This window comes from Pseudomonas syringae KCTC 12500 (assembly GCF_000507185.2).
Classification (GTDB): Bacteria; Pseudomonadota; Gammaproteobacteria; order Pseudomonadales; family Pseudomonadaceae; genus Aquipseudomonas; species Aquipseudomonas syringae.
This window is the reverse complement of sequence record NZ_AYTM02000002.1, coordinates 5464137-5579479: the sequence shown is the minus strand read 5'-3', so window position 1 is coordinate 5579479 and position 115343 is coordinate 5464137. Positions and strand designations below refer to the sequence as shown.

Below are 115343 nucleotides of genomic sequence, written 5' to 3'. Positions count from 1 at the left end.
ACGGTGCCGAATACTACGTCCTGTCTGCCTGAAACCTTGCTCAGGACCTGCGCCCAGGCCAGGTGTGCCAGGCTGGCAACGCTTACTCCAAGCTGCCGGGCCTGGGCCCGCAGGCGCAGGTCCAGTTGAGGCTCGAGGACCAGGGTGTTCTCTTCAATATCGCGACCGTCACCCTGCACATTCATCAGACCGAACGGCAAGGTCGGTTCTTCGATGTCGCCGAGCATGTCGCGGAAGAATGCTTCGTGATCCGCTTCGCTCACCCCCAGACGCGCCTGAGCCACGTAGTTGCGGTACGGCACCGGGCTGCCCAGTTGTGCCGCCTGCCCCATCAAACCGGTCTGGATTTCGTGTTTCACCACCTCCAGCGCCACATGATCCAGGGCCATGTGGTGGAACAACAGCATCGCGCAGATCCGCTGATTGAGCGGGTCTTCGGCGTAAGCCACGCGCATCAAGGGTGCCTGGCCGATGTCCAGACGGTAGTGGCGCGGGTCGAAACGGCTGTGCAGTTGCTCTGCGATATCACCGTTTGCCGGATCCAGTTCAAGCGCTTCAAGGTGCAACTGCGCCTGACGCCAGACCACCTGCACCGGCGAGTCGAGACCTTGCCACACCACGCTGGTGCGCAGGATGTCGTGACGATCGATGACCAGCTGCAACGCTTCGGCAAATGCATCCAGGCGCTGGCGGTTATCAAATGCGAACCGGGTCTGCAAGACATAGGGGTCGCCCTGCTCCGCAGCGATATGGTGATAGAGAATGCCTTCCTGCAGCGGCGCCAACGGGTAGATATCCTGCACATTGGCCACGCCGCCCGGCACGCCTGCGACCACCTGATCGATCTGCGCCTGGGTCAGGTCGGCCAGCGGCAGCAGGTCCGGAGTGATGTATTCACAGTGTTCATCAATCAGGTTGGCGGGCACCACCACTTCCGTGCCAGCACCGACTGCCGCTGCCAGTGCAGCCAGCGTCGGCTGACCGAACAGCACGCGCACGTCCGAGCTCAAGCCCGACTGACGCATACGTCCGATCAGGCTGACGGCCAGCAGCGAATGACCGCCCAACTCGAAGAAGTTGTCGTGTCGACCGACCTGGGCAACGCCCAGCAGGTCTTGCCAGATAGCCGCGATCTGCGTTTCGGTTTCGCCTTGTGGGGCTTCATAACCACGGCTGATCAGCGCACCGGCTTCCGGTGCTGGCAGGGCCTTGCGGTCCAGCTTGCCATTCGGGGTCAGTGGCAGTGCATCGAGCAGCACATAGGCCACCGGAATCATGTAGGCCGGCAATTGTTCCTGCAGCCAGCCGCGCAGGCTGTCGATGTCTGGCTCATTGTGGGCGGCCTGGACGGTGTAATAAGCCACCAGGCGTTTGTCGCCCGGGATGTCCTCACGGGCGGTGACTACTCCTTCATGGACCGCCGGGTGTTTGGCCAGCAGTGCATCGATCTCGCCCAGTTCGATACGGAAACCACGGATCTTCACCTGATCATCGTTACGGCCCAGGTATTCGATATTGCCGTCTGGCAAGTAGCGCCCCAGGTCGCCCGTGCGGTACATGCGTGCTGCTGGTTGCTGGCTGAACGGGTCCTTGAGGAAGCGTTCGGCAGTGAGGTCGTCACGGTTCAGGTAGCCACGAGCCACACCGGCACCGCCGATATAGATTTCACCCGCTACACCCAGTGGCACGGGCTGTTGCTGTTGGTCCAGCAGGTAAAACTGCGTATTGCCAACCGGTTTGCCGATGTGTGGAGCGAAGCCGTCTTCGCGATCCATGGCCACCCAGCTTGAATAGGTGGTGGTTTCAGAAGGGCCATAGAGGTTGCACAGGCGCTGCACGCCAGTCTTCTCGAACAGCGACTCAACCAGGCTGCGCTTCAGCGCTTCACCGGCCACGTTTACGGTGTGGACCGATTCCGGCAGGCCATCGACGTCCAGCAGCGCTTTAAGCGCCGACGGTACGGTGTTGATCAGGCCGATATCGTGCTCGCTGTGTTGCAGTTCCAGCACGTTTTTGACAACTTCGATACTGCCTCCCGACGTCAGCGGCGCGAAGCACTCGTAGACGGCGAGGTCGAAGTTCAGCGAGGTGGAGAACAGTGTTTTTTCCAGTGCAGCGCCGTCGAAAGCCGTGTGAGCCCAGCTCAGGAAGTTCACGGTGTTGCGGTGTTCGATCATTACGCCTTTCGGCAAACCGGTCGAACCCGAGGTGTAGATCAGGTAGGCCAAGTGCGCCGAAGTCAGCCCCGGCACCTGCGGATTCTGGACGGATTCGTCCTGCCAATCGCTCAGATCAAGATTGATGACAGGCACCGAAACGTCGGCCAGCAGGCCCTGAGTAGCTGTTTGAACCAAAACTGCCGCCGGAGCGCTGTCCTGCAACATGTACGCAATACGTTCTGCCGGGTAAGCCGGATCGAGCGGCACATAGCCGCCGCCCGCTTTGAGAATCGCCAGCAAACCGACGACCATTTCTGCGCTGCGTTCTACACAGATCCCAACCCGCGAATCAGGCTGAACGCCCAGCTTGCGCAAGGCATGGGCCAGGCGATTGGCCTGCTCGTTAAGCTCGCGATAGGTCAAGCGTTCTTCGCCATGAACCACTGCCAGCGCTTCCGGTGTGCGCTCGGCTTGCGCTTCAAACATCCCGTGAATGGTCTGTTCGTTCTCGTAATCCAGCACGGTGTCGTTGAACGCCACCAGCAACTGCTCACGCTCGACAGTTGGCAGGATCGACAAACCTTGCAACGACGTTTCTGGCGTCTGCTCCAGCGCAGTCAACAGGTTTTCCAGCGCCGTGTGCATGTAGCCGCACACACGTTGCGCGCCGATTGACGAAACCACCAGCGCCGTCAGGCTGAACCCTTCGCCCAGATCATCGACGTTCAAGGTCAGTGGGTAGTTGGTGCGTTCTTCGCCGCTGAGGACCGCAATGCCCTGCCAGGCCTGCATGGCTTGGTCGGACACACTGCCGACCCCGCTATGGCGGTAGTTGAGCAATGCGCTGAACAAGGGCGCCGGCGCGGCAACCCCGCTGCAACGCTGGGCCAACGCCAGTGAGGCATGTTCGTGACCGAGCAAGGCAGTCAGGCGTTTATGAGTGGCCTTGACCCCATCACGCACGCCCTGCTCGCCCACCGAAACCCGCAGCGGCAAGGTGTTAATGAACATCCCCAGGGCCCGCTCGGTACCTTCGCCACCTTGCATCCGGCCCATCAGGACGGTGCCGAACACCACATCCTGCCTGTTTGACACCTTGCCCAACACCTGAGCCCAGGCCAGGTGCACCAGGCTTGCGGCACTCACCCCCTGTTGCCGGGCCTGAGCCCGCAGACGCATGTTCAGCTGAGGGTCCAGCGCCAGGCTGGCCTCCTCGATGTCACGACCTTCACCCTTTACATCCAGCAGGCCGAACGGCAGGGTCGGCTCGTCGATATCGCCGAGCATGTCGCGGAAAAATGCTTCGTGATCGGCCTGGCTGACACCCAGGCGTGCCTGGGCCACATAGTTGCGATACGGCACGGGCACCGATGCCAACAGACTATCCGCATCGCCCGCCAGCCAAGCCTGCATTTCGTGCTTCACCACTTCCAGCGCCACGTGGTCCAGGGCCATGTGATGGAACAGCAGCATCGCACAGATGCGCTGGTTGAGCGGGTCTTCGGCGTAGGCCACGCGCATCAAAGGTGCCTGGCCGATGTCCAGCCGGTAGTGACGCGGATCAAAGCGGCTGTGCAGTTGCGCACCGATATCGCCGTCTGCCGGATCAAGCTCAAGTGCGTCAAGGTGCAACTGTGCCTGACGCCAGACCACTTGCACCGGTGAATCGAGACCGTCCCATACCACGCTGGTGCGCAGAATGTCGTGGCGATCAATGACCATCTGCAAGGCCTGAACGAAGGCGTTCAGACGCTCGCTGTCAGCGAACGCGAACTGGGTCTGGAGCACATAGGGGTCGCCGATTTCGGCGGCCAGGTGGTGATAAAGAATGCCTGATTGCAAAGGCGCCAGCGGGTAGATGTCCTGCACATTGGCCACGCCGCCCGGCACGGTGGCTACGACTTGATCGATCTGCGCCTGAGTCAGATCGGCCAGTGGCAGCAGCTCCGGCGTAATGCGTTGGCAGTCCTTGGTGATCAGGTTGGCTGGCACTACGATCTCGGTGCCACCGCCCACGGCTGCGGCCAGTGCAGCCAGGGTGGGCTGGCTGAACAGCACGCGCACGTCGGCGCTCAGGCCCAACTGGCGCATACGCCCGGTCAGGCTCACCGCCAGCAGCGAATGGCCGCCGAGTTCGAAGAAGTGGTCGTGACGACCGACCTGCTCGACGCCCAGCAGGTCTTGCCAGATTACCGCGATCTGCTCCTCGATTTCGCCTTGCGGTGCTTCGTAGCCACGGCTGATCAGCGCATCACCGTCCGGTGCTGGCAGCGCTTTGCGATCGAGCTTGCCGTTGGACGTCAGTGGCATGGACTCAAGCAGTACATAAATGGCCGGAACCATGTATTCCGGCAACTGTTGCTGCAGGTGACCGCGCAGGGTGTCGATATCGACAGCAGTGTGCTCGGCAGACTGCGTGTAGTAAGCCACCAGACGTTTGTCACCGGGTATGTCTTCGCGAGCGGTGACCACCGCTTCGTGGACCGCCGGGTGTTTGGCCAAAGCGGCCTCGACTTCACCGATTTCGATGCGCAAGCCGCGGATCTTCACCTGAAAGTCATTACGGCCCAGGTATTCCAGCGCGCCATTGGCCAGCCAGCGACCGACGTCGCCGGTTTTGTACAGGCGTGCCTGCGGGTCGTCGGAAAACGGGTCGGCGATGAAACGCTCGGCACTCAGCTCCGGCAGGTTCAGGTAACCCCGCGCCACGCCGATACCGCCAATGTGCAGTTCACCGGCCACGCCCATTGGTTGCAGCTGGCCTTGGGCATCCAGCACGTGCATCTGAATGTTCGCAATCGGGCGACCGATGGGCACGCTGTCGCCCGGATCCGTCGGGCGGCATTCCCAGGCGGTAACGTCGATGGCCGCTTCAGTCGGGCCATAGAGGTTGTGCAGTTCAACGCCCTTCAGGTGTTGCTCGAAGCGGCGCTGCAACGCACGCGGCAAGGCCTCGCCGCTGCACAGCACGCGGCGCAGTTGCGGGAAGTCGCGGGTCGAGCGGTGTTCCAGAAACACATCGAGCATCGAGGGCACAAAGTGCAGCAGGGTAATGCCCGCGTCAGTCATTACCTGCGCCAGGTAGTCTGGCTCCTGATGGCCACCGGGACGTGCCATGACCAGTTCGGCACCGGCGAGCAGCGGCAGGAAAAACTCCCAGACCGACACGTCGAAACCGAACGGGGTCTTTTGCAGCACACGATCATTGCTGTCTACGTGATAGGCATCACGGGCCCATAGCAGGCGGTTGACCACGCCCAGGTGTTCGTTCATCACGCCTTTGGGCTGACCAGTGGAACCCGAGGTGTACAGCACGTAGGCCAGGTGATTCGGCTGCAGGCCCAGCGCCTTGGCATCCGGGTTATTGATCGGCTGTGAGGCAAGCTGGGCGCTGTCATCGCGGCCATCAAGCACCAGCGCTGGAACGCTAAGGGCTGGCAGACTTGCGAGCAGATCCTGGCTGGTCAGCAGCGCACGGGGGGCGCTGTCGCTGAGCATATAGGCCTGGCGAGCGCTGGGCAGATCCGGGTCGATCGGCACATAGGCGCCACCGGCCTTGAGGATACCCAATAGCGCCACGACCATTTCCGGTCCGCGACGCAGGCTGACCGCAACCCGCGCATCCGGCTCCACACCCAGCTCAATCAGACGATGGGCGAGCTGATTGGCCTGTTGGTTGAGCTTGGCGTAAGTGAGCAACGGCCCACTGTCGCCGCTTACGGCGCAGGCATCCGGACGCTGAGCAGCCTGTTGTTCGATCAGTTGGTGGATCAATACATCGCGCGGATAAGGGTGAGCGGTGTCATTAAAGCCCGACAGTAACAGCTCGCGCTCGTCGTCCGGCAGTATCGACAGGCTGTTCAGCGCTGCTTGCGGCGTATGTTCCAGCGCTTGTACCAGGCTGCGCAGTGCAACCTGCATGTATTCGCCGATGCGCGTGGCACTGATTTGCTTGACGGCCTGAATGGTGAGCATGAAGTCATCGCCCAGGTCATCGACGTTCAGGCACAACGGATAGTTGGTGCGTTCCTCCATGCTCAGGGTCTGAATACCCTGCCAGGCTGACAATGTTTCGCTCGAGGCCGCACCACCGTTGCTGTGGCGGTAGTTGAGCAAGGTGCTGAACAGCGGCAGCGAACTCGGCACGCCGCTGCAGCGCTGGGCCAGCGACAGCGAGGCATGCTCATGCCCCAGCAGGGTCGACAGGCGCTGGTGGGTGAGCTTGACCGCCGCCAGAGCGCTCTGGCTGCCGACGCTGATGCGAAGCGGCAAGGTGTTGATGAACATTCCCAGCGCCCTGTCGGCGCCGTTGCCGCCCTGCATGCGGCCCATCAGTACGGTACCGAACACCACTTCTTCACGGCCCGACACCCGACCGGCCACCTGAGCCCATGCCAGGTGCGCCAGACTGGCAGCGCTAACCCCTAATTGCCGCGCAATGCTGCGTATACGGCTGCTCAGCTGGCTGTCGAGTACCTGATGCACTTCCTCGATACCACTGCCATCGCCCTGCACGTCCTGTATGCCGTAAGCCAGAGTCGGTTCGTCGATGTCGCCGAGCATGTCGCGGAAAAACGCTTCGTGCTCGGCCTGGCTGATACCCAGACGCGCCTGTGCCACATGGTTGCGATAAGGCACCGGGGCGGGCAATTGCTCGATCTGCCCCTGCAGGCTGGCCTGCATTTCCTCCACCACCACTTCCAGTGAGGTGTGATCCAGCGCCAGATGGTGGAACAGCAACATGCCGACCAGGCGCTGGAGGGTGTTGTCCTCGGCATAGGCAATGCGCATCAGCGGCGCCTGGCCAATGTCCAGGCGATAGTGACGTGGGTCAAAACGCTCGCGCAGTCGTGTCAGCACGTCACCGTCGAGCGGATCGATGGCCACCTCTTCCAGGCTCAGTTTAGCGTTGCGCCAGACCACCTGTACCGGCTGCTCAAGCCCTTCCCAGACCACGGCGGTGCGCAGGATGTCGTGGCGTTCGACCACGTTCTGCAGGGCCGCGGCGAAACTGGCCAGGCACTCGCGATCATCGAACGCGAAGAGCATCTGCAAGACATAGGGATCACCTTCATCCGCAGCCAGATGGTGATAGAGAATGCCTTCCTGGAGGGGGGCCAGGGCGTAGATGTCCTGAATGTTGGCCAGGCCGCCCGGGACGCTGGCGACGACCCGATCGATCGCTGCCTGATCCAGATCAGCCAGCGGCAGCATGTCCGGGGTAATACGCTCGCAGCCCGGCACGATCAGGTTATCCGGCACCTGTACGTCGGTGTGCCCGCCCACCGCAGCAGCAAGTGCGGCAAGGGTCGGCTGGCTGAACAGCACCCGCACATCAGCCGACAGGTCGATCTGGCGCATGCGCTCGATCAGTTTGACGGCCAGCAGCGAATGCCCGCCCAGCTCGAAGAAATGATCGTGGCGGCCAACCTGTGGCACTTGCAGCAGAGACTGCCAGATCTGCGCGATGGCGATCTCGACATCGCCCTCGGGCGGCGCGTATTCACGCATTGCCAGTGCCTGCGCATCCGGAGCGGGCAATGCCTTTTGGTCGAGCTTGCCGTTGGTGGTCAGCGGGAAACGGTCCAGCGCCACAAAAGCACTGGGCACCATGTAATCGGCCAGGGACAGCAGCAAGCGCTCACGCAAGTCAGTCGCCACGATCTCGTGGCCGGGCGCAGCGATCACATAGGCCACCAGGCGCTTGTCACCCGGTTGATCTTCGCGGACCAGCACCAGCGCTTCGCGGACCGTGTCACAGGCGGCCAGCGCAGTCTGGATTTCTCCCAGTTCGATACGGAAACCACGGATCTTGACCTGGTCGTCGTTGCGGCCCAGGTAATCGAGACTGCCATCATCCATCCAGCGACCCAGGTCGCCGGTTCGGTACAGACGCGCCTGAGGATCTTTACTGAACGGGTTCGCCAGGAATCGCTCGGCCGTCAGCGCTTCACGATTCAGGTAGCCCCGCGCGACACCGGCGCCGCCGACATACAGCTCGCCGACCACACCCACCGGCACCGGCTCGCGGCGCGCGTCCAGTACATACAACTGCAAATCGGGAATGCGTACACCGATAGGGCTCACGCCCGCACGTTGCGCATCTGCCGCCACCAGGGGGTGATAGGTCACATGCACCGTGGTTTCGGTGATGCCATACATGTTCACCAACTGCGTACCGGCGTTGATCACCCTGGCGTACCACGGCTTGAGCATCCCGGTATCCAGCGCTTCGCCACCAAAAATCACCAGGCGCAAGGAGTGTCGCTGATCGCTCTCGCCCTGGGCGTTGAGCAACTGGCGGAACGCGCTCGGGGTCTGGTTGAGCACCGTCACTTCGGCGCTGCACAACAGCGCGTAGCAGTCTTGCGGGGAGCGGCTGATCAGTTGCGGCACGATCAGCAAACGCCCGCCGTGCAACAGCGCACCCCAGATTTCCCAGACCGAGAAGTCGAACGCGAATGAATGGAACAACGCCCAGACATCCTGCTCGTTGAAACCAAACCAGCTCTGGGTGGCCGAGAACAGCCGGGCCACGTTGCGGTGCTCGACCATTACGCCCTTGGGCAGGCCGGTCGAACCGGAGGTGTAGATGACGTAAGCCAGGTGGCGCGGGCTGAGCCCGGTCAGCTGTGGATTGTGACCCGGTTGGGCCTGCAACGCCGGACTGTGCAAATCCACGCGTGGGCCGTCGAACGCACCCAGCAGCGCCAGCCCGGCAGCATCGGCCAGCACCGCCATTGGGGCGCTGTCCTGCAACTGGTAAGCAATACGCTCCGCCGGATAGGCCGGGTCAATCGGCACGTAACCCGCACCGGCCTTGAGCACCCCGAGCAAACCGACAATCATTTCCAGGCTGCGCTCGACACAGATCGCCACCCGGTCATCCGGCTGCACGCCGAGGCCCAGCAGGTAATGGGCTACCTGATTGGCGCGGGTGTTCAGCTCGGCATAGGTCAGGGTACGGTCTTCATAGTGCAGGGCCACGGCATTCGGCTGTGCCACCACCCAGGCTTCGAAGGTACGGTGAATCAGGGCGTCATCGGCCTGCAGCGCATGCGGGGTGTTCCAGCTTTCCAGCAGTTGCTGGCGCTCGATCCCGGGCAGGATACGCAGCGCTCCCAGCGCAGCGTCCGGGGTCTGCTCCAGTGCTTGCACCAGGTTTTCCAGCACACAGAGCATGTACGCACATACACGCTTGGCACCGATCTGTCCTTCGGCCATGACGGTCAGAGCGAAACCTTCGCCCATGTCATCCACGCACAAGGTCAGCGGATAGTTGGTGCGTTCTTCACCATGCAACGCCTGAATGCCTTCCCAGGCGACCTGCGCATTGTCGCTCGCGGCGACATCACCGGTATGACGGAAATTGAGCAGCGAGCTGAACAATGGCGTCGAAGCGGGTACACCACTGCAACGTTGGGCCAGTACCAGCGAGGCGTGTTCATGGGCCAGCAGCCCGCTGAGTCGCGCATGGGTCGCTTTCAGACCGCTGCGCACGCCCTGTTCGCCCAGCGTGACACGCAGCGGCAAGGTGTTGATGAACATTCCCAACGCCCGGTCGGACCCTGCGCCGCCTTGCAGGCGACCGAGCAACACGGTGCCGAACACCACATCCTCTTTGCCTGACACAGCGCCCAGTAAACGAGCCCAGGCCAGGTGATACAGGCTGGCAGAACTCACCCCGAGTTGACGAGCCTGTACGCGCAGGCGTCGGCTCAGGTCGACGTCGACCAGCAGGCGCGCCTCCTCGATACCGCTGCCGTCGCCTTGCACGTCCTGCAGACCGAATGGCAGCGTCGGCTCATCGATGTCGCCCAGCATATCGCGGAAAAATACCTCGTGCTCTTCACGGCTGACACCGAGCATGGCCTGAGCTACGTAATTGCGATAAGGCACGGACGGCGGCAGCGAGGCTTGCTGACCGAGCATGTGTGCCTCGATTTCGCTTCTGAGGATGCGCAGCGATGTAGCGTCGTCCACCAGGTGATGGAACAGCAACATGCCCAGCCAGCGGTTGTTCACCTCATCGTGTGCATAACCGATGCGCAGCATCGGTGCCTGACGGATGTCCAGACGCGTGTGACGAGGGTCGAGACGCTTGAGCAACTGCTCGGCGATGTCGCCATCGGCCGGGTCAAGCGCCTGCTCATACAGGCCCAGGGTCGCTTCACGCCAGACCACCTGCACCGGGGCGTCGAGACGTTCCCAAAGCACGGCGGTGCGCAGGATATCGTGCCGTGCGATCACGCCTTGCAGCGCGTGGGCGAAACTGTGCAGACGCTTAAGACTGTCAAAGGAAAACAGCGCGTATTGCAAATACGGGTCACCCTCGGTAGCGGCAAGGTGGTGATACAAGATCCCCTCCTGCAGCGGCGCTAGGGCATAGATATCCTGCACGTTGGACAGACCGCCGGGCACGCTGGAGACCACACGATCGATATCGTCCTGGGTGAGCGACACCAGCGGCAGCATATCCGGGGTGATGCGCGAGCAGTCGGCGGGAATAAGGTTGGCGGGTGCCTCGACTTGCTCCTTGCCGCCCACCGCTGCCGCCAGGGCAGACAGGGTCGGCTGGCTGAACAGCACGCGCACATCGGCAACCAGATCGATCTGGCGCATGCGCTCGATCAGTTTCACCGCCAACAGCGAGTGGCCGCCCAGCTCGAAGAAGTGGTCATGCCGGCCGACCTGCTCGAGTTGCAACAGGTCTTGCCAGATCCGCGCAATGGCCATCTCGGTATCGCCTTCAGGCGCTTCGTAGCCTCGACTGGCCACCGCCGAACGGTCGGGCGCGGGCAGCGCCTTGCGGTCAAGCTTGCCGTTGGCCGTCAGCGGGAAGCTTTCCAGGCTGACGAAGGCACTCGGCAGCATGTACTCGGCCAGCGACAGGCGCAGTTGCTCGCGCAATCGGCTAGCGTCCGGTTCCAGTCCCGCGGTGCCGATAACATAGGCCACCAGACGCTTGTCACCAGGCTCGTCCTCACGCACCAGCACCAGCGCATCCTGTATACCGTCACACGCGGCGAGTTGCGCTTCGATCTCGCCCAGCTCTATACGGAAGCCGCGAATCTTCACCTGTTCGTCGTTACGTCCCAGGTATTCCAGGCTGCCATCGGCCAGCCAGCGACCCAGGTCGCCGGTGCGGTACAGGCGCGCACCTGGCGCAGTATTGAACGGGTCATCGAGAAAACGCTCGGCCGTCAATGCTTCACGGTTCAGGTAACCCCGGGCAACACCGGCACCGCCCACGTACAGCTCGCCGATCACGCCTACCGGCACCGGTTCGCCATGGGGATCGAGGACATACAGTTGCAAATCGGGAATGCGCCTGCCGATCGGGCTGGCACCGATACGCTGTGCATCTTCGGCCTGCAACGGGTAATAGGTAACGTGCACGGTGGTTTCGGTAATGCCGTACATGTTGACCAGTTGCGTACCGGCATTCACCTTGCGGGCGTACCACGGCTTGAGCATGGCCGTTTCCAGTGCTTCGCCGCCGAAGATCACCTGGCGCAACGAATGCGCCTGCCCGTGCTCGCCCTGTGCCGCAATCAGTTGGCGGAACGCACTTGGCGTCTGGTTGAGCACCGTTACCCCGGCGCTGCACAGCAGGTTGTAGCAGTCTTCTGGTGAACGGCTGATCAGTTGCGGCACGATCAGCAGACGTCCGCCGTGCAGCAAGGCGCCCCAGATTTCCCAGACCGAGAAGTCAAAGGCGAACGAGTGGAACAGCGCCCAGATATCCTGTTCGCCAAACGCGAACCAGTCTGCGGTGGCCGAAAACAGCCGTGCAACATTACGATGCTCGACCATCACGCCTTTGGGCAGACCGGTTGAGCCGGAGGTGTAGATGACATAGGCCAGGCTCGCAGCCGTCAGCCCCGCTACCTCTGGATTGCAGACGGATTCGTCCTGCAAGTCGGGATCATCGAGACTGATGATAGGCACTTCCGTCACCGGCAAGGCTTGCTGCACTGACTGCTGGCTCAATAATGCCACCGGCGTGCTGTCACCGAGGGTATAGGCTAGGCGCTCAAGCGGGTAAGCCGGATCCAGTGGTACATAACCGGCCCCGGATTTGAGGATACCCAGCAAGCCGATAATCATCGCCGGGCCACGCTCGACACAGATCGCCACGCGATCATCGGGGCGTACACCCAAGGCCAGCAAGCGATGCGCAACCTGGTTGGCACGCGCGTTGAGTTCGCCGTAGCTCAGGATCTGTTCTTCGAACACCAGAGCGACGGCGTCTGGCTGTTCTGCGGCGCGGGCTTCGAATTGCTGATGGATCGGTGTTTCGTGTGTATCGGTCTTGTTGGGCAGGTTCCACTGTTCGAGCAACTGCGCACGCTCGCTGAGCGGCAGTATCGAAATACGGTGTAACGGCGTTTGCGGCGCCTGTTCCAGCGCATCGACCAGCCCTTCTGTAGCCAACTGCAAATAGTCACAAACACGCTGCGCGCCGATGCTCGCCGTTACCAGTGCTGTGAACAGAAATCCTTCACCCATATCGTCGACGTTGATGGTCAACGGGTAGTTGGTGCGTTCTTCATCGGCCAGCCGCAGCGATTGCATGCCATCCCAAGCCGCCATTGCTTCATCGGTCACGGCCACTCTGCTGTGACGATAGTTGAGCAAGGCGCTGAACAGTGGCGCCGGTGCAACCACGCCACTGCAGCGCTGGGCCAGTGCCAGCGAGGCATGTTCATGGCCGAGTAACCCGGTCAGGCGTCGGTGCGTGGCCTTGACTCCGTCACGTACGCCCAGATCGCCGAGGTCTACCCGCAGCGGCAAGGTATTGATGAACATGCCAAGGGCCCGTTCGGCACCCTCGCCGCTTTGCATGCGGCCCATCAGAATGGTGCCGAACACCACCTGTTCACGTCCGCTCAGGCGACCGAGCATTTGCGCGAACGCCAAGTGGATAAGGCTTGCCGCGCTGACCCCAAGCTGCCGTGCCTGTACTCTCAGGCGTTGACTCAAAGCGCCGTCCAGCGCCAGGCTGGCCTGAGCGATAGCGCTGCCGTCGCCTTGCACATCGTGCAGGCCGAAGGGCAGCGTCGGCTCGTCGATGTCGCCGAGCATGTCCTGGAAGAACAGTTCGTGGTCCTGCTCTTTCAAGCCCAGTCGTGCCTGAGCGACATAGTTGCGGTAAGGAATGGAGTCGGCAAGTTGCTCGGCCTGACCGCGCAGGCAGACCTGCATTTCATAGCGCACCTGATCCAGCGCAGTGTGGTCAAGGATCATGTGGTGAAACATCAGGGTCGCCACCCAGCGCTCGTTGCCGCTGTCCAGGGCACACACCAGGCGCATCAAGGGTGCCTGGCGGATGTCCAGGCGTATCTGGCGCGGGTCCAGGTGCTCTTGCAACTGACGGGCTATATCACCAAGGCAAGGGTTGAACTCAATCTCTTCTACGCTGAGTTCGACATGGCGCCAGACCACCTGCAAAGGCTCATCAAGGCTTTCCCAGTGCATGGAAGTGCGCAGGATGTCATGGCGGTTGATAACCGTTTGCAGGGCCTGAGCAAAGGAGTCCAGGTGAGCGCGGCTGTCAAAGGCGAACTGTGCCTGCAATACATAGGGGTCGCCCTGTTCGGCGCTGATGTGGTGATAGAGAATGCCTTCCTGCAAGGGGGCCAGCGGGTAGATGTCCTGCACGTTCGCCGCGCCGCCGGCCACGCAGGCCACCACCTGGTCGATCAGCTCTTGAGTCAGGTCGACCAACGGCAGCATGTCTGGGGTAATTCTCTGGCAATCCACTGGAATACCGTTGGCCGGGATCACCAGATCGTCGACCGCGCCTGACGCTGCGGCCAGTGCCGCCAAGGTCGGCTGGCTGAACAGCGTACGCACATTGGCACTCAGGCCGGCCTGGCGCATACGTTCGATCAGGCTCACTGCCAGCAGCGAATGCCCGCCCAGTTCAAAGAAATGATCGTGGCGACCGACACGTTCGATGTTGAGCAAGTCGCTCCAGATCTTCGCCAGAATGATTTCGGCTGCGCCTTGCGGCTCCTCGTAGCCGCCACGGATCAGTGCATCACCGTCCGGTGCTGGCAGGGCCTTGCGGTCCAGTTTGCCGTTCGGGGTCAGCGGCAGCGCATCAAGACGCACATAGGCCACAGGGATCATATAGGCCGGCAGTTGCTCCTGCAGCCAGTCGCGCAGGCTATCGATGTCTGGCTCATTGTGGGCGGCCTGGACGGTGTAATAAGCCACCAGGCGTTTGTCGCCCGGGATGTCCTCGCGGGCGGTGACTACTGCTTCATGGACCGCCGGGTGTTTGGCCAGCAGTGCATCGATCTCGCCCAGTTCGATACGGAAACCACGGATCTTCACCTGATCATCGTTACGGCCCAGGTATTCGATATTGCCGTCTGGCAGATAACGGCCAAGGTCACCGGTACGGTACATGCGTGCCGCTGGGTTTTGGCTGAACGGGTCGTTGAGGAAGCGCTCGGCAGTGAGGTCGTCACGGTTCAGATAACCCCGCGCCACACCGGCACCGCCGATGTAGATCTCGCCCACAACGCCCAGTGGCACAGGCTGTTGCTGTCCGTCCAGCAGGTAAAACTGCGTATTACCAACCGGTTTGCCAATGTGTGGAGCGAAGCCGTCTTCCCGGTCCATGGCCACCCAACTGGAGTAGGTGGTGGTTTCCGATGGGCCGTAGAGGTTGCACAGGCGCTGCACGCCTGTTTTTTCGAACAGGTTTTCTACCAGACTGCGCTTGAGCGCTTCACCGGCCACGTTCACCGTGTGAACCGTTGCCGGCAGCCCGTCAACGTCCAGCAGTGCTTTAAGCGCCGACGGTACGGTGTTGATCAGGCCGATATCGTGCTCGCCGTGTTGCAGTTCCAGAACGTTTTTGACGACTTCGATACTGCCGCCCGAGGTCAGTGGCGCGAAGCACTCGTAGACGGCGAGGTCGAAGTTCAGCGAAGTGGAGAACAGCGTTTTTTCCAGTGCCGAAGCGTCGAATGCACTATGTGCCCAGCTCAGGAAGTTAACGGTGTTGCGGTGTTCGATCATCACGCCTTTTGGCAGACCGGTGGAGCCCGAGGTGTAGATCAGGTACGCCAGATGCGCCGAAGTCAGCCTCGGCACCTGCGGATTCTGGACGGATTCGTCCTGCCAATCGCTCAGATCAAGATTGATCACAGGCACCGAAACATCGGCTAGCAAGCCCTGAGTAGCGGTCTGAGCAAGCACCGCTGCCGGAGCGCTGTCCTGCAACATGTAAGCAATACGTTCTACCGGATACGCCGGATCGAGCGGCACATACCCGCCGCCCGCCTTGAGGATCGCCAGCAATCCAACGACCATCTCGGCACTGCGTTCAACGCAGATACCAACGCGGGAATCCGGCTGCACGCCCTGCTTGCGCAAGGCATGGGCCAGGCGGTTAGCCTGCTCGTTAAGCTCACGATACGTCAGGCGCTGTTCGCCGTGGACGACGGCCAGCGCTTCCGGTGTGCGCTCGGCTTGCGCTTCAAACAGGCCATGGATGGTCTGCTGCTGCGGATAATCCAGCGCAGTGTCGTTGAAACCCACCAGTAACCGCTCGCGCTCGTCGGCAGGCAGGATCGACAGGCTATCGAGGGGCGCGGTTGATGCTTGCTCCAGTGCCTGAATCAACTGATCGAGCGCAGTGTGCATGTATCCGCATATGCGCTGCGCGCCGACAACAGTCGTCGTCAGCGCAGTCAGTTTGAAGCCTTCACCCAGGTCATCAACGTTCAACGTCAATGGGTAGTTGGTGCGTTCCTCGCTGCTCAGGGCATGAATACCCTGCCAGGCCTGCATGGCCTGTTCGGACGCGCTGCCGCCTCCACTATGACGATAGTTGAGCAGCGCGCTGAACAGCGGCGTCGGTGCGACAACACCACTGCAACGCTGGGCCAATGCCAGCGAGGCATGTTCGTGACCGAGCAAGGCCGTCAGGCGCTTATGAGTGGCCTTGACCCCGTCACGTACGCCCTGCTCGCCCACCGATACCCGCAGCGGCAAGGTGTTGATGAACATCCCCAGGGCCCGCTCGGTTCCTTCGCCACCTTGCATCCGGCCCATCAGGACGGTGCCGAACACCACATCCTGCCTGTTTGACACCTTGCCCAACACCTGAGCCCAGGCCAGGTGCACCAGGCTCGCGGCACTCACCCCCTGTTGCCGGGCCTGAGCCCGCAGACGCATGTTCATCTGAGGGGCCAGCGCCAGGCTGGCTTCCTCGATGTCACGACCTTCACCCTGCACATCCTGCAAACCGAACGGCAGCGTCGGCTCGTCGATATCGCCGAGCATGTCGCGGAAAAATGCTTCGTGATCGGCTTGGCTGACACCCAGGCGTGCCTGGGCCACATAGTTGCGATACGGCACGGGTACCGACGCTGCCAACGTGTCGGCCTCGCCCGCCAGCCATGCCTGCATTTCTTGCTTCACCACTTCCAGCGCTACGTGGTCCAGGGCCATGTGATGGAACAGCAGCATCGCGCAGATGCGCTGGTTGAGCGGGTCTTCGGCGTAGGCCACGCGCATCAAAGGTGCCTGGCCGATGTCCAGCCGGTAGTGACGCGGATCAAAGCGGCGGTGCAGTTGTGCACCGATATCGCCGTCTTCCGGATCGAGCTCAAGTGCGTCAAGGTGCAACTGTGCCTGACGCCAGACCACTTGCACCGGCGAGTCCAGACCGTCCCATACCACGCTGGTGCGCAGAATGTCGTGGCGATCGATGACCATCTGCAAGGCCTGAACGAAGGCGTTCAGACGCTCGCTGTCAGCGAACGCGAACTGGGTCTGGAGCACATAGGGGTCGCCGATTTCGGCGGCCAGGTGGTGATAAAGAATGCCTGACTGCAGAGGCGCCAGGGGGTAGATGTCCTGCACATTGGCAACACCGCCCGGCACAGTGGCTACGACTTGATCGATCTGCGCCTGAGTCAGGTCGGCCAGTGGCAGCAGCTCAGGCGTAATGCGTTGGCAGTCCACGCTGATCAGGTTGGCGGGTACCACGATCTCGGTGCCACCGCCGACCGCCGCGGCCAGTGCAACCAGGGTGGGCTGGCTGAACAGCACGCGCACGTCGGCGCGCAGGCCCAACTGGCGCATACGCCCGGTCAGGCTCACTGCCAGCAGCGAATGGCCGCCGAGTTCGAAGAAGTGGTCGTGACGCCCAACCTGGGCGACACCCAGCAGGTCTTGCCAGATTACCGCGATCTGCTCCTCGATTTCGCCTTGCGGTGCTTCGTAGCCACGGCTGATCAGCGCCTCACTGTGCGGTGCTGGCAGTGCTTTGCGATCCAGCTTGCCGTTGGGGGTCAGCGGCAGCTTCTCCAGCATCACGTAAATGGCTGGAACCATGTACTCAGGCAGCTTTTCCTGCAAATGGCTGCGCAGGCTGTCGATGTCTACCGAAGCATGCCCTGTGCTCAGGGTGTAATAAGCTACCAGGCGCTTGTCGCCCGGTACGTCTTCGCGAGCAGTCACCACCGCTTCGTGGATAGCCGGGTATTTGGCCAGACGTGCGTCGATCTCGCCCAGTTCGATACGGAAACCGCGGATCTTCACCTGATCGTCGTTACGGCCCAGGTATTCGATATTGCCGTGTGGCAAGTAACGGCCAAGGTCACCGGTACGATACATGCGTGCCGCGGGCTGCGGGCTGAACGGGTCTTTAAGGAAGCGCTCCGCAGTGAGGTCGTCACGGTTCAAGTAGCCTCGCGCCACACCGGCTCCGCCGATGTAGATTTCACCCGCAACACCCAGTGGAACAGGCTGCAGTTGCTCATCCAGCAGGTAAAACTGCGTATTGCCGACCGGTTTGCCGATGTGCGCAGCGAAGCCGTCTTCGCGGTCCATGGCCACCCAACTGGAGTAGGTGGTGGTTTCCGATGGGCCATAGAGGTTGCACAGACGCTGCACGCTGGTTTTCTCGAACAGCGATTCAACCAGACTGTGTTTGAGGGCTTCACCGGCCACGTTCACGGTGTGAACCGATTCCGGCAGACCGTCAACGTCCAGCAGCGCCTTGAGCGCTGAGGGTACGGTGTTGATCAGGCCGATATCGTGTTCGCCGTGTTGCAGTTCAAGGACGTTTTTGACGACTTCGATACTGCCGCCCGAGGTCAGTGGCGCAAAGCACTCGTAGACGGCGAGGTCGAAGTTCAGCGAAGTGGAGAACAGCGTTTTTTCCAGTGCCGAGTGGTTTGTGCCAGCATCGAAAGCCGCGTGCGCCCACGTCAGAAAGTTCACGGTGTTCCGGTGTTCGATCATTACGCCTTTCGGCAGACCGGTCGAACCCGAGGTGTAGATCAGGTACGCCAGATGCGCCGAGGTCAGCTCCGCCAGCTGCGGGTTCTGGACGGATTCGTCCTGCCAGTTGCTTAGATCAAGATTGATCACAGGTACCGAAACGTCGGCCAGTAACGCTTCAGTGGCCGACTGGGTCAGTACCGCGGCAGGCGCACTGTCCTGCAGCATGTAGGCAATACGTTCTGCTGGATAAGCTGGGTCCAGCGGCACATAACCGCCGCCCGCTTTAAGGATTGCCAGCAAGCCGACGACCATGTCGGCGCCGCGCTCAACGCAGATACCAACCCGCGAATCAGGCTGAACGCCTTGCTTGCGCAACGCATGGGCCAGACGGTTGGCCTGCTCGTTAAGCTCGCGATACGTCAGGCGCTGTTCGCCGTGAACCACTGCCAGGGTTTGCGGCGTGCGCTCCACCTGTGCTTCGAACATCCCATGAATGGTCTGCTGCTGCGGGTAATCCTGTGCGGTGTCGTTGAACGTCACCAGCAACTGCTCGCGCTCGACAGCTGGCAAAATCGACAAACTTTGTAGCGACGCTTGTGGCATCAACTCAAGTGCGTCCACCAGATGTTCCAGCGCCGTGTGCATATAGCCACACACGCGCTGCGCACCGACAGTGATCGTCGCCAGCGCAGTCAGTTTGAAGTCCTCACCAAAGTCATCGACGTTCAACGTCAATGGATAGTTGGTGCGTTCTTCACTGTTCAGGGCACGAATACCCTGCCAGGCCTGGGCGGTCCGTTCTGAAGCGCTGCCAACCGCACTGTGGCGGTAGTTGAGCAGTGCGCTGAACAGCGGCGTCAGCGCGGACACTCCGCTGCAACGCTGAGCCAATGCGAGGGATGCATGTTCGTGAGCGAGCAACGCGGTGAGTTGCGCGTGTGTCGCCTTGACCCCGGCGCGTACCCCTTGCCCGCCCACGGCAACCCGCAGCGGCAAGGTGTTGATGAACATTCCCAGCGCCCGATCAGCGCCCTCGCCGGCCTGCATACGGCCCAGCAGTACGGTGCCGAACACCACGTCGCGACGATCGGAAACCTTGCCCAGCACCTGAGCCCAGGCCAGATGCACCAGACTGGCGGCACTCACACCCTGTTGTCGGGCCTGAGCACGCAGTCGCAGGCTTAACTGGCTGTCCACCACCAGGACAGCTTCTTCGATATCATGGCCATCGCCCTGCACATCCTGCAGGCCGAAAGGCAGCGTCGGTTCGTCGATGTCGCCCAGCATGTCGCGGAAAAACACTTCATGATCAGCCTGGCTGACACCCAGACGCGCCTGAGCCACGTAGTTGCGGTATGGCACGGGCGCCGACAAGGTTTCACTCTCGCCGAGCAGCCAGGCCTGCATTTCATGCTGCACAACGTCCATCGCCGTGTGATCCAGGGCCATATGATGGAACAGCAGCATCGCGGTGATTCGCTGATTGAGCGGGTCCTCGGCATAGACCAGACGCATCAGTGGCGCTTGAGTCATATCGAGGCAGTAGTGCCGCGGATCGAAGCGGCTATGCAGTTGCGCGCCGATCTCGCCGTCCGCAGGGTCAAGTTCAAGCCCTTCAAGGTGCAACTGCGCCTGGCGCCAGACCACTTGCACCGGTGAGTCCAGACCATCCCATACCACCCCGGTACGCAGAATGTCGTGACGATCGATGACCATCTGCAAAGCCTGAACGAAGGCGTCCAGGCGCTCGCGATTGTCAAAGGCGAACTGGGCCTGCAGCACATAGGGGTCGCCGGCCTCGGCTGCCATGTGGTGATAGAGAATGCCTTCCTGCAACGGCGCCAGCGCGTAGATATCCTGAACATTTGCCACGCCGCCAGGCACAGTGGCGACCACCTGGTCGATCTGCACCTGGGTCAGATTCGCCAATGGCAACAGCTCCGGGGTGATGCGTTCGCAGCCTTTGTCTATCAGATTGGCCGGTACCTTGATGTCATGGCTTGCGCCGACGGCTGCGGCCAGTGCGGCCAGCGTGGGCTGGCTGAACAGCACGCGAACATCTGCGCTCAGGCCCGCCTGGCGCATGCGTTCGATCAGACTGACCGCCAGTAGCGAGTGCCCGCCGAGCTCAAAGAAGTGATCCTGACGGCCGACGCGTTCAACGTTGAGCAATTCGGACCATAAGCGCGCCAGGGTAATTTCCACTTCACCCTCGGGTGCCTGGAATTCACGGCTGGCATAGGCGTCTGCGTCCGGTACCGGCAAGGCTCGGCGATCAAGCTTGCCGTTGGCGGTCAGCGGGAACGAATCCAGCACCATAAAGGCGCTTGGGACCATGTATTCGGCCAGAGACGCCGCCAGTTCGCGGCGCAGTTCGACCGCTGACAAGGCGCTGTTTTCTTCACCGATGACGTACGCCACCAGGCGTTTGTGTCCAGGCTCGTCCTGGCGGGCCAGCACCACCGCCTCTCTGACGCCAGGGCAGTCGACCAGACGCGCTTCGATTTCACCCAGTTCGATACGGAAACCTCGGATTTTCACCTGGTCGTCGTTACGGCCCAGATACTCGATCACCCCGTCTGCGTTCCAGCGACCAAGGTCGCCGGTGCGGTACAACAGGGCTCCAGCGTCCTCACTGAAAGGATTGGCGATAAACTGCGTAGCGTTCAGCTCCGGGCGGTTCAAGTAACCCTTGGCCACGCCCTGCCCGCCGATATACAGCTCTCCGACCACACCGATCGCCACCGCTTGGCGTAGGGCGTCGAGCACATAGACCTGGCTGTTGCCAATCGGGCGGCCGATAGGAATACCGCCGTTGCCGACCGAGGTGATCTCATGGATTGTAGAGAAGGTCGTCGCTTCGGTCGGGCCGTAGCCATTGAGCAAGTATCTCGGTGCGCCGTCTTTCAATACCCTGGCGATCACTGCCGGGTCCAGCACATCACCACCAACGATCAGGTAGCGCAATCTGGCGAAAGCCTCCATCAGGCCGTCGGCATATTGATGGAACAGGCCCGCGGTCATCCACAGCACGCTGACTGACTGGGACAGCAACAGCGCACGGAACTCGTCGAGAGACAGCAATACCGACTGCTCCACCACGACCACACAGCCGCCATTGAGCAGTGGCGCCCATACATCCAGGGTGCTGGCGTCGAAAGCCGGGTTGGAGGCGAACGCTACACGATCCCTGGCATTGAAATCGGCATAATTGTTGTTGAGCACCAGACGGCTGACAGCACGATGCGGCACCAATACGCCTTTGGGCATACCGGTGGAACCGGAGGTGTACATGATGTAGGCCACCGACTCGGCGGACGTTGACGGTAGCGGGTCAGGCACATCGTTTTGCAGTTCCAGCAGGTCAAGGTCAATCCGCTGGATGCCTTCAGGCAGATGATGGCGAGCCAGCGTCAATACGTAACGCGCTGTGCAGTCTTGCAGCATGAATGCCTGACGCTCGGCGGGGGCATTTATATCTAGCGGTACATAGGCCGCCCCGCATTTGACGATCGCCAACTGCCCGGCCAGCAGATCAAGGGAACGCTCCAGCAGCAACGCCACCCGCTCGCCCGGTTGCACGCCAAGGTCGGTCAGGTGACGGGCCAACGCGTTGGCGCGACTGTTGAGTTCATGGTAGGTCAGTTGCTGGTCATCTTGTACAGCGGCCAGCGCATCGGGCTGCGTTGCCACTCGTTGTTCGAACAGTTCCTGCAGGCTGCTGTTACGTGAGTAGTCGCGTGCCGTGTCATTGAAGGCGTGCAGCACTTGCTGGCGTTCGGTTGACGAGAGGATTTGCAAACGCTGCAACGGGGTTTGCGGCTGCTGCTCCAGCGCCTCGACCAGCGCGCCGAGTGCCGTCAGCATATAGTTGCCGATGCGCTCTGCACCGACCTGTGCCATGGCTTGAACCGTCAGGCTGAAGCCTTGGCCCAGGTCGTTCACCGACAGCGTGATCGGGTAAGTACTGCGCTCCTCGCTGCCCAGGCTCTGCAAGCCTTTCCAGGCTTGGAGCGCCTCTGATGAAACGACTGGTTCGCTGGCACTATGGCGATAATTGAGCAGCGAATTGAACAACGGTGCCGGTGCGGCCACACCACTGCAACGCTGGGCCTGGGCCAGGGATGCGTGTTCGTGACCGAGCAATGCGGTTAGCCGTGCGTGGGTGGTTCTGACCCCTTCGCGCACCGCATGCCCTTCAAGCTTGACTCGCAACGGCAAGGTGTTGATGAACATACCCAATGCCCGGTCGGCGCCATTACCGCCCTGCATCCGGCCCATCAGTACCGTGCCGAAAACCACGTCCGACTTGCCTGACAGCGCACCCACCACCCGCGCCCATGCGAGGTGATGCAGGCTCGCGGCACTGACCCCTAGCTGCTTTGCCAGGGTTCGCAGGCGCGCGCTCAATGCGTCATCGACGGGTAGGCGCACATCTTCGATCAGCGAGTCGCTGCCCGGCGTTTCGAGCACGCCGAACGGCAGCGTTGGCTCATCGATATCGGCCAGCATTTCGCGAAAGAAACCTTCATGAGCATCTGCCCCGACACCCAGCCGCACCTGTGCCACGTAGTTGCGATACGGCACGGCTTCGGGCAAGGCGTGGCCTTCGCCGAGCAGAAAGGCCTGCATCTCGTGTTTCACCAGTTCCAGCGCGGCGTGGTCAATGGCAATGTGGTGGTACAGCAGGATAGCGACCCAGCGGGCATTGGCCGGATCTTCAACGCACACCATGCGCATCAGCGGCGCATCGCGCAGGTCCAGGCGGTGATGCCGGGTATCAAACCGCTCGCGCAACTGGGTCTCGATGGGGCCGTCAGCCGCGTCCAGTGTCAGCTCATCCACTGTCAGCGTCGCCTCGCGCAACACCACTTGCACCGGTTCGTCGAGACCTTCCCAGACCATTGCCGTGCGCAGGATGTCATGGCGATCGATCACCGCCTGCAGTGCCTGGGCGAAGTCATCGAGACGTTCGCGACTCTCGGCCCCGAACAGATCCTGCAATACATAGGGATCGCCCTGCCCGGCCGTCAGGTGATGATAGAGAATCCCTTCCTGCAGGGGCGCCAGCGGGTAGATGTCCTGCACATTGCCAGCGCCGCCCGGGACGGCGTCGACGATTCTGTCGATCGCTTCCTGGCTTAGATTGGCCAGCGGCAGCATGTCCGCGGTAATGCGAAAGGCCGGGCTGAGCCAGTCACCGCCCATTCGAGCCACCAGCGTCAGCAGTTCTGCCTTGTGCACGCTCAGGCTTTCAAGGGTGGCACTGTCCAGCCCCTCGTCGTCTCCGAGAATCACGAGATCGTCTTCTTCCTGTTGAAGACGGATCGCATGCGTGGAAAGAACTGCCATCAATTCGCTGAAGTGCATCGAATAACCTGCTGTTTATCATTTCAGAGGGGGTCGACGATCCCTGAGATCGGTGTCGCAACCAGTGTTTCGCACGATAAAAACGGAGGGGCTTCTAAACTCGAAGACAGAACGGGATCCGGGTGCAGGTATGATGGGCGCCGCAGCAATAAAGGGCTGCGGTCCTCTGACACACACGAAACTTCCCATTCGCCGTGCTTCCCACACGCCGCAAAAATTAGAGCATCCATGGGCGACTGTCTGTCGTGGGAAGCTGGGACAAGACTTGAGGGTGACGGTCGGCGCAGCGATGTGCGAGCGGCTGTCTGAACAGACAGAGTGGAATGTTGCGAGGGGGGGCGAAGTTGTTACGCAGGACTTCAGGGTGAAAGGCAACCGCCCGACCGGTTGCCGATCGGGCGGGCAGTTACCGTCGCTTCAGATACGACGTTTGCGGTTGAGTGTGGGAATTTTCGTCTGCGGCACCTCCAGCCGCTTGACCTTACCCACTGAGGCAGCCACCTGAATAAGCGTCGGATGACCGAACAGCACCTGGACGTCAGCTTCCAGGTCCGCCTGACGCATGCGCTCGATCAGGCTGACCGCCAACAATGAATGCCCGCCCAGTTCGAAGAAATGGTCATGACGCCCGACTTTTTCGACATTGAGCAGCTCCGCCCAGAGCGCTGCCAGCCTGATCTCCACGTCACCCACCGGGGCTTCGTAGGCACGCGAGGTAAATGCACTGCTGTCCGGTGCCGGCAGGGCCTTGCGGTCGAGCTTGCCATTCGGCGTCAGCGGCCACGCATCAAGCGGCATGTAGGCGGCCGGCAGCATGTAGTCCGGCAGCAGCCCTTGCAGGTGCGTGCGCAGATCGCTGCTTTCCGGTAACGCTGTCGGGGCAGACGGTGTGAAATACGCGACCAGACGGGTTTCGCCGGGTACGTCCTCACGGGCGACAACCACCGCTTCCTGCACCTGCGGATGTTTGTTCAGGGACGTCTCGATCTCGCCCAGTTCGATACGGAAACCACGGATCTTCACCTGATCATCGTTACGGCCCAGGTATTCGATATTGCCATCCGGCAAGTAGCGACCCAGGTCGCCGGTGCGGTACATACGCGCGCCGGGTGAGAGGCTGAACGGATCCTTGAGGAAGCGTTCAGCGGTCAGATCATCACGGTTCAGATAGCCGCGGGCCACGCCGGCACCGCCGATGTAGATTTCACCCGGCATACCCCGCGGAACGAGCTGTTGCTGCTCGTCCAGCAGGTAGAACCGGGTGTTGCCCACCGGCCTGCCGATGTGCGGAGCGAAGCCGTCTTCGCGGTCCATGGCCACCCAGCTTGAGTAGGTGGTGGTTTCGGACGGCCCATACAGGTTGCACAGGCGCTGCACGCCGGTTTTCTCGAACAGTGATTCCACCAGATTGCGTTTGAGTGCTTCGCCGGCGACATTGACGGTGTGGACCGACCCTGGCAAACCGTTGATTTCCAGCAGCGCTTTCAGCGCCGAGGGAACGGTGTTGATCAGGCCGATATCGTGATTGCCGTGTTGCAGTTCCAGGACGTTTTTGACCACGTTGATGCTGCCACCCGATGTCAGCGGCGCGAAGCACTCGTAGACCGCGAGGTCGAAGTTCAGCGAGGTGGAGAACAGCGTTTTTTCCAGCGCAGAGCCTTCGAACGCCACGTGTGCCCAAGTCAGGAAGTTCACGGTGTTGCGATGCTCGATCATCACGCCTTTTGGCATACCGGTGGAACCGGACGTGTAGATCAGGTACGCCAGATGTGCCGAGGTCAGCCCCGGCACCCGCGGATTCTGGACGGATTCGCCCTGCCAATCGCTCAGATCAAGATTGATCACAGGTACCGAAACGTCGGCCAGCAAGCCCTGAGTAGCAGTTTGAGCCAGAACGGCGGCAGGCGTGCTGTCCTCCAGCATGTAAGCAATCCGCTCTACCGGGTAAGCTGGATCCAGCGGAACGTAGCCGCCGCCCGCCTTGAGAATCGCCAGCAAACCGACGACCATTTCCACGCTGCGTTCTATGCAGATCCCTACGCGGGAATCGGGCTGCACACCCTGTTTGCGCAAGGCATGGGCCAGGCGGTTGGCCTGTTCGTTGAGCTCGCGATAGGTCAGGCGCTGTTGGCCATGCACCACGGCCACAGCCTGCGGCGTGCGCTCGACCTGTGCTTCGAACAGGCCATGGATGGTCTGCTCGTGCGGATAATCCAGCGCGGTAGCGTTGAGGCCGAAGACCAGTTGCTCACGCTCTGCTGCTGGCACAACCGACAAACCAGCCAAAGGCATCTCGCTGGACTGCTCCAGTGCGCTGACCACACCCTCCAGCGCTGTCTGCATATACGCGCAGACCTGTTGCGCATCGATACTGGAAATGGCTTGAACGGTGAGGCTGAAGCCCGCACCTTCATCGTTCACTGAAAGGGTCAGCGGATAGTTGGTGCGTTCTTCTCCGTGCAAATGTTCGATGCCCTGCCAGGCCTCGAAAGCCTGCTGATTGACCTCCACGTCGATATGCCGGTAGTTGAGCAAGGCGTTGAACAGTGGCGTTGACGCCGGTACACCACTGCAACGCTGAGCCAGCACCAGCGACGCGTGTTCATGGGCCAGCAGTCCGCTGAGTCGTGCGTGGGCAGCTTTCAGACCGCTGCGCACGCCCTGCTCGCCCAGCGTGACGCGCAGCGGCAAGGTGTTGATGAACATCCCCAGCGCCCGGTCAGAACCAACGCCGCCCTGCAGACGACCAAGCAACACGGTGCCGAACACCACATCCTCTTTGCCTGAGACAGCGCCCAGTACAAGGGCCCAGGCCAGGTGATACAGGCTGGCGGAACTGACCCCGAGTTGACGAGCCTGCGCCCGCAAGCGCTGGCTCAGGTCAATGTCGACCCGCTGGAATGCTTCCTCGATACCTTGCCCGTCGCCCTGCACGTCCTGCAGTCCGAACGGTAGCGTCGGCTCATCAATGTCGCCGAGCATGTCGCGGAAAAACACCTCGTGTTCCTCGCAGCTGACGCCGAGCCTGGCCTGAGCCACGTAATTGCGATAAGGCACGGAGGGCGTCAGCGACGCTTGCTGACCGAGCATGTGCGCTTCGATTTCGCTTCTGAGAATACGCAGCGACGTGGCGTCGTCCACCAGGTGATGGAACAGCAGCATGCCCATCCAGCGGTTATTTACCGCGTCTTGGGCATAGCCGATGCGTAACATCGGCGCCTGACGGATGTCCAGACGCGTGTGACGCGGGTCCAGGCGCTTGATCAGTTGCTCGGAAATATCACCGCAGGCCGGGTCCAGTAGCAGCTCATCAAGCCCCAGCGGCGCCTCACGCCAGACCACCTGCACCGGTGCCTCGAGACGCTCCCAAAGCACGGCGGTACGCAGGATATCGTGCCGCGCGATCACGCCTTGCAGGGCCTGGGCGAAGCTGTGCAGGCGCTCGATACTGTCAAAGGAGAACAGTGCGTACTGCAAGTAGGGATCGCCTTCGACCGCAGCAATGTGGTGATACAGAATCCCCTCCTGCAGCGGCGCCAGGGCATAAATATCCTGCACGTTGGCCGCACCACCCGGTACGCAGGACACCACATGGTCGATATCCTCCTGGCGCAGTGACACCAGTGGTAGCATGTCCGGGGTGATGTGCGCGCAGTCGGCGGGAATAAGGTTGGCGGGTACTTCTACTGCACCCTTGCCGCCCACGGCTGCCGCCAGTGCCGACAGGGTCGGCTGGCTGAACAGCACGCGCACGTCGGCAACCAGATCGATCTGGCGCATGCGTTCGATCAGTTTCACGGCCAGCAGCGAGTGGCCGCCTAGCTCGAAGAAGTGGTCATGCCGGCCGACCTGCTCGAGTTGCAACAGGTCTTGCCAGATCCGCGCAATGGCCATCTCGGCGTCGCTTTCTGGCGCTTCGTAGCCCCGATTGGCCACTGAAGACCGGTCAGGCGCAGGCAAGGCCTTGCGGTCAAGTTTACCGTTGGCGGTCAGCGGCAGTGCATCGAGCTGCACGTAGGCAGCCGGCACCATGTACTGCGGCAATGTGCCTTGCAGATGCTCGCGCAGGTTTTCGATGTCCAGCAGCCTTTGCGCCTGCAGCGCCGTGACATAGGCCACCAGACGCTTGTCACCGGGCACATCCTCACGGCACAGCACCACGGCATCGCAGACTTCAGGATGCTCAGCCAGACGTGCTTCGATTTCACCCAGTTCGATACGGAAGCCGCGAATCTTCACCTGTTCGTCGTTGCGGCCCAGGTATTCCAGGCTGCCATCGGCCAGCCAGCGTCCCAGGTCGCCGGTGCGGTACAGGCGAGCACCCGGAGCGTTACTGAACGGGTTATCGAGAAAACGCTCGGCCGTCAGTGCTTCACGGTTCAGGTAGCCACGGGCAACACCGGCACCGCCCACGTACAGCTCGCCGATCACGCCTGCCGGCACTGGTTCGCCATGGGCGTCAAGCAGGTACAGTTGCAGGTCTGGAATACGCTTGCCGATCGGGCTGGCACCGACACGCTGGGCGTCTTCGGCCTTCAACGGGTAGTAGGTGACGTGCACGGTGGTTTCGGTAATCCCGTACATGTTCACCAGTTGCGTGTCGGTATTCACGTTGCGGGCGTACCACGGTTTGAGCATCGCCGTTTCCAGTGCTTCGCCGCCGAAAATCACTTGGCGCAGCGAATGTGCTTGCTCCTTCTCACCCTGGGCCGCAATCAGTTGGCGGAACGCACTCGGTGTCTGGCTGAGTACTGTTACACCGGCACTGCACAGCAGTTCGTGGAAGTCTTCAGGCGAGCGGCTGACCAGTTGTGGCACGATCAACAGACGTCCGCCATGCAGCAGCGCGCCCCAGATTTCCCAGACCGAGAAGTCGAAAGCGAATGAGTGGAACAGCGCCCAGACATCCTGTTCATTGAAACCGAACCAGTCCTGGGTGGCCGAGAACAGTCGTGCAACGTTGCGATGCTCGACCATCACACCCTTGGGCAGGCCGGTAGAACCGGAGGTGTAGATGACGTAGGCAAGGTCGCTGGGCTGCACCGATACCATTGGATTGCTGACGGACTCATCCAGCAGGTCTGCGTCGTCAAGATAGATCAGTGGCACATCGGAGTCCGACCAGGCTTGCTGCACCGATCGCTGACTCAACAGCGCCACCGGGGTACTGTCGCCGAGTACGTAGGACAGGCGCTCAAGCGGGTAAGCTGGATCCAGTGGCACGTAACCGGCGCCGGATTTGAGGATCCCCAGCAAGCCGATAATCATCGCCGGGCCACGTTCGACGCAGATCGCCACGCGATCGTCATTGCGCACACCCAAGGCCAGCAAACGGTGCGCGACCTGGTTGGCACGCGCATTGAGCTCGCCGTAGCTCAGGGTCTGTTCTTCGAACATCAGCGCGACGGCGTCTGGTCGTTCTGCGGCGCGTGCTTCGAATTGCCGGTGGATCGGTGTCTCGTGTGCATAGCTCTTCTGAGGCCGGTTGCACTGCTCGAGCAACTGCGCACGTTCGGCGAACGGCAGTATCGAAATAGCATGCAGCGGGGTTTGCGGCGCCTGTTCCAGCGCATCGACCAGACTGTTCAGGGTTTGTTGCATGTAGGCGCAGATCCGTGTCGCCTCAATCAGTGGCACGGTCTGAACAGTCAGCTGGAAGCCTTCGCCCTGGTCATCGACGTTCAGCGTCAGCGGATAGTTGGTACGTTCTTCATCGCCCAGCGACTGCATGCCATCCCAGGCCGTCAGTGCCTCATCGGTCACGGCAATGCTGCTGTGACGATAATTGAGCAAGGCGCTGAACAGCGGTGCCGGTGCGGCCACGCCACTGCAGCGCTGGGCCAGTGCCAGCGAGGCATGTTCATGACCGAGTAGCCCGGTCAGGCGTCGATGCGTGGCCTTGACCCCGTCACGTACGTCCAGATTGCCCAGCTCTACCCGCAGCGGCAAGGTGTTGATAAACATTCCCAGCGCTCGGTCTGCGCCTTCGCCGCCCTGCATGCGGCCCATCAGTACGGTGCCGAACACTACGTCGTCACGCCCCGAGACCTGACTCAGCAGTCGCGCCCAGGCCAGGTGGACAAGGCTCGCGGCACTCACGCCCAGTTGCAGGGCCTGGCTCCGCACGCGACGGCTGAGGTCTGCGTCTACGGTCAGTCGGGCTTCTTCGATGTCGCGCCCGTCACCGTGTACCTGTTGCAAACCGAACGGCAGCGTCGGTTCGTCGACATTGCCCAGCATGTCGCGGAAGAACACCTCATGCTCTTCCTGGCTCACGCCCAGTCGGGCCTGAGCGACATAGTTGCGATACGGAACCGCCGCGCCCAGCTGCGCCTCCTGGCCCAGCAGGCTGGCCTGCATCTCGTAGCGCACCACGTCCATCGCGGTATGGTCCATGACCAGATGATGGAACTGCAGCAACGCCAGCCAGCGCTGGTTCGGTCCATCCCAGGCACACACCAGACGCATCATCGGCGCTTGACGAATGTCCAGACGATGGTGCCTGGCGTCGAAACGCTGGTGTAACTGTGCCGCCATGTCGCCCGCGTGTGGGTCGGCATCAAAGCTTTCGCGCATCAGCGGCGCCTGACGCCAGACCACTTGCATCGGTTCGTCCAGCCCCTCCCAGACCAATGCGGTGCGCAGCACGTCATGACGCTGGATCACGAACTGCAAGGCGCGGGCGAAATCGTCGACATGCTCCTGGCTGTCAAAGCTGAACAGCGATTGCAGCAAGTAGGGATCACCGCGTTCAGCGCTGAGGTGGTGATAGAGGATACCTTCCTGCAGCGGCGCCAGCGGGTAGATATCCTGCACGTTGGCAACGCCGCCGGGCACCGTGGCAACGATCCGGTCGATGGCGACCTGATCAAGACTTGCCAGCGGCAACATGTCCGGTGTAATCCGCTGACAGTCCGCGGCAATGCCATTGGCCGGGACGTGAATTTCACGGCCGCTGCCCACCGCCGCTGCCAGCGCGGCCAGGGTCGGCTGGCTGAACAGCACGCGCACGTCGGCACTCAGACCGACCTGGCGCATGCGTTCGATCAGCATCACCGCCAGCAACGAATGACCGCCCAGTTCGAAAAAGTGATCATGACGACCGACCTGTTCGACCGTCAGTACGTCTGCCCAGATCGACGCCAGCAGGGTCTCGACCTCGCCTTGAGGGGCTTCATAACCGCGGCTGATCAGCGATTGCGCATCCGGCGCTGGTAGCGCCTTGCGGTCGAGCTTGCCGTTGGCGGTCAGCGGCAGTGCGTCCAGCTGCACGTAGGCCGCAGGCACCATGTAGTCCGGCAATGTGCCTTGCAGATGACTGCGCAGGTGTTCAATGTCGAGCACGGTTTCAAGCCGTTGCGCTATGACATAAGCCACCAGGCGCTTGTCGCCCGGCACATCCTGACGACACAGCACCACAGCCTCACGAACCTCGGGATGTTCGGCCAGGCGCGCTTCGATTTCGCCCAGTTCAACGCGGAAACCACGGATTTTTATCTGGTCGTCATTACGACCCAGGTATTCCAGGTTGCCGTCGGCACGCCAGCGAACCAGGTCGCCGGTACGGTACATCAGTGCGTTTTCCGACGCACTGAACGGATCGACGACAAATTGCGTGGCGCTCAACTCATCTCGATTCAAATAGCCTTTGGCAACACCCTGCCCGCCGATATACAGCTCGCCGGGCACACCTACTGCCACGGGTTCGCGCAGCGCATCGAGCACGTAAGCCTGACTGTTGCCGACAGGTCGACCGATGGGGATACCACCACTGCCCACTGAAGTGATCTCGTAGGTCGCGGAAAAGGTCGTCGCCTCGGTCGGGCCATAGCCGTTGAGCAGATGTTGTGGAGGATTGTTCGCCAACACCCGGCCGATAACGGCAGGGTCCAGCACATCGCCGCCGACGATCAGGTAGCGCAGACGTGAAAACGCTTCGCCCAGACCCGAAGCGTATTGATGGAACAACCCGGCGGTCATCCACAGCACGGTTACCGATTGCTCCAGCAGCAGACGCTGGAAATTCAGTGGAGACAGCAAGTCGTTCTGCTCGATCACCACCACACAGCCGCCGTTGAGCAACGGTGCCCAGACATCCAGCGTACTGGCATCAAACGCAGGGTTAGAGGCAAACGCCACGCGATCCTGAGCATTGAAGTCGGCGTAACCGTTGTTGATCACCAGGCGGCTGATGGCGCGATGCGGCACCAGCACACCTTTAGGAACACCCGTCGAGCCAGAGGTGTACATGATGTAGGCGACGCTTTCGCTGGACTGCGGCAATGCCAGATCAGTGTCTTTCAGGTCGTCCAGGGTCAAACCGTCGAGATCGATACGCTGTGCACCACTCGTCAGCGATACGTGGCTATGAGTCAGCAGGACACGTGCACGACTGTCTTCAATCATGAATGCCTGACGTTCGACCGGTGCATGGGTGTCCAGAGGCACGTACACCGCTGCGCATTTGAGCACCGCCAGCTGACTGGCGAGCAGGTCGAGGCTGCGCTCCAGCAAAATCGCCACACTGTCACCCGGCTGTACGCCGAGACCCAGTAGATACCGCGCCAGACGATTGGCACGGGTGTTGAGTTCGGCGTAGCTCACGGAGACGCCGTCGTGAATCGCCGCGCAAGTTTCGGGGAGTGCCCGTACCTGGTCTTCGAACAGGCCGTGCACGGTCTGCTGTTGCGGGTAATCCCGCGCGGTCTTGTTGAATTCGACCAGTAACTGCTGGCGTTCGACAGCCGGCAGGATCGCAATACTGCTCAGCGGTGCCTCGGGGTCCTGCTCCAGCGCCATAAGGATATGCTCCAGCGCCGTCTGCATATACGAGCAGACCCGTTGTGCATCGATACTGGCAATGGCTTGCACGGTAAGGCTGAAGCCCTCCCCTTCATCATTCACTGAAAGGGCCAGCGGATAGTTGGTACGCTCTTCACTGTGCAGGCTTTCGATGCCCTGCCAGGTGTCGAAAGACTCTTGGTTGACCTGCGCGTCGATATGCCGGTAGTTGAGCAAGGCGCTGAACAGTGGCGTTGACGCGGGCACACCACTGCAACGTTGAGCCAGTACCAGCGACGCGTGTTCATGGGCCAGCAGCATGCTGAGTCGCGCATGAGTGGCTTTCAGACCGCTGCGCACGCCCTGCTCGCCCAGCGTGACGCGCAGCGGCAAGGTATTGATGAACATCCCCAGCGCCCGGTCAGAGCCGGCACCGCCTTGCAGGCGACCGAGCAACACGGTGCCGAACACCACATCGCCTTTGCCCGAAACCGCAGCCAGTACACGGGCCCAGGCCAGGTGATACAGGCTGGCAGAACTGACCCCGAGTTGGCGGGCCTGCACGCGCAAACGCTGGCTCAGGCCGATGTCGACCCGCTGGCATGCTTCCTCGATACCGCGCCCGTCGCCCTGCACGTCCTGCACGCCGAAGGGTAGCGTCGGCTCGTCGATATCACCGAGCATGTCGCGGAAAAATACCTCGTGCTCTTCACGGCTGACACCGAACATGGCCTGAGCTACGTAATTGCGATAGGGCACGGACGGCGGCAGCGAGGCTTGCTGACCGAGCATGTGCGCTTCGATTTCGCTTCTGAGAATACGCAGCGACGTGGCGTCGTCCACCAGGTGATGGAACAGCAACATGCCCAGCCAGCGATTGTTCACCTCATCGTGTGCATAACCGATGCGCAGCATCGGTGCCTGACGGATGTCCAGACGCGTGTGGCGCGGGTCGAGACGCTTGAGCAGTTGTTCGGCGATGTCGCCATCGGCCGGCTCCAGTATGTGCTCATCCAGGCCCAGAGTCGCTTCACGCCAGACCACCTGCACCGGGGCGTCGAGACGTTCCCAAAACACCGCAGTGCGCAGGATATCGTGCCGCGCGATCACGCCTTGCAGTGCCTGGGCGAAGTTGTGCAGAAGTTCTCGGCTGTCGAAGGCAAACAGTGCGTGTTGCAGGTACGGGTCGCCTTCGGCCGCAGCAAGGTGGTGATACAAAATCCCCTCCTGCAACGGCGCCAAGGCATAGATATCCTGCACGTTGGACAGACCGCCGGGCACGCTGGACACCACGCGATCAATATCCTCCTGGCTCAGCGACACCAGCGGCAGCATATCCGGGGTGATGCGCGAGCAGTCGGCGGGAATAAGGTTGGCGGGTGCCTCGACTTGCCCTTTGCCGCCCACCGCTGCCGCCAGGGCAGACAGGGTCGGCTGGCTGAACAGCACGCGCACATCGGCAACCAGATCGATCTGGCGCATGCGCTCAATCAGTTTCACCGCCAGCAGCGAGTGGCCGCCCAGTTCGAAGAAGTGGTCATGCCGGCCGACCTGCTCCAGCTGGAGCAGGTCTTGCCAGATCCGCGCAATGGCCATTTCGGTGTCGCCTTCTGGCGCTTCATAGCCCCGACTGGCCAACGCCGAACGGTCGGGTGCTGGCAGCGCCTTGCGGTCGAGCTTGCCGTTGGCAGTCAACGGCAGCGTATCGAGTTGCACGTAGGCCGCCGGCACCATGTACTTTGGCAACGTGCCTTGCAGATGCTCGCGCAGGCTTTCGATGTCCAGCAGGTCGCCCGACTGCTGCGTCGTGAGATAGGCCACCAGACGCTTGTCGCCCGGTTCGTCTTCACGCACCACAACCACAGCGTCGCGTACGCCTTGGCAAGCGCTCAATCGAGCTTCGATCTCGCCCAGCTCGATACGGAAACCGCGAATTTTCACCTGTTCATCGTTACGGCCCAGATACTCGAGGCTGCCATTGCCCAGCCAGCGCCCCAGGTCGCCGGTACGGTACAGGCGCGCACCCGGAGCACTACTGAACGGGTTATCGAGAAAACGCTCGGCCGTCAGTGCTTCGCGATTCAGGTAGCCACGCGCAACGCCGGCGCCGCCCACATACAGCTCGCCGATCACCCCTACTGGCACCGGTTCGCGATGAGCATCGAGGACATACAGCTGCAAATCGGGAATGTGCTCGCCGATCGGGCTGGCGCCCATGCGCTGTGCATCTTCGGCCTGCAACGGATAGTAGGTCACATGCACGGTGGTTTCGGTGATGCCGTACATATTCACCAGTTGCGTGCCGGTATTCACGTTGCGGGCGTACCACGGCTTGAGCATGGCCGTTTCCAGTGCTTCGCCGCCGAAAATCACCTGGCGCAATGAGTGTGCGCGCTCGCTCTTGCCCTGGGCCGCAATCAGCTGGCGGAAAGCACTCGGTGTCTGGTTGAGTACCGTGACTCCGGCACTGCACAGCAGGTCATAGCAGTCTTCAGGTGAACGGCTGATCAGTTGCGGCACGACCAGCAGGCGCCCACCGTGCAGCAGCGCGCCCCAGATTTCCCAGACCGAGAAGTCGAAGGCGAATGAGTGGAACAGTGCTCCAACATCCTGTTCATTGAAACCGAACCAGTCCTGGGTGGCCGAGAACAGCCGTGCGACGTTGCGATGCTCGACCATCACTCCCTTTGGCAGGCCAGTGGAACCGGAGGTGTAGATGACGTAGGCAAGGTCGGCGGGATTGACCGGTACTTGCAGATTGCAGACGGATTCGTCCTGCAGGTCGGCGTCGTCAAGGTAGATCAGCGGCACTTCGCAGACCGGCAAGGCCTGTTGCACTGATCGCTGGCTCAACAATGCCACTGGGGTACTGTCGCCGAGTACGTAGGCCAGGCGCTCAAGCGGGTAAGCCGGATCCAGTGGCACGTAACCGGCGCCGGATTTGAGGATGCCCAACACGCCGATAATCATCGCCGGGCCACGTTCGACGCAGATCGCCACGCGATCGTCAGGCCGTACACCCAGGGCCAGCAAACGGTGCGCGACCTGGTTGGCACGCGCATTGAGCTCGCCGTAGCTCAGGGCCTGTGCTTCGAACATCAGCGCGACGGCATCTGGTCGTTCTGCGGCGCGGGCTTCGAATTGCCGGTGGATCGGTGTTTCATGTGCATAGGTTTTGCCGGAAGGGTTCCAGTGTTCGAGCAACTGGGTACGTTCGCTGAGCGGCAATATCGATATGCTGTGCAGCGGTGTCTGCGGCTCCTGTTCCAGCGCCTCGACCAGCCCCGCTACGGCCAACTGCAGATAGTCACAAAGGCGCTGCGCGCCAATGCTCGCCGCCACCAGCGAAGTGAACTGGAAGCCTTCACCCGTATCGTCGACATTGACGGTCAGCGGGTAGTTGGTGCGTTCTTCTTCGTCCAGTCGCAAAGACTGCATGCCATCCCAGGCCGCCATTGCCTCATCGGTCACGGCAACGCTACTGTGACGATAATTGAGCAAGGCGCTGAACAGCGGTGTCGGTGCGACCACGCCACTGCAGCGCTGGGCCAGTGCCAGCGAGGCATGTTCATGGCCGAGTAACCCGGTCAAGCGCCGATGCGTGGCCTTGACCCCGTCACGTACGCCCTCACCGCCCAGGTCCACCCGCAGCGGCAAGGTATTGATGAACATGCCAAGGGCCCGTTCGGCACCCTCGCCGCTCTGCATGCGGCCCATCAGGACGGTGCCGAATACCACTTGATCACGTCCGCTGAGGCGGCCCAGCATCTGTGCGAATGCCAGATGGAGCAGGCTTGCAGCACTGACCCCAAGCTGCCGCGTCTGCACTCTAAGGCGTTGGCTCAAAGCGTTATCCAGCGTCAGACGAGCCTGATCGATAGCGTTGCCGTCGCCTTGCACGTCGTGCAGGCCGAACGGCAGCGTCGGCTCGTCGATGTCGCCGAGCATGTCCTGGAAGAACAGCTCATGATCCTGCTCGTTCACGCCCTGTCGGGCCTGAGCGACATAGTTTCGGTAAGGAATTGAGTCACCAAGTCGATCGGCCTGACCGAGCAGGCAGACCTGCATTTCATAGCGCACCTGATCCAGCGCAGTGTGGTCAAGGATCATGTGGTGAAACATCAGCGTCGCCACCCAACGCTGGTTGACGGTGTCCAGGGCACACACCACTCGCATCAAGGGTGCGCGACGGATGTCCATGCGTATCTGGCGCGGGTCCAGATGCTCTTGCAACTGACGGGATATATCACCGAAGCGAGGGTTGAGCTGAATTTCCTCGACGCTGAGTTCGACCTGACGCCAGACCACTTGCAACGGCTCATCAAGACTTTCCCAGTGCATGGACGTGCGCAGGATGTCATGGCGGTTGATGACCGTTTGCAGGGCCTGGGCGAAGGTATCCAGATGAGCGCGGCTCTGGAACGCGAACTGGCTCTGCAGTACGTAAGGATCGCCCTGCTCTGCGGCGATATGATGATAGAGAATGCCTTCCTGTAACGGCGCCAGCGGGTAAATATCCTGCACGTTCGCTGCGCCGCCGGGCACACAGGCCACCACCAGGTCGATCTGCTCCTGGGTCAGTTTGATCAGCGGCAAGAGGTCTGGGGTGATGCGTTGGCAACCTGGGGTAATCAGGTTGGTCGCTACGGTGACTTCATCACTGCCGGGTTCATCGCCGCCGCCCACGGCACTGGCCAGTGCGGCAAGGGTCGGTTGGCTGAACAGCGCTTTTACATCAGTACTCAGACCGATGTGACGCATGCGCCCGATCAGGCTGACTGCCAGCAGCGAATGACCACCGAGTTCGAAGAAGTTGTCGTGACGACCGACCTGCTCGACGCCCAGTAATTCTTGCCAGATGACCGCGATCTGCGTTTCGATTTCGCCCTGAGGGGCCTCGTAGCCACGGCTGATCAGCGAGTCACTGTCGGGTGCTGGCAGCGCCTTGCGGTCGAGCTTGCCGTTCGGAGTCAGCGGCATTGCGTCAAGACGTACGTAGGCCGAAGGGATCATGTAGGCCGGGAGTTGTTCCTGCAGCCAGCCGCGCAAGCTGTCGATGCTCGGTTCCGTTTGCGCGGACTGGACGCTGTAATAAGCCACCAGACGCTTGTCGCCGGGAACATCTTCGCGAGCGGTGACCACCGCTTCATGGACGGCCGGGTGTCTGGCCAGACGCGCATCGATCTCGCCCAGTTCGATACGGAAGCCACGGATCTTCACCTGATCATCGTTACGACCCAGGTATTCGATATTGCCATCAGGCAGATAACGGCCAAGGTCACCGGTACGGTACATGCGTGCCGCGGGTTGCTGACTGAACGGGTCCTTGAGGAAGCGCTCGGCAGTGAGGTCGTCACGGTTCAGGTAGCCACGAGCCACACCGGCACCGCCGATGTAGATTTCACCCGCTACACCCAGTGGAACCGGCTGCAGTTGCTCATCCAGCAAGTAAAACTGGGTGTTACCGACCGGCTTGCCTATATGAGGAGCGAAACCGTCGTTACGATCCATCGCCACCCAACTGGAGTAGGTGGTGGTTTCCGAGGGGCCATAGAGGTTGCACAGGCGCTGCACGCTGGTCTTCTCAAACAGCGACTCAACCAGGCTGCGCTTCAGCGCTTCACCGGCCACGTTTACGGTGTGGACCGACGTTGGCAGCCCGTCGACTTCCAGCAAGGCCTTCAGCGCCGAAGGTACGGTGTTGATCAGGCCGATATCGTGCTCGCCGTGTTGCAGTTCCAGCACGTTTTTGACGACTTCGATACTGCCGCCCGAGGTCAGCGGCGCGAAGCACTCGTAGACGGCGAGGTCGAAGTTCAGCGAAGTGGAAAACAGCGTTTTTTCCAGTGCAGAGCCGTCGAACGCCTTATGCGCCCAGCTCAGGAAGTTCACGGTGTTACGGTGTTCGATCATCACGCCTTTCGGCAAGCCGGTCGAACCCGAGGTGTAGATCAGGTAGGCCAGGTGCGCCGAAGTCAGCCCCGGCACCTGCGGATTCTGGACGGATTCGCCCTGCCAATCGCTCAGATCAAGATTGATCACAGGCACTGAAACGCCGGCCAGCAGGCCCTGAGTAGCGGTTTGAGCCAGCACGGCTGCCGGAGCGCTGTCCTGCAGCATGTAGGCAATACGTTCTGCCGGGTAAGCCGGATCAAGCGGCACATAGCCGCCGCCCGCCTTGAGAATCGCCAGCAAACCGACGACCATTTCCGCGCCGCGTTCTACACAGATTCCGACACGAGAGTCAGGCTGAACGCCCTGCTTGCGCAGAGCATGTGCAAGGCGGTTGGCCTGCTCGTTAAGCTCGCGATAGGTCAAGCGTTGTTCGCCATGGACGACTGCCAGCGCTTCCGGTGTGCGCTCGGCTTGCGCTTCAAACAGGCCATGGATGGTCTGCTGCTGCGGATAATCCAGCGAGGTGTCATTGAAATCCACCAGCAACTGCTCACGCTCGTCGGCCGGCAGGATCGGCAAGCTGTTCAATGGCGCCTGCGGCGTCTGCTCCAGTGCATGCACCAGGCTTTCCAGCGCCGTCTGCATATACCCGCAAACCCGCTGGGCACCGATACCGGCAACAGCCTGAACATTAAGGCTGAATCCTTCGCCAAGATCGTCGAGGGATAAAATCAACGGGTAGTTGGTGCGTTCTGCACCGCCCCTCACCTCGATCCCTTCCCAGAGTTGATCGGCCTGATCGGTGACTTCCTGATCGCTCGCCGCTCCGGCTGAACTGTGGCGGTAGTTGAGCAATGCGCTGAACAGTGGCGTCGGTGCCGATACACCGCTGCAACGCTGGGCCAACGCCAGCGAGGCGTGTTCGTGGCCGAGCAACGCTGTCAAACGTGCATGGGTCGCCTTGACCCCGGCGCGTACATCCTGCTCACCCACGTCCACCCGTAGCGGCAAGGTATTGATAAACATCCCCAAGGCCCGGCCAACCCCCTCGCCACCGCGCATGCGCCCCAGCAGCACCGTGCCGAACACGACATCGTTACGCCCGCACAGGCATCCGAGCACCCGTGCCCAGGCAAGGTGATGCAGGCTCGCCGCGCTCACCCCTTGCAGTCGCGCCTGAGCACGCAAGCGCTGGCTCAGTTCGGCAGGCAGAGGCTGATGCGCCTCTTCGATGCCATGGCCGTCGCCGCGCACATCCTGCAGGCCGAACGGCAACGTGGGTTCATCGACGTCGCCGAGCATCTCGCGGAAAAACCCTTCGTGCTGCTTGTTCGTGACGCCGAGCCGGGCCTGGGCTACGTAGTTGCGATACGGCACCGGTTCGCCCAGTGTGTGGGCCTGACCGTACAGATATGCATGGATTTCATGATGGACCTGGTCCAGCGCCGCATGGTCGATGGCGATGTGGTGAAACAGCAGCATCGCCACCCAGCACTGGTTGACCTCGTCGTGGGTGAAGGCCAGCCGCAGCAAGGGTGCCTGGCTGATATCGAGGCGGTAATGCCGTGGGTCGAAGCGTTGTTGCAATTGCTCGCTGGCGGGGCCGGCGGCAGGGTCAATGGTGATTTCGCTGAGCACCAGATCAGCCTTGCGCCACACCACTTGCACTGGCTCGTCCAGGCCTTCCCACACCACGCTGGTGCGCAGGATGTCGTGGCGGTTGATGACCTGCTGCAAGGCCGCGGTGAACTCATCGAAACGTTCCCGGCTGGCAATCGTAAACTGTGCCTGCAGTACGTAAGGATCACCCTGTTCAGCGGCGATATGGTGATAAAGAATGCCTTCCTGCAACGACGCCAGCGGGTAGATATCCTGCACATTGGGCACGCCGCCAGGGACGCGGGCAACGATTGTTTCGATGGCTGCCTGGTCGAGTTCGATCAACGGCAACATGTCCGGGGTAATGCGCTCGCAGCCCGGCACAATCGCCTGGGCAGGAACGTCCACTTCATCGGCCTTGCCGCTGTAATACTCGCCGGCATTGATCAGTTCGATCAATGCCGCTTTGTTCTCGCGCAACATCGCCACCACAGAGGGTTCCATGAGGGACTGTCGCTTGCCGCTGACGAGCAGTTGGTCGCCCTTGACGGCAAGCTGCACGTCTTTCTCTTCCAGTAATGCCAACAGTTCAATCATGCTCACAGAACAATCTCCATTCTTTCCGTTGTAGCTGCGTATTCCGAGAGTGTCGGGTGCTTGAACAGCGACTTGACTTCAGCCTCCAGGCCTTCTTGACGCATGCGTTCCATCAGGCTGACAGCGAGCAGAGAGTGGCCTCCCAGCTCGAAAAAGTGGTCATGCCGTCCAACCTGCGTGACACCCAGCAAGTCTTGCCAGATACCGGCGATCAGTATTTCTCGCTCACCTTGCGGGGCTTCATAGCCACGGCTGATCAATGCCCCCTCGCCCGGCGCGGGTAGGGCCTTGCGGTCGAGTTTGCCGTTGGGCGTGAGAGGCAATGCGTCGAGACGTACGTAAGCCACCGGGACCATGTAGGCCGGCAACTGCCCCAGCAGCCAGCCGCGCAAGCTGTCGATGTCCGGCGCAGTTTGCGCGGATTGGACCGTGTAATACGCCACCAGGCGTTTGTCGCCGGGGACGTCTTCGCGTGCAGTGACCACCGCATCCTGGACTGCTGGATGCCTGGCCAGGCATGCGTCGATCTCGCCCAGTTCGATACGGAAGCCACGAATCTTCACCTGATCGTCGTTGCGGCCCAGATATTCGATATTGCCGTCTGGCAGGTAGCGACCGAGATCGCCGGTGCGGTACATGCGTGCCGCTGGCTGTGGGCTGAACGGATCCGCGAGGAAGCGTTCGGCAGTCAGATCGTCACGGTTCAGGTAGCCACGGGCCACGCCCGCGCCGCCAATGTAGATCTCACCCGCTACACCCAGTGGCACGGGTTGTTGCTGTTGGTCCAGCAAGTAAAACTGTGTATTGCCGACAGGCTTGCCGATGTGCGCAGCGAAGCCGTGTTCGCGATCCATCGCCACCCAGCTTGAGTAGGTGGTGGTTTCCGACGGGCCATAGAGGTTGCACAGGCGCTGGACGCTGGTCTTTTCGAACAGGTTTTCCACCAGGCTGCGCTTGAGCGCTTCACCGGCGACGTTGACGGTATGCACCGACTCTGGCAACGCGTTGATTTCCAGCAGCGCCTTCAGCGCCGACGGCACGGTGTTGATCAGGCCGATATCGTGTTCGCCGTGTTGCAGTTGCAGAACGTTGCTGACCACCTCGATTCGCCCCCCTGAGGTGAGCGGCGCGAAGCACTCGTAGACCGCGAGGTCGAAGTTCAGCGAGGTGGAGAACAGTGTTTTTTCCAGTGCAGCGCCGTCGAAAGCCGTGTGAGCCCAGCTCAGGAAGTTCACAGTGTTGCGGTGTTCGATCATCACGCCTTTCGGCAAGCCGGTAGAGCCCGAGGTATAGATCAGGTAAGCCAAATGGGCCGAGGTCAGCCCCGCCACCTGTGGATTCCGCACGGATTCTTCTTGCCAGTTGTTCTGATCAAGATTGATCACCGGTACCGAAACGTCGGTCAGTAACGCTTCTGTCGCCGACTGTGCCAACACGGCAGCAGGCGTGCTGTCCTGCAGCATGTAAGCAATACGCTCTGCTGGATAAGCCGGGTCCAGTGGCACGTAACCACCGCCCGCCTTGAGGATCGCCAGCAAACCGACGACCATTTCCGCGCTGCGCTCTACACAGATCCCGACTCTGGAATCCGGCTGCACACCCTGCTTGCGCAAGGTATGCGCCAGGCGGTTGGCCTGCTCGTTAAGCTCGCGGTACGTCAGGCGTTGTTCGCCATGGACGACTGCCGGCGCTTCAGGTGTGCGCTCGACCTGTGCTTCGAACAGCCCATGAATGGTCTGTTCGTGCGGGCAATCCAGCGCCGTGTCGTTGAACCCCACCAGCAACTGCTCGCGCTCGGCAGCCGGCAGAATCGGCAGGCTCTCGATGGCAGTATCCGGCGACTGCTCCAGCGCAACCAGCAGATTGTCCAACGCGGTCTGCATATAGCCGCAGACTCGCCCGGCGCCAACCTTGCCGGTCACCAGCACTGACAACCTGAAACCGTCGCCTTGATCATCGACGTTCAAGGTCAGCGGGTAGTTGGTGCGTTCCTCGCCACTCTGTACGTCGATGCCGCGCCAGGCCTCGATCGACTCAGCAGAGGGTTCGCCCACGCTGCTGTGGCGGTAGTTGAGCAGCGCGCTGAATAGTGGCAGCGGTGCCGCCACGCCGCTGCAACGCTGCGCCAGAACCAAAGGCGCGTGTTCATGGCCGAGCAGCGCGGTGAGTTGAGCATGGGTCGCCCGGACCCCGGCCTGCGCACCCTGTCCGGCCAGATCGACGCGCAGCGGCAACGTATTGATGAACATGCCCAACGCCCTTTCTGCGCCTTCACCACTCTGCATGCGGCCGATCAGCACGGTGCCGAATACCACAGATTGTCTGCCCGATACCTGGCTCAATACCTGAGCCCAAGCCAGATGGACCAGACTCGCGGCGCTTACCCCCAGCTGTCGGGCCTGGGCGCGCAGGCGCAGGTTCAATTGACGGTCCAGTGTCAGACTGCTCTCTTCAATGTCGCGGCCATCGCCCTGCACATCCAGCAGGCCGAATGGCAGCGTCGGTTCGTCGATATCACCGAGCTGTTCGCGGAAGAACGCTTCATGGTCTTCGCGGCTCACACCGAGGCGAGCCTGGGCCACATAGTTGCGATACGGAATGGCGACCTCGAGTTGGTCCGCCTGGCCCAGCAGGTGTGCCTGCATGTCGTGGAGCACAACCTCCAGCGCCGTATGGTCGAGGACCATGTGATGGAACAGCAGAATCGCCGCCCACCGCTGGTTGGGCTGATCTTCGGCGAAAACCAGCCGTAGCAGCGGTGCCTGGCTCATGTCCAATCGAGAATGGCGAGGGTCGAAGCGCTGTTGCAGCTGCGCAATGATCGGCCCTTCAAGCGGGTCGAGTTCGACCTGCTCCACAGGCAGGCGGGCCTGACGACAGACCACCTGCACCGGTGTTTCCAGGCCCTGCCACTGCACCGCAGTGCGCAGGATGTCGTGGCGATCAACCACACTTTGCAAGGCGCCGACAAAGGCGTTCAAGCGCGCACGGTCAGCAATCTCAAACACCGATTGCAGGACGTACGGGTCGCCTGCGTCTGCCGCCAGATGGTGATAGAGAATCCCCTCCTGCAACGGCGCCAACGGGTAGATGTCCTGCACATTCGCCACGCCGCCGGGTACGCTGGCGACAATAAGGTCGATGGCGGCCTGATCGAGATCGGCCAGCGGCAGCATCTCCGGCGTAATGCGCGTGCAATTGTCCGGGATAGCATTTTCCGGGACTGTTATTTCATTTCCGCCACCCACCGCCGCAGCCAGTGCAGCCAGCGTCGGCTGTGTGAACAGGGTGCGAATATCGGCATCGAGCCCCTGGCGCCGCATCTGTGCGATCAGATTGACAGCCAGCAGCGAGTGACCGCCGAGCTCAAAGAAGTGGTCATGACGCCCCACCCGCTCGACGTGCAGCAGTGAACTCCAGATCTCGGCCACAGCCGTTTCCACCACCCCTTGAGGTGCTTCGTATTCGCGATCAGGAAGCGCTTCGCGATCCGGCAATGGCAAGGCCTTGCGGTCGACCTTGCCATTGGCGGTCAGCGGCCAGGCGGCCAGGCGCACGAAGGCGCTGGGCACCATGTAGCCCGGCAGCACTGCCAGCAAGGCAGCGCGCAGTTCGGACACCGTTATCGACAGCGAACCGGCGCGTTCGATGAAATACGCCGCCAGCCTTGGCTGGCCCGGCTCGTCCTCACGGGCCAGCACCAGCGCTTCTTCGATGCCCGGCAATTGGCTGAGCTGAGCTTCGATCTCGCCCAGTTCAACGCGTAAACCGCGAATTTTCACCTGATCATCGTTGCGCCCCAAGTAGTCGAGAGTGCCATCGGCATTCCAGCGTGCCAGGTCGCCGGTGCGGTACATCCGTGAGTTGGCGTAGAACGGGTCACGCAGGAAGCGCTCGGCGGTCATTTCCGGCCGATTCAGGTAACCCCGCGCCACGCCGTCCCCGGCGACGTACAGCTCGCCCGCCACACCCAGCGGCACCAGTTGTTGATGCTCGTCGAGCAGGTACACGCGGGTGTTGGCAATCGGTGTGCCGATGTCGAGGCTGCCGTCGGGCAGCAAGCGCCCCGACGTGGCGACCACCGTTGCCTCGGTCGGGCCATAGTTATTGATGACGGCAAAACCCGGATCACGCTGAAACTGGCGCAGACGGTCGCCACCAATCAATAGCGTACGCAAGGTCGGATGAGACAGGTTTCGGCTGAAGGCGTACTCGGCGACCGGTGTCGGCAGGAAAGCGACCTGCAGCGGTTGAGCGATCCACCAATCAAGCAGCGCATCGATGTGTTCATTGCTCACCTCCGCAGGCGGCAGGTGCAGGGTCGCCCCGGCACACAGCGCCGGCCAGACTTCCCAGGCCATGGCGTCAAAGCCGAAGCCAGCGACACTGGCGGTATGGCTGCCAGCCTGCAGATCGAAGGTTCGGCAATGCCAGTCGATCAGGTTGCCGAGGGTGCGGTGCTCGACCATCACGCCTTTTGGCTGGCCTGTGGAACCGGAGGTATAGATCACGTACGCCAGATGCGTGGCGTTGAGCCCGGCCACCTGCGGGTTGTCCAGGCGTTGCGGCCATTGAGGCCGGTCGAAGGCGATGACCGGTGCAGCCGTTTCGGGCACACGGCTGATCAGGGCCTGCTGGGTCAGCAGCACTTTGGGTGCGCTGTCGGCCAGCAGATAGGCAATGCGTTCGTCAGGGTGCGACGGATCAACCGGGACGTAGCCGGCGCCGGCCTTGAGCACGGCGAGCATGGCCACCAATGTGTCCAGACCACGACGGGCCATGACCGCCACACGATCATCAACACCGACGCCGAGGCTGATCATGTGATGGGCCAGTGCGTTGGCGCGATGGTTCAACTCGCCGTAGTGCAGGCACTGTTCGCCCACCTGAGCCGCCACACCTTCGGGCGCGCTGACCGCCCGGGCTTCGATCATGGCGTGCACGGTCTGCTCGTCATTAACCTGCGCCGGCGCCGTCGTGTTGAGCGTTTCCAGCAGGTAACGGCGTTCCTCTTTGCCGACCAGCGTGATGCGATCAAGGTGCGTCTGCTCATCATTCGCCAGGGTTTCGAGGACTTGCACGAAATAGCCGAGATACCGTTGCGCGGTCGCCTCGTCGAACAGCGCCGTGGCGTAGTCCAGCGTACCGACCAGCGTTTCACCCTGCTCGCTCAGGTTCAGCGAAAGGTCGAACTTGGACACCTGATTGACCTGCTCGATCGGCACCACTCGCAGGTCGCCCAGCGACGCAGCGGCGTGTTTGCCGGGCATCCAGTTCAGCGTGTTCTGGAACAACGGGGGATGGGCCAGGCTGCGCGTCGGACGAACCACTTCAACGACCTGCTCGAACGGCAGGTCCTGATGCTCCTGTGCTTCCAGTACGCGCGTCTTGACCTGAGCCAGCAGCGCTTCGCCGCTCGGATTGCCCGAGGTGTCGATGCGTACGGCCAGGGTGTTGACGAACAGGCCGACCAGGTCTTCCAGTTCGCTACGGCCTCGCCCTGCCACCGGGCTGCCAATCACCACTTCGCCCTGACCGGAAAGACGTGTAAGTGTCGTCGCCCAGGCGGTCATCAGCGCCATGTACAACGTAACGCCCTGGCGTTGCGCCAGTTGACGCAGATCTGCCGTCAGACGTGCGTTCAGTTGCACCGCAAGGCTGGCTCCGGCGAAGTCCTGCTGCGCCGGACGCGGCCGGTCAGTTGGCAACGTGAGCAGCGTCGGCGCGCCCTCCAGTGCCTGACGCCAGTAGGCCGCCTGGTACTGCAGACGCTCGCCCGATAGCCAGCGACGTTGCCATACTGCGTAATCGGTGTACTGGATCGCCAGCGGCGGCAGTGGGTCGGGCTGTCCCTGACAGAACGCCGGGTACAGCGCCAGCAGCTCCTGGCTCAGCACACCCATCGACCAGCCATCGGCGACGATATGGTGCACAGTCAGCAGCAGCACATGACGGTCGTCGGCCACATGCAGCAGATGAGCGCGAATCAGTGGGCCGTCAGCCAGATTGAACGGTGCGACCGCCTCGACCCGAATAGCCTCTTGCAGGCGATGGGGCACATGGCGAATGTCTTCGACAGACAGTGTGGCGTCTGCGCAGGTAGGCGCGAACAGCACCTGCGCAGCGCCTTCGCGGCTCACGAATCGGCTACGCAAGGTTTCATGGCGTTCGACGATGCGTGCCAAGGCTCGCGTCAGGGCGGTGACGTCGAGAGTACCCTCAAGGCTCAGCGCCATCGGGATGTTATAGGCTTGGTTACCGCCGTCCATCTGTGCCAGGAACCACAACCGTTGCTGGGCGAAGGACAATGGCATTGGCTGATCACGCTTCACCGGCAGGATCGCTGTCAGCTCACTGCGCGCCACGCCACCCAGCGCTGCGGCCACCGCTGCCAGTTCAGCGCGGGCGAACAGCTCGCCCAGCGGCAATTCCACGCCCAGTTGCAGGCGCACTTGAGACACCATGCGCATGGCCAGCAGGGAGTGCCCGCCCAGATCAAAGAAGTTGTCGTTACGGCCAATCCGCTCGACCTGCAGCACCTCGGCCCAGATCTCGGCCAGCGCCACTTCGACTTCGCCTTGCGGTGCTTCGTAACCACGACTGATCAGCGATTGCGCATCCGGCACTGGCAGGGCCTTGCGGTCGAGCTTGCCATTGGCGGTCAGCGGCAGCGCATCGAGCTGCACGTAGGCCGCGGGCACCATGTACTCCGGCAATGTGCCTTGCAGGTGGCTGCGCAGAGACTCAATGTCGAGCACGGTTTCAGGCTGTCGCGCCGTGACATAGGCCACCAGACGCTTGTCACCAGGCACATCCTGACGGCACAGCACCACGGCTTCGCGTACATCGGCGTGTTCGGCCAGGCGTACTTCGATTTCACCCAGTTCAACACGGAAACCACGGATTTTCACCTGATCGTCATTGCGACCCAGGTATTCCAGGTTGCCGTCAGCACGCCAGCGAACCAGGTCGCCAGTTCGGTACAAGCGCGCCTGCGGGTCGCTGTCGAACGGGTCGGCGACGAATGTCTCATCGGTCAGTTCATCCCGATTCAAATAGCCCTTGGCAACGCCCTGCCCGCCGATATACAGCTCGCCGGGCACGCCCAACGGCGCCGGTTGGCCTTGGCCATCGAGCACATACAGGCGGCTGTTACCCACCGGTTTGCCGATAGGGATCGAGCCATCGCCGACCGACGTGATCTCGTAGGTCGCGGAGAAGGTTGTGGCTTCGGTCGGGCCATAGCCGTTGAGCAGATGCTGTGGAGGACTGTTGGCCAAGACCCGGCCAATAACGGCAGGGTCCAGCACATCGCCGCCGACAATCAAGTAGCGCAGGCGCGAAAAGGCCTCGCCCAGCCCTGAAGCGTATTGATGGAACAGCCCTGCGGTCATCCACAGCACAGTTACCGATTGCTCCAGCAACAGGCGCTGGAAATCGCGCGGGGACAGCAAGTCGTTCTGCCCGATCACCACCACGCAACCGCCATTGAGCAACGGTGCCCAGACATCCAGCGTACTGGCATCAAACGCCGGGTTGGAGGCAAACGCTACACGATCCAGTGCATTGAAATCGGCGTAACCGTTGTTGATCACCAGCCGGCTGATGGCCCTATGCGGCACCAGCACACCTTTCGGCGTGCCGGTGGAGCCTGAGGTGTACATGATGTACGCGACACTTTCGCTGGGCTGCGGCAATGCCAGATCAGTGTCTTTCAGGCCGTCCAGCGTCAGATTGTCGAGGTCAACACGCTGCGCAGCGGTCGTCAGCGACATCTGGCTATGGGTCAGCAGAACACGCGCCTGACTGTCTTCGATCATGAACGTCTGACGTTCGACCGGTGCATTGATGTCCAGCGGCACGTACACCGCCGAGCACTTGAGCACCGCCAGCTGGCTGGCGAGCAGGTCGAGGCTGCGTTCCAGCAGGATCGCTACGCTGTCACCCGGCTGCACACCGAGCCCCAGCAGATGCCGCGCCAGGCGATTGGCCCGGGTGTTGAGTTCGGCATAGCTCATGGCCACGCCATCGTGGATTGCAGCGCAAGCTTTGGGGCACGCCCGTACCTGGGCTTCGAACAGACTCTGCACGGTCTGCTGCTGCGGGTAATCCCGCGTGGTGTCGTTGAACGCCACCAGCAGTTGCTGCCGTTCGGCTTCCGGCACTACCGGCAGATCGCACACCACCGAATCCGCCGCGAATTCAAGGGCTTTGACCAAGTGGCTCAAGGTGGTCTGCATGTAGGCGCAGATGCGCCGCGCATCAATACCGGTCACAGCCTGCACATTCAGCCTGAAACCCGTACCCAGGTCATCGACGTTCACAATCAACGGATAGTTGGTTCGCTCTTCACTGCTCAGGGCATGGATACCCTGCCAGGCCTGGGTGTCCCGCTCGGGGACGTTGCCAACCGCACTGTGGCGGTAGTTGAGTAGCGCATTGAACAATGGCAGCGGCGCGGCCACGCCACTGCAACGCTGGGCGAGCACCAGCGGCGCATGCTCGTGACCGAGTAAGGCCGTCAGTCGCTCGTGAGTCGCTTTTAAACCCTCGACCACTGTTATCGCACCGACGTCCACGCGCAGGGGCAACGTATTGATGAACATGCCCAAGGCACGGTCGGCACCCTCACTGCTCTGCATCCGGCCCATCAACACTGTGCCGAACACTACGTCGCGCTTGTCCGACAAATTGCCCAGCACCTGGGCCCAGGCCAGATGCACCAGGCTGGCGGCACTCACACCCTGTTGCCGGGCCTGAGCTCGCAGGCGCAGATTCAGTTGGGCGTCCAGCACCAGGCTGGCTTCTTCAATATCACGACCGTCGCCCTGCACATTCCCCAGGCCGAACGGCAGCGTCGGCTCGTCGATATCGCCCAGCATGTCGCGGAAGAACGTTTCGTGATCTGCCTGGCTGACACTCAGGCGTGCCTGGGCCACATAGTTGCGGTATGGCACGGGCACCGACGCTGCCAAGGCTTCGGCCTCGTCAAGCAGACAGCTCTGTATTTCGTGCTTCACCACTTCCAGCGCGGCGTGGTCCAAGGCCATGTGATGGAACAGCAACATCGCGCAAATCCGCTGGTTGAGCGGATCTGCGGCATAGGCTACGCGCATCAGGGGAGCCTGACCGATGTCCAGACGGTAGTGACGCGGGTCGAAACGGCTGTGCAATTGCTCCGCGATACCACCGTTTGCCGGATCCAGTTCAAGCACTTCAAGGTGCAACCGGGCTTGACGCCAGACCACCTGGACCGGGGAGTCGAGACCTTGCCACACCACGCTGGTGCGCAGGATATCGTGGCGGTCGATAACTGTTTGCAGGGCGTGAACAAAGGCGTCCATGCGTTCGCGGTCGTCAAAGACGAACTGAGTCTGCAATACATAGGGGTCGCCGGTTTCGGCTGACAGGTGGTGATAGAGAATACCTTCCTGCAACGGCGCCAGCGGGTAGATGTCCTGCACATTGGCCACGCCGCCCGGCACGGTGGCTACGACTTGATCGATCTGCACCTGCGTCAGGTTGATCAACGGCAGCAGCTCAGGCGTAATTTGCTGGCAATCGTCATTAATGAGATTGGCCGGCACCACTATCTCCGTGCTACCACCGATTGCTGCGGCCAGCGCGGCCAGCGTGGGCTGGCCGAACAGCGCACGCACGTCGACGCTCAGGCCTAACTGGCGCATATGACCTATGAAACTGACTGCCAGCAGCGAGTGACCGCCCAGTTCGAAGAAGTTGTCGTGACGACCGACCTGCTCGACGCCCAGCAATTCTTGCCAGATAACCGCGATCTGCGTTTCGGTTTCGCCCTGCGGCGCTTCGTAGCCACGGCTGATCAGCGAGTCACTGTCGGGTGCTGGCAGTGCTTTGCGATCCAGCTTGCCGTTGGGGGTCAGCGGCAGCTTATCCAGCATCACGTAAATGGCTGGAACCATGTACTCCGGCAACCGTTGCTGCAAATGACTGCGCAGGCTGTCGATGTCCACTACGGTGTGCCCGGCCGCCAAGGTGTAATAGGCCACCAGACGCTTTTCGCCGGGAATGTCTTCGCGAGCCGTCACCACCGCTTCATGGACGGCCGGGTGTTTAGCCAGACGCGCATCGATCTCGCCCAGTTCGATACGGAAGCCACGGATCTTCACCTGATCATCGTTACGGCCCAGGTATTCGATATTGCCGTCTGGCAGATAGCGACCCAAGTCGCCAGTGCGGTACATGCGTGCCGCTGGGTTTTGGCTGAACGGGTCCTTGAGGAAGCGTTCGGCAGTCAGGTCGTCACGGTTCAGGTAGCCACGGGCAACACCGGCACCGCCGATGTAGATCTCGCCCACAACACCCAGGGGGACGGGCTGTTGCTGTTGGTCCAGCAGGTAAAACTGCGTATTGCCAACCGGTTTGCCGATATGAGGAGCGAAGCCGTCTTCGCGATCCATGGCCACCCAGCTTGAATAGGTGGTGGTTTCAGACGGGCCATACAGGTTGCACAGGCGCTGCACGCCAGTCTTCTCGAACAGCGATTCCACCAGGCTGCGCTTGAGCGCTTCACCGGCCACGTTCACCGTGTGAACCGTTGCCGGCAGACCGTCAACGTCCAGTAGTGCTTTCAGCGCCGACGGTACCGTGTTGATCAGGCCGATATCGTGCTCGCCGTGTTGCAGTTCAAGGACGTTTTTAACGACTTCGATGCTGCCTCCCGACGTTAGCGGCGCAAAGCACTCGTAGACCGCAAGATCGAAGTTCAGCGAGGTAGAGAAGAGTGTTTTTTCCAGAGCAGACGCATCGAAAGCACTATGCGCCCAGCTCAGGAAGTTCACGGTGTTGCGGTGTTCGATCATCACGCCTTTCGGCAAGCCGGTCGAACCCGAGGTGTAGATCAGGTAGGCCAGATGTGCGGAAGTCAGCCCCGGTACCTGCGGATTCTGGACGGATTCGTCCTGCCAATCGCTCAGATCAAGATTGATCACAGGCACCGAAACGTCGGCTAGCAAGCCCTGAGTAGCTGTTTGAACCAAAACTGCCGCCGGAGCGCTGTCCTGCAACATGTACGCAATACGTTCCGCTGGATAAGCCGGGTCGAGCGGCACGTAGCCACCACCCGTCTTGAGAATCGCCAGCAAACCGACGACCATTTCTGCGCTGCGTTCTACACAGATACCGACTCTGGAATCCGGCTGCACACCCTGCTTACGCAAGGCATGGGCAAGACGGTTGGCCTGCTCGTTCAGCTCGTGGTACGTCAGGCGCTGTTCGCCGTGGACGACTGCCAGCGCTTCCGGTGTGTGCTCGGCTTGCGCTTCAAACAGGCCATGGATGGTCTGCTGTTGCGGATAGTCCAGCGCCGTGTCGTTGAACCCCAGCAGCAACTGCTCACGCTCGTCGGCAGGCAGGATCGGCAGGCTATCGAGGGCAGTGTCTGGTGATTGTTCCAGAGCGATAAGCAGATTTTTCAGTGCGGTCTGCATATAGCCGCAGACACGTCCGGCGCCAACCTTGCCGGTCACCAGCACCGACATTCTTAAGCTGTCACCCCGGTCATCGACGTTCAAGGTCAACGGATAGTTGGTCCTTTCCCCGCTGCTGAGCATGTCGATACCGCGCCAGGCCTCGATCGACTCATCGGAGGGTTCGGTCACGCCGCTGTGGCGGTAGTTGATCAGCGCGCTGAATAGGGGTAAGGGCGCTGCCACACCGCTGCAACGCTGCGCCAGCACCAACGGCGCGTGTTCGTGGCCAAGCAACGCGGTCAGGCGGGCATGAGTCGCCCGCACTCCGCCGCGAGCGCTCTGCCCCGCCATATCGACGCGTAACGGCAAGGTATTGATGAACATGCCCAACGCCCGTTCGGCGCCTTCGCCACTTTGCATACGGCCCATCAGCACGGTGCCGAATACCACCGTACGCTTGCTCGACACCTTGCCCAATACCTGAGCCCACGCCAGGTGCACCAGACTCGCGACGCTTACCCCCAATTGCCGTGCCTGAGCGCGCAGGCGCAGAGTGAGCCGACGGTCCAGAATCAGGTTGCTGTCTTCAATGTCGTGGCCATCACCCTGCACATCCAGCAGGCCGAACGGCAGCGTCGGCTCGTTAATGTCCCCCAGCAGCTCGCGGAAAAACGCTTCATGAGCTTCGCGGCTCATGCCCAGACGGGCTTGGGTCACATAGTTGCGATACGGTATCGCGGCGTCGAGCTGGTCCGCTTTGCCGAGTAGCCGGGCTTGCATGTCATTAAGCACAACGTCCATCGATTTGTGGTCGAGAACCATGTGATGGAACAGCAATATCGCCACCCAACGCTGGTTGGGCTGGTCTTCGGCGAAGGACAGTTGCAACAGCGGTGCCTGGCTCATGTCTAGCCTTGAGTGACGAGGGTCGAAGCGCTGTTGCAACTGATCCATGACCTGGCCATCGGCCGGATCGAGTTCGACCTGCTCCAGAAACAGCAGAGCCTGACGACAGACCACCTGCATCGGTGTTGCCAGACCTTGCCAAAGCACCGCAGTGCGCAGGATGTCGTGACGGTCGATCACACTTTGCAAGGCATCGACAAAGGCGTTCAGACGCTCGCGGTCAGCAAAGGCGAACTGCGTCTGTAACACATAGGGGTCGCCGACCTCGGCGGCCAGATGGTGATAGAGAATGCCTTCCTGCAGCGGCGCCAGCGGGTAGATATCCTGCACATTCGCCGCGCCGCCTGGCACGCTGGCGACAATGAGGTCAATGGCGGCCTGATCGAGATCGGCCAGCGGCAGCATCTCCGGCGTGATGCGCATGCAGTCGTCGGAGATAGCATTTTCGGGGACTGTTACTTCACTTGCGCCGCCGCCCACGGCCGCAGCCAGCGCGGCGAGGGTCGGCTGGCTGAACAGTACGCGAACGTCTGCGCTCAAGCCGGCCTGGCGCATACGTTCGATCAGGCTGACGGCCAGCAGCGAATGCCCGCCCAACTCAAAGAAATGGTCATGTCGACCGACTTGCTCAACCTGGAGCACTTCGGCCCAGATCGTCGCCAGCAGGTTTTCCACTTCACCTTGCGGCGCTTCGTAGCCACGGCTGATCAATGCCTGCGCATCCGGTTCGGGCAGCGCTTTACGGTCAAGTTTGCCGTTGGTTGTCAGCGGTAGTGCATCGAGGCGCACATAGGCTGCGGGCACCATATAGTCCGGCAGGCGGGTTTGCAGATGGCTGCGCAGTGTCTCTATTTCCAGTGTTCGCTGAGCCTCATGCACAGTGAAATAGGCCACCAGGCGTTTCTCTCCTGCGTCCTGTCGCACCAGCAGCGCTACTTCGTGTACCGCAGGGTGTGTGGCCAGAACGGCCTCGATTTCGCTCAGCTCAATGCGGAAACCGCGAAGTTTCACCTGGTCATCGTTACGGCCCAGGTATTCGATGTTGCCGTCTGGCAGATACCGGCCAAGATCGCCGGTACGGTACATGCGTGCCGCTGGTCGCTGGCTGAACGGATCCTGCAGGAAGCGTTCGGCGGTCAGTTCGTCACGGTTCAGGTAGCCCCGCGCTACACCGGCGCCGCCGATGTAGATCTCGCCCGCAACGCCCAGGGGGACGGGCCGTTGCCGTTCGTTCAGCAGGTAAAACTGCGTATTGCCAACCGGTTTGCCGATATGAGGAGCGAAACCGTCTTCGCGATCCATCGCTACCCAGCTTGAGTACGTGGTGGTTTCCGACGGGCCATAAAGGTTGCACAGGCGCTGCACGCCGGTTTTTTCGAACAGGTTTTCCACCAGACTGCGCTTGAGGGCCTCCCCGGCCACATTCACGGTGTGGACCGACGTCGGCAGTCCTTCTACATCCAGCAAGGCCTTGAGCGCCGACGGCACGGTGTTGATCAGGCCGATATCATGTTCGCCGTGTTGCAGTTCCAGAATATTTTTAACCACCTCGATCCTGCCGCCCGAGGTGAGTGGCGCAAGGCACTCGTAGACGGCGAGGTCGAAGTTCAGCGAGGTGGCAAACAGTGTTTTTTCCAGCACAGAAGCGTCGAAGGCTTTGTGCGCCCAGGTCAGGAAGTTAACGGTGTTGCGGTGCTCGATCATCACGCCTTTCGGCAGACCGGTGGAGCCCGAGGTGTAGATCAGGTAGGCCAGGTGCGCCGAAGTCAGCCCCGCCACGTGCGGATTCTGGACGGATTCGTCCTGCCAATCGCTCAGATCAAAATTGATGACGGGCATCGAAATATCGGCCAGCAAGCCCTGAGTAGCGGTGTGAGCCAGCACGGCTGCCGGAGCGCTGTCCTGCAACATATAAGCAATACGTTCCGCTGGATAAGCCGGGTCGAGCGGCACATAACCGCCGCCCGCCTTGAGAATCGCCAGCAACCCGACGACCATTTCCACGCCTCGTTCGACACAGATCCCGACTCGCGAATCCGGTTGCACTCCCTTTTTACGAAGGGCATGGGCCAGGCGGTTGGCTTGCTCGTTGAGTTGGCGATAGCTAAGGCGCTGTTCACCGTGAACCACTGCTACAGCATCCGGCGTGCGCTCGACCTGCGCTTCGAACATCCCGTGAATGGTCTGTTGGTGCGGATAATCCAGCGCGGTGTTATTGAACCCCACCAGCAACTGCTCGCGCTCCTCGGCAGGCAGGATCGACAACTCTTGTAAGGAGGCTTGTGGTGTCTGCTCCAGCGCCGTTACCAGGGTTTCCAGCGCCATCTGCATGTAATTGCAGACGCGTTTGGCGCCGATTGACGAAGTGACCAACGCCGTGAGGCTGAACCCCTCACCCAGGTCATCGACGTTCAACGTCAATGGATAGTTGGTGCGTTCTTCGCTGTTCAGGGCATAAATGCCCTCCCAGGCCTGGGCGGTCCGTTCTGAAACGCTGCCAGGCACACTGTGGCGGTAGTTGAGCAGAGCGCTAAACAATGGCAGTGGCGCGGCCACACCACTGCATCGCTGGGCGAGCACCAGCGGTGCATGCTCGTGGCCGAGCAAGGCAGTCAGTCGCTCGTGAGTCGTTTTTAATCCCTCGACCACTGTTATCGCACCGACATCCACGCGCAGTGGCAACGTGTTAATGAACATGCCCATGGCGCGGTCAGCGCCCTCACCGCTCTGCATACGGCCCATCAATACCGTGCCGAACACCACGTCACACTTGCTCGATACATTGCCCAACACCTGGCCCCAGGCCAGATGCACCAGGCTGGCGGCACTTACACCCTGCTGCCTTGCCTGAGCCCGCAGGCGCTGATCCAGCCGGGCGTCCAGCGTCAGGCTGGCTCCTTCGATATCACGACCGTCGCCCTGCACATCCTGCAGGCCGAACGGCAGGGTCGGTTCTTCGATGTCGCCAAGCATCTTGCGGAAGAACGTTTCGTGACCGGCCTGGCTGACACCCAGGCGTGCCTGGGCCACGTAGTTGCGATACGGCACCGGCACCGACGCTGCCAAGGCATCGGCCTCGCCGAGCAACCCGCTCTGTATTTCATGCTTCAACACTTCCAGTGCCACATGGTCGAGGGCCATGTGATGAAACAGCAACATCGCCAGCCAGCGGTCGTTGAGCGGATCATGGCTGAAGACAATGCGCATCAGGGGCGCGTGACGCACATCGAGGCGGTAATGCCGGGGATCGAAGCGCTCGTGCAATTGCTCATCAACCGGGCCGTCTGCCGGGTCGAGGAGCAACTCCGTGACTTGCAGTTCAGCTTGACGCAGCACCACTTGCACCGGTTCATCGAAACCTTGCCACAGCACGGCGGTACGCAGGATATCGTGCCGGTTGATCACGCCTTGCAAGGCGCCGCTGAAAGCGTCCAGTCGTGTCCGGTCAGATATCTCGAACAGCGCTTTCAAGGTGTAGGGGTCGCCCCCTTCTGTACTGATGTGGTGGTAGAGAATCCCTGCCTGCAGAGGCGCCAATGGATAGATATCCTGCACATTCGCCATGCCGCCCGACACGCTGGCAGCTATCTGATCGATCTGCATTTGGCTCAGGCTGATCAGCGGCAACAGTTCAGGGGTGATGTATTCACAATGTTCGGGAATCAGATTGGCCGGCACCACAACTTCCGTGCCACCACCGACCGCAGCTGCCAGCGCCGCCACGGTCGGCTGGCTGAACAGCACGCGAACGTCGGCACTCAGGCCGACCTGGCGCATACGTTCGATCAGCGTCACCGCCAGCAGCGAGTGGCCACCCAGTTCGAAGAAGTGATCATGGCGACCCACCTGCTCGACCTTGAGTACGTCTGCCCAGATTGAGGCCAGCAGGGTTTCGAGCTCGCCTTGTGGTGCTTCGTAACCATGGCTGATCAGCGACTGTGCGTCCGGCGCTGGCAGCGCCTTGCGATCGAGCTTGCCGTTCGCAGTTAGCGGCAGCGCATCGAGCTGCACGTAAGCTGCCGGCACCATATAGTCCGGCAATGTGCCTTGCAGGTGGCTGCGCAGAAACTCAATATCGAGCACGTTTTCGGGCTGCCGCGCCGTGACATAGGCCACCAGACGCTTTTCGCCGGGCACGTCTTCGCGGGCCATGACCACGGCTTCGCGTACATTGGCGTGTTCGGCCAGACGTGCTTCGATTTCACCCAGCTCCACGCGCAAGCCGCGGATTTTCACCTGATCATCGTTACGCCCCAAATAGTCGAGAGTGCCATCGGCATTCCAGCGTGCCAGGTCGCCGGTGCGGTACATCCGTGCGTCGGCGCCGGCGTGGAACGGATCACGCAGGAAACGCTCGGCGGTCATCTCCGGCCGATTCAGATAGCCCCGCGCCACGCCTTCCCCGGCGACGTACAGCTCGCCCGCCACGCCCAGCGGCACCAGTTGTTGATGCTCGTCGAGCAGGTACACGCGGGTGTTGGCAATCGGTGTGCCGATGTCGAGGCTGCCGTCGGGTAGCAAACGCCCGGAGGTGGCAACCACCGTGGCCTCGGTCGGGCCGTAGTTGTTGATGACGGCAAAACCCGGATCGCGCTGGAACTGGCGCAAGCGGTCGCCACCGATCAACAGCGTGCGCAAGGTGGGGTGAGACAAATTGCGGCTGAAGGCGTACTCGGCGACCGGTGTTGGCAGGAAGGCCACCTGCAGCGGCTGGGCAACCCACCAATCAAGCAGCGCATCGATGTGTTCATTGCTCACCTCCGCAGGAGGCAGGTGCAGGGTTGCCCCGGCACACAGCGCGGGCCAGACTTCCCAGGCCATGGCGTCAAAGCCGAAGCCGGCGACGCTGGCGGTATGACTGCCAGCTTGGAGATCGAAGGTCTGGCAATGCCAGTCGATCAGATTGCCGAGAGTGCGGTGCTCGACCATCACGCCCTTTGGCTGACCTGTAGAGCCGGAGGTGTAGATCACGTAAGCCAGATGCGTGGCGTTGAGCCCGGCCACCTGCGGGTTTTCCAGGCGTTGCGGCCATTCAGGCCGGTCGAAGGCGATGACCGGTGCAGCCGTTTCCGGCACACGGCTCATCAGGGCCTGCTGGGTCAGCACTACTTTGGGTGCGCTGTCGGTCAGCAGATAGGCAATGCGCTCGTCAGGGTGCGACGGATCAACCGGGACGTAGCCGGCGCCGGCCTTGAGCACGGCGAGCATGGCCACCAGCGTGTCCAGACCACGACGGGCCATGACCGCCACGCGATCATCGATACCTACGCCGAGACTGATCAGGTGATGGGCCAGTGCGTTGGCGCGATGGTTCAACTCGCCGTAGTGCAGGCACTGTTCGCCCACCTGGGCTGCCACACCTTCAGGTGTGCTGGCCGCCCGGGCTTCGATCATGGCGTGCACGGTCTGCAGCCGTGGGTAGTCCTGCGCGGTGTCGTTGAACGCCAACAGCAGTTGTTGCCGCTCGGTTTCCGGCACCACCGGCAGGCCGCAAACGGCTGAATCCGGGGCGGATTCAAGGGCTTCGACCAAGTGAATCAAGGCGGTCTGCATGTAATCGCAGACCCGCTGGCCATCGAAACCAGTTGCCACCTGCACGCTCAACAGGAAGCCTTCGCCTTGATCGTCCACCGACAGACTCAACGGGTAGTTGGTCCGTTCGCGGACGCCGAGCACCTGAGCATCCGCCCACCGCTCGCCACCGCTTGCTTCGCGCGCCGGGCTATGGCGGTAGTTGAGCAGCGCGCTGAACAGCGGCGACGTTGCGCAAACCGCGCTGCAACGTTGAGCCAGCACCAATGGTGCATGTTCGTGGCCGAGTAATGCAGTCAAACGATTATGGGTCAGGCGCACGGCCTGACGTACGCCGCCGGTACCGACATCGACCCGCAGCGGCAAGGTATTGATGAACATCCCCAGCGCGCGGTCGGCGCCCAGGCCGCCTTGCATACGTCCCAGCAACACGGTGCCGAAGACCACGTCTTCACGTCCACTGGCGGCGCCCAGCACTCTTGCCCAGGCCAGGTGGTGCAGGCTTGCTGCGCTCACCCCCAGTTGCCGAGCCTGAGTGCGTAGACGTTGACACAGATCAGCCGGAAGATCATGGCGAACCTCCTTGACGCCCTGCCCGTCACCCTGCACCTCAAGCAGGCCGAACGGCAGCGTCGGTTCATCGACATCACCGAGCATCTCGCGGAAAAACGCTTCGTGTTGCTCGCGACTCACGCCCAGACGGGCCTGACCCACGTAATTCCGGTAAGGCATCGCCGGCGGCAGTTGCGCCGCAGTGCCTTGCAAGTGGGCGAGCATTTCTGCGCTCATCACGTCCAGCGCGGTGTGGTCGAGGGCAATGTGGTGGAACAGCAGGATTGCTACCCAGCGCTGGTTCTCCGAGTCCTCGGCAAAGGCCAGGTGAATCAGCGGGGCCTGCCTGAGATCGAGGCGGCACTCGCGTGGATCAAAGCGGCGTTGCAGCTCAGCGACGATATCGCCGCCGTCCGGGGCCAGGGTGATCTGCTCCATCGACAACTCGACCCGGCGCAGAGCGACTTGCAGCGGGTGCTCCAGATCTTCCCAGACCAGCGCCGTGCGCAGGATGTCATGGCGATCCATCATCGCCTGCAAGCCTTCGGCAAAACGTCGTACGTGCGCCGGTTTATGCAGGGCGAAGGTCGCTTGCAGCAGATACGGGTCGCCTTTTTCGGCCGCAATATGATGGTAAAGAATGCCTTCCTGCAACGGCGCCAGCGGGTAGATGTCCTGCACGTTCGCCGCGCCACCGGGAACGCCGGCGGCGATGCGCTCGATACTCGCCTGGTCCAGCGTAGTGAGGGTCAGCATGTCCGGTGTGATGTGTGTGCAGCCCTCGGGAATGCCATTGGCGGGCACTTCGATCTCGATGCCGCCGCCCACCGCCGCCGCGAGTGCGGCAAGGGTCGGCTGGCCGAACAGGACGCGCACATCGGCGCTCAGGCCAGCCTGACGCATACGCTCAATCAGCTTCACCGCGAGCAGTGAATGACCGCCCAGTTCGAAGAAATGGTCCTGCCGACCGACCCGCTCCACACTCAGTACTTCGCACCAGAGCGCGGCCAGCGTGGTTTCGGTATCGCCGAGTGGCGCCTGATAGTCGCGACTGACGAAGGCATCGGCAGAGGGCTGCGGCAACGCGCGACGATCCAGTTTGCCATTGGGCGACACCGGCAGTTTTTCCAGGTGTACATAGGCCGCCGGGATCATGTAGTCAGGCAGCAGAGCCTGTAAGTGCAGGCGCATCTGGTCGGCCTGGGGCACAACCTGGCCGGCCTGCACGCTGAAATACGCCACCAGGCGCTTTTCACCTGGAACGTCTTCGCGGGCCAGCACTGCCGTATCGCGCAGGCCTGGATATTGACCAAGGCGTGCCTCGATTTCCCCCAGTTCGATACGAAAGCCACGCACCTTGATCTGATCGTCGTTACGGCCCAGGTAAACAATCCTGCCGTCCGCCTGCCAGCAGGCAAGGTCGCCGGTCTTATACAGGCGCGCGTGTGGGTTGCCGACATCGTTGCTCGCAAACGGATCAGCGATAAAGCGTTCGGCGCTCAGGTCATGGCGGTTCAGGTAGCCACGGGCGACAGATGCGCCACCGATGTACAGTTCACCCGCGACGCCCACCGGCACCGGGCGCATGTGTTCGTCGAGCAGGTAGATGCGTGTATTGGCCACCGGCTGGCCGATGCTCGGCAAGGTCGGCCAGGCCTGTGGATCGCCATCGAGAGTCAGCGCCGTGACCACGTGGGACTCGGTTGGGCCATAGTGATTATGCAGGCGGGCATCGCTCAGACGGGCGAATAACTGCCGCATCGGTTCGGTGATTCGCAGTTGTTCACCCGCAGTGATCACGTCCTGCAACAGGCACTCAGGCTGTTCAGGCTCGTCAACCACGGCTTCGGCCAATGCCTGCAGGGCAATACACGGCATGTACAGGCGTTCGATACGCTGCTCGCAGATATGCTCGAACAGGCGGCGGAAATTCAGACGAGTATCAGCGTGGATCAGCGACAGCTCGCCACCTGCGCACAAAGTGCTGAAGATTTCCTGAAAGGCCACATCAAAACCCAGCGCCGCGAACTGCAAGGTACGCTGCTTCGGGCGACGGTCCTCGACAGCCTGGGCAATCTGCCAATGCATCAGGTTGACCAGCGGTGCATGGGGCATGGCCACGCCTTTTGGCTGACCGGTAGAGCCCGAGGTGTAGATCAGGTACGCCAGGTGCTGCGCGCCAAGCCCTGCGAGCTGCGGGTTGGTTGCCGACGCGCGGTCGATACCGCTCTCGGCGCGGGCGTCAGCTTCCAGCAGCAACACCGGCATGGCGGCCTGCGCAAAGCGCTCGCGCAAACCACGTTGGGTCAGCAGTATTTTCGGTGCGCTGTCCTCAAGCATGTAGGCCAGGCGTTCTTCAGGGTAAGAAGGGTCGAGTGGCACGTAGCCTGCGCCGGCCTTGAGAATGCCCACCAGGCCGGCGATCATTTCCAGACTGCGTTCCACACAGATCGCTACGCGGTCATCAGCGCCAACGCCTGCAGCGATCAACCGATGGGCAATCTGGTTGGCCCACTGATTGAGCTCGGCGTAACTCAGGCGCTGGCCTTCGTAGGTGACCGCCACCGAATCGGGCTGTGCAGCCGCCTGGGCCTCGAACAGCTGGTGCAGCAAAAGGTCTTGCGGGTAGGCGCTATCGAACGCGTTGAAGTCTTCCAGCAATTGGCGACGCTCGTGCGCGGGCAGCCAGTCGAGGCTGTGCAAGGCAGCATCGGGCCGGTTGTCCAGCGCGTCGGCCAGTTGTTCCAGCACCGTGTGCATGTAACCGCAGATGCGCCGGGCATCGATTCCGGCCACCGCCTGAACGGTCAGGCCGAAGGAGTCGCCGAGGTCGTCCACCGATAACGACAGTGGGTAGTTGGTGCGTTCTTCACCACCGAGTACCTCGACACCGCCCCAGAGTCTGGTCTGCCCAGCCTCTTGGGGTGTCTGGGCGCCGACCGCGACATGGCGGTAGTTCATCAGCGCACTGAATAACGGTGTCGGTGCTGCTACGCCGCTGCATCCCTGGGCCAGTGACAACGGTGCATGCTCATGACTGACCAACGCCGCCAACCGGGCGTGGGTGGTGCGCACTGCAGCCTCGATGCCCTGCTCTCCGGCAGCGACGCGCAATGGCAAGGTATTGATAAACATGCCCAGGGCCCGCTCGGCGCCTTGACCACTGAGCAGGCGGCCCATCAACACGGTACCGAACACCACGTCCTGACGCCCCGACAGGCGCCCGACCACCTGGGCCCAGGCGAGGTGATGCAGGCTGGCATTACTGACGCCCAGGCGCCGCGCATGGGCGCGCAGACGTCCGGCCAGTTTCGGCTCAACCGGCAATAGCGCTTCGTCGACTCCGCTGCCGTCGCCTTGCACGTCTTGCAGGCCAAACGGCAGGGTCGGCTCGTCAACATCTGCGAGCATGTCGCGGAAAAACGCCTCATACTCCTCGCGGTTCACGCTCAGTCGCGCCTGAGCCACATGATTGCGATACGGCACCGACGCTGGCAGATGGTCGCCGCGCCCCTGTCTGAACGCCTCGATCTCTGCGCCCAGCAAGGCCAGCGATGTGGCGTCGTCGATCAGGTGATGGAACAGCAGCACCGCAACCCAGCTTTGGTCGACGGGATCTTCGGCGTAGTGCAGGCGCATCATCGGGGCCTGATGCAGGTCCATACGTATCCGCCGTGGATCGAACTGTGCCTGCAACTGGGCCGCAACATCCCCTTGATCCGGGTGCGGTAAAAACGCCTCGACCCGCAGCCGTGCCTGACGCCAGACCACCTGCACCGGCTCGTCGAGTTCTTCCCAGGCCACAGCCGTGCGCAGAATGTCGTGACGATCGATGACTTGCTGCAAGGCTTCCGTAAAGTCCAGCAACTGCTCGAAGCTATCGACCCGCAACAAGGCCTGCAACAGGTATGGATCACCCTCCTCATTCGCCAAATGGTGGTAGAGGATGCCTTCCTGCAACGGCACAAGCCCATAGATATCCTGCACATTACTCACACCGCCCGGCACGCTGGCGACCACCCGGTCGATCTGGGCCTGGGTGAGCGCGGCCAAAGGCAGCATGTCCGGGGTAATGTGCCGGCAATAGGCGGGAATCTTATTGGTGGGCGCCTGCACCTCTGTGACCTTGCCGCTGGCCGCCGCCAGCGAGGCCAGGGTTGGTTGGCCGAACAGTACGCGCACGTCGGCATTCAGACCGATATCGCGCATGCGTTCGATCAGTTTCACCGCCAGCATCGAATGTCCACCCAGCTCGAAGAACTGGTCATGACGGCCTACCTGCTCGACGCCCAGCAACTCGGTCCACAACCCGGCCAGGCGGATTTCCGTCAGGCCTTGTGGTGCCTCGTATTGACGCCGGGCATAAGCTTCGGCTGAGGGCAGCGGCAGTGCCTTGCGGTCGAGCTTGCCATTGGCGGTCAGCGGGAATGCCTCCAGACTGACAAAAGCGCTTGGCAGCATGTGCTCGGCGAGCGACAGGCGCAGCTGTTCACGCAAATAGGTAGCGTCGGGTTCCAGGTCTGCTGTGCCGATGACATACGCCACCAGACGCTTGTCGCCCGGTTCGTCTTCACGCACCACGACCACAGCTTCGCGCACGCCTTGGCAGGCGCTCAATTGAGCTTCGATCTCGCCCAGCTCGATACGGAAACCGCGAATCTTTACCTGCTCGTCGTTGCGGCCCAGGTATTCCAGGCTGCCGTCCGGCAACCAGCGACCCAGATCGCCAGAGCGGTACATCCGCGCGCCCGGTTCCGAAGCAAATGGATCATCGAGAAAGCGCGTCGCGTTCAATTCATCGCGATTGAGGTAGCCACGGGCCACGCCTGCCCCGCCGACGTACAACTCGCCCACCGCACCCGGCGGCAGCGGATGGCCATAGGCATCGAGCAGATGAAGTTGCAGGTCGGGAATGCGCTTGCCAATCGGGCTGGCGCCGACACGCTGCGCGTCTTCAGGCTGCAAGGGGTAGTAGGTAACGTGCACCGTGGTTTCGGTGATGCCGTACATATTTACCAGCTGCGTGTCAGCGTTCACGCTGCGGGCGTACCACGGCTTGAGCATCGCCGTATCCAGTGCTTCACCGCCGAAAATTACCTGGCGCAGCGAATGTGCCTGCTCCTTCTCTCCCTGGGCCGCAATCAGTTGGCGAAACGCACTCGGCGTCTGGTTGAGCACCGTAACACCTGCACTGCACAGCAGGTCGTGGAAGTCTTCAGGCGAACGGCTGACCAGTTGCGGCACGATCAGCAGACGTCCGCCGTGCAGCAGCGCGCCCCAGATTTCCCAGACTGAGAAGTCGAAGGCAAACGAGTGGAACAGCGCCCAAATATCCTGTTCATTGAAACCGAACCAGTCCCGGGTGGCCGAGAACAGTCGTGCAACGTTGCGATGCTCGACCATCACACCCTTGGGCAGGCCGGTGGAGCCGGAGGTGTAGATGACGTAGGCAAGGTCGCTGGGTTTGACCGTTACTTGCGGATTGCAGGCTCGTTCATCCTGCAAGTCGACATCGTCGAGATAGATCAGCGGTACATCCGACACCGGCAACGCCTGTTGTACTGATTGCTGGCTCAACAATGCTACCGGCGCACTGTCGCCGAGTGTGTAGGCCAGACGCTCAAGCGGGTAAGCAGGGTCCAGCGGCACGTAACCGGCGCCGGACTTGAGGATCCCCAGCAAGCCGATAATCATTGCCGGGCCGCGTTCGACGCAGATCGCCACGCGATCGTCCGGGCGTACACCCTGTGCCAGCAAACGATGCGCGACCTGGTTGGCACGCGCGTTGAGTTCACCGTAGCTCAGGGTCTGCCCTTCGAACATCAGCGCGACGGCGTCTGGTCGCTCTGCGGCGCGGGCTTCAAACTGCTGGTGGATCGTCAGGTACTCGGCGGAATGTGGCTGACCGGCATTCCACGTCCGAATCTGCAAGGCGTCGGTCTTGCTGATCAGCGAGAACTCATGCACCGGCAGTTGTTCGTTCGCCAGCCCCTGCTCCGTGACTTGCTGCAAGCGCTCGGCAAGCGGGACGATCTCGTCGTGCTGAAAATAGGCCTCGTTGTAGATGTAGTGCAGCCGCGATTCATTGTCGCAAGCGTTGCTGCGCAGGTGGATGGCCAGCGGTGTCTGCTCGTGGTTGTTTGAACACTTGAAGGCGCGGGCGCTTGCCTGACCGAAGCGAAGCAGTTGGTTTTGGCGCTCATAAGAAAACGTCAGGTCGAACAATTGCGTACGCTCGGCACGGCGCAATTCCAGCAAGCTGTTAAGGTCGCTGACCGGAAACCGCTGGTGGCGGTAATCCTGCTTGACTGCCCGACAGATGCCCTGGACCAGTTCAGCGAATGGCAGGTCGGGACTGAATTTCAGACGCACTGAACTGAGTTGGGTAAAAAGCCCCAGGGTCTTTTTGTAGCTGGCAGTGGAACGGTTGAGAATCGGCAAGCCGATGACCAGTTCATCACGCTGAAAGGCGCGGGTGAAGTACACGTACAGCACTGCCAGATGAACGTGGAACGACGAGGCGTTCAGTCGCAGGGCCAGCTCCTCGACCTGCTGCTCCAGGCCACGGTCCATGCCGTAGCTGAGGTGGCCGCTGCGGCTCGTCGCCGGGTACTGAATCCGAGCCTGGTGACGTGGCGCCAGCAATGGATCGGGGATGTCGCGGTATTTGTCCAGCCAATAGGCCTGATCGAGAGCAAAGCGTGGCGACTTGCGATACTGGCGGTCGTCCTCGATGAAATCGATATAGGACGGCGCCGCCAGCTCGGGCACGCGTTGATCGTGCAATACGTTGTAAAGCTCACTGACGGACGCACAGAGCCGATCGATGCCCCAGCCATCGAGTGCAATGTGGTGAGCATGAATCACGAAGTAGAAACGCTGTGCTTCGAGCTTGAGCAAATGTACTCGGAACAGTGGTCCACCTTCCAGCTTGAACGGTTGTTCAAGCTGAGCCTGCATCCAGTGTTCGGCTGCCTGACGCGGGTCGTCCCGCCCTTGCAGGTCAAACGGTGTCACAAGCATCGGCATGCTCGTGGCGAAGGTCTGCATCGGCACGCCTTCCTCGTCCCGCTCTTCGAGCAGGACCATGCGCAGTGCATCATGCTTCTCGATCAACAGGTCCACGGCTCGCTGGAATATCCCGGAATCGAAGGGGCCGTCGATCTCCACGTAGCCGCCGATGTTGTATAGCGGCGAGTCGCCCTGGGTCATCTGGTCCAGCCAGATATTGCGTTGGGCAGCGGTCAGGACAAATGCCATACATTTCTTCTCGCAAAGGGTTGGCCTTGTCGCACGCAAGAGGCGGCGACAGCCGATAGTCGATTCGGGGCCAGGGAGTAGCGCGCTTCATGCCGTTTTGCGAAGGATCATCCCTGGAAATTTGGACCGCGCTTCAGTTCAGGCGCGCTTGTCCTGCACCGCGCACTTCACGTCGGAGACGATGCAACCATCGACCAACTTGATGATGCGATCGGCCAGCTGGAAGTACTGGTCGTCGTGAGTGATGATCAGAACGGTCTTGCCGCGCCGTTTGAGGTCCGGCAGCAGTTCCTCGTAGAAGAAGCGCTTGAATGGCGGGTCCTGGTCGGCGGCCCATTCGTCCAGCAGGTAAATCGGACGGTCTTCCAGATAGGCGCAAACCAGGGCCAGGCGTTTCTGCTGGCCGTATGACAAGGCTTTGGTAGTTGAATAACCCTGCCCTTCGATTTTGACCTTGTCTTCCAGGCCCAGAGTCGACAGGTATTTCTGCGCCTGGTCGGTGCTGGCCAGTTCTTTCTCGTCAGGACCTATCAGCCGGTTGAACAGATGGAAGTCGGAGAACACTGCCGAGAACAGGTCGCGATAGTGGCTGCGCGAGTCTTCGGTGATTGCCGTACCGTCGAGCAGTAGCTGACCTTCTTTCGGGATGTACAGGCCGCATAGCACTTTGGCCAGGGTACTTTTGCCACACCCGTTGCCGCCGACAATGTAGATCAGCTCACCGGACTGGATTGTCAGGTCGATAGGCCCTAGGGAAAACCCGGAATTGCTCAGTGGGTCCGTGTAGTTCATGTGGACGTTTTTCAGCTCGATCCTGCCCCAGGACTTCTTGTGATCGAGGAGCAGCACATTGTCGGCGTCGCTGGTTTCCGGTTCCGGGTGCGGTTCGTTGATGGAGAATCCGAAATCCGCCAGACGTGTGCAGGCGATACGTCCCTGGGCCAGCATCGGCATGGTGGTGACCAGCATTACCAGCGGGCCCATGATGTACAGCACCGCCAGCACGCTGGCGCTCATGGTCTTGGCATCGATTACAGCGAACATGGGAGCAGCGAACAACAGGCAACCGATCAGCAGCGACAGGGTTAACTGGCCAACGTTGTCAGCGGTGGTGTACCAGAGCCGTTCGATGTAGTTGTACCTCGCGACCCGGGCCGAAGACTCCTGGATCGCCGAGCGACTGAACCAGCGGCGACGAATACCGTTGAGTTTCAGTTCCTTGAGGCCGAACACAAGCGCGTGTGTGTATTCGTTGAATGCGGTGAACTCGTCGCGCACCTTGTGGGTGTACTTGATGCCGCCCGCGAAAAACAGCAGGTACAGTACGACTCCCAGCACCATCAGCCCGATGGTTATTGCGAACACCACCCAGGACAGGTAAGCCAGATAGGCAATACCAAACAGAAATACCGCCGACTCCACGAGGATCGTTGGCATGATCAACAGCGTGGCGTTGAGTTGCGGAATATCGCTGGTGAGCATCGTCAGGACATTCGGCGCACCGCGGCGGTCGACTTCCTCAAGCGGTGTGCCAAGGATTTTGCGGCACAGGGCAATGCGCAGACGGGTCATGATGCGCATGCTGGCGTAGGCCGGAAACAGCGCCGCACCGTTGCGGAAAACCAGGGCAACCAGGCTCAGGCCAACGAACCAGAACAACGACTCACGCTGAAAGGTCTCCTCGTGAATCGCCTGGTTGATCACATTGACAACGGCAATGGAAGCCACGCCGCTGATCAGACCCGTCAGCAGCGTAAAGAACGTCAGCCAGGGATGGCTGCTCCATAACAGACGCATTATCGAGCCCGGTCTGGTCTTCTTCTCTTGCTTGGTTTTCATTGCTTGCTGTCCTTGTATGCATTGGCCCGCGCGGGCGCCGGTGGTTGAACGCCCTGGCGGTTTCACTGGATATCGATCATTCAGGCCGGTCGCCAGACATCGCCCCGAGCGGTCATTTCACCCATGGCAACGACGATCAGCCGGGGTTCTTCATAAGGGTCACGGGCATGGGCGACGAGCATGTTGTCAAGCATCACGACATCGCCCTTGCGCCAGTCGAAGCGCACCGCGCACGCCTCGTAGGCATCACCGATCAAAGCCATCACCGAGTCTTCGATGGCTGAGCCGTCGCCATAGCTGACCATCCGTGGCAGACGGTCGGGGCCAAACATGTCGAGCAGGTCTTCGCGCAGTTCCTCGCCCATGCAATAGGGGTGATGCAACTGCACCTGATTGAAAAAACCACGCTCGCCGGTGAACGGATGGCTGATTACTGCCGGGCAGAGGGTGCGAAGCTGCAGGGTGTCGCCGTCGAGCCATTCGAAGTCCGTACCCTGCTCGCGGCAACGCTGTTCGATAGCGCTGCGCTCGGAGGTGCCGAAGAACGATTCCCAACTGGGCTCGACACCGGCCGTGAAGGTGCGGCTGTAAAGCAGACCTTTGCTTTCAAAACGCTCGATCACCTCTTTCGGCAGGTAGGCGAGCACTTGGCGAATGTCCGCCAGCGGCGTCGCCCCGCCCACTTGCGATGGCTTCTCACAGAAGAACCATTGCTTGCGTGGCCAGCTTTCCAGGTGCGAACTCTCGTTGTGATAAAGGATCATCTCGCGCTCGGGATACGGCGTTGAGCGATAGACATTACGCCCGCCTTCCTTCTTCGGAAGGTCGCCATACGTGCCGTGCAGGCCAGGCGACAGCGCCTCGGCAAACGCTTCGAAGGCGGCGACCGAAGGCAGGTCAAACCCGCGAAACAACACTGCGCCGTGACGACACAGCAGTGCCTCAATCGCCTCGCGTCGCGCGCTGGCCCACTGGGCCGGGTCCAGTTCATCAACGGTTGGCTCGACCACTATCGGCAAACTGATGTCGGCCGCCAGCAGGGACAACCGCACCGAGGGGTCAGCGGCCTTGTCGGGCCAGCTTGGCGCATCCGCTTGCCGTTGGTCAGCGAAAACGGGCGCAGTGTTAGCTTGAAGACTCATGAACAAACTCCTGGACCTCAGCCCTTCACATCCACTTTTTGTATGGAGCCAGACCAGCACGCTCCGGCACCGCGCAAGAATCAAAACACTGATGACCAGAAGCGTCTGTCACCGCAATCCGGGACAGCGGTCGCACAGCGGGTCGATGCGTGGTGGTGAGATTGGGCAGGCTTTGTCCCCATTTCCCTCGACAGACGCCGGCTGACAGTCGGTGCTGAAATGCGACAACTGCGGATCATGCCGGCCCATTCACGGACGCGTCAGGCCGCAGGGATGTCTCGATTGCAGCGGATTTGAACGCTGCATCTGGTTATTACACAGGAGCCTTGGTCATGCCGATTAAGAACACTGACGAATCGCCCAGCGCTACGTCAGCCCCTCTCAAGCCCAGTGCTTTCCTGCACGAGATATTCAGTGACAGGGCACGTCAATTTCCCGAGCGCACCGCCGTTAGCGATGCGCTCAGGAGCTTGAGCTATGCACAGCTCGACGCACTCTCGACAAAGCTGGCTGCACGTTTGCGCGACGAAGGCGTGACCCAGGGCATGCGTGTGGGTATGTACCTGCCGCGCAGCGTCGATCTGGTCATCAGCCTGCTGGGCATTCTCAAAGCCGGTGGTACCTATGTGCCGGTCGATCCGCAATACCCCGGTAAGCGCGTCGAACATATCGTGCGCGACAGCGGCCTGAACCTGATCATCGGTGATGCTGCTAACCTGCCGAAAGTACCGTCTCTGCGTGCCTTGGCGCTCGACGAGTTGTTGTCCGCACCGGCGCTGGAACTGGCTGTCCAAGACAGCCGCGTCGACCCTGATCACGCCACTGCGTACATCATCTACACCTCTGGTTCCACCGGTGAACCCAAGGGCGTGCAGGTTTCCCATGGCAACGTCAGTCGCCTGCTGGAAAGTACTCAACGCGCCTATGGCTTCGACGCCCAGGACATCTGGTCGATGTTCCACTCCATCGGTTTTGACTTCTCGGTCTGGGAAATCTGGGGTGCTCTGGCCCACGGTGGCCAGGTGGCCGTTGTCCCGTATGACGTCTCGCGCTCTCCTGCAGCTCTGCGTCAATGGCTCGCCGATCAGCGCGTCACCGTGCTCAGCCAGACGCCATCGGCCTTCCGTGGTCTTGATGAAGCCGATCGTGGCAATACTGCTCATCTGGCGCTGCGCTACGTGGTGTTCGGTGGCGAAGCGTTGCCCGCCACCGTGCTGCGTGCCTGGGTCGAGCGTCATGGCGACCAGAAGCCAGCGCTGATCAACATGTATGGCATCACTGAGGCCACCGTTCACACCACCTTCAAGCGAGTGTTGGCGCAAGACCTGGAAACAGCGGCCATGGTTTCGCTGGGCAAGCCACTGGACGGCTGGCGCCTGCACCTGCTTGACGCGAATCAGGCCCCGGTCGCGGCAGGCACCACGGGCGAGCTGTACATCGAAGGTGCCGGTGTGGCTCAGGGCTATCTGAACCGTGAGGCGCTCAACGTCGAGCGATTCGTCGAGTTGCCCGGTGCCATACGCGCTTACCGTACTGGCGACCTGATGACCCTGGAGAGCAATGGCGAATACCGTTATGCCGGTCGCTGCGACGAGCAATTGAAAATCAGCGGCTTCCGCATCGAGCCCGGCGAGATCGAAGCGTCTCTGCAAGCCAGCCCGAGCGTGGCCGCCGCCCATGTCGGCGTACACGATTACGGCGATGGCGACTTGCGCCTGGTGGCTTACGTGGTGCCAGGCCAGGGCGTTGATGCCTGGACCGAGCAAACCCGCAGCGAAGTTGCTGCACTGATGGCCGACAGTTTGCCTGAGTACATGCGGCCCTCGGTGTATGTGCCGTTGGCAGAACTGCCGGTGACTCAGCACGGCAAAATCGACAAGAAACAACTGCCCTCGCCTGCCGCTGACACGACGCCTTTAAGCGCGGCAGACGTCAAGGACCTCAGTGAACAGGAGCACTTCGTGCTCAAGGTCTGGAGCGAAGACCTGGGTCTGAAAAACATCGGCGTCAATGATGATTTCTTCGATCACGGCGGCACTTCTCTGGCCCTGATCCGTTCGCTGAGCAAGCTCAAGACGCATTACAAAATCAACCTGGACCCGGGAATCCTGGCGGATGGCGCAACGGCCAAAGTCCTGGCCGACTACATCTCCCGCAGCCTTGTTCAAGCCCATTGACCGAAAAGGAAAAGCTCATGAGCAAAAAATTCGCTTTAACTGCTGAACAGCGTGCGTCGTTCGAGAAAAACGGCTTTATCGGCCCGTTTGACGCCTATTCGCCAGAAGAAATGAAGGAAACCTGGAAGCGCACCCGTCTGCGCCTGCTCGACCGCAGCGCCGCAGCCTATCAGGATCTGGACGCTATTTCCGGGGGCACCAACATCGCCAACTACGACCGCCATCTGGACGACGACTTTCTGGCCAGCCATATCTGCCGCCCGGAAATCTGTGACCGCGTCGAAAGCATCCTTGGCCCCAACGTGCTCTGCTGGCGCACCGAGTTCTTTCCCAAGTATCCGGGTGATGAAGGCACCGACTGGCATCAGGCCGATACGTTCGCCAACGCCTCCGGCAAGCCGCAGATCATCTGGCCGGATAACGAAGAGTTTGGCGGCACTATCACCGTCTGGACCGCGTTCACCGACGCCAACATTGCCAATGGTTGCCTGCAGTTTATTCCTGGCACCCAGAACAGCATGAACTACGACGAAACCAAGCGCATGAGCTATGAGCCCGACGCCAATAATTCGGTGGTCAAGGATGGCGTGCGTCGCGGGTTCTTCGGTTATGACTATCGTCAGTTGCAGATCGATGAGAACTGGAAACCCGACGAGGCCTCTGCTGTGCCCATGCAGATGAAAGCCGGGCAATTCATCATTTTCTGGTCGACCCTGATGCATGCCTCCTATCCGCACAGCGGCGAATCACAGGAGATGCGCATGGGCTTCGCGTCACGCTACGTACCGTCGTTCGTGCACGTCTATCCGGATTCGGACCACATCGAAGAGTACGGTGGCCGCATCAGCCTGGAGAAATACGGCGCGGTGCAGGTGATCGGTGACGAAACACCGGAATACAACCGCCTCGTGACCCACACCACACGCGGCAAGAAATTCGAAGCGGTCTGACCCATCTGCGTCAGACGACAGTAGCCTCGCGCAATGTGCCTGAAAAAAGCGCCCAAGAAGAGTAACGATCCATGACTATTTCCTCCGACGCAACGATGCGTCTGTGCGAGACGGTGAGGATGCTCAGGCACCTTGCCCTCAATTTGCCCGATCCTGTATGCCTGAGCTTTCTCGCCCAGGAAAATGGTCCGCTGCCAGAGCCGGCGTGCTCCAGCGTGCGAGCCACAGAGCGGGCGATCAATGCCGCGTTTGCGCGCATCGGCGTGCGCACCCTGCAGTACTTGCACGGTGGCGAGGCACAACTGTCGTCGTTCGAATACTTTATAAGCTGCAAAATTTGCGAAGCGCTCGACTATCGCTACGAGCACTTCGACGATGCTGGAGACGTCACCGCATTCAATCGACTGCTCAAGCATTTTGAATTCGACGGTGCAGTGCCGCATATAGAGACACTGCTCCTGACCACCCACGACCATGCCCGGTTGCTGGTACATGCCAGTGCCAACCGCGAGCTGCCTCCCGTGGTTTTGGCACTGCCCTGCGGCATTCCGTTCGATCTCTGCCGCAACTGGTTCGACGCCTTGAGCGAGCGCTTTTTTGTCGTGACATGGGAAACCCGAGGGCTATTCGGTGCCTGCGAGGCGTTCGACCGGATTGCGGTGGACACCGATGCCCAGGTCGCCGACATGATCAGCGTGATGAATCACTTCAGGTTATCGACCGCACACCTGATGGGCATCTGCGGCGGCGCGGTGATCGCCCTGAGTGCCGCTGCTGCCCATGCCGACCGGGTCAACTCCCTGAGCCTGTGGCATGGCGATTACAACCTGGACGACAACGACCTGCGCACCGCTCATCAGCAAAACTTCGAGTGGCTGATGGAAAGCGCAGCTCAGGATCGTGGCGAGGCTGCTGACCTGCAAGCGATGTTCCTCGATCAGTCAACGCTGGCCACCACCCCTGAGTCCATTGCCCATGTGGTGCTTTACCCTTACGTCAATCCCGAGTTGTTCTATCGCTATGCGCGCTTGAACGACGCGCTGAACAAGACCGAGCTGGCACCACGACTGACGCGCATCACCGCGCCGACCCTGGTGGTGGCTGGCGATGCCGATGCAACCACGCACATAGGCGGTTCGCGGCATATTGCGGCGTCGATAAAGGACGCCACGCTACATGTGGAGCGCGACGGCAGCCACTTGGCGTTTTTTGCTTCTACCCAGCAATCAAAACAAATTGCGTTCAGCTTCCTCGAAGAAGTCCTTCAGCCGGCCGTGGCCTGAAAAACCGGCGTGGCGATCAACGAACAATCAAATCGTGGCGAGGGAGCCTGCTTCCCTTGGTCCGCGAAGCACCGGAAATGCGCAGCGATCCGGCAAGCCACAGTGAATCGCGGTATGGCTTCTTATCGTTCCGACGCTCTTCGTCGGAGCGATCATAACCACAAGGAGCGAGTCCAAAAAGCTGTGTAGATACTAATGCAGGAATGGGGCTACTACGCCGTCCAGCCGGAGCAAGCTATCTCGTCCTGAATAGGATTTTGTTGCTTGAAGCGATCAGTATCAGGCCCAGAGCCCTAAAGCGGTCCGTTCCCTCGGACCAGAATGCCACTATCCGTCAATCATGTGCTTTTCTCGATCAAATTCGAGGTACATCACCGTGCGATATTCTTCTTCTGCTGCATTGACCGCGAAGTGGTCGAGGGAGCCGTCGAAGATCACCAGGTTGCCGTTGGTGGAGTGGTTGAACTTGCCGTTGACGTTGAGGTAGGCGTAGCTCTGCTTGATTGGCGCGTCGATGGTCAATTGCATGTGCAGCAAACCCTCTTCCCAAGTACCGCCATGGGAGTGGGTCACGATGAATACGTTGGGTTCCATGCGCAACAAGGCACATAGCTTGACACCGGGAATCTGACTCAACAGCTCAAGAGTCCTGGGCATTGCGGTTTGAGCGTAGGGGATCGGCTGGTCGTAGGCCATCAGGGCGTACTGAGTCCACTCTGGCATCGGAACGTCCCCGTCCCCCCAACCCCAGAGCCAGCCATATTCGCCGCCGGCGGCCATGTGCTGGTTCAACTCTTCAACGAGCTGGGTGATCGACTTGCCCACGCGATTAATGCTCAGGGTCGGTGCATCAAGGGCTAGAAACTCTTCACGAATCACTTCCCAATTATCAGCAAGGTTCTGCAGCTGGGGAAAGCGATGAGGTTCGTAAAACGACGGACGCATAGGTCCTCCTATATCAGTTTTATCGACTTGGATGGAGGCACGGGCGCAGTCCAGTCAGGTTTAGGACGCTGCGCTAGAGCCTGCAAAGATTGACCCAGCAGCTTGGGCCTGTCTGTCACGGGAATCCGGTACAACCGGTCGCTCGGCACGCTGGACACCTTTTCAGAGTGCATCGATCTGGTGCGTGTCACTGACTCGCTCGTCAGATACTTCCGACTGCGGACCTTCCAGGCGGCGAAGCGGACCGTACAACAGCGCACCCAGGGCCAACAGCGCAAAACCCGCGCCAGTGACCACAAAAAGCAGCCCTACTCCGCGCCCCTCGCCAACCCCGAGCCACACGCCAATCGAATCGGCATAAACACCGCCGAGGCTCAGTGCAGGCCCGAACCAATGATCCACCAGAAGACCTCCGAAAAAGATCGCAAGGCTGGTGCTGACAATGGTCAACATGCTGATCAGGGCAAAGACACTGGCGCGATTGCCTACTGGGATATGGCTCATCCACAGGGCGGTAACTCCGGCATCGGCAATGCTCGCCACCATGATTGCGCAGAAAGCCACTGCACAGTAGGAAACGGTCTGCGAGACCAGCCCCAGGACAACGATGCAGATCGACAACAGCAGGTCGGCTATTACCGCCATCACCATCAACCTGCGCCGATTGCTCATGGACACCAGCACTCCGGCGCCGAACAGGCCGCCCAATGCAGCCCACGTGTAGGCCATGCCCAGGCTGTCGCTGCCCAGCGTCGATAACAGCAACGGCGTCATCATCAGCGTCACCAGCGACAGCAATGCACTGCGCATCACGGTGTAGACCAGTAGCCAAGTCATCACATGGCTGGCAGCGAAGAATTTCAGTCCGGCCATTACATTGCTCAGCGCACCGCTGAACACCGCCTCCTCCGCACTGGGCACGCCGTGCTCCTGCACCGGGCGCAGATGGGAAAATGCCTTGATCACCAGCAAGGTGCCAGAGCAGAAAGTCAGCAAATCCACCATCAGCACGCTGGCCAAACCGGCCTTGGCTATAATCATGCCCGCCAACAGCGGAGCGACCAGCGACGACGCATTTTTGGTAATGCCCATCAGCCCGGAGGCCTGGGTATATTTTTGCGGGCTCACAATCTCACTGACAGCCGCCTGATACGCCGGGGTGCGGAACGCCGAAACAATAGAGGCCATACAGTTGAAGATATACATGTGTACCAGCTCCAGTCGATCGAACCAGAGCAGACCGATCACCCCTGACAGCAACAACGCCAGGCTCACGTCGCAACAAATGATGATCAGCCGGTGACTGACGCGGTCGGCGAGCCCTCCCGCCAGCGGCAGGAACATAACCGCCGGCAAAGTTGCTGCCAATACCACGCCAGCAAAGGAAAACGCCGAACCGGTACTGGTGTAGACCCAGACACCAAGTGCGAACTCGGTCAGCGCCATACCAATGATTGCAAGAGACTCGCCGGACCAGAGGAAGTAAAAGCTTCGCCCCAGATCGAAACCTTTGAATGAGCGCCAACGGCGCCAGACACTCACGGGCGCATACCCTGGCGCGTCTGTGTCATGACGATACCGACCAGCCTGCGCCCCAGCCGAAAAGCCAGTGAATAGAGCACAGCCAGGATCGCCAGCGGCGCCTGCCGGGAACGCAAGTGGGTGCGCAGCATCCGCCTTGCGATGGGCGAGCGAATATCGCCAATCACATGCAGGGGGGTCCTGAAGGTCACGGCGACGGTGACACCGACAGCGTCATCCATCGATTGCACTGCGTGCCACCAGTAGACGGGTATGTACAGCGCATCGCCCGGTTCCACCACCGTACGCAACGCGCACAAATTGCGGGTACCCGGAAAACGCTGGGTGTCGATGTTGTACAAATAGCCCACTTCTTCGATCACAGGTCGAAGCCCCTGCCACGTGGCCTCGTCCGGCGGCAACAAGAGCACTTCCTTGGCACCGACCACCTGAGACATGAAGGTCTCGTCGGCGCTATGGAAATGCCAATCGGTGTAGGAGTTTCGGTACAAAAAGCAGCGATAGGGCGGGTAATACAGCGGCGTGGACAGTTCCGGCATGAACGGCAAGCCCGCCACGTCATGGCGCAGCAACTCAAGGGCTTCGCCCTCTTCAAAACCACAACTGTCAGCCACCAGCGGATGATCACCCGCACCCAGACTGTCGAGAAAGTTGTGGTACGGGATGTCACTGTGGACCTCGTTCGAATACTCGACCAAGGCCGCTTTGACATCAGGATTTGACCAGGCCATGACTTCCGAAATGACCTTTGAACGCACCACCACCGCACTATTGAGCGAATGATCCTTGATGTAGTCCAGCTGCTTCCACTTGTGGAAAGCGGGCCAGTGAAGTACCGCGTTTTTGATCAGGCAGGGACGGTTGTGGTTGACGTAGCGACGGACGAAATCTTCCCGGGAAATAGTCAACGCATCGATCTCTTCCACGGGCGTGGCTCGGGAGTGGTTGGGGAACCGGGAAAGACTCCAGAACTTCGAATCAGGCTGATCAATTTCGGCGCTTAACGGCATCCTACGACCCTCACAAAGACACTAAACGAGAGTTGATATAACAGACTCAAGTGACCCGCCCAAGCGCCGCAATGGCCGTCTCCTCACGGTGTCCCTGCTTCCCATGACAGACATCCCCCGGTGGATACTCTAATTTTTTCAACAGCTTCCCCTTGTCCCGGCGACCGGCAGTTTCTTTCTCCACGCGTTCACTAACGTGCGCCACTGCCCTCGGTTGGAGACGCCCCACTGATCCGGAAAACAGGTGTTACGCAATGGATTCCTCGCCCGAAAAGCTATCCGCGCAAGCCTGCGCTTCTCACGAACTGGCTTCGGTTCAGCAAGGTATCTGGCTCGATCAGATCGCACACCCGGAATTGCCCTACTACAACATCGGCATGTCCCTGGATATCTGTGGCGAGATCAACATCCCGCTGTTCGAGAAGGCCATCCAAATGGTCGTCGACAGCCATGACGCCCTGCGTCTGAGCTTCAGTCACGCCGACGGTTTCGGCCGTCAGCAGGTGCTGCCAGAAGTCAGGTTCACACTTGAGGTGGTGGACTTTTCCGAGGCGGATGACGATGCCGGTCTGGCAATGGACTACCTGCGCAAATCCTTTCAGCAGCCCTTTGAATCACTGAACGGACAGCTCTGGGAGTCGCGTCTGGTGCGCTGCGGACCGCACCATTACTACTGGTTCAACCGCTTCCATCACCTGGTGGTCGACGGTATCGGTGCGGTGCTGGTCGGGCATGCCGTGGATAATGCTTACAACGGCTTGCTGGTGGGCAATGATGACGTTCCCGAGGGGCCTTCCTACCTGTCGTTCCTCGAAGAAGACAGAGCTTATCTGCAATCGGGTCGCTACGACCGCGACCGCCTGTTTTGGGAGCAAACCTACGCACAACTCCCGCCGTCACTGCTGCAACGCCGAGCCGACTTCAAGGCTGGCCTTGCCAACGTGCTGGCTCCCAGTACCCAGGTTCAGGCCATGTTGCCCCGGGCCCTCTACAGTGCCCTCACGAAGTTTGCCAGCGAACGCAGTCTGTCCATGGCGCATTTATTGGTCAGCGTGATCGGTACCTACTTCTGCCGCACCGTGGGGGTCGATGAAATCGTCGTTGGCATGCCGGTACACAACCGCACCACTGCACGACAGAAGATCACGGTCGGCATGTTCTCCTCGGTCAGCCCGATTCGCCTGGCGTTCGATCCCCAAGGCTCGCTGGTGGATCTGATGAATACCGTCGGGACACAACTGCGCAAGACCTACCGCCACCAGCGTTTCCCCATCGCTGAACTCAACCGCAGCCTGCATCTGGCACACGCCGGGCGACGCCAGTTGTTTGATGTTTCGCTGTCGTTCGAAAGCTTCGACGGCGACGCAACATACGGACAAAGTACCCCGGCACGCGTGCTCATGCTGGACAACGGCTACGAGCAGACGCCCATGGCGATCTTCGTGCGTGACTACCATCCAGCCGAAGACGTACACCTGGATTTCAACTTCAACACCGCCTATTTCACCTTTGAAGAAGTCCAGCGCATACAAGAGCGCATTTTCGCGATGCTCGAAGCGGTACTGGAGCACCACGAGACGCCCTTGGCACACTTCCCGCTCATCGGCGAGGACGAGCACCAGCACCTGCTGACGTTCAACGACACGGCTCATGCCTACCCCCGTGACGTGCTGATCCATCAACTGATCGAACAACAGGCCGCCCAGCGCCCGAATGCGTGCGCCGTGAGCAGCGACAGCGGACCGCTGCTCACTTACGCCGAACTCAACCAGCAGGCCAACCAGCTCGCTCATCGCCTGATCGAACTGGGTGTGGAACCGGACTCGCGGGTTGCGGTAAGCCTGCGTCGCGGCCCGGAAATGGTCGTGGCGCTGTTGGGTATTCTCAAGGCCGGTTGCGCCTATGTGCCGATTGATCCTGACCTGCCCAGCGCACGTCAGGCCTATATGCTCAGCGACAGCGCCCCGCGTGCCGTGCTGACCCGCCATGACCTGCTGGACGACCTGTCGGCGCTGAATAGTACCGTGCCAGTGCTGGTCCTCGATGACCACAATGACAGTGCGCAACTCGCCGCGCAGCCAACCGGTAACCCGGATGCCAAAGTCCTGGGGCTGCAGCCCAATCATCTGGCCTACGTGCTATACACCTCGGGCTCTACCGGTACGCCTAAAGGCGTGATGAACGAACACCTGGGCGTGGTCAACCGCCTGCTCTGGGCCCGCGACGCCTATCAAGTGGACAGCAGTGATCGCGTGCTGCAAAAGACTCCGTTCGGTTTCGACGTCTCTGTCTGGGAGTTTTTCCTGCCGCTGCTTGCCGGTGCCGAACTGGTCATGGCGCGCCCCGGTGGCCATCAGGAGCCGGACTACCTGGCTCAGGTCATGAGTGATGCAGGTATCACCCTGCTGCACTTCGTACCGTCGATGCTCGACCTGTTTCTGGAACACCGCTCTTCCTGTGACTTTCCGCAGCTGCGTCGCGTACTGTGCAGCGGCGAGGCTTTGCCACGCAGCCTGCAACGACGCTTCGAGCAACAATTGCGGGGTGTCGAGCTGCATAACCTGTATGGCCCGACCGAAGCGGCCATCGACGTTACAGCCTGGGAGTGCCGCCCGACAGACCCCGGCGAAAGCGTGCCTATCGGTCGCCCGATTGCCAACATTCAGATGCACGTGCTGGACGCCTTGGGTCAGGTCCAACCTCTGGGCGTTGCCGGCGAGCTGCACATCGGCGGTATCGGCGTGGCGCGGGGTTACCTGAACCAGCCAGAGCTGAGCGCCGAGCGTTTTATCGCCGATCCGTTTTCCAGCAACCCGCAGGCACGCCTGTACAAAACCGGCGATGTCGGTCGCTGGCTGGCCAATGGCGCATTGGAATACCTGGGCCGCAATGACTTTCAGGTGAAGATTCGCGGCTTGCGTATCGAGATTGGCGAAATCGAGGCCGCCCTGGCCTTGTGCGCCGGTGTGCGCGAAGTGGTAGTGGTTGCCCGCGCCGATGATCCAGCGCAACCGGACAGCAAGCGCCTGGTCGCCTACCTGTGTGGCGAACCGGCCCCTGCCGAACAACTGCGTAAAGAGTTACTCAAACACCTGCCTGAATACATGGTTCCCAGTGCCTTTGTACACCTGGACAGCCTGCCGCTGACGCCAAACGGCAAGCTCGATCGCAAGGCGCTGCCTGCACCGGATCTTGATTCGGTGATCAGCCATGGCTACGAGGCGCCGGTGGGCGATATCGAGGTCGCTCTGGTCAATCTCTGGCAAGACTTGCTTGACCTGACCGGGGTCGGACGCCGCGATGACTTCTTTGAATTGGGCGGTCACTCGTTGCTGGCCGTGCGCTTGATTTCGCAGATTCGCCAGCAACTGGGCGTCGAACTGCGTCTGGCGACGTTGTTTGCCCACCACGAACTGACCGACCTGGCTCAGGTCATCGCCCAAGCCGGGCGCAGCACCTTGCCGGACATCCTGCCGGTGGCGCGCGATCAGGACTGGCCGTTGTCATTCGGCCAGCAGCGCCTGTGGTTTCTGGCCCGGATGGAAGGCGCCAGCGCTGCCTATCATATGCCCGCCAGCCTCAGCCTGCGCGGAGCGCTGGATAGCGTGGCCCTGCAACGGGCACTGCAGCAGTTGGTTGCGCGCCACGAAGGCTTGCGCACCACGTTCATCCAGGGCGCTGACCAACAGCCGCTGCAACGTATCAGCCCTGTGGACAACGGTTTCAACCTGCAACTGCACGATTTGCAGGGCGTGCCGGATGCCGAGCACACGCTTCAGGCGCTGGCTGACGAAGAGTCCTTGCAACCCTTCGATCTGGAACAGGGTCCATTGATTCGCGGCCGCCTGATCCGCATGGCTGCCGACCATCACGTGTTGTTACTGACCCTGCACCACATCGTCTCCGATGGCTGGTCGGTGGGCGTGCTGACCCGAGAAATGGCTGCGCTGTACGCAGCGTTTAGCCAGGGTCAGGAAAGTCCGCTGGCACCAATGCCGCTGCAATACCTGGATTACGCCGTGTGGCAGCGCCGCTGGCTCAGCGGTGATCTGCTGCAAGAGCAAACCCGCTACTGGCAGCAAACCCTGGCAGATGCTCCGGCGCTGTTGATGTTGCCTACCGACCGGGTGCGTCCGGCGCAACAGGATTACGCGGGCGCCGCCTTGCCCATCGCCTTCGATGAACAGTTGACCCTTGGCCTCAAGGCTCTGAGCAAACGTCACGGCACGACGCTCTATATGACTGTCATCAGCGCCTGGGCGGCACTGTTGGGCCGTCTTGCCGGGCAGGACGATGTGGTTATCGGCTCTCCGGTGGCCAATCGCACGCGCAGTGAAATCGAAGGTCTGGTCGGCCTGTTCGTCAATACCCTGGCTATCCGCGTTGACCTCAGTGACAAACCCACCGCAGAGACTCTGCTGGCGCAGGTCAAGCAGCAGACCCTTGAGGCGCAGGCGCACCAGGACCTGCCGTTCGAACAAGTCGTTGAAGTCGTCAAGCCGGTGCGCAGCCTGGCGCACAGCCCGGTGTTCCAGGCGATGTTGACCTGGCAAGACACCAACGACATGAACTTCGTGCTCGGTGATCTGCAACTGGAAAGCCTGAGCCCGAGCAACACGCTGGCCAAGTTTGATCTGTCGCTGGACATCGGCGAAGCGCAAGGCCGTCTGCTGGGCACACTGGAGTACGCCACGGCGCTGTTCGATGAAAGCACCATGGCCCGCTATCTGGGCTACTTCCAGCGTTTGCTGGAAGCCATGGTTGCCGATGACCAGCAAGTGCTGGAACAGGTGCCGTTGCTCGATGCGGTTGAACGTGAGCATCTGTTGCTGACACTCAACGCGACCGACGTGCCCTATCCGCAGGACAGCACAATTCATCAACTGTTCGAAGAAAAGGTTCAGGCGCAGCCCAACGCTATCGCCGTGGCTTTTCAAGCGCAGCGCTTGAGCTATGCCGAACTGAACCGCCAGGCCAACCGTCTGGCTCATCACCTGATCGGCCTGGGCATCGGTGCGGATGATCGTGTTGCCATCTGCGTTGAGCGTGGCGTGGAAATGATGGTCGGCCTGCTCGGCGTGCTCAAAGCCGGCGGTGCGTATGTGCCGCTGGATCCGGCTTATCCGGCGGAACGTCTGGCCTACATGATTCAGGACAGTACCCCGTCGGTAGTATTGACGCAGCGCGCATTGCAGGACCGTCTGCCCGCACTGGCGGTGCCGCTGGTGCTACTCGACGACGATCAGCGCGACACGTTCACCGAGCGCAATGACAACCCTGTGGTGGCAAACCTCGGCGTACGCAACCTGGCGTATGTGATTTACACCTCAGGCTCCACCGGTAATCCGAAAGGCGTGATGATCGAGCACCGCGGGCTGGTCAACTACAGCGTCGATGCAGCTCGCCTGTTCGGCCTGTCTCCGGCCGACACTGTGCTGCAGCAGAACACCCTGAACTTCGACCTGTCGGTGGAGGAGATCTTCCCCGCCCTGCTGGCCGGTGCCACGTTGGCGCCAAGCCGTGACATTTTCGGCAGCGAAGGCACTGAAGATTACGGCATTCATCCGACTGTCCTGCACTTGACCGCGGCTCACTGGCACACACTGGCAGCCGAATGGCACAGCCAGCCAAACGTCGCCGCACAACGCTTGCAGCACGTTCGGTTGATCAACGTGACCGGCGACGCGCTGTCCGCACAAAAGCTCAAGCTGTGGGATCAAGTGCGCCCGGCGCACACGTTGCTGATCAATACCTACGGTCCGACCGAGGCAACGGTGTCTTGCACCGCCGCTTATGTCAGTCACGATGCGGTAGCGGGCAGCGAAGGCAGCGGCAACGCAACCATCGGTAAACCGATGGCCAACACCCGCATCTACCTGCTTGATGCCCACCAGCAACCGGTACCGCATGGCGTGGCCGGTGAGATTTTCATCGGTGGCGACGGTGTGGCACGCGGCTACCTCAACCTTGATGAGGTCAATGCCGAACGCTTCCTGGCTGATCCGTTCAGCAACAGCGCGGATGCGCGAATGTACAAAACTGGCGATCTGGCGCGCTACATGGCCGATGGCCGGATCGAGTACCTGGGCCGTAACGACTTCCAGGTCAAGGTGCGCGGTTTCCGTATCGAACTGGGTGAAATCGAAGCCCGTCTCGCCAACTGCGCCGGGGTCAAGGAAGCCGTGGTCATCGCGCGCGAAGATCGCCCTGGCGACAAGCGCCTGGTGGCCTATGTCGTCGCCAAGCCACAGGCGACCCTGGATGCCGCCGGCCTGCGTGCCGAACTGGCGCCGCAACTGGCCGAATACATGCTGCCAGGCGCGTTCGTGATCCTTGACGCCTTGCCGCTGACACCCAACCGCAAGCTCGACCGCAAGGCCTTGCCGATGCCTGCGGATGACGCTTACGCCAGCCGTACCTACGAAGCGCCGTTGGGCGAGATCGAGCAGATTGTTGCGGGTGTCTGGCGAGACTTGCTGGGCATCGAGCAGGTCAGCCGCCATGACCGTTTCTTCGAACTGGGTGGTCACTCGTTGCTGGCCGTCAGTCTGATCGACCGCCTGCGCAAGCAAGGCTTGAACCTTAGCGTAAGCACCGTGTTCACCGCGCCCAGCGTGCGCGAAATGGCCCACGCCATCAGCCAGAACACGCAAACCCTGTTCCACGCACCAGCCAACCGCATCCCGGCCGGCTGCACGCAGCTGACCCCGGACATGTTGCCGCTGGTTGAGTTGAGCGCCGCGCAGATCGACCTGATCGCCGCCGCCGTTCCTAGTGGCGCGGCCAACATCCAAGACATTTACCCGCTGGCACCGCTGCAACAGGGCATCCTCTTCCACTACTTGCTGGACCATGAAGGTGATGCGTACCTGGTGCGCTCGATGATCGAGTTCGACAGCCGTGTGCGCCTTGATGCCTTTCTTGAAGGGCTACAAACGGTCATTGACCGCCACGATATCATGCGCACATCGGTGCATTGGATCGGCCAGCCGCAAGCGGTGCAGGTGGTTCATCGCCAGACGCAATTACCGGTGCATGTCCTTACCCTGACGCCGGATGAAGACGCGCTCAGCCAGGTGGATCGCCTCAGTGATCCACGGCACTTGCGCCTGGACCTGCAACAGGCGCCACTGATGGGTGCCTACATCGCCCGCGACCCGCACTCCGAGTGCTGGCTGCTGGCGCTGATCGATCACCACATGATCAGTGACCACGTTACCCAAGAGATCGTGCTCGAAGAAATTCGTTTGCTGATGCAAGGCCAGGGTGCCGACCTGCTGCCCGCGCAGCCTTATCGCGAGTTTGTCGCACAGACACTCGCTACCCCGTCCGCGGTCCACGAAGCCTACTTCACGCAGCGCCTGGCCGACGTCGAGTCACCCACTGCGCCGTTCGACCTGCTGGAAGTTCAGGGCGATGGCAATGACATCGAAGAAGCCGAACTGCCACTGCACGGCAACCTCACCGCGCTTATCCGGGCTCAGGCTCGGGAACGCGGGATAGCCCCGGCGGTGCTGTTCCATGTCGCCTGGGCTCAGGTACTGGCGCGGTGCACCGCCAGCGATGATGTGGTGTTCGGCACCGTGGTCACTGGTCGTCTGCAAGGTACGGCAGGTGCCGAGCGGGCCATGGGCATGTTCATGAACACCCTGCCGGTGCGCGTGCAGTTTGCAGCGCAAGGCGCCCACGAACTGGTCATGGCCACCCACCGTGACCTCAGCGAGTTGCTGGCCCATGAACAGGCGCCATTGGCCCTGGCCCAGCGTTGCAGCGGCGTGGCCACTGCGGTGCCGCTGTTCACCAGCCTGCTCAATTACCGGCACCAGGGCCGCGACAGTCGTTTGCAGTGGGCGGGTCTGCGCCTGCTCGACAGCGCCGAGCGGACCAACTACCCGCTGGACTTGACCGTCAACGATTACGGCGATGAGTTCAGCCTGATGATGCACAGCGTGGCGCCGGTGGAGCCACAACGCATGTGCGCCATGATGCAGTGCGCGCTGGAGCAATTGACCGAGGCGCTGGCTCACACGCCGCACATCGTCCTTACGCAACTGGATGTGCTGCCCAATGCCGAGCGCACCCGGTTGCTGGAAACCTTCAACCAGACCACCCAGGACTACCCGACAGACCGGTGCATCCAGCACCTGTTCGAAGCGCAGGTGCGGGCGCAACCCGACGCCATCGCGGTGGCCTTCCAGACGCAGCGCTTGAGTTATGCCGCGCTGAACCGCCAGGCCAACCATCTGGCCCATCACCTGATCGGTTTGGGCATCGGTCCTGATGACCGGGTTGCTATCTGTGTCGAGCGTGGCGTGGAAATGATGATCGGCCTGCTCGGCGTGCTCAAGGCCGGTGCCGCGTATGTGCCGCTGGACCCGGCCTACCCTGCCGAACGTCTGGCTTACATGATCGACGACAGCCGGCCGTCGGCGTTGCTGACCCAAAGCGGGTTGGAGGAGTATTTGCCGACGCTGGCGATACCGCTGGTGCTGCTCGACGATGATCAACGCCAGACCTTGACCGAGCGTGATGACGACCCAGTGTTGGAAAACCTCGGCGCACGCAACCTCGCCTATGTGATCTACACCTCCGGTTCTACCGGTAATCCCAAAGGCGTGATGATCGAGCACCGCGGGCTGGTCAACTACGGCATCGATGCGGCGCAGTTGTTTGCTCTCTCCCCGGCAGACACGGTGCTGCAACAGAACACCCTGAATTTCGACCTGTCAGTGGAGGAAATCTTTCCGGCGCTGCTGGCCGGTGCCACCCTAGCGCCCAGCCGTGAAGTTTTCGGTAGCACAGGCACGGACGATCACGACATTCATCCGACCGTCTTGCACTTGACCGCCGCTCACTGGCACACGCTGGTTGCCGAATGGCACAAGCAACCGCAGATCGCTGCGCTACGCCTGAAACAGGTGCGCCTTATCAACGTCACGGGCGATGCGCTGTCGGCACAAAAACTCAAACTCTGGGATGAATTACGCCCGGCGCACACCCTGCTGATCAACACCTACGGCCCGACCGAGGCCACGGTGTCCTGCACCGCTGCATATGTCAGCCACGACGCGCTGGCCGGTAGCGAAGAAAGCGGAAACGCGACTATTGGCAAGCCAATGGCCAACACGCGCATCTACCTGCTCGACGCTTATCAACGGCCGGTGCCCTATGGCGTGGCCGGTGAGATTTTCATCGGTGGCGACGGTGTGGCACGCGGTTACCTCAACCTTGACGAGGTCAATGCCGAGCGCTTCCTGACCGACCCGTTTAGCGACAAGCCGGATGCACGGATGTACAAAACCGGCGACCTGGCGCGCTACATGGCTGACGGTCGTATCGAATACCTTGGTCGTAATGACTTCCAGGTCAAGGTCCGCGGGTTCCGTATCGAACTGGGCGAGATCGAGTCGCGTCTTGGCAGTTGCACTGGGGTCAAGGAGGCGGTGGTCATCGCTCTGGAAGACCGTCCGGGCGAAAAACGCCTGGTGGCTTATGTGGTCGCCCAGCCCGAGACAACTCTTGATGTGACAGAGATGCGCGCCGAACTGGCACCGCAATTGGCTGAATACATGCTGCCGAGTGTCTTCGTAATCCTCGACGCACTGCCACTGACGCCGAACCGCAAGCTCGACCGCAAAGCGCTGCCAGCACCGGGCGCCGATGACTTTGCCCATCGCCACTACGAAGCGCCCAAAGGCGAGACCGAGACTCGGTTGGCGGCGATCTTGGCCGACCTGCTGGGCATGGAAAAAATCGGTCGTCACGACAACTTCTTCGAACTGGGCGGCCATTCGCTGCTGACCGTGCAACTGCAAGCCCGTCTGCACCAGGATATTGGCGTCGAGATCAACCTGCGCAAGCTGTTCGGCATGGGCTCTCTGCTGGCGTTGGCCGAGTGTGTGGAGCAAACCGCCCAGTCGCAGGTTCAGCCGATTGAAGTGGTCTCACGCGCCAAGGACTTGCCACTGTCCCTGGCCCAGCAACGGTTGTGGTTCCTCGATCAACTGGACCACGCTGCCAGCGTCGCTTACCACATGCCAGCGGCCCTGCACCTGCGCGGTACACTCGACCGCCCTGCGCTGCAACGTGCGCTGGACCGCATCGTCGCCCGTCACGAAAGCCTGCGTACGACCTTCAAACAGCAGGACGAAAAAATCAGCCAGCGCTTTGCTCCTGCAAACATCGGCTTTGCCCTGGCCGAGCACGACCTGCGCAACCTCGCCGGTGATGCACAGCAGGAAATGACCCGGCAACTGAACGAGGCTGAAGTCCATGCAGCGTTCGATCTGAGCCAGGGCCCGCTGATTCGCGGACGCCTGCTACAACTGGCCGAGGACGAACATATCCTGCTGGTGACCCAGCATCACATCGTCTCCGATGGCTGGTCTGTGGCGATCTTGATTGACGAGCTCAACCGTCTCTACAGCGCGTTCAGCCAGGGCCTCGACGACCCTTTGCTGCCGCTGGCCTTGCAATACGCCGACTATGCCGTCTGGCAGCAACAGCACCTGCAAGGCGAACGCCTGCAGCAACAGACCCGGTTCTGGAGCGAACACCTCAGCGGCGCACCGGCGCTGCTGGAGCTGCCCACAGACCATCCACGCCCGCAGGTGCAAAGCTATAAGGGCGCGACCCTGCCACTGGAACTGCCGGCGCAGCTCAGTCACCGCTTGCGGCAGTTCAGCCTGCAACAGAACGTGACCCCGTTCATGACCCTGCTCGCGGCCTGGTCGATCCTGCTCTCACGCCTGAGCAACCAGCCGCAGGTGGTGATCGGGACGCCGGTGGCCAACCGCACGCGCCAGGAGACCGAAGCCCTGATCGGCTTCTTCGTCAACACCTTGGCCCTGCACGTCGACGTCAAGGCGCACAGCCGTGTGGATCAGTTGCTGGCGCAGGTCAAGGCCATCACCCTCGACGCCTACAGCCATCAGGATCTGCCTTTCGAACAAGTGGTTGAAGCCCTGCAACCGCAGCGCAGCCTTGCTCACAGCCCTTTGTTCCAGGCCATGTTGGTACTGGGCAATACCCCACGGGATCAAGCCCTGACCCTGCCAGGTCTGGAATTGACTGCGCTGCCCGATGCCACCGCCACCACACAGTTCGACCTGACCTTGTCGCTCAATGACGACGGCGAAAGCATTCACGGTCGTTTTGAATACGCCACCGACCTGTTCGACCCCAGCACCATCACGCGCTGGAGTCGCCACTTGTTGCAATTGCTCGACGCCCTGCTGAGTGACGTCACTCAACCACTGGCGAGCCTGCCGTTGCTCGATGCCGAGCAGCGCCGGCAACTGCTGGTGACGTTCAATCCACCCGCCCTGACCCTGGACGAGCACCTGCAACGTCTGCCGCAGCGTGCCTTCGAAGCACAGGCAGCGCTGACGCCGGATGCCGTGGCGCTGGTCTGCGCAGGGCATACCCTCAGTTACGCCGCTCTGAACGCCGAGGCCAACCGCATCGCCCACCGTTTGATTGCGTTGGGTGTACGCCCCGACGACACCGTTGGTCTCTGCGCCCTTCGCAGTCCGCAAATGGTGATCGGGCTGCTGGGGATCCTCAAAGCTGGCGCCGCCTATGTGCCGCTGGACCCTCAATACCCGGCGCAGCGCCTGACACACATGCTGACCGACAGCGCGCCAAAGGTACTGGTTATCCAGCAAGGGCTTGACACGCTGCCACTGCCGGAGGGCCTGGCCACGCTGGAGCTGGGCTGTCCGTCGCTGCAGCACGTCGCCGATCACAACCCGCAGGTCGCAGAGTTGAACTTTGGTCACCTGGCCTATGTGATCTACACCTCAGGCTCCACCGGGCTGCCTAAGGGAGTGATGGTCGAGCATCGGGGCCTGCGCAATCTGCTGGACTGGTACATCGACGACCTGGCGTTGAATGCCGAGGATGCGGTTTTGCTGGCTTCCTCCTACAACTTCGACCTGACCCAGAAGAACATCCTCGCACCGCTGATGGTCGGGGCTGCGCTGCACCTGGCCGAGGAGCCGTTCAACCCGGACGCCATCGTTGCGCAGATTGCCGCTGCCGGTATTACCCACCTCAATATGTCGCCCAGCGCTTTCCACGCGCTGGTAGACGCCGATACTGATAAATCCATGGCGTGCCTCAAGCGCGTGGTTCTGGGCGGCGAGCCGATTCAGATCAACATGTTGGAAAAGCTCGGCCTGCCGCGGCCAACCGTGATCAACAGCTACGGCCCGACCGAGTGCAGCGATGTGGTTGCCTGGCACGTGGCCGATTCTGACCTGGCGATCTACCACGACCGTTCGATGCCCATCGGAAAGCCGATCCGCAACATGCAGCTGCATGTACTGGACGATCACGGCCAGTTGTTGCCTGTGGGCGTGCGCGGAGAGATTCATATCGGTGGCGTGGGCGTCGCCCGTGGCTACCTCAACCTGCCGCAACTGAGCGCCGAGCGTTTCGTTGCCAATCCGTTCGCAGACCACGCAGACGCCCGCTTGTACAAAACCGGCGACATCGGCCGCTGGCTCCCCGACGGCGCGCTGGAGTACCTGGGACGCAACGACGATCAGGTGAAAATCCGTGGGCTGCGCGTCGAACTGGGTGAAATCGAAGCCGTGCTCGGCAGCTTGCCGGGTGTTCGTGAAGCCGCGGTGATTGCCCGCGATCACCAGAGCGAACACGCCAACGACAAGCGTCTTGTGGCCTATCTGTGTGGTGAACCTGCCGCAGCGGAGCAACTGCGTGCCGAGCTGCTGAACCGTCTGCCCGAGCACATGGTGCCGAGTGCCTTCGTGGTGCTCGACGCCCTGCCCCTGACGCCCAACGGCAAACTCGACCGCCGCGCGTTGCCCGAACCGGGTCAGGACGCTTACGCGAGCCGTGCCTACGAGGCGCCTGAAGGGCCGGTTGAGCAGGTTATTGCACAGATCTGGGAGCAACTGCTGGGGGTTGAACGGGTCGGTCGTCACGACCGTTTCTTCGAACTCGGCGGCCACTCACTGCTCGCCGTCAGCCTGATCGACCGTCTGCGCAAGCATGGCCTGAGTGCCAGCGTGCGCGCGGTTTTCACGGCGCCCAGCGTGCGCGAAATGGCCCTGGCCATCAGCCAGGACAAACACGTCTTGTTCCAGGCACCGGCCAATCGCATCCCGGCTGACTGCACGCACCTGACCCCGGACATGCTGCCACTGGTGCAACTGAGCGCCGCCCAGCTTGAACGGATTGTTGCTGCGGTACCCGGCGGTGCCGCCAACATTCAGGATATCTACCCGTTGGCGCCGTTGCAGGAAGGCATCCTGTTCCATCACCTGCTCGGCCAGGAAGGCGATGCCTATCTGATGCGCTCGATGATCGAGTTCGATAACCGCCAGCATCTCGATACTTTTATAGCGGCGTTGCAGGTGGTGATTGAGCGCCATGACATCCACCGTACCGCCGTGCACTGGGAGGGTCTGCCCCAAGCCGTGCAAGTGGTGCAACGTCACGCGCACCTGCCGGTACACAGCATTACCCTCGACAGCGACAAGGACGCGCTGGAGCAGCTGTATGCGATGAGCGATCCGCAGCATCTGCGTCTGGACCTGAATAAGGCGCCGCTGATGCGCGCCTGCATTGCCCGTGATCCACACTCGGAACGTTGGCTGCTGGCCCTGCTCAACCACCATGTGGCCAGCGACCATGTCACCCTTGAAGTGGTCCTGGAAGAAATCAACGCGATTCTCCACGGCCAGGGCGACAGCCTCCCTGCACCACAGCCCTATCGAGAGTTCATCGCCCAGACCCAGGCCGTTCCGGCCGAAGTCCATGAGGCCTACTTCCGCCGCAGACTCGCCGATGTGGATGCGAGCACCGCGCCTTTTGACCTGATGGAAGTGCAAGGCGACGGCAATAACATTGAACAAGCCGAGGTGCTACTCAGCAGCAACCTGTCCCGACGCATCCGCGCTCAGGCGCGGGAGCGCGGGATGACCCCGGCGGTACTGTTCCATGTCGCCTGGGCACAGGTACTGGCCCGCTGCACTAGTCGTGATGACGTGGTGTTCGGCACCGTGGTGGCGGGTCGACTGCAAGGTTCGGCAGGTGCCGAACGGGCCATGGGCGTGTTTATCAACACCTTGCCGGTGCGCGTGCAACTGGCAGCCCAAGGCGCACATGAACTGCTACTCGCGGCCCACCGTGACCTCACCGAATTGCTCGACCACGAGCAGGCGTCTCTGGCCCTGGCCCAGCGTTGCAGCAGTGTGGACACGTCGGCACCGCTGTTCACCACCCTGCTCAACTACCGGCACCAGAGCGATGACAGTCAGTTGCAATGGCCGGGCATGCGCATGCTCGACAGCGAGGAGCGGACCAACTACCCGCTGTGCCTGTCGGTCAATGATTACGGTAATGACCTCGGTCTGTTGATACACAGCGTGGAGTCGGTGGACCCACATCGCCTGTGCGCCATGACGCAGTGCGCGCTTGAGCAACTCACCGAAGCGCTGGCGCACGCGCCGCATATTCCCCTCCCACAACTGGATGTATTGCCCGGCGCCGAGCGCACCCTGCTGGTGGAGACCTTCAACCAAAACCGCCATGACGGCCCGACGGACCTGTGCATTCAGCATCTGTTCGAAGCGCAGGTGCGCTCGCAACCCGACGCTATCGCACTGGTCGATGCGCAGTGCAGCCTCACCTATGCCGAACTCAACGCACGGGCTAACCGCATTGCACATCGCCTGATCGAAGCGGGCCTGCGTCCGGACGAACGCGTAGCGCTGCTGGTGGAACGCAGTCCGGAAATGATCGTAGGCATCCTCGCCATCCTGAAAGCAGGCGGGGCCTATGTGCCGCTTGACCCGAACTACCCACAGGACCGCCTGCAACACATGCTCGACGACAGCTCGCCACGGGTTCTGTTGAGCCAGGGCCGTCTGACCGAAGAACTACTGCCGGCGCTGTCGATCCCCAACCTGCGACTGGAGGACGCACCGGGCAACGACACCAACCCGCAGCTCACCGAGCTGACCTCACGGCACCTGTGTTACGTGATGTACACCTCCGGTTCTACCGGCAAACCGAAAGGCGTAATGGTTGAACACCGCTCTGTATGCAGCCAGATCGGTGCATTGCAGGAACGCTATGGCCTCAACCCGCAGGATCGTGTCCTGCAATTTGCCACCATGACCTTCGACATGTCGGTCGAAGAGATCTTCGGCGCCTTGCTGTCCGGTGCCGCCCTGGTATTGCGTAGCGATGCCTGGATCGCCGGCACTGCGGCCTTTGCCAGTTTGTGCGAGCAATACGCGATTACCGTCGCCAACCTGCCCACGGTCTTCTGGCAACAGATAAGCCGCGATGCCGATGTACCACTGCCAACCTGCCTGCGCCAATTCATGATTGGCGGCGAAGCGGTGGGCAAGCAGGCTGTCGCGCAGTGGTTCGAACGCGAAGGGCATCGTCCGGCGCTGTTCAACGCCTACGGTCCGACCGAAGCCACGGTCAATGCCTCGATTCGCCTGATGGAGCGCGACAACGAGGACTTCCGTTCAATCGGTATACCGGTGCGCAACACGCAACTGTATGTGCTGGATAGCGCAGGCCTTCCCGCGCCGCTGGGTGTGGCCGGGGAGCTGTATATCGGGGGGATCTGTGTTGCCCGTGGTTACCTCAACCGCGCTGAACTCAGTGCCGAGCGCTTTATCGCCGACCCGTTCACAAACGACCCGGCGGCCCGTCTGTACAAGACGGGTGACCTTGCTCGCTGGCGCGCAGACGGCACCCTCGAATACCTGGGGCGCAATGACGATCAGGTGAAGATACGGGGCTTCCGTGTCGAGTTGGGCGAAATCGAGGCGGTGCTGGGTGCCTGTGCCGGTGTTAGCGAAGCTGTGGTGGTTGCACGTGAAAGTACGCCTGGCCAGTCCGACAGCAAGCGTTTGATCGCCTACCTGTGCGGCGACCCTGTACCCGTCGAGCAACTGCGTGCCGCACTGATGGAGGCGCTTCCCGATTACATGGTGCCCAGTGCCTATGTGCATCTGCAGGCCATGCCTTTGACACCCAACGGCAAGCTGGACCGTCTTTCGCTGCCAGCCCCGGGCCAGGACGCGTTTGCCAGCCGCGCCTACGAGGCACCGCAAGGCGAAATCGAACAGACCATCGCGGATGTCTGGCAAGAGCTGCTGGGGATCGAGCAAGTGGGCCGTCACGACAATTTCTTCGAACTCGGTGGGCATTCGCTGCTGGCAGTGCAAGTCATTCTGCGGGCGCGCGAAACCTTTGGCGTCGAAGTCCCCCTGCGGGGGCTGTTCGAACATCCCTCACTGCTGGCCCTGGCCGATCTGATCACCACTCTGCAACTGGCGCAGTACGGTTCGGACGACCTGATGGACCTGGAACACGAAATGGCTTCGCTTTCCGAAAGCGAACTGCTCTCTATCCTTTCCAAGGATGCTTGATAAATTGAACTCACATAACGATAGTCTCGACCAACTGAAACGCGCCGCACTGTTGCGCCTGCTCAAACAGCGCGGCGCCACGCGGGTTGTCGATAGCGCCCCTGACGAAATAGTTGCCGCGCACCGCGAAGGTCCGCTGCCACTGTCGTTCGCTCAGCAGCGGCTGTGGTTCATCGATCAACTCGATCCAACGGCCAGTGCCGCTTATCACATGCCTGCATCGCTGGTGCTGCATGGCAACCTGGACCGCAGCGCACTCAAGGCAAGCCTTGATCGTCTGGTGGCGCGCCATGAAAGCCTGCGTACGACCTTCCGCCGTGAAGGCGAGCAGCCGGTGCAAATCATTGCAGCGGCCGACTGCGGCTTTAACCTGGTCGAACATGATCTGCGCCATCTGCCCAAGGAACAGGCCGAACAACACGCGGCGCAATTGAGCGAGCAGGAAGCCGCAGCGCCCTTCGACTTGCTGCACGGCCCGCTGATCCGCGGCAGTCTGCTACGCCTGAGCGACACTGAACATCGACTGCTGATTACCCAGCACCACATCATCTCCGATGGCTGGTCGATTGGCATACTGGTCAAGGAATTCGCGGCGCTGTACGAGGCGTTCAGCACCGGCCAGCCCGATCCCCTGCCCCCATTGGCCTTGCAATATGCCGACTACGCGGCCTGGCAACGGCGGCATCTGGAAGGTGAGCGCCTGAGCCAGCACATCGAGTTCTGGCGTAGCCATCTGTCGGGCGCTCCAGCCTTGCTGGCGTTGCCAACCGATAGGCCACGTCCGGCGGTGCAGAGCTACCGGAGCGAAACCCTGAACTTTGATCTGCCGGTTGCGTTGTCCGGTGCCATCACCCGTTTTGCCCAGTCCCGCGCCGCCACCACGTTCATGACGCTCATCGCCGCCTGGGCCGTATTGCTGGGTCGAATCAGTGGCCAGCAGGACGTGGTGATCGGCACCGTGACTGCCAACCGCGACCGGCTGGACGTGCAGGCGCTGATCGGCTTCTTCGTCAACACGCTGGCACTGCGGATACGACTGGATGCCAACCCGACCCTTGATCAGGTACTGCAGCAGGTCAAGGAACTGATGCTGGAGTCCGCCAGCCGTCAGGAAGCGCCATTCGAGCAGGTCGTCGAAGCCCTCAAACCACCGCGCAGTGCCAGCCACAGCCCGGTGTTCCAGACCATGCTCTACACCGATACCGACAGCGCTGGCGGGCAGTTGCAACTGCCTGGCTTGAAGCTCGAATTTTTGCCCTCCCACAATGACAACACCCAGCATGACCTGTCGTTGCACATCGACGAAAGCGGCGAGAACCTGTCTTGCAGCCTGTCGTATTCCACTGCGCTATTCCACGCCAGCACCATCGAGCGCCTGACCGCGCGCTTCGAACGCTTGCTGCGCAGCTTCACCGAAGCGCCGCAGACACGTATCGGCGAACTGCAACTGGACCCTGCGCTGCTGCTGCCCGAAGTCACCGCGCTGGCACCGGTGGCGGAGCGGTTGCCGCTGTCCTATCACCAGGAGCGTATCTGGTTCGTCGACACCTTCGAAACCGGTTACCTGTATGACGCCAACCCGGTGTATCACAACCTCGCGCTGCTACTGGAGCTGTCGGGCGAACTGAACATCGCGGCCCTGCAAACCGCCCTTGACGGTCTGCTGGACCGCCATGCCATCCTGCGCTGCCGTGTACACAGCGACGGCGCCAGCGCCTGGCAGAGTTTCGACGGCCCGGCCCGCCTGACGCTGGAGCAACATCAAGGCAATGCGCACAACATACGCGCACTGGCTGTGGCCGAGACCCGTCGCCCGCTGGACATGAGCGCTGGCAGCCTGGTGCGCGCCAGCCTGATCCGCGCAGACGAGAATAACGGCGTACTGGCCTTGGCCGTGCATCACCTGCTGGCCGACCGCACCTCGCTGCAACTGATCAAACGCGACCTGCTGGCGCTGTATGAAGCCGCTTGTGCCGGGCGTGAGGCCGCGCTGCCGCGAGTGTCTCTGAACTATGCCGATTTCGCCGCATGGCAACGCCAGTTGCCGGCTGCCGTACTGGAAAACCTGCGGGCCTACTGGAGCTACCAACTGCGCGGCAAGCTTCAGGCACTGGAGCTGCCACTCCATCGGCCACGGGCCGCCGTCCATGTGTTCAGTGAGGCGACTCATGAATGTGTAATCGATACAGCACTGAAACGAGGGCTGGAACAACTGGCCGAACGCGTCGGCGTGAGTGCTGCCAGCCTGGCGCTAAGCGCATTCACCGCCCTGCTGCGGCGCTACGCCGGGCACGACGAACTGGTCATCGGCACCAGCGCGGCCTGCCGCGAAGCGGCTCTGCAAAATGTGGTCGGCCCACTGGACAATCTGCTGGTGATCCGCGCTGCCTGTGACAGCGAGACCACCCTGCAAGCCCTGCTCGAGCAGACCGCCAACACCCTGACCGAGGCCCTCCGGCATCGCCACATGCAGTTCGACCAACTGGTGCGTGTGCTCGATCCGGCCAAGGACATGAGCCGTACGGCGCTGTTCGATGTACTGTTCAACTTTCAGCACGTCAGCGACAGCGGCACCATGGTCGCAGGCCTGGAAGTCAACAGCCTGGAAACCAACCTGGGCTACGGCAAGAACGATCTGCACTTGCTGATCAATGCCGGTGAGCTGCTCTGGCACGGCCACCTGACCTACAACGCCGATTTCTTCACCGCTGAATTTATCGATCAACTGATGCGCCATTACGTGCGCTTGTTGCAGGCCTTTGTCGATGCCCCGCAACAGCGTGTTAACGACGTGGCTCTGCTCGATGCCGCCGAGCGCCAACGCCAGGTAATCGATTTCAACGACTCCGAAGCGGCCTGGCCCGACACCCTGACCCTGCATCAAATCTTCGAAGAACAGGCGCGCCGGACCCCGGACAACATCGCGGTCAATCTGGGCGAGGAGCGGCTCAGCTACCGCCAGCTGAACGAACAGGCGAACGGCCTAGCTCATCGTCTGCGTAATGCCGGTGTGCAGCCGCAAGAGCTGGTGGCGATTATCCTTGAGCGCTCGCCGGCGATGATTGTCGCCACCCTCGCCGTACTCAAGGCTGGCGCCGCTTACGTACCGATTGACCCTGGCTCACCGGCCGCGCGAATCGACTACGTGCTGCGTGACAGCGGCACGCGTAAAGCCATTGCCCGTGAGGACATGAGCCCTGCTCTGCTGGCGCTTGGAATCGAAGTCTTCGCCCCGGAGTCGAGCGAAGCCGCAGGCAACAACGCCGAGTTCACGGTCAACCTGCAGAACGTTAATGCCCCAGACCATCTCTGCTACGTGATCTACACCTCCGGCTCCACAGGCGAACCCAAAGGGGCGCTGCTGGAACACCGCAACGTCGTGCGCCTGATGCACAACAGTCGCTCACAATTCACCTTCAATGCCGAGGATGTCTGGTCGCTGTTTCACTCCAATGCCTTCGATTTCTCGGTCTGGGAAATGTACGGCGCCCTGCTCTATGGTGGGCGCCTGACACTGGTACCCGAAGCCCTGCGCCGCGACCCCGAGCAATTGCTGTGTTTCCTCGAAAGCGAGCAGGTCAGCGTACTTAACCAGACGCCATCGGCCTTTCTGCAACTTGCCAGCGCCGCCCTCGGGCGCAGCGATGTAAATCTGCAACACTTGCGTTATGTCATCTTCGGCGGTGAAAGCCTTGAGCCGGGCAAACTGGATGAATTCCACCGAGCTTTTGCCCACGTAGCACTGGTGAACATGTACGGCATCACCGAAACCTGCGTACACGTAACCTATAAGGCCATTGACGCCGAAGATATCGCCGCGGGCATTTCCAATGTCGGCAGGCCGATCCCGACTACTGTGGCCTATATCATGGATGCTCGGCAGGAGCTGTTGCCGATTGGCGTAGCTGGAGAAATCTGTGTCGCAGGTCTGGGCGTTGGTCGTGGCTACCTGAATCGACCTGAGCTGACCGCCGAACGATTTATTGACGATCCGCTGCGTCCCGGTACACGCCTGTACCGCTCCGGCGACCTGGGCAAGCTGCTGGATAACGGCGAAATCGTTCACCTGGGACGCATGGATGCGCAAGTCAAGATTCGCGGTTTTCGCATCGAACTGGGCGAAATCGAGGCCAAACTGCTGGCCTGCGAGGGCGTCCGTGAAGCCCGGGTGTTGGCCCGTGATGACGCAAGTCAAGGCAAACGCCTGATTGCCTACCTGATCGCCGAACCATCGGTCCGCCTGGAAATTGCCGCCCTGCGCAAACAACTGGGCGCCACCCTGCCCGATTACATGATTCCGAGCGCTTTTGTGAGCCTGGCGGCCTACCCGCTGACCAGTAACGGCAAGCTGGATCAGGATGCACTGCCAGCACCGGACCTGGAAGCCATGTCCGAGCGTAGCTACGCCGCTCCAGAAGGCGACACTGAACTGGCCCTGGCGCAGATATTTCAGGAACTGCTGGGCCTGGAGCGTGTGAGCCGGCATGACAGCTTCTTCGAACTCGGCGGTCACTCGCTGTTGGCCGCTCAACTGGTTTCCAGAGTCCGCCAACAGCTGGGCGGCGAGATGATGCTGCGCCAGTTGTTCAGTCACCCGACGGTGGCCGAGCTGGCAAGGGTCGTCGACGGCCTGCAAGCGACCGTTACCGACAGTATTGAACCCATCGAGCGTAACGCGCCGTTGGCGCTGTCCTTTTCCCAGCAACGCCTGTGGTTCCTCGACAGACTCGCTCCTGGTGCCAGCAGCGCCTACCACATGCCGATGTCGCTGCTGTTGCGCGGCGAGCTTGATCATCGCGCGCTCAAGGGGGCGCTCGACCGCCTGGTCGTACGTCATGAGAGCCTGCGCACCACCTTCGAACTGCACGGTGAACAGCCGGTGCAGGTCATCGCTGCTGCGGATAGCGGTTTCACGCTTGCCGAACAGGACCTGCGCTCGCTGTCCTATGAACAGGCCAGCCTCAGCGCTTCACGTATCGCTGACAGCGAGGCCGCTGCACCGTTTGACCTGCGCCAGGGCCCGCTGATTCGCGGGCGTCTGCTGCGTTTGGCCGATGATGAGCACATGCTGTTGATTACCCAGCACCACATCATCTCTGACGGCTGGTCGGTGGGTGTGTTGGTCAACGAGTTGGCCGCCCTCTATCAGGCCTTCAGTAAGCATCAGCCGGACCCGCTGCCAGCCCTGTCAATCCAGTACGCCGACTACGCCGCCTGGCAACGCCGCACCTTTACCGGCGAGCGCCTTGCCGAGCAGGCCGACTTCTGGCGTGAGCACCTGGGTGGCGCGCCGACGCTGCTGTCGCTGCCCACCGACCGGCCGCGTCCGGCGGTGCAAAGCTATCGCGGCGGCGCGGTGCCAGTGACGATCGATGCGACGCTTTATCAGCGTCTGGAGTGCTTTTGCCAGGCTCATAACGTCACCCTGTTCATGGGCCTGCTCAGTGCCTGGTCGGTGCTTATGGCGCGTCTGGGCAACGAACGCGATGTAGTGATAGGCGTGCCGAGCGCCAATCGTGCCCGCACCGAAACCGAGAACCTGATCGGTTTCTTCGTCAATACCCTGGCCCTGCGCGTTGATCTGGCGCAGAACCCGAGCGTGGCCCAATTGCTGGAACAGGTCCGCCAGACCACGCTGGCGGCCCATGAGCATCAGGATATTCCGTTCGAGCAAGTCATCGAAGCCGTGCAGCCACCACGTTCGATGAGTCATAGCCCGCTGTGTCAGGTCGCCCTGTCGCTGGATAACACCAGCATCGGCGGCGAGTTGACCCTGCCGGGCCTTAGCCTGCATCCGGTTTTACAAGCCCATGAAACCGCGCAGTTCGACCTGATGCTGACCCTGGGTAGCGAAGCCGGCACTCTCTCCGGGGTAATCGAGTACGCCAGCGACCTCTTCGATCGCTCCACCGTCGAGCGTTTTGCCCAGCATTTCCATACCCTGCTCGAAGCGATGGTCGAGGATGTCGCGCAACCTGTGCTCGGCCTGCCTTTGCTGAGTGCGGCGCAGCGTCTGGCCTCGCCTGCACTGCTGCAGCCCAAGGCGGTATTCGCCTCGGGCCTGATGGTGCATCAGCGCTTCGAGCAGTTCGCTGCCGCCCATCCGCAGGACATCGCACTGGTCTTTGGCGGGCAAGAGGTGAGTTACCAGGCGCTCAATCGCCGCGCCAACCGTCTGGCCCGTGAGCTGCTTGGCCAAGGCGTGCGTCCCGATGACCGGGTAGCGATCCTCGCAGAGCGCGGCACGCAGATGATTTGCGCGGTGCTGGCGGTACTCAAGGCCGGTGCGGCCTACGTACCGCTTGACCCGGCTTACCCCACCGAACGTCTCGGCTACCTGCTGACAGACAGTGCGCCGGTGGCGTTGCTGGCCCAGTCGGCCTGCCTCGACGTGCTGCCGGCGCACAGCGTGCCGGTACTGAACCTCGGCGCGGATAACGACAGTGCCGATTTGGCGGATGAATCGCTGGACTGCAACCCTGAGCCTGCAGCGCTGGGTCTTTCCCGCGAGCACTTGGCGTACGTCATTTACACCTCAGGGTCTACAGGCCTGCCCAAAGGTGTGCTGGTGGAGCACGGCAACGTGGCACGCCTGTTCGACGCCACTGCCGGGCAATTCAACTTCGGGCGCGAGGATATCTGGACGCTGTTCCACTCCTTCGCCTTCGACTTCTCGGTCTGGGAAATCTGGGGAGCGCTGTGCTACGGCGGCAAACTGGTCATCGTCCCGAGTGAGGTGGCGCGCTCGCCGGATGACTTCTATACGTTGGTCTGCGAGCAGCAGGTCACCGTTCTGAACCAGACGCCAAGCGCTTTCCGCCAGTTCATTCAGGCGCGCGAACGCAGCCCGCAAGAGCATGCGCTGCGTGAAGTGGTGTTCGGGGGCGAGGCTTTGGACTTCCGCAGCCTGCAGCCCTGGACTGTACGCACACCGCTGTCGCGCACCCGTCTGGTGAACATGTACGGGATCACGGAAATCACCGTGCATGCCACGTACTACCCGATCAGCCAGTCGGAAATCGACACAGCCATGCCAAGTCTGATCGGCCCGGCGCTAGATGACCTGTGTCTGCGCATTCTCGACGACTACCAGCAGCCGGTGCCGGCGGGCGTCAATGGCGAGATTTATATCGGCGGTGCCGGGGTCGCCCGGCATTACCTGAACCGCACGGAACTGAATGCCGAACGTTTTATTGCCGACCCGTATGCCATGCAAAACGGCGCGCGCCTCTATCGTACCGGTGACGTTGCGCACTACCGCAGCGACGGCGGTGTGGTCTACGTCGGCCGCAATGACTCGCAAATCAAGATTCGCGGTTTTCGTATCGAGCTGGGTGAGATCGAGGCGCAATTGCTCGCTTGCCCGGAGGTCCGTGAAGCAATGGTTATCGTGCGTGAGGATCGCCCCGGCGACAAACGCCTGGTCGCCTACCTGATTGCCGAGAACGGCACCGCGCCCGAGTCAGCGCTTCTGCGCAACCAACTGGCCAGCGTGCTGGCCGAACACATGCTGCCTAGTGCCTTTGTGACCCTTGAAAGCTGGCCGCTGACGACCAACGGCAAGCTGGACCGTGCCGCCCTGCCCGCGCCGGACCAGTTGGCGACGGTCAGTCGTGAGTACGAAGCGCCGCTAGGCACTATCGAAACCACCTTGGCCGGTGCATGGCAGGAATTGCTCGGGGTTGAACGTGTCGGTCGCCAGGATCATTTCTTCGAACTGGGCGGCCATTCTTTTCTGGTCATCAGCCTCATAGAGCGCTTGCGTCAGATCGGCTTATTGCTGGACGTGGGGACGGTGTTCTCGGCACCGACCCTGCAAGCCATGGCCGCTGTCCTGGCGGGCGGCACTACGGCGGAACGGGTCGCCCCGGCGAACCTGATTCCCCTCGACTGCACGGCGTTGACCCCGGACATGCTGCCGCTGGTCAAGCTTACCCAGCAGGAACTGGAACATATCGTTGCCGACGTAGCAGGCGGCGTCGCCAATGTTCAGGATATCTACCCACTGTCGTCGTTGCAGGAAGGCATCCTCTTTCACCATCTGTTGCAGTCAGAAGGCGACGCCTACCTGATGCGCACCATTGCGACCTTCGACAGCCGTGACTTGCTCGACAACTTCCTCGGCGCACTGCAAGTGGTGATCAACCGCCACGACATCATGCGCAGCTCCTTGCGCTGGCAAGGTTTGTCGCAACCGGTACAGGTGGTGCATCGCCAGGCGACGTTGCCAGTCATTCAGCTCGACGCCGCGCCAGGCGAAGACGCCTTGCAGATGTTGCGCGAACGCACCGACACCTACCATCTGCGTCTGGATCTGCAACAGGCACCGCTGATAGCCGCGTATATCACTTACGATACCCGGCAGGAAAAGTGGTTGATGGCGTTGCTGGACCATCACCTTATCAGCGACAACGTCACCCTGCGTCTGATCATGGGCGAGATCCAGGCGGTGATGGACGGACGCGCGGACAGCCTGCCGCCCTCGCAGCCGTATCGCAACTTCATCGCTCAGGCTGCCTGCGTTTCCCAGGCCGAACATGAAGCCTATTTCCGGCAACTGCTGGGGGATGTCGATACCACCACCGCGCCCTACGGCGTGCTCGATGTGCGTGGCGGCGACGCAGTCATCCTGCGCTCGGTGCAGGAACTGAGCGACGACCTCAGCGCGCGGGTCCATAGCACCGCACGGGCCCAGGGCGTGCCCACCTCGGTGCTGTTCCACGCGGCATGGGGTTTGGTGGTGGCCGCCACCAGCGGACGCGACGACGGGATTTTCGGTACGGTGCTTTCCGGACGTTCCCAAGGCACCTCCGGCGCCAACCATGCGCTGGGGATGTTCATCAATACCTTGCCGATGCGTATTCGCCTGCAACAGAACAGCGTGCGCGATATCGTTCAGGACGCCTACCAACAGCTCAGCGGCCTGCTGACCCACGAACAGGCACCTCTGGCCCTGGCGCAGCGCTGCAGTGCGGTGGATGCATCGCTGCCGATGTTTACCGTGATCCTCAACTGCCGTCACGGTGATTTGACGGACACTGCCGGGGAAAACGTCGAGGATCTGGCCGGGCGGGAAGGCATTCATTTCCAGGAATCCGAAACCCGTACCAACTACCCGATCGAAATTGCCGTGGCCAATGAGGGCAGCGGGTTTTCGCTGACTGCGCAGTCCATCAGCGGTATCGATCCGCATCGGATTGCCGCTTACCTCGGTCAGGCGGTTGCCGAGCTGGTCAATGCCCTTGAGCAGGATCCGGCACGCCTGGCAAGCAGCCTGGAAGTGATTCCGCAGGCCGAGCGGCAACTGCTGCTCAACGACTTCAACGACACTGCCAACGACTTCGCACCGGTCGTGCCGATCCATACCTTGTTCGAAGACCAGGTCCGCCGCAATCCTGACGCCGTGGCGCTGGTCTACGAAGACCGCCAGCTAAGCTATCGCCAGCTCAACCGCCGTGCCAACCACATAGCCCGGCAACTGCTGCAACTTGGTGTACAACCGGACGAGCGCGTGGCCATCTGCGCCGAGCGCAGTCTGGATATGATTGTCGGCCTGCTGGGGGTGCTCAAATCAGGCGCCGCCTACGTGCCGATCGACCCTGCCCACCCAACTGACCGCATGGCCTTCATGCTGCAGGACAGCCAGCCGCGTGCGCTGCTGACCCAGAGCGCCCTCAGTCTGCCGGCCGGCGATACACCACTGATGCTGCTCGACAGCGCTGAATCGCTGCTGGCGGCGGATGATCAGGCGTTCGATGCCAATCCGCTGGTCGACAGCCTGACGGCGGAAAACCTGGCCTACGTGATCTACACGTCAGGCTCCACAGGCCAGTCGAAAGGTGTGATGGTCGAGCATCACTCGGTGTTCAACTTCTGGAACGTGCTGACCCGCACGACCCACCAGCATTGCCCTACCCCGGCCACCGTGGCGCTAAATGCCGGCTTCTTCTTCGACATGTCGATCAAAGGCATCTCGCAATTGTTCTCCGGCCACACGCTGGTGATCATCCCGCAACTGCTGCGTGCCAACGGCAGCGAACTGCTGGACTTCCTCGAAGCCCATCAGGTTCATGCCTTCGACTCGACGCCGTCGCAGCTCGACACCCTGCTCTCGGCCGGTTTGCTGGAACGCAGCAGCTATCAGCCGGTCAGCGTGCTGCTGGGTGGCGAAGCGATTAACGCCAGCACCTGGGAGAAACTGCGCAACTGCCCGACCATCCGCTTTTACAACATGTATGGCCCGACCGAATGCACAGTGGACGCGACCATCGATCTGATCCGCGATCTGGGTGAAAAACCAAGCATCGGCCGCCCCATCGCCAACGTTCAAGTGCATGTTCTGGATGCGCGTGGCGAGCCGGCGCCACTGGGCGTCGTCGGTGAAATTCACATTGGCGGTCGCGGTGTGGCCCGCGGTTACCTCAACCGTGACGAGCTGAGTGCCGAACGTTTCATCGTCGACCGGTTCTCCGATGTCGCCAATGCACGCCTTTACAAAACCGGCGACCTGGGTCGCTGGCTGGCAGACGGCACGCTGGAATACATGGGCCGCAACGACTTCCAGGTGAAGGTTCGCGGCTTCCGTATCGAGCTGGGTGAAATCGAAAACGTTCTGCTGGCCATGCCGGGCATCCGCGAGGCGATAGTGATTGCCCGCAATGATAACCAGGGAGACTCGGACAGCCAGCGCCTGGTCGCGTATGTCTGTGGGGAAGCGGTGGCGGCCGAACACTTGCGCGCCGAACTACTCAAGCATCTGCCTGAGTACATGGTGCCCAGCGCTTTCGTCCATCTGGACGCACTGCCGCTGACTGCCAACGGCAAGCTCGATCGCCGCGCGCTGCCTGCCCCCGGCCAGGACGCATTGGCCAGCAAGGTATACGAGGCGCCGCAAGGCGAAACCGAAGAGGCCATCGCCGAAATATGGAAAGCCCTGCTGCATCTGGACCAGGTGGGCCGTAACGACGGGTTCCTTGAGCTGGGCGGCCATTCGTTGCTCGCTGTGCAGTTGCTGTCACGACTGCGGCGCAAGCTTGGTACACGAATCACCTTGCGTGAGCTCTTCGACGCACCGACCGTGCGTGGCCTGGCTTCATTGGTCAACGCCACTGCGCCCAGTGAAGCGCAATCGATCCCGAAGGCCAATCGTTCGGGCCGCCTGCCGCTGTCCTTTTCCCAGCAACGTCTGTGGTTCCTCGATCATCTGGATCACGCGGCCGGCGCGGCCTACCACCTGCCGATGGCGTTGCGCCTGACAGGGGAACTCGATGCGCCTGCCTTGCAGGCAACCCTGGACCGCCTGGTTGCACGCCACGAAACCCTGCGCACGCGTTTTGAACTGGTGGACGGTGAACCGGTGCAGAAGATCGCCCCGGCCGATACCCGCTTTCCGCTGTTGCACAAGGATCTGCGCGATCTTTCCAGTGACCAGCGCACGGCGACCCTGACCCGTCTGGGTCAGGAAAATGCCACGCAACTGTTCGATCTGACCAAGGGCCCGATGCTGCGCGGGCATCTGCTGCAGGTCGCGGATACCGAACATGTGCTGTTGATCACGCTGCACCACATCGTCTCCGATGGCTGGTCCAACAGTGTGCTTGCCCAGGAAGTGAGCGTGCTTTACGCCGCCTTCAGTCAAGGCCAGAAAGACCCGCTGCCAGCGCTGCCACTGCAATACGTGGACTACGCCGCCTGGCAACGGCAATCCCTTGACGGCCCGGCGCTGCAAGCTCAGATCGACTTCTGGCGCACGCATCTGGAAGGTGCGCCAAGCGTATTGAACCTGCCACTGGACCGTCCGCGCCCAGCCATCCAGAGCTACACCGGCGGGATGATCGACTGTGTGCTCTCGCCAGAGCTGAGTGCCGACTTGCGTGCCTTCAGTCAGGCTCAGGGCAGCACATTGTTCATGGTCCTGCTGGCAGGCTGGTCGATGCTCATGAGTCACCTCAGCGGCCAGAATGATGTAGTAGTCGGTACGCCTGTCGCCAACCGTCAACGCCCGGAGCTGGAGCCATTGATCGGCTTCTTTGCCAATACGCTGGCATTGCGTGTGGCAACCTGCCGAGAGACCCGACTGAGTGAAGTGCTCGGTCGGATCAAAGACATCACTCTGGCTGCCTACAGTCATCAGGATCTGCCGTTCGAGCAAGTGGTAAGCGCCTTGCAGCCAACCCGCAGCATGAGCCACAGCCCATTGTTCCAAGTGATGCTGAGCCTGGACAACACGCCCCCTTCGGTGCTGCAAATGCCCGGCCTGGAGGTCGAGTCGATCGACAGTGCCCATATCACCACGCAGTTCGACCTTTCGTTGTCACTCGCCGATACCGGCGAAAGCCTGAGCGGCGGCCTGCAATACTCCAGCGACCTGTTCGACAAAACCACTGTGCAGACCATCATGCAGCTGTTTTCCAGGGTTCTGGAGAACATGGTGACTGACGCACAGCAGTCGATCGGTCAAGTGCTGGACAATACGCCAGCGCTGCCGAGTTCGGCGCATACCGCGACTGTCGCTGCGACGGTCGAGGACGAACAACCTGAAGACCTGCCTTACGAAGCGCCCGAAGGCGACACCGAGATCGCCCTCGCCAACCTCTGGAAGGAGTTGCTCAAGCTGGACAAGGTCAGTCGCCATGACGACTTCTTCAGGCTGGGCGGTATTTCGCTGATGGCCGTGCAGATGGCGTCGCGTTTGCGCAAGGTACTCGGCAAACCGATCGCTGTCCGCGATCTGTTCATCGAGCCGACCATTGCCGGTTTCGCCAGGACACTGGACAGCCAGACACGTCCCGGCCATCACAGCAATCTGGTACCGGTCCGTCGCACTGGCTCGAAAAGGCCGCTGTTCCTGGTCCACCCGTTGGGCGGCGAAGTGCAGTACGTGCGCGATCTGGCCGCGGCAATCGACCCACAGGTGCCGCTCTATGGCTTGGCCGCCAGTGGCCTGGCAGCTGGAGAGAAGCCGCTGCTTGAGGTGCCGGCCATGGCTGCGCATTACCTGGCAGCGATTCGCCAAGTACAACCGCGAGGGCCTTACCGGATCGGCGGCTGGTCTGCAGGTGGTCTTATCGCTTATGAAATGGCCCGCCAACTGCAATCCAGCGGCGAACAGCTGGAGTTCCTCGGCATCATCGACACCTCCGCGCGTCTTGAGCAGCAAGCGCCGGAGGTATTGAGCGAAGGTCAATTCCTGATGAGCTGGCTACCCGAGCAGCTTGATCCCGAGGTTCTCCGGCAGCTCACCGAGCTGGCCAGCGCGGATGCCGTCGAGGAAATGCTGGCATTTTGCATGGCACAGCGCCTGCTTCCGGAAGAACTGCCGCAGAACGTCGATGCCACCATGCTACGCAGCCATCTTGCGGTGGCCCATGCGACCCACATCGCCATCAGTGCCTATGTCAGCCTGCCCGCCCCGCTTCACGTGACACTGTTTACCGCCAGCGGGCAGGAGCGCACCGATCCGCTGCTGGGTTGGGGGGCTTTGCTTGAGACACCGGTGAGCGTTACAGCGCTTCCCGGCACCCACGACACACTGGTCAGGGCGCCTCACGTCAGCGCATTGGGCCAGGCGATCTCGCGAGCGCTCGACAAGGAGCCCGTCCAAATGAGCAGCAGTGAAGAGGTCCATGTTCGATAGCCGCACTTTCTGACGGGTAACCGCTCGGTTGTGCAGGATGTCCCGGTATCCCGTGACAGACTTTTCCTGCACAACTCAGCTTAATTGGAGCCTCAAGCTGAATCGTTTCTTGTGAAGATAATCGCGCTTGATACCGGATTCGAGTGATGTTGAGGCGCGAAGGATTTGAGCGGTCTTAGGGCCGAATTCACAGTCTGGGCGACAGAATTGCACGCAACTTCTGATCTTCAGGAATGGACATATGAACCGACAAGTGAATGCCAAAGATGAAGTGAAAACGCACGTTTATCTGGAACTCGGGAAGCTGGTGTCTAGCGTCGGAGATGACATGTTTCTGAGCAACATGTACCAGTTAATCAATACATCGCTGGCTGTAAGCCGTGTGGAACTGAGCGAGTGGACCGTTGATGACAGTCAGGCGACGGTGACCGATGTACAGTTGCTGGGCTACGCGGGCGCTGAGTTGAATCCGCAGATGCAAACGGTGTGTCCGACCCGTGCCAGACACCGCAGCGACCATCCACTGGTCAAGCGCGTGCTGGAGGTAGAGGACGACCTGCTGATTCACCTGAACGCCCGGATGAAAAACCAGCAAGGCAATGACTGTCTCGGAACCTCCCACCAGTGCAGCATGATTTCGCGCAAGGCCAATCGCTGTTGTGTGATCTCACTGCACCGTCCGCAAGCTGACAAAGATTACTCGTTGCAAGAACTGTCTTTTTTGAAATACCTCTCGGAGGCCCTGCTGCCTTTGTCGGAGCGCCATGCCCGCGCCCATCGCCAATCCGGTATGAAAAGCGCTGGGGGGCCGCTGTCCCATGGCCCGCTTTCCCTCGAGCACAAGCAATTGCAAAGCGAGTTCAACGAGCGCTTGCGTGCCTGCGACGTCTCACTCTCGGCACGGGAGAAAGAGGCATGTCTGGAATTCCTCGCGGGCAGCACAGTTCCTGAAATCGCAGAGAAGCTTTGCGTCAAGAGCAGTTCTGTCGAAACCTATCTGAAACGCTCCGCCGCCAAGCTGGGTATCAGCGGTCGACATGGGCTGGCCAAGTGGCTGGTATGCGCAGAATGAACAAATCCGTTAGCCCATGGCTATTTGCCGTACTGTCGTTGAGCGGCTGCTCGTTGATTCCGGACTATCAGCGCCCGGCAGCCCCGGTTGCCGCACACTACCCACAATCTTTCGACTCGGCGCCAGCGCTTTCTGGCCCACTGGCGGCGGACATGGGATGGCGTGACCTGTTCCGCGACCCTACGCTGCAACAACTTATCGAAAGCGCCCTGCTCAACAATCGTGACTTGCGCGTGGCAGCACTCAACGTCGAGGCCTATCAAGCGCAATATCGCATTCAGCGCGCCGATCTGTTTCCCGCGATCAGCGCCACGGGCAGCGGTACCCGTCAACGCCAGCCCGCCAGTATCACGCAGACCGGCGGACCGGTGACCAGCGGTACTTATTCGGCGACGCTGGGCATCAGTTCCTATGAACTGGATTTGTTCGGACGCATACGCAGCCTCAGCGATCAGGCCTCGCTCACCTATTTGTCCAGCGAAGAGGCCCAGCGCAGCGCTCAACTCAGTCTGGTGGCGAGTGTCGCCACCGCTTACCTTACCTGGCGTGCCGACCAGGAGCTGTTAGCCTTGACTCAGGACACGCTGATGTCCTACGAAAAAAGCCTGAGGCTGACCACTCGTAGCCAGCAAGTCGGCGCTTCCTCGTCACTGGACCTGGCCCAGTCGCGTACATCGGTGGAGAGCGCACGAGCAAGTCTGGCGATGTTCCAGCGCCAGGTCGCCCAGGACCTCAATAACCTGACCTTGCTGGTGGGCACGGCGGTTGCGGACACCGCGCCCAGCCGTCCGTTGTCCTCGGAATGGCTCGCTGAAGTGCCTGCGGGGCTGCCTTCTGACCTGCTGCAACGACGCCCGGACATTCTGGAAGCCGAATACCAGTTGCAGTCGGCCAACGCCAGTATCGGGGCTGCGCGAGCGGCGTTCTTCCCGAGTATTACCCTGACGGCCAACGCCGGTACATCCAGCACCGAGCTGTCCGGCCTGTTTAAAGCGGGTTCGGGAGGCTGGGTGTTTTCGCCGCAGATCAATATCCCGATTTTCAACGCCGGCAGTCTGCGGGCAAGCCTTGATTATTCGAAGATCCAGAAGGATATAAGCGTTTCAAAGTACGAAAAATCGATACAGACCGCCTTTCAGGAGGTCTCCGATGGTCTGGCTGCGCGCCAGACCTACAAACGTCAGCTGAAAGCGCAGAGCGACCTTGTACAGGCAAGCCAGGAGTATTACAGCCTTGCCGAACGCCGCTATCGCATTGGCGTCGATAGCAGCCTGACATTCCTCGACGCACAACGCTCTTTATTCAGCGCTCAACAAACCCTGATCACCGACCGACTGTCGCAGCTGACTGCCGAAGTCAATCTCTACAAGGCGCTGGGCGGCGGCTGGACAGAGCGTACATCAAAACCCTTGTGAGGAACTGAAGATGGGCACATTCGAACCAGGAGCACATGTACGCCTTCGCTCGGGCGGCAAAATCATGGTGGTCAAGCATGAAGCTGCGATCACTCCTCTCCCGGACACTCTGCTGGTGATGTGCGAGTACCGGTCAAAGAATCGTCTGGTGCAGGGCTTTTATTCGGAGCGGGATTTGATCCTTGCGCGCCGCGAGCCAATGCCCAATCATGACTGAGAGCAACCCGGCCTAGCGGGTTGCGTCGCATCAGGAACCACTTGGGCGTCGCAGGGATTGCAGCAATCGCTGAACCGGTACTAAATGACACTGATCATTTGACCCGCAGGCAGTCCGGTGCAGTAGATGACATTGCGATAAGCGGCTTGATCAGTTGCTCTTGTGCAAGCATGTTCTGGCTGTGCAAGCTGTAGAGTCTGTCCCTGGTCTGGCTGGTCATAACAGAACATCAACGCTTTATTCGGGCGTTTCGGATATCCCCCCGCCACCCTTACTGGATTTTTCTTCGACGTCCGAACCGCTGTGCAGTTCTGATACGTTTGCCAAGTGTGGTCTTATGTTGTTGGCGGCCCATATGCGCTGGACGCTGGCCGGCGATATACCGACAAGCTTCGCCATGCTTCGACAGCTCCAGCGAGCGTGACCTACACACGGCTGAGTGACTTGATCAAGGGCTTTCCTCAAGGCTTCCGCTGGCAGGGATGACTTGCGGCCTCTTCCAGGCAGATCCACCAGACCTTGCAGGCGCAGCTCTCGGAAGCGCTTGCACCAGCGGGTGACTGAAACAACCGATAGCCCGGTCAACCTGGCAATCTCGTTACGCGAGCAGCCTTGTGCAGCGAGCAAAATCACCTGCGCCCGGCGGCCTTCGCGCTGACTGACCGTGATGGATTCAAAGCGCCGATTCAACTCGACCTCTTCATCTTCACTGAGCACAATGCCACGGTAGCTCACGTGACCACTCCACTCATTATTAACCTCATAAGTACAATCAACGGTCGGTACACATTTAATAGATGGCGTATGGCGGGGTACTGTCGGGTTGAATAACTCAGGCGAAGATCGCGGTGGTGGCCACGTTATACAAGGCAATAATCGCGAACAGTCCAATGACCAATGAAACAAATCGGTTGACTCGATTGCCCGATAGTAACGAGGGTAGCTTTCGGCCGAAAAATGCGCCCAACGCGACCCACGTTATTCCGACAGGAATAACGACCAACGAAAAAACAGTCATGAATGCCCCATAACTTTCCAAGTGCAAAAAGGTTCCAGCGGGCGCTATGATCGTAGCGAAAAACAGCCCTTTTGGATTGTTGAGTGTTGCCAAAAACAACGCTCGGATCGAAATCGGCGCTGACTTTCCATCGGTGTCCTGTTGAATCGAAAACCATAATTTCAGAGAAATATAGAACAGGAACATCACGGCCAGAACTTTGGTCGCGACCACCACCCAGCCATAGTTTTCGATCATTGCGTCGATGGACAAACCCCAGGAGGTGATCTGAATCAGATAAGCCGCCCACTCGGCAGCGACCAGCTTCAGCGAATACATGCCCAGCCCGCGACTGATGCCTGATTGCAGCAGCAGCGAATTAGTCGGCCCTGGCACCAGCAGCAAGGTGAGCATTGCAATTGCAACGTAATACATGGCCATACCCAACACTCCAAAATAGATTTTTTTCCAGCTCGCCGGGGTTTTCAAACATGAACACCACTGGCGCATGGGCAAACGCCTAAGCCTTCAGGACATTGCTGAAGCTGGCATCGATTGTTAATCCACGGTTGACCTTGTTTTACTACGTACGCCCATTTCATTAACAAGGCGCTTACAACGTATCCGTTATCGATTTGACGCAGACTTACTGCCGCCCTCGATGTCTTGTTAGTCGGCCTCCCCTTCAAGCACCCTCCACACCGCCCCGCTCTCCGATGACAACCCTGTCGCCGGCTTTGAGCCCCGAAAGTACTTCGACCCTGACCTGGTTATTGATACCTGGCACCACGTCCGCTGTTCTGACCTCGTCACCTTCACCCAGAACTCTTACGCTGTAGGTGCCGTCTTCCCGCCGGTCACCCAGCGCGGCAACAGGAATCGTCAACACGCCCTCCTTCGCCTCCAGCACAATTCGGACGTTAGCGGTCATGTCGATGTAGAAGCGGCTTTCAAGGTTGGGGACATCAAAAAGGGCGTTGTAGAAGACGGCTTTACTGTTTTCGCCTGTTGCTCCGGACTGGCTTGCAGCGTCCACAGGACCTGGTTCGATCGCCTTGAGGGTGGCGTTATAGCGCTTATCAGGATCGCCCGGGATAGTGAAGTAAACCGCAAGACCGGGTTTGATTTTGAGCACGTCGGCTTCGGAAACCTGCGCCTTCACGGTCATGGTGTCGAGTTGCGCCATCTTCAGAATGACCGGTGCCATCTGGTCTGCAATGACGGTCTGGCCCTCCTGAGTGACGATGGCGAGGACCTGACCATCCATTGGTGCGAAGATTCGTGTGTAGTCGAGTTTGATGCGTGCCGCTTCTTCCTGCACGCGGGCGGTCTGCAATTGTGCGGTGAGCGAAACCAGATTGGCGCGCTGGGCCTCCAGCTCAAATCGAGCCTTGTCCTGATCCGCTTTGGAAACCGCCGTCGTGGAGCCCAGTGCCTGGTATCTGCGATCATTCGACTCGGCAAGCTTCAACTTATGCAGCGTCGCGTCCCGTTCAGCCGTGAGTTGTTCGATTTTGACGACCGCCTGGCGCAGAGCATTTCTGGCGGGCAGAGGGTCGATCTCTGCCAACAGCTGGTTTTTTTTGACCATGTCACCAGGTTTGACCTTCAAGGACTGCAATTGCCCGGAAACCTGTGCGCCGACGTCCACCTGATTACGCCCATGGAGCACGCCTTGTGCCATGACGGCGTACTCCATGTCCGTAACTTCCGCTGCGGCAGAGAGAAAAGCTGTCTCTTCTTCCCCGCTTGCGCCCTTATAGAAGGCGTAGCCAGCCAGCGAGATCGTTAGATCGATCAACACGAGTCTCAAAAGGATTTTGCGGAAATTCAATTTCCGGAAAAAGCCGACAATGCTCACTGTATTCCCCGCCTAATGGGCTTCCCGGATCTCGGATGATTCAACGGCTCAACACTTAAATAAAGGGCGTACATGAGAATATCTACTTAGCCACTACCGCTGTCCTGCGAGGCAGGCGCTCAGTCTGCAGCCATGCACTAATGGAAACATCAGGACCTGTGTGCGTCTGTCCCCGCATTCAGGGACATTATCGCGGGGCGTCGCCGGATGGTTGTGTCTGAAACGCAAAAACGAAACATATTTTGAGCACCCTACAGCGATCACGTGAGGCAATGGACTCTTGGCATGAAGAACTTTATTTTTGAGACAGATGGCCCGCCATGTCTTTCGTCGCAGACGTCACGCTTTAGTAGTTGTAATCGCGACGTATCGAAGAGGCCAGCCACGCAAAAGATCTTTTATTCTGAGACTAATATCGGGTTCCCGCTTAGGGGTTTGTCACTTGCTAGTGAGCACCGTCGGCGCTGGCTATCCGGCCTCTAGCGAGACGCTTGTCCCCCTTTTCCCCTACAGACTGGGTATGGCCTCTATGTGTAAATTCTCTAATGCACTAGTAACATTGTCCTACAATCAGACAGTATACTCATTGCTAGGTATGAGACGGCTGCCCTGTATGCGAGGTTGCTTTTGGTTCGGCTGGAGATTAACGCCATGGGGGCGAATGTGTAATGGAAGCCAATCTACAAATGACGGGTAATCAGTCAGCGTATTTTCTGGAGCTCGGGAAGTTAATCGCAAGCGTGGGTGATGCAGGATTCGCTTCGAACATGTACCAAATCATCGCGGCCAGCGTTCCCATCGATTGCCTCGACCTGAGCGAATGGACGATCGACGAGAATGAAGGAAGCGTTATCAGCATCCAGCCTCTGGGGCAGGAGACCGCCGATCACAAACCGATGATTGTAACCGTGTCGCAGAACCAGGAGACGCTGCTCGCTCGAATGCTCAGTGTTGACGACTTTCTGCTCGTTCATCTGAAACTACCCAGCAGCGTTGGACAGGCCAGCTCTGGCCCGACAGGTACCTATCACTGCAATCTGGTGTCGCGCAAGTCGAACAGGCGCTGTGTCATTTCCTTGCACCGCGACCATCATCAACGTGATTTTTCACTTCACGAATTATCGTTTTTGAAGAATTTCTCAGAGGCCCTGTTGCCCCTGTTGGACAGACATGCCCAGACAACCCGTACTTTGTGCACTGCGCATGCTGACAACGAAGCCGTTACACAGGGCGGCCAGCAGCTTCAACGCGAGTTCAACGATAAGCTGAGTCAAGCGGAGGTCCGGTTGTCATTGCGTGAAAAAGAAATATGCCTTGGCATATTGGCTGGCGCTACGGTTCCAGAGCTTGCCGACAAACTGCATGTCAAGAACAGCTCCATCGAAACCTACCTCAAGCGCGCCGGAGCGAAGCTTGGTGTGAAGGGGCGACACGGTTTGGTCAAGTGGATGACAGGCGTATCTCAAACAGCCTGAGCCCGCCCTGCGCCGCAGCGCGGTTTTACCTGTCTGATCGTCTCGCCCAGCGGGTGGCCGAAGCCAATCTGCACCAGGTGCTCGGTGATGTTGCCTGTGTCGCACCGCCAGCCAACCGCCCCTCCATCGGCTAAACCGAGTGAGGCTACTGTTGTACAGCGATAGTTTTATAAAATGCCTGTAGCGAAGTCAGCAAACACTAAAATAAAAAACAAGCGCCCCCCTGATGAAGGGCGTTGTGATGCGCACTTACTGTGCACTATCGTACCCGTGGGTACTTATTCACTTGCTATCGAGGAGGATAACTAGTATGGCGTGCCTGTCCGGAGCGTCATGCCGCTTCGCTGCTGTCCAGCACATCCAGTAATACTGCGCGGAATGACACCCAGCGTTATAAGCGTCACGTGTGATCTCTCTCTTATTATTAAGCTTTTTTCATTGCAATTCAGGTGTGAAACATGAACTATATGGTTAGTATTCGGTCATACGCTCAGATGGATTTATTTAAGGCCCCTTCGATCAATATGATCACCTTAATATAAAAAATGGTGCAACACGCCCCCGTATTGCCACCCCCGCGTGCGTACGTGGACAACATGGACAGGGATAGGAGTTGATCGTCATGCCAACGTTACTCGCTGCCTTTAGATCGCCGCCGCAGGCGTTATGGCTTCACTCTGTGGGACGATTGTCATCAGACAACCCTCTAGTTACTCAGAGTGATTCGCATTTCCCTGCGCTGCCTGGCGCACCTCAGACTCAATAAACATCGATAAAAGAAGTTATCACTATTAACGAGTGCATTGCTTATGGTTAGCATTCTCGCTTTTCTTAACACGCATGACTTTTTACTAGTTCATGCTCTTGGGCAACGGTATCGCTCCACGTTCAACCTCTTGTTAAGTCAGTATAAATTTTGTATGACGACCTACATATAATCTGTTTGGTCGCAGGGCTTGAAGAGTACAAAGCACTTACTTATTCATTTGCTGAATCAAGGCTG

The 115343-nt window shown here is 60.8% G+C and carries 19 protein-coding genes and 2 pseudogenes (1 of these 21 only partly in view); 10 read left to right on the top strand and 11 right to left on the bottom strand.

Annotated elements, in window-relative coordinates; translation table 11 throughout:
* The 5 genes from sypC to V476_RS24340 all read right to left on the bottom strand — a co-directional run.
* A protein-coding gene (sypC, locus tag V476_RS24360) for a syringopeptin non-ribosomal peptide synthetase SypC (RefSeq protein WP_051128938.1) crosses the window boundary here: on the bottom strand, positions 1 to 23786 show its 5' portion. Its footprint begins 16801 nt before the window's first position; only the first 23786 of its 40587 coding nucleotides appear in the window; it begins with the start codon at positions 23784 to 23786; its stop codon lies off the left edge, out of view.
* A gap of 417 nt (positions 23787 to 24203) precedes the next feature.
* A complete protein-coding gene (sypB, locus tag V476_RS24355) occupies positions 24204 to 40664 on the bottom strand; it encodes a syringopeptin non-ribosomal peptide synthetase SypB (protein ID WP_024959038.1) in 16461 nt (5486 codons plus the stop codon).
* Entirely contained in the window at positions 40661 to 66355 is a 25695-nt protein-coding gene (gene sypA / locus V476_RS24350) for a syringopeptin non-ribosomal peptide synthetase SypA (protein ID WP_051128937.1), read from the bottom strand. Before sypA ends, sypB begins: the two co-directional genes overlap by 4 nt.
* A 138-nt stretch (positions 66356 to 66493) precedes the next feature.
* Entirely contained in the window at positions 66494 to 68194 is a 1701-nt protein-coding gene (locus tag V476_RS24345) for a cyclic peptide export ABC transporter (RefSeq protein ID WP_024959041.1), read from the bottom strand.
* A gap of 80 nt (positions 68195 to 68274) precedes the next feature.
* The gene (locus tag V476_RS24340; protein WP_024959042.1) at positions 68275 to 69336 is read right to left on the bottom strand and encodes a TauD/TfdA family dioxygenase; all 1062 of its coding nucleotides are present in this window, start codon (positions 69334 to 69336) and stop codon (positions 68275 to 68277) included.
* A 332-nt stretch (positions 69337 to 69668) separates the two neighbouring features.
* On the opposite strand from V476_RS24340, the gene syrB1 reads away from it, so the two are divergent.
* The 3 genes from syrB1 to syrC all read left to right on the top strand — a co-directional run bounded on the left by syrB1 (position 69669) and on the right by syrC (position 73746).
* The gene (gene syrB1, locus V476_RS24335) at positions 69669 to 71513 is read left to right on the top strand and encodes a syringomycin E biosynthesis L-threonine--[L-threonyl-carrier protein] ligase SyrB1 (protein ID WP_024959043.1); all 1845 of its coding nucleotides are present in this window, start codon (positions 69669 to 69671) and stop codon (positions 71511 to 71513) included.
* A gap of 17 nt (positions 71514 to 71530) precedes the next feature.
* On the top strand, positions 71531 to 72463 hold the full coding sequence (syrB2, locus tag V476_RS24330; protein WP_024638698.1) for a syringomycin E biosynthesis L-threonyl-[L-threonyl-carrier protein] 4-chlorinase SyrB2: 933 nt from the start codon (positions 71531 to 71533) through the stop codon (positions 72461 to 72463).
* A gap of 71 nt (positions 72464 to 72534) precedes the next feature.
* Positions 72535 to 73746 carry a syringomycin E biosynthesis aminoacyltransferase SyrC gene (gene syrC / locus V476_RS24325; RefSeq protein WP_024959044.1) on the top strand — a complete coding sequence of 404 codons (1212 nt, stop codon included), beginning with the start codon at positions 72535 to 72537 and terminating at the stop codon, positions 73744 to 73746.
* A 327-nt stretch (positions 73747 to 74073) separates the two neighbouring features.
* Here syrC and V476_RS24320 read toward each other — a convergent pair whose 3' ends face one another.
* The 3 genes from V476_RS24320 to V476_RS24310 all read right to left on the bottom strand — a co-directional run bounded on the left by V476_RS24320 (position 74074) and on the right by V476_RS24310 (position 77243).
* Positions 74074 to 74691 carry an aspartyl/asparaginyl beta-hydroxylase domain-containing protein gene (locus V476_RS24320; RefSeq protein ID WP_024647644.1) on the bottom strand — a complete coding sequence of 206 codons (618 nt, stop codon included), beginning with the start codon at positions 74689 to 74691 and terminating at the stop codon, positions 74074 to 74076.
* A gap of 162 nt (positions 74692 to 74853) precedes the next feature.
* Positions 74854 to 76233: an MFS transporter gene (locus V476_RS24315; RefSeq protein ID WP_024959045.1), complete on the bottom strand. Its 1380-nt coding sequence runs from the start codon at positions 76231 to 76233 to the stop codon at positions 74854 to 74856.
* Entirely contained in the window at positions 76230 to 77243 is a 1014-nt protein-coding gene (locus V476_RS24310) for a cupin-like domain-containing protein (RefSeq protein ID WP_024959046.1), read from the bottom strand. The genes V476_RS24315 and V476_RS24310 overlap by 4 nt, the downstream gene beginning before the upstream one ends.
* Positions 77244 to 77497: 254 nt before the next feature.
* On the opposite strand from V476_RS24310, the pseudogene V476_RS29505 reads away from it, so the two are divergent.
* The 6 genes and pseudogenes from V476_RS29505 to V476_RS24285 all read left to right on the top strand — a co-directional run.
* Positions 77498 to 80671 (top strand): annotated as a pseudogene (locus V476_RS29505) (non-ribosomal peptide synthetase); the annotation flags it as partial.
* Between the two features lie 48 nt (positions 80672 to 80719).
* The gene (locus tag V476_RS24305) at positions 80720 to 93667 is read left to right on the top strand and encodes an amino acid adenylation domain-containing protein (protein ID WP_412779300.1); all 12948 of its coding nucleotides are present in this window, start codon (positions 80720 to 80722) and stop codon (positions 93665 to 93667) included.
* Positions 93668 to 93671: 4 nt separating this feature from the next.
* Positions 93672 to 107303 carry a non-ribosomal peptide synthetase gene (locus V476_RS24300; RefSeq protein ID WP_050428282.1) on the top strand — a complete coding sequence of 4544 codons (13632 nt, stop codon included), beginning with the start codon at positions 93672 to 93674 and terminating at the stop codon, positions 107301 to 107303.
* Positions 107304 to 107544: 241 nt separating this feature from the next.
* The gene (locus tag V476_RS24295; protein ID WP_024959047.1) at positions 107545 to 108375 is read left to right on the top strand and encodes a helix-turn-helix transcriptional regulator; all 831 of its coding nucleotides are present in this window, start codon (positions 107545 to 107547) and stop codon (positions 108373 to 108375) included.
* Complete coding sequence (gene adeC / locus V476_RS24290; RefSeq protein WP_024959048.1) at positions 108372 to 109790, top strand: AdeC/AdeK/OprM family multidrug efflux complex outer membrane factor; 1419 nt, start codon at positions 108372 to 108374, stop codon at positions 109788 to 109790. Before V476_RS24295 ends, adeC begins: the two co-directional genes overlap by 4 nt.
* Before the next feature lie 10 nt (positions 109791 to 109800).
* Entirely contained in the window at positions 109801 to 110007 is a 207-nt protein-coding gene (locus V476_RS24285) for a hypothetical protein (protein WP_003318753.1), read from the top strand.
* Between the two features lie 83 nt (positions 110008 to 110090).
* Here V476_RS24285 and V476_RS24280 read toward each other — a convergent pair.
* The 3 genes and pseudogenes from V476_RS24280 to V476_RS24270 form a co-directional block, all read right to left on the bottom strand.
* A pseudogene (locus V476_RS24280) lies at positions 110091 to 110742 on the bottom strand (helix-turn-helix domain-containing protein); the annotation flags it as partial.
* Positions 110743 to 110839: 97 nt separating this feature from the next.
* Positions 110840 to 111445, bottom strand: a complete 606-nt coding sequence (locus V476_RS24275; RefSeq protein ID WP_024959049.1) for a LysE family translocator — start codon at positions 111443 to 111445, stop codon at positions 110840 to 110842.
* 244 nt (positions 111446 to 111689) lie between these two features.
* Entirely contained in the window at positions 111690 to 112865 is a 1176-nt protein-coding gene (locus V476_RS24270) for an efflux RND transporter periplasmic adaptor subunit (protein ID WP_024959050.1), read from the bottom strand.
* Positions 112866 to 113551: 686 nt separating this feature from the next.
* Here V476_RS24270 and V476_RS24265 point away from each other — a divergent pair.
* Entirely contained in the window at positions 113552 to 114340 is a 789-nt protein-coding gene (locus V476_RS24265) for a helix-turn-helix transcriptional regulator (RefSeq protein WP_024959051.1), read from the top strand.
* Positions 114341 to 115343 lie beyond the last annotated feature (1003 nt).

What these genes read in the sequence shown, in the direction of transcription:
- sypA (WP_051128937.1), bottom strand. Translation starts at nt 66,355, where the DNA reads ATGGCATTTGTCCTGACCGCTGCCCAACGCAATATCTGGCTGGACCAG.
- V476_RS24345 (WP_024959041.1), bottom strand. Translation starts at nt 68,194, where the DNA reads ATGAAAACCAAGCAAGAGAAGAAGACCAGACCGGGCTCGATAATGCGT.
- V476_RS24340 (WP_024959042.1), bottom strand. Translation starts at nt 69,336, where the DNA reads ATGAGTCTTCAAGCTAACACTGCGCCCGTTTTCGCTGACCAACGGCAA.
- syrB1 (WP_024959043.1), top strand. Translation starts at nt 69,669, where the DNA reads ATGCCGATTAAGAACACTGACGAATCGCCCAGCGCTACGTCAGCCCCT.
- syrB2 (WP_024638698.1), top strand. Translation starts at nt 71,531, where the DNA reads ATGAGCAAAAAATTCGCTTTAACTGCTGAACAGCGTGCGTCGTTCGAG.
- syrC (WP_024959044.1), top strand. Translation starts at nt 72,535, where the DNA reads ATGACTATTTCCTCCGACGCAACGATGCGTCTGTGCGAGACGGTGAGG.
- V476_RS24320 (WP_024647644.1), bottom strand. Translation starts at nt 74,691, where the DNA reads ATGCGTCCGTCGTTTTACGAACCTCATCGCTTTCCCCAGCTGCAGAAC.
- V476_RS24310 (WP_024959046.1), bottom strand. Translation starts at nt 77,243, where the DNA reads ATGCCGTTAAGCGCCGAAATTGATCAGCCTGATTCGAAGTTCTGGAGT.
- V476_RS24295 (WP_024959047.1), top strand. Translation starts at nt 107,545, where the DNA reads ATGAACCGACAAGTGAATGCCAAAGATGAAGTGAAAACGCACGTTTAT.
- adeC (WP_024959048.1), top strand. Translation starts at nt 108,372, where the DNA reads ATGAACAAATCCGTTAGCCCATGGCTATTTGCCGTACTGTCGTTGAGC.
- V476_RS24285 (WP_003318753.1), top strand. Translation starts at nt 109,801, where the DNA reads ATGGGCACATTCGAACCAGGAGCACATGTACGCCTTCGCTCGGGCGGC.
- V476_RS24275 (WP_024959049.1), bottom strand. Translation starts at nt 111,445, where the DNA reads ATGGCCATGTATTACGTTGCAATTGCAATGCTCACCTTGCTGCTGGTG.
- V476_RS24265 (WP_024959051.1), top strand. Translation starts at nt 113,552, where the DNA reads ATGACGGGTAATCAGTCAGCGTATTTTCTGGAGCTCGGGAAGTTAATC.